Source organism: Streptosporangium sp. OZ121 (genome assembly GCF_051918885.1).
In the GTDB taxonomy this organism is placed as follows: Bacteria; Actinomycetota; Actinomycetes; order Streptosporangiales; family Streptosporangiaceae; genus Streptosporangium.
This window is the reverse complement of sequence record NZ_JBPXMC010000032.1, coordinates 1-97,427: the sequence shown is the minus strand read 5'-3', so window position 1 is coordinate 97,427 and position 97,427 is coordinate 1. Positions and strand designations below refer to the sequence as shown.

Here is a 97,427-nt window from a genome sequence, read left to right as displayed (position 1 = left end):
GTACGTCGCCACCCGCGACTGGCGCGCCGGGACCGTGCTCCTCGGCTACGCCGCCGGCTGGCTCCCCTGGTTCTACTGGGCGATCGCCGACAACCGGACCATGTTCCTGTTCTACGCGATCCCCATGGTCCCCTTCATGATCCTGGCGATCGTGCTCGCGGCCGGGCTGATCATCGGCCCGGCGAGCGCCCCGCAGGGACGCCGGATCGTCGGCGCCGCGGTCGTGGGAGCCTTCGCCCTGCTCGCGCTCGTCAACTTCTGGTGGCTCTACCCGGTGCTCACCGCCGAGATCGTCCCGTACGCCGAGTGGAGTTCACGAATGCTTTTCAAGAAGGGCTGGATCTGAGCGTCCGCATATGAGCCACTTAGAAGACATTTCTTAGGGTAGGCACCGTGCAGGATCCATTACGTCACGTCCATCGTCAGAGCAGGCCCGCATACGGCAGACTTCGAAGCATGCCTGCACCGGACGTGGCCGCCCTCCTGTCGGAGCTGGAGCGTTCCGAGCCAGCCTCCGCCGAGCACGCCCGTAGCGCGATCGACTGGCTGACCGGCGGCGAGCCACTGGAAACGATCACCGAGCTCAACGTGTGCGAGTTCCTCTGGTACACCCTGCCCTCCAAGGTCACCGGAGACCGCCCGGCGATCGCCCGCGCGCTGGGCCGGTTGCTGCGGCTGGGCGGCCTCGAGCGCTACGCCGCCCTGTGCTCGTCGGCCACGACGACCCAGATCCTGCGCACCTACGCCCGGCTGGGCGAGGACGCGGGAATGGCCGCGTACCAGACCGCCCTGGACGCGACGGGCGTGCTCCCGCCCGACGTCCCCGAGCTGCGGTGGAGCTCGATCATGGGCCCCGAGGAGCTGGGCGCGCACGGCGCCTGCTCGGCCGCGCTGGAGCTGGCCATCGTCTCCGGTGAGCTCGTCCCCGGCCCCGAGGAGCGGCGGAAGCTCACCAGCCACTGGCTCACCACGCCCCGTCCCGAGCTGGGCGGCGACAACTGGCTGCACCGGGTCCAGGGCGAGCGGCTCAACCGCTGGGTCCTCGGCCGGGGCACCGCCTGGCGCGAGCTCGCCCAGCCCTTCGAGGTGCGGCTGCACGCGCCCATCCCCGCGCCGGACGAGGACCACCTGGGAGCGCTGCGCTGGCTGCTGACCGTGGGCCGCCGCCCCGGAGGCGTCCCGCTGACCCAGCGGCACAATCTCGCCCGTTCCGTGCTCGCCGAGAGCACCTGGAGCGGCGCGGAGCTGGCGGCCGTCCGCGAGGTGGCCCAGGACCAGATGGGCGCGCTGCGCCAGACCGGCAGGCGCCTGGTGACCACCCCGGCCGGCGAGCGCCTGCTCGCCGACGCCGACCTGCTCTGGGAGACCGCGGCCGCCGCCCTGCTCGCCCCCGCGTCGGGGGAGAACGGCTTCCGCGCCTCGGCCAGGGAGGTGGCGCTGATGCTGCTCGCCGACGGCGCCCCCGCCGACCGCGACCACGTCACCGCCGTGATCGACTGCGCGGAGTGGCAGACCGTGGAGGTCGACGCCTCGCTCACCGAGCTGGGCAGGCGCCTGGACGCCTTCGGCCTCCGTGTCGACGGCCGCCTCACCCCGGCGGGCCGCTCCGCCGCCCTGGCCGCCCTGCGCAGCCACGCCCTGCGGCCCCGCCAGTACGTCAACATGCCCTGACGGCACCATCCGTCACTCCTTCCGCCCCTCCCGCCCCCCGGTGCTTCGAACCGTGCGGTGACCAGGGAAAAGTAGGGTGACGGAAGCCGACTATCTCTCTCTGGAAAGGGCAGTGGCCGCTGGTGCCCGAGCCCATCTCCGCTGACCGCGCCACAGCGGCGGCAGCGTCCCCGCCCGCCCCCGGCGTTCCGCCCGCGGAGGCGTCCGCACCGACCTCATCGACCTCATCGACCTCACCGGTCTCACCGACCTCACCGGCCGGAACCGCAGAGCCCCTCACCTCAGCCGGACCGGCCGCGCCCGCCCCGTCGACCGGACCGGCCGGGTCAGACGCCTCGGCCGCATCGGCCGGGTCCGCCACCTCGACCGCACCGGCCGCCGAGCCCGCGGCCCCCGCGGCGCCCGAGCCGATCCTGACCTCCGCGGGCCCCCTGGTCCTGCCGCCCACCCCGCCCGCGGACCCCGGCGGCCCCGCGAGCGGGGCCGTACCCGCGAGCGGGGCCACCGCGTCCTCCGGCGCGGCCCCGCCCTCGGGTGTGACTCCGCCCTCGGCTGTGGCGCCGAACCTTCCGTTCGGCCGTCCAGGACGCTCGATGAGCAACAACCCCTTCGTGTTCGGCTTCACCGCCGCTCTGGGCGTGCTCACCGCCTGGTGGCTGGTGCAGGCCGTCGCGAGCGCGAGCTCGGTGCTGATCCTCATCGTCGTCTCGCTCTTCCTGGCCATCGGCCTGAACCCGGCCGTCGAGTTCCTCCAGCGGCGCAACGTCCCGCGCGCGATCGCCATCACCATCGTCTTCCTGGGCGTCATCCTCGTCTTCGTCGTCTTCGGCCTGGCCGTGGTCCCCCCGCTGACCACGCAGTCCTCCCAGTTCGTCGACCAGCTCCCGCAGTACGTCCAGGAGCTGCAGAACAACCCGGTGATCCGCGACCTGGACCAGCGCTTCCAGCTGCTGGAGAAGCTCCAGACGTACGTGACGAGCGGCGACTTCGGCACCCAGATGTTCGGCGGCGTGCTCGGCATCGGGACGGTCCTCATCGGGGCGGTCTTCAACTCGCTGACGGTGCTGGTGCTGACCCTCTACTTCCTGGGCTCGCTGAAGTCGCTCAAGCGGATGGCCTACCGCCTCGTCCCCCGGACCCGCCGGACCCGCGCGACCCTGCTCGGCGACCAGATCATCGACAGCATCGGCGGCTACGTCGCCGGGAACCTGATCATCTCGCTCATCGCCGGCGTGACGACCTTCATCTTCCTGAGCATCATGCAGGTCCCGTACGCCCTGGCGCTCGCCCTGATCGTGGCGCTCACCGACCTCATCCCCCTGGTCGGCGCCTTCATCGGCGCGGGGGTCGCCTCCCTGGTGGGGTTCTTCGTCTCCCCGACCGTCGGCATCGTCTGCCTCGTCTTCTTCACGATCTACCAGCAGATCGAGAACTACTGGATCGCCCCGGCCGTGATGAAAAGCTCGGTCGACGTGCCGCCGCTCGCCACGATCGTCGGCGCCCTGCTGGGTGGCGCGCTGCTCGGCGTGGTGGGCGCGCTGCTGGGCATCCCGATGGCCGCGGCCATCCTGCTCATCCTGCGGGAGGTGGTCCTGCCCCGGCAGGAACGCGCCTGACCGGCGCGAGACAGGAGATCGTGCCGGGCTTCTCGGCACACCCATACGTACATAACGACACAAAAAGATTTTTTCGCCGCTTCGCCGCAAAAGTACAGAGATCGCTACAACATGCGGTAAAAGATCACTTGTACTTACTGCCTCCCCTTGGGGTACACGTGAAGAAGCATCTCCGACTCCTCGCGGCCCAGCTGCTCGCTGCGGTCCTCGTCCTTACCGCCTTCTCGGGCCCGGCCGGCGCGGCCACCTCCGACGCCGACCCCCAGCTCGCCGCCGAGTGGCAGGCCGCCTGGGACACCCACAAGTTCTACGAGAACATTCCCCCCCTCCCGGAATCGGGGCGGAGCCGGGCGCAGGAGAGCATCTCCATCACGATCGACGCCCCCGTCAGCCGCGTGTTCCCGGCGTACTCGAACATCAACAACCACCTCGGCATGCACTCGTTCCTGAAGCGGGTCGTCACCCACAAGGACTGCTTCCGGAACGGTGAGCGCCACGTCAACTTCACCGCGGTCGAGGAGATCCCCTACGAGGGCTCGATCGTCGTCAGCAACACGCACGCGCAGCAGCGCATCGACTACGCGACCCTCTCCTACGAGACCGACACCTGGTCGCTGCCCGGCGTCGTCACGCACCAGAAGATCGTCTTCAAGAAGCTGTCCTCCGGGAAGACCCAGGTCACCGAGTACCTCACCTTCGACGCGGACACCGCGCTGATCGACTTCGTCGTCGCGGGCGGCGTCTCCTCCCACCAGGCGACGCAGGCGGGCCTGAAGCAGGCCATCGAGAACGGCGACATCTGACCCACTCCCGGTCGGGGCCCGCTCTCCACGCGCGCCCCGACCGGCCCTCATCCCTTTCCCCCGGGACCTCACAGGGGACGTGATGCGACCGGCCGAGCATCCACTTGAGCATCAACCGCCGGGTTTGACCTTGCCGTAGCGTCAACGTTTCTAATGAGGGCATGCGGATCGGCGAGCTCGCCGCGCTGGTCGGGGTGTCCGCCCGGACCGTGCGCCACTACCACCACCTGGACCTCCTCCCCGAGCCCGTGCGCCTGGCCAACGGCTACCGGGAGTACGGGCTGCGCGACGCGGTCGTCCTGGCCCGGGTGCGACGGCTGGCCGAACTCGGCCTGTCGCTGGACGAGATCCGCGACGTGCTCGCCGACGACCGGGGCAAGGAACTGCGCGAGGTGCTCCAGGAGCTGGACGCGGACCTGGCCAGGCAGCAGGAGGCGATCGGCGCCAGGCGGGACCGGCTGGCCGCGCTGCTGGCGGAGGCGGACCCGCACCCCGACTCGATGGTCTCCCCCGACATGGCCGCGGTGCTCCGCGACCTTCCCGCCACGGGTTCGAGGTTCGCCGAGATCGACCGCGAGCTGCTCGCGCTGGTGGACACCGTGGCCGACCCGTCCGGCCGGGCGCAGCTGCTCGACCTGATGCGCCCGCTCACCGAGCCCGACGCGCTCGCGCGGGGACACGACCTCTACCGGCGGCTGGACGAGCTCGCGGACGCGGATCCCGGCGATCCCCGCGTCGCCGCGCTCGCCGCCGACCTCGTCGCCCACATCCCCGCCGAGATGGCCTCGGTGATGGTCGCGAACCTGGATCCGGCCCCCGGCCCCTCGCGCCCGCCCGGTTCCGGCCCGGCGGAGAGGCCGGACGGCGGGCGGTGGCTGGAGACGATGTACGCCGAGGTGTCCCCCGCCCAGGCCGAGGTGTTCCAGCTGGTCATGACGACACTCAAGGAGAGAACCTGATGCTTGGGGCCGCCCGTGCCGCGCTGTTCGCCGTCATCCCCATGGAGCTGCTGCTCGTGGTCCTGCTCGTGTCGGGGGTGCCGCTGCCCGGCCCGGTGATCGTGGTGGCGGAGCTGGCCGTCGCGTCGGTGCTCGTCCTGGAGGCGGTGACCGCGTACCGGCTGTTCAGGGCCGAGCGCCGGGGCGGCGCCGACCGGCGGGCGGCGCTCGTGGCGACCTTCCACCTCCTGGTTCCCGTGCAGGTGCGCAGGCTCGTGGGATTCGAGCTGAAGGGCCTGGTGAGCATCGCCCTGTGGATCGCGCGCCGCCGCGACGGCGTGCCGCCCGGCGCCGTCGCCGCGCCGTACTCGCGGGAGCAGTCGTCGATCCTGCTGGTGCTGCTGTTCGTGATGGTCGTGGAGACGGTGGGGATCGATCTGCTGCTGAAGGCGCTCGACGTGCCGTACGGGGTGCGCCTCGCCGTGCTGGTGGCCGACCTCTACGGGATCGTGTACGTGTTCATGGTCGGCGCGGCCGGCGTCACCCGGCCCCACGTCGTGACTCCCGGGGAACTGCGCATCCGCTCCGGTGTGTACTTCGACCTGCGCGTCCCCCGCGATCTGATCTCCTCGGTACGGCTGTCGCGCGCCTACGACGAGAGCGGCATGATCACCCTGACGGGCTCGCGGCTCAGCGTGGTGGTGTCCTCCCAGACCAACGTGGTCGTCGAGCTGACCGAGCCGGTCACCGTGGTCCGCCCCCTCGGCGGCCGCGCCGAGGCCACCACGATCCGTCTCTTCACCGACACCCCCGACGCCCTGCTCGACGCCCTGCGGTCCTCCCCGCGCCACAGCGCACCCTGACGCCCCGGAACCGCCGGCGCCCGTGGCCGGACCCGGCCGGAGCTCACGACCGGGTCCGGCCGGGTGTCACGACCAGGCGCCGGTGGCGGCGATCCGGGCCGCGTAGTCCTCGAACGCGACCGGGGGGCGGCCGAGCACCCGCTGGACCCCGTCGGCGGGCTCGGCGGTGTGACCGGCGCGGTGCAGGGCGAACAGGGCGTTCAGCGCACTGACCGCCGCCTCCGGGTACCCCTGGGCGAGCAGCTCGGCCCGGTAGGCCTCCGGGGTCAGCTCGACGTACTCGATGGACCGGCCCGCGGCCCGCGCGATGACCTCGACGGCCGCGCCGAAGGTCAGCCCGCGCGGCCCCGACAGGTCGTACGTCCGCCCCGCGTGCCCGTCTCCCGTCAGCGCCGCCACGGCGACCGCGGCGACGTCGTCGACGTCGACGAACGGCTCGGGCACGTCGCCGATCGGCAACGCCAGCCGCCCGGCCCGCAGCGGCGCGTGCCACAGGTCCTCGTCGAAGTTCTGGTTGAAGTTGTTCGGCCGCAGGATCGTCCACTCCGCCCCCGAGTCGCGCACTGCCCGCTCCGCGGCGGCCATGCCCTGCCCGAAGTCCTCGCCGACCAGGTCCATGCCCCGGCCGGACAGCACCACGAAGCGCCTGACGTCCGCGGCCCGCTTGACGAAGTCGTGGACCGGGGCGGGGTCGTCTGGCGCCACCAGATATACCGCTTCGGCGCCTCGCAGCGCGTTCTCCCAGGTGGCGGGCTCCGACCAGTCGAACCGCACCTCGCTGGAACGGGACGCGGGCCGTACCCGCTCTCCCTCCGCGCGCAGCCGCCGCACCACCCTGCGACCGGTCTTGCCCGTCGCGCCCAGAATCAGGATCTCTCTCATGTCACAGAGCCAACCGCGCGGGGAGCCGGCCGCCCATGGCCGGGCGTACGCCGCACCTGTCCGATCGTCCCGCTGTCGCGGTACCCCGGACGTACGCCGCGCCTGCCCGATCATCCGGTTATCGTGAGCGGCATGGACCCGTACGACGACCTGTTGCGGGGGATACGCGGCGAGGGGGCCGTCTTCGGCGCGTCGGTGCTGTCGCCGCCGTGGGCGCTCAGGTTCGCCGACGGTCCCTCACTGACGCTCGTCGCCCCCCTGCGCGGCGAGGGATGGATCGTCCAGGGGGACGACGCCCGGCGGGTAGGGCTGGGCGAGGCGGCGATCGTGCGCGGGCCGGAGCCCTTCGTGTTCGCGGACACCGCCACACCGCGTCCGGCGCGGGACGTCCGCTGTGACGGCGCCGTCGCCGGCGACCTGACCGGTCACACCATCCTGCTGGCCGGGTCGTACCGGGTCAACGGCGAGGTCGCCCGCCGCCTGGTCCGGGTGCTGCCCCCCGTGCTCGTCGTACCGGACGACCACGACTGCGTCACCATGGCCCCCTACCTCGAGGCGCAGCTCCTCTCCGGCCGCCCGGGGCACCAGATCGTGCTGGACCGGCTGCTCGACTGGCTGCTGGTGTGCACGCTGCGCGACTGGTTCGACCGGCCGGAGGCGGTCAGTCCCGGCTGGTACGCCGCCCTGAGCGACGACGTGGCCGGACCGGCCCTGCGCGCCATCCACGACGACCCGTCCAGGCCGTGGACGCTCGCCTCCCTCGCGACCGCCGCGAGCGTCTCGCGCACCACTCTGGCCAGGCGGTTCACCGAGCTCGTGGGCGAGCCGCCGATGACGTACCTGACGGAGTGGCGGATGGCGCTCGCCGCCGACATGCTGGCCGAGCCCGCCGCGACGGTCGCCACGGTGGCGCGCAGGGTGGGCTACTCCGACGCGTTCGGCTTCAGCTCGGCGTTCAAACGCGTCCTGGGCGTGAGCCCGAGCGCCTACCGCGACGGCGCCGACACCGGCGACACCGGCTGAGCAGCGCCCTGGCCGCCTGAGCGACACCCCCCGGGGGAAACGGCCGTCCCCGCCCCGCGAACGCTCGGGCCCGGCGCGTCCGATGACCGCTTCGCCGCCCGCGCGGGTCGGTTCCCGCCTTCGCGGTGTTTCTGTCGGTGTGCGGCGCTAGGTTCCCGATTCATGATCGACCGTTCAGCGGCCGGCAGGGCCGCATGGGAGCAGTGCAGCAGGGTGCGGGTGGTGCCACCCGTCCAGCCCCGCAAGCTGGCGAAGGTCCCCTTCGTCGAGCTGGCGGACGGACGGCTGCAGGGTGTCGTGTCGAGCGGCTCGGACATCAGCCGCGTCTACGTCTCCTCCATCGCCGCGGGCACCCACGCCTACAACTGCAGTACCAACAACAACCGCCCGTGCGGCGGCCTGTACGGCTCGCCGTGCAAGCATCTGCGGGCCCTCGCCACCGAGGCCGTCCTGCAGTACGGCGCCGACCGGGTGGCCCGCTACCTGCGGGCGGAGGTCTCCGAGGGAGCCGAGCTGATCGACTGCCTGCGGGGCGGCCACGAGCCCGCCCCGGCGGCCATGGTGTTCAGCCGCTTCCTTCGCCATCTGGCCTACCTGGAGCTGCCCGACACCACCGCGCCGATCCCCGAGCTCCACTGGTTCCCGGCCACGTCCCCGACCACGGGGGTGGTGCGCTGATGCTCCCCGTGCAGCTGACCGAGCTGCTCGACGGCGACCCGGCGGGCCTCGGGGAGGCACTGGACCTGGTGACCGGCCTCGACGAGGCCCTGGTGCACGGGCTGGCCCGGCTCGCCGAGGAACGCGCCGCCGCGCTGACCGCGCTCGCCGACGCCTTCGCGCTCACCCCGCTGGGCGAGGGGCTCGCGGAGGCCACGGCCAAGATCACCGCAGGCTCGATCACCGAGGAGTCGCTGACGACGCTGGCCGGCGGCCGGGCCGCGCTGCTCGGCGCCGTGCACGACGCCCTGCTCGCCGACCTGGACGGGGCGCTGGGGCGCGAACGCGGCACGTGGCAGGCCGCGCCCGACGCCGGGACGGACTCCGGAAACCTGCTCGGCGCCGCCCGGTCCTGGCTGTGCGAGCTGGCCATCACCGGCTGGCGCGGTGTCGACCACGGTCTCGTCTCCGCCGCCGACCAGGTCATCGAGGCGCTGCTGGCCGTGCCGGGGCAGCGCAGGCCGGCGGTGCTGCTCGACGGCCTCGCGGCCGAGCTGCGCGCCTCCAGCCCGGTCGGCACGATGGAGCGGCTGCCGGTACGGCGCTGGGCCGACCTGTGGACCCGGGCCCTCCTCCTGACCGGCACGGGCGGCCGGACCGGCGAGTCCGCTCCGGCCGGCCGTCCGCAGGAACTGTCGGGACGGCTGCTGATCCTCGGCGTCGACGTGCACGAGCACTCCACCGCCGTCCAGGCGCAGGTGCACGGGGTGCTGGAACCCGCCGGCGGCGGGCAGGCCCGGCTGGTGCGCGCCACCGTCGCCGCCGCCAAGGTGGACACCATCGTCGGCCCCGCCGTGTGGAAGCTGCTGCACCGCCACCCCCTGCTGCTGGGCGCGCTGGCCGGACGGCGCAGCCTGGAGATCACCGACATGCCGGTGCTGGCAGGCGGCGACCTGCTGTGGGACGACGGCCGGGCGCGGGCCGGAGAACCGGCCGACCCCTTCGCCGTGGCCAGGCTCCGGCTCGCCGGCGTGCTCGCGCCCGCCGTACCGCCCCTCGACCGCCATCCGGTGCGCATCGCCGAGCCCGTGCTGGTGGAGGGCTACAAGGTCACCGCGGACGGCTCGTTCGACCTGGGCGGCGCCGTGCTCGCCGTCGACACCGGCCTGCTGCCCGCCTGCGGACCGCTCACCCCGAAGCTGGTGGCGGGCTCCTCGGCGTGCATCGGGCTGGTCCGCTGGGACGACGGCCGCTGGCTGCTGCAGCCGCTGGCCGTCCAGACCAAGGTCAAGCGCGAGACGCTCGACGTGCACACCGGCGACTGGGCGCTGGGACCCACCGACCCCAAGGCGGTGAAGGCCGAGGCCAGGACCGGAGACGCGGTCGCCATCCTGCGCGAGCGGGCCGGACGGTTGCTGCGACGATGAGCGAGAACAGCCACGACACCGTGACGAGTGCCGAGCAGAACCGCCGCCAGGTTCTCTACTGGCGGCTGCTCGCCCGCCTCTTCGACAACGACGAGCAGCCCGCGCTGGAGACCGCGAGCGCGGCCGTCCTCGACGACCTCGGCCTGCCGGGGGCGTTGCTCGACCCCTCGGTGTCGGTCGACACCCTGGTGCAGCGCTTCCCCGAGCTGGCCGCCGACTTCCAGACCCTGATGACACCGCCGGAGCACGCGACCGGCGAATCCGATACGTCCGGCGCGGAGGTGCGCAGGGCGGCCCTGGTGTCGAAACTGCTGCTCAACGTCTTCGCCACCGGGACGGGAGAGGTCACCGCCACCCGGCTCGCGGCCTGGCAGCAGGACGCGGGCTGGTTCAGGCAGGCCCTGGGCTGTGCGCGCGACGGCGGGACCGGCCCGGAAGGCGGCCCCGGGAACGGTCACGGAAACGACCCTGGAACCGGGAACGGGAACGGGAACGGCCATGCGGCGGGCGGCGAGAGCGGCCGTGGCGGCGGCACCGAGAGTGACCGCGAGCTGGCCGCGGTGCTGGCCGGCCTGGAGGCCGACCTGGTCAGCCGCATGCGGTTGCGTGAGGTGCTGGCCGACCCGGTGCTGGCCAGGCGGCTCACGCCGAGCATGTCGCTCGTCGAGCAGCTGCTGCGCGACAAGTCCAACCTCTCGGGGGTGGCGCTGGCCAACGCCAAGGCGCTGATCCGCAGGTTCGTCGACGAGGTCGCCGAGGTGCTCCGCACGCAGGTCGAGAAGGCCGGCGCGGGCGTCATCGACCGGTCGGTGCCGCCCAAGCGGGTCTTCCGCAACCTCGACGTCGAGCGCACGATCTGGAAGAACCTCGTCAACTGGAATCCCGAGGACCAGCGGCTCTACGTCGACCGGCTGTACTACCGGCGCACCGCCAGGCGCACCACCCCCGCCCGGATGATCGTGGTCGTCGACCAGTCGGGCTCGATGGTCGACGCGATGGTCAACTGCACCATCCTGGCGTCGATCTTCGCCGGGCTGCCCAAGGTGGACGTGCACCTGATCGCCTACGACACCCGCGCGCTCGACCTCACCCCGTGGGTGCACGACCCGTTCGAGGTGCTGCTGCGAACCCAGCTCGGCGGCGGCACCGACGGCACGGCCGCCCTGACCCTGGCCCAGCCGAAGGTCGCCGACCCGCGCAACACCGTGGTCGTGTGGATCTCGGACTTCTACGAATGGCGGTCCGAGGCCGTCTTCGCCGGCATGGAGGCACTGCACCGCTCCGGTGTCCGGCTCATCCCGGTGGGCTCGGTGAACAGCGGCGGCCAGCAGAGCGTCAACCCGTGGTTCCGGCAGAAGCTCAAGGACCAGGGCACGCCGGTGATCTCCGGCCACATCCGCAAGCTCGTACTCGAACTGAAGAACTTCCTCGCTTAGGAGACCCCGATGACCAACGAGATGTTGCGCGCCCCCGCCGAGGTGAAGTACGCCGAGGAGCTCGACTGGCTGGAGTCGGTCGACGACGGCCCCAAGCCGTTCTCCTGGCGGCTCAGCCCCCGGATGGTACGGCTGTTCGTGCTCGGCTCCGAACGTTCCGACGGGCTGGAGCGGGAGATCCCGCAGAAGTGGTTCGGTGACCGCAGTTTCGTCGAGCGCAGCATCGTGACGCTCGCCTCCGACCGCGGCCTGCTCCTGATCGGCGACCCCGGGACCGGCAAGAGCTGGCTGGCCGAACTGCTCTCCGCGGCGATCTGCCGCAACTCCACCCTGGGCGTCCAGGGCACGGCCGGGACGACCGAGGACCACATCAAGTACTCGTGGAACGTCTCCATGGTGATCGCCAAGGGCCAGTCCCGCGAGTCGATGATCCCCTCACCGATCATGACGGCGATGGAGCAGGGCGTGATCGGGCGCTTCGAGGAGCTGACCCGCTCGACCAGCGACGTGCAGGACGCCCTGATCTCGATCCTGTCCGAGAAGTACATGTCCATCCCCGAGCTCGACACCGACAACATCGTGTTCGCCCGGCCCGGGTTCTCCATCATCGCCACGGCCAACAGCCGCGACCGGGGGGTGAACGACCTGTCCTCGGCGCTGAAGCGCCGGTTCAACTTCGTCAGGATCCCGGTCGTGACGAGCAAGGCCAGCGAGGCGGAGATCGTCCGTTTCCGCACCGAGGAGCTGCTGCGCCGCCACCGGATCGAGCTGGACCTGCCGCCCACGCTGCTGGACATCCTGCTGCAGAGCTTCGCCGACCTGCGCGCCGCGGCGGCCTCGGCCGGCAGCGAGGACGAGAAGCTGGAGTCGGCGCTGTCCACCGCCGAGCAGATCGGCGTGCTGGAGGACGCCATCCTGCACAGCAACTTCTTCGGCGACCGCACCCTGCGCGCCCAGACGCTGGCCGGCGCCCTGGTGGGCTCGCTGGCCAGGCGCGCCCCCGAGGACCTGGCCATCCTGAACAAGTACTGGCACGGGGTCGTCGAGCCGCGCAGCCAGCGGGAGGGCGGGGAGTGGACGGCCTTCCTCGAAGGCGGCCGCCAGGCCATCTCCACCCTGTCATGAACGCTGATATGAGCGCTGACACGAGCACTGCCACGAGCACTGGGGTGAGCACTGCAACGAGCGCCTTCACCGCTCTGCGCGAGCAGCTCCTCGGCGCCGCCACCGCGTTCGCCGGCGGCCCGGACGCGCTGTCCGGGATCCTGACGGGCCTGGTCGACGACGTCGACCGGGCGCTGGGCGAGGAGCTCGAGATCTTCCCGGTGTGCCACCACTCGCCGGCCTCCGCGCTGGCCATGACGCGGCGGCTGCGCGAGAAGCAACCCAAGGTGATCTACCTGGAGCTGTGCGAGGACCTGCGGCCGCTGCTGGAGGAGCTGCGCAACTGCCGGTTGCCGGTGGCGCTGCAGGCGTTCGCCACCGAGCTCGAGGGTTTCCCGCCCGGCTCCGGCCCGCTCAGCGTGGTGGCGCCGGTCACCGAGGCGTCGGCGGAGTACCAGGCCATCGCCTACGCGCTGGAGACGCCGGACGTCGAGCTGGTGCTGGTCGACCGCTCGTCGGACCACGTCTTCCAGTGGCTGCCCCGGGAACCGGCCGAACCAGCCGGACCGGCCGCCCCCGGCCGTACCGGTGAAGGCACCGGCGAGGGCGCCGGTGACCTGCACGGCGACGCCGTGGGCGTGGAGGTGGGCGACCTGCGCCCGCGCTTCGCCGAGCTGGAGGAGCACCTGCTGCGCCACGGCAAGGTCCGGCACTGGTCGGAGTGGTGGGACCAGTACGTCGAGCAGCCGCTGACCGGCGCGGACCACGACACCTACCGGCAGGCCATGGCACTGGTCGGCAGCCTGTTCCGGCGGCTGGGCCCCGGGGGCGACCGGCTGGCCGACGACGAGGAGCGCGAGCGCTACATGTGGACCCGGATCCACGAACACCTCGCCTCCTCCGGCGCCGACCCCGCGCACTGCCTGTACGTGTGCGGCGCCTTCCACGCGGTCAGCACGGTGCCCGAGTTCGGGCTGGCGTCCGGCGTGCGGGACTACGTCGTCACCCCCCGCACGGCCACCCGCTGGCTGTACGGGCTCATCCCCTCCAGCCACTCGGCCATCGAGGCCCAGTTCGGCCTGGCCCAGGGATCGGTGTCGATCGCCGCGGCGACCTGGGCCAAGGCCACGACGCGCGGCGGCGTCACCCCGTACCGGCTGGGAGGGCAGCAGGGCACGCGCTCGCGCGCGAAGACCGCACGGGCCGCGCGGGCCGTGGAACCGGTCCCGCCGGGGCCGGTGACCGACCGGCTGTCGGGATTCCTCGCCACCCCGCCCGCGCTGGACGGCCTGGACGAGGCCGAGCTGCGCGGATGGTGCGTCGACATCGTGCGACTGGCCCGCCGCAACGGCTACCTGGCCAGTACGGCCGACGCCATCGCCGTTTTCGAGACCTCGATCCTGCTCGCGGGGTTGCGCAACCGGGCCAGGCCGACGCCGTACGACTTCCAGGACGCCGCCGTCACGTGCATCGAGAAGGACGTGGTGCCGGGCCGCCGCGACGTCCGCCGCCTGTGCGAGATCCTGCTGGGCGGCGACCGGATCGGCCAGGTCGGCTACCACGCTCTCCCGCCGCTGGCCCGCGACGTGTACGACCGGCTGGAACCGCTCGGGCTGGACCTGAGCAGGCGCACCCTGCAGCGGGCGCTGCTCGACCTCACCGTCGACCCCGAGCTGGTGCCGTGCTCGGATCTGCTGTGGAAACTGCGCTACCTGCTGCCCGAGGACGCGGTCCGGCCCATCATGGGGACGCGCCGCCTGGGTGAGCGGCCGATCCAGGAGAGCTGGGACATCGCGATCGGCCGCCACCAGCGGTCGATCATCGAGCTGGGCTACGAGGGCGTCACCGTCGAGCAGGTGCTGGAACAGCGGCTGCGCCGCAAGGTGTGGGAGCCGCGGGCCACCGCGGGGACCGCCCTGGCCGCCGTGGAGGACGCCATCCTCTACCTGGGCGGCCGCCGCCTCACCGACGAGCTCGGCGACCGCGCGGTGGAACTGCTCGCCGCCGAACGCACCGTGGACGACGCTCCCGAGGTGCTGCACCGGATCCGCAGGTTGCTGGCCCACTACCGGGCCACCCAGCCGGACCTGCCGGCCTGGTGCGAGGCGTTCGTCACGGCCGGCTACGCGCACTACTGCACGCTGCTGCCGACCGCCTTCGTGGACGAGGACACCGGTGTCCGCCAAGTCGGCGCCACGCTGGGCTTCCTGTTCGGCATGGAGAGCCTCGCGCTGTCGCTGGGTTGTGACCGGACCCAGCTGGAGCTGGCGGTGCGGCAGTCGCACCCGGAGGCCCCCGCCAAGGTGGCGCTGCTGTGGGCGGCCAGAACCCAGCTGGGCCTGCTCTCGCAGGCCGAGCTGCGCGCCCGGTGTGACGAGCTGCTGGCCAACCCGCTCGTCATCCCCTCCTTCCCGCTCTACCTGAGCGGGTTCGTCCAGGCGCTGGAGCCGGTTCCGGCCCTCGCGCCGTTCGTGGTCGAGGTGCTGTCCAAGGCGTTCGCCCGGCTGCCCGACCCGGTCCTGCTGCCGTGGCTGCCGACGCTGATCACGACGCTGCGGCGGCACGCGCTGGAGCTGGTGCCCGTGCTCGTCCGCGAGGCGGGCCGGACCTTCCCCGGCGGGCTGGCCGAGCTCGACGCGTGGGTCCCGCCGTGGGAGAGAGCGGCGCCCGCGACCACGAAGACGGTCCGGCGCGCGCCGGGCGGGCCGGTGGCCTCCCTGCTGGCCGGACATCCGGGGGCGTGCGACGCCGTGGCCACGCTGCTCGGCCACCCGGTGGAGTGGCCGGCGCCCGCCGGCGGCACGGCGGCGGGCGAGCTGCTCGCCCGCCACCCTGCGACGACCGGCGCGGTCGCGGCGCTGCTCGCCGGCTGAGGGAACGGGCGCCGACGCGGTCGCGGTGCGGTTCGCCGGCTGAGGGAACGGGCGCCGGCGCGGTCGCGGTGCGGTTCGCCGGCCGGGGCGGCGCGGGCGCCGATGCGGTCGCGGTGCTGCTCGCCGGCCGAGCGGCGCGGTCGCGGTGCTGCTCGCCCGCTGCCGAGCGGCGCGGGCGCCGTCGCGAAACGGTGAGGTCCCGTCCGATCGACATGATCGGGCGGGATCTCGCCGTTCCCGGATCTCGCCACCGGTGTCCCCGGCGCAGGCCGGCCGACCGGCCGCGAAAGCGTCTTCGGGATGTCGAAAACGTCGTCGAGGATGACGAAAGCGTCTTTGAGGATGACGCGGGAAAGGCGGAGCCGTCCTATGGTCGCGCTATGCCGGTACGAGCCCTCCGGGCGCTACTACGAGGTGTCCCGCCCAGCATGCTCGACGGGACGCTCGCCGTCCTCGTCGCCGTCGCCGCGACAACGATGATCGGCGTGTCCGCCGAGCCGGGCGCCAGGCCCCCGGACGCGACGGCCTACGCCATCGGCGCGGGGATGGGCCTGGTCCTGCTCGCCCGTCGCGCCTGGCCGCTGCCGGTCCTGGTGGCCAGTTGCGCGCTGGTGCTGGTCTACCACTCCCTCGCCTACCCGAGCCTGTCCGTCGCGATCGTCCTGGGCGTGGCCACGTACACGGCCGCGGAGCGCGGACACTTCGGCTGGGCGGCGGTGGTCGTGGGCGCGCTCAGCGTCTACAGCGTCGGCTACCGCGCGATCGTCGTCCGGGACCCGGTGCTCAGCCTCCTCGTCGAGAAGGCGGCGCTCCAGGCGGCGCTGCTGGCGGCCGTGCTCTTCCTCGGCGAGGCGGCGCGGAGCAGGCAGGCGCTCGCGGAGGAGGTGCGCGAGCGCCTGCGGATCGCCCAGGAGGCCAGGGAGGCCGAGGCCGAGCGCCGCATCGAGGCCGAGCGGCTGCGGATCGCCCGGGAGCTCCACGACGTGATCGCCCACACCGTCACGGTGATCCAGGTGCAGGCCCAGGTGGCCCACGAGCTGTTCGAGGAGAGGCCCGAGCGGAGCAGGCAGGCGGTGGCGGTGATCCGCGGGGCGAGCGTCGAGGCGATGAACGAGCTGCGCTCGACGATCGGCCTGCTGCGCCACCTCGATCCTGGCGGGGAGCCCCGCTCTCCCGTACCCCGTCTGTCGAGCGTGCGGGACCTCACCACGATGGCGGAACGGGCGGGACTCCACGTAGGCTGGAACACTCGCGGGGAGCCGTACGACCTTCCGGTGGCGGTCGACGCGAGTGCCTACCGGATCATCCAGGAGTCGGTGACGAACGTGATTCGGCACTCGGGGGCGAGCGTGGTCGAGATGACCGTCTCCTACGAGCCGTCGGGCCTCTCCATCGAGGTCGTCGACGACGGCGGAGGGCCGGGAGGGTCCGAGGAGGGGCCGCCCGGCCACGGCCTGACCGGGATGCGGGAGCGCGTCGCCGCGCTCGGCGGCCACCTCACCGCGGGCGCAGCCCCCGGCGGGGGATTCCGCGTCCACGCCTGGCTGCCCACGAAGGAGGGGCACCGGTGAGCACGCGCGTCGCCCTGGTGGACGACCAGACGCTGGTGCGCGCCGGTTTCCGCGCGCTGCTCGAACGCGACCCCGGCATCGTCGTCGTCGGGGAGGCGTCCGACGGGGCCGAGGCCGTCGAGCTGGTGCGCGGGGAGCGGCCCGACATCGTGCTGATGGACATCCGCATGCCGGTCCTGGACGGCATCGAGGCGACCCGGGCCATCGTGGGCGACGCCTCGCTGCGGGAGGTGCGGATCGTCATGCTCACCACCTTCGAGGTCGACGAGTACGTCTTCGACGCGTTGCGGGCCGGGGCCAGCGGCTTCCTTCTCAAGGACACCGACCCCGACGAGCTGCGCAGGGCCGTCCACGTGGTGGCCGCAGGGGAGGCGCTGCTCTCCCCCGGTGTCACGCGCCGCCTCATCGAGGGCTTCGTCACCGGAGAGCGCACCCACCGGCTCGACGACACGCCTCTGGGCGTATTGACAGAACGCGAGAAGGAGATCGTGGGACTCGTCGGCGGCGGGCTGTCCAACGAGGAGATCTCCCGGCGCGTCTTCATCAGCCCCGCGACGGTGAAGACCCACGTGGGCCGTGCCCTGTTCAAGCTGGGGGCGCGGGACCGCGCGCAACTCGTGGTGATCGCCTACGAGACGGGACTGGTCGTTCCCGGCGTACGGTGAGCGGGCCGCATACGCCCGGCGGCGCTTCCTGACGCCCCCACGGGATGACGACCGGCCCCCGGGCACGCCTCTAGCGTGCGAGACCATGGAGCCACTCGACCTCGCCAGGCTTGAGTTCGCGCTGACGACGAGCCTGCACTTCCTCTTCGTCGCGCTGACCCTCGGTCTCGCGCCCCTGATCCTGTACATGCAGGCCAGATGGGTGTTCGGCGGCAGGCCGGTGTACGAGCGGATGACCCGGTTCTGGGGGCAGATCTATCTCGTCAACTACGCGCTCGGCATCGTCACGGGCATCGTGATGGAGTTCCAGTTCGGGCTCAACTGGAGCGGCCTGGCGAAGCTGACGGGGGACGTCTTCGGCGCGTCCATCGCGTTGGAGACCCTGGTGGCGTTCTTCCTGGAGTCCACCTTCCTCGGACTGTGGATCTTCGGATGGCACCGGCTCCCCCGGATCGCGCACCTCGGCGCGTTCGCCGTCGTCACGCTGACGGCCTACGCCTCGGCGTTCTTCATCATGGTGTCGAACTCCTTCATGCAGCACCCGGTCGGGTACGAGAGGCACGGGGCGGGCATCCGCCTGACCGACTTCGGCGCGCTGGTGGGCAACCCCGCCCTGACGGTGGCCCTGGCCCATCTGCTGCCGGCCGCGCTCAGCGTCGGGGCGTTCTTCGTGGCCGGCGTCAGTGCCCACCACTTCGTCCGGCGCACGCGGGACGCCGACTTCTTCCGCCGCTCGATGCGCGTGGGCCTGGTGGTGGCGGCCGTGACCGCGCCGTCGGTCATGTTCACCGGCATCGCGCAGTTCCCGGTGATCGGCGGCTTCCAGCCCGCCAAGACGGCGCTGACCGGCGGCAGCGCCGAGGAGCTCGCCAGGGCCCGGAGCCTGCTCGCCGCCCGGTTCGGGCCGGGCGACCTCACCCCGCCCACGTGGATCCACGAGGTGAGCCAGGTCATGGTCTACATCGGCCAGATACTGGCGCTGCTCTCCCTGATCCTCCTCCCGCTGATGGTCTGGCGCTGGAGCGTCCGCCTGCGGCCGCTGCTGCACGTGATGGTGTTCCTGATCCCGCTCCCGTTCGTCGCCGTCATCTGCGGATGGGTGGTCCGGGAGGTGGGCCGCCAGCCCTGGGCCGTCTACGGCCTGCTGAGAACCGAGGAGGCGCTCGGCGACATCGGCGCGGTGGCCATCACCGGATCGCTGGTCGCGTTCACCGCGGTCCTGCTCCTGCTGGCCGCCGTCGACTACTCGCTCATCGCCCACCTCGTCCGGCGCGGCCCCGACGAGGACGTGCTCAGGCTCGGCGCCAGGACCCTGCCGGCGCCGGAGGCCGACGCCGCCACTCACCTGTCGCCGGAAAGACCGGAAAGACCGGAAAGGGAGGAAACGCCATGGACGTCGTCTGGCTACTGATCCTGGGGCTGGTCCTGGTCGGCTACTTCGTCCTGGAGGGGGCCGTCCTCGGCGCGGGGCTGCTGCTCGGCAGGTACGGCACGCGCGACGACACGGACGTCTCCGTGGCCGCTTTCGCACCGTTCGTTCTGGCCAACGAGGTATGGCTGGTCGCCGTGGCGGGCGTGCTGATGGGGGCGTTCCCGCTCGTGGAAGGAGAGATCATCTCGGGGCTCTACCCGTTCGTCGTCACCGGCCTCGTCGGATGGGTCGTCCGTGACGCGGGGCTGTGGTTCAGGCTCCGCCGTACGGGGGGTGCCTGGCGGCGCCTGTGGGCGAGGGCGATCGTCGTCGGCAGCGGGCTGCTGGCCGTCGCGTGGGGGTTCGTCATCGGCAACCTGCTCCTCGGCCTGCCCGGGACGCCGCTGTCACCCGGGAGGCTGTTCGCCCCCTACGCGGTGCTGTGGGCGGTGACCCTGCCCGCGCTGCTCGCGGCGCACGGCACGGCCTTCCTGGCCCGCCGCCTGCCCGGCCGTCTCCGTCCCGGCGTCCGGCGGCTCGGGGCCAGGGTCACGGGGCTCGCCCTCGCGCTCACCGCCGTGGCGACGGGCGGCGGCCTGGCGGTGACCGTCGTCACCCGGGGGCTCGGCGACGTCCCGGCGATGCTCCCCCTCCTCGCCGCCGTGGCGGCACTGTGGTGGATCCGGTCCCGCCCGTTCGACGGAGGCGGCCGGACCCTCGCGCTCAGCGCCGTGGCGGTGAGCGTCCCGGCCGCCGCGGCCGGGCTGGCCGTCACGCCCGGCCTGCTGGCCCACCCGGCGAGCGGGCGGGCTCTGGCGGTGCTGACCGCCTACGGGCTCGGCGCGCTCGTCCTCGTCGTCGTCGCGCAGGTGTGGGCCTGGCGGCTGTTCGACAGGCGCGTCGAGCCGGACGCCCCGTCCTTCTTCTGACGTCACCCGCGCTCCCGCTCCCGCGAAAAGCGCCCCCGGCGAAGAGCGCCGTCCCCTGGGGGAGAGCGCCGCCCCCTAAACGTCCCGCCTGGCGAAGACCAGCCAGGCGCCTCCGACGGACAGGCCCGCCCAGGCGGTGAGCACGAGCAGTCCGCCCGCCCGGCCGAGGGCGGCGCCCGGGTCGCCCGCCATGTCGAGGAGACTCAGGGTCGCCTCGTGGGGGAGGAACCTCACCAGGTCCGGCAGGGTGCCCCGCAGTGCCGGCGAGATGACGACCGGCGTGACGAGGAGCACGGCGAGAGGGGTGACGACACTCCTCGCGATGACGGCGAGGCCGTGACCGATCAGGCCGAGCAGGAGATAGGCCCCCAGGATCGCCGCGAGGCCGGCGGCCGCGGCACCGATCCCGAGGTGCCCGCCGGCGATCGCGGGAGCGTGCCTGACGAGGTGGCCGGGCAGGACCGCGGGAATCGCCGCGAGGAGGCCGGCCGCCGCGGTCGCGGCGAGTTTGGCGGTGAAGAGCCGGTTCCGGTCGGGGACGGCGGCGAGGGTGACGCGGAGCTGCCCGGCGCGGTACTCGCCGCCCGCGGCGTGGACGGCGATCGCGGCGAAGACGTAGACCGGCGACACCATGAGGGTGCCGAGCCGCCCGATCGCGATCTGCCCGTCCTGGCCGGCGATCCGCACGGCGTCCGTCACGGCGAGGACGCCGAGCAGGGTGTTCGCGGCGGTCGCGACGGCCAGGGCGATCCAGGTGACCGGCAGGGTGCGGATCTTGGCGAGCTCCGCGGCGAAGACGTCACCGAACCGGATGGCGCCGGCGGCGTTCCGGGTGCCGCCCCTGCCCACGACACCCGGAACGCCGCCGGTCCTGTCCCCCGCCCCCGGAACGTCACCGCACCTGCCGGCGCTCACCGCGCGTCCCTCCCGCCGAGCGTGATCCCGGCGACGACCGTGGTGACCAGCGCCCAGCCCACGAGCATCAGCAGGCCGTGTCCCGGGCCCGCGCTGAGCCGGTTCACCCCGGCGTCCAGCAGCAGGTTCCGGCCGGCACTGACCGGTAACAGCGAGTCCAGGGCCGGGGCGGTTCCGGACGGCACCTGCGTCATGGTGAGGGCGATCAGGGCGACGACGACGGTGACTCCGGCGAGGGTGCCGCGGGCGATGACGGTGATCGCGAAACCGGTCAGCGAGAACAGCACCGCGAAGACGACGAACTTCCCGTGACCGAGGAACGCGTCACCGCTCAGGAGCAGGCCCGGGTTCCAGTCCTTGACGGCGGCGTACATGAACGCGGTGCTGACCCCCGCGATCAGGATCGCCACGCAGAGCAGGAACGCGGTGAGCGCGAGGATCTTCGCGACGAGCAGACCGCCTCTCCGCGGCATCGCCAGCACGGTCAGCCCGAGCTGGCCCGAGCGGAACTCCTGCCCGGCGATCACCGCGGCGAGGATCGGCAGGAGCATGCTGATCTGCAGCGAGGACGAGACGAGCAGACCGAGGATCGCCTCGGTCGCCGGTTCTGGCTGGCCGGTGAAGATCTCGATGACGCCGTCGGGCGTGATGGCGGCCACCGCCTCGGCGAAGAGCCTCGCCGGCTGGGCCAGGACGAGCACGTCGAGGGCGAGCATGACGCCCAGGAAGATCCACACGCCGGGCAGGGTGAGGATCTTGGTCAGTTCCGCGCGGGTCGCGTGCAGCACGGCAATCACCGCCCCGGCGCGTTCCGGTCGCCGGTGAGCGCGAAGAACGCCTCCTCCAGCGACGGGTGCCCCGCGGTGACCTCGGCGAGGGAGCCGTGGGTGACGACGCGCCCGCGATTGATGATCACCACGTCATCGGCGGTGCCGGCCGTCTCCGTCATCAGGTGACTGGAGAGCAGCACGGTACGGCCGGACGCGGCGTGGTCGCGAAGGAGGCGCCGGATCCAGCGGATCCCGTCCGGGTCCAGCCCGTTCACGGGTTCGTCGAGGACGAGGACCTCCGGGTCACCGAGCAGCGCCGCGGCGATGCCGAGCCGTTGCCCCATCCCCAGCGAGTACCTCCTCACCCGCTGTCTCGCGACGTCGCCCAAGCCCACGACGTCGAGCACCTCCCGGACCCTGCGCCGGCCGATGCCGTTGGACCGGGCGACCCAGGTGAGATGGTCGACGGCCCGGCGCTCGGGCACCGGGCCCGCCCCGTCGAGCAGCGCCCCGACCGTGTGCAACGGACATCTCAGGTCGCGGTACCGTTTCCCGCCGATCAGCGCGGTACCGCCGGTCGCCGCGTCCAGGCCCAGCAGAACGCGAAGCGTGCTGGACTTCCCGGCCCCGTTCGGGCCGAGGAAGCCGGTGACCCGGCCGGGACGCGCGGTGAAGCTGACGTCGTCAACGGCCGCCTTTCCTCCGTAACGCTTACTGAGCCGGGAAATCTCGATCACCGTTCACCTCGCCGTGCCTCGCCGGACGGACGGCTCCAGCCTGCGGCGAGGGGGCGCCCCCTCGCGTCACCCGAAAGTAGACACCTACCGGGGCTCGTGCAGCAGTCCCGCCTCGTAGGCGAGCACGGCCAGGTGCGTGCGGTCGTTCACCCCGAGCTTGGCGAACATGCGCCGCAGGTACGTTCGGACCGTCTCCAGGCTCAGGAACAGCTCGTCAGCGATCCGCTGGTTGGAGTATCCGCGCGCGACGAACCGGATGACCTGTATCTCCCGCTCGGAGAGCACCTGGCCCGCGAACGCGTGCCGGTGGCCGGGCCGGCGCGGCGCGAACCGGTGCACCAGCCTCGCGGTGACCTCGGGGGCGAGCATGGCGTTGCCCGCGTGGACGGTACGGACCGCCTGGAGCACTTCCGGCGGGGACGCGTTCTTCAGCAGGAACCCCGATGCTCCGAGCGTCAGTGCCTCGTGCACGTACTCGTCGAGGTCGAAGGTCGTCAGCATGATCACCCGGGTGCCCGTGTCCCGCAGGATGCGGCGTGCCGCCTCCAGCCCGCTCGTACCCGGCATCTGCACGTCGAGCAACGCCACCGCCGGTTTCAGCGCGCCGGCGAGCCTGGCCGCCTCCGCCCCGTCGGCGGCCTCCCCCGCGACCCGGAACCCATCGGTCCTGGAGAACAGCTTCCGGTACACGCCGCGGAAACGCTCGTCGTCGTCGGCGAGGAGAACGCCGATGACCTCGCGTTCCGCCGCGGTCACCGGGCACCTCCGGCGGGAAGGCGCGCGGTGACGTCGAACCCGCCGTCCGGGTGGTTCCCCCAGGTCACGGTGCCGCCCACCAGGCGGGCCCGCTCCCGCATCCCCCGCAGGCCGAACCCGGAACCTCCGTTCGCCCGGGCTCCGGGACCGTGGTCGCGAACACTCACGACGATCGTCTCCCCGTCCTCGCGCACGTCCACCGCGCAGCCCGCGCCCGGCGCGTGCCGCACCACGTTGCTCAGCGACTCCTGGACGATCCGGAACACCACCGCTCCGACCACGTCGTCGACGTATCCGTTCACCTCGATCCGGGCCTCGACGCCCACCCCGGCGGCGCGCGTCGCGGCGACCACCGAGGGCAGCCTCGCGATTCCCGCCACCGCCCCTCCGGGCCTCGCGCCCGCCGGTCCCGCTGCCGTCCCTCCCGGCCCCGGCCCCGGTCCCGCGCCCGCCGGCGAGCCGGGAGCGGATCGAAGCGCCCGGACGAAAGCCTGTACCTCCTCCAGCGCCCTCCGCGCGTGCGCCTCGACATCGGCCAGCGAGTCCCGCAACTCCTGCTCCCCGGCATCGGGAAGGGCCCGCGTCACACCCGCCTCCGCGCTGATCACCCCGAGCGCGTGACCGACCACGTCGTGCACGTCGCGCGCCACCTCCAGCTGCACCCGGGCTCGCTCCGCCTCCCGGGCGGCCGCGATCTGCCTGCCCGTCGCGGTACCGAGCAGCCAGGCGACGCTCAACGCGGCGACGGCGAGGACGAGCCGCTGCCCGGCCTCACTCGCGTCCCCCGCCGGGACGCCCGTCACCGCCGCCAGCCCCGCGAGGAGACAGAGGAGGAAGAGGACGAGCGCACGGGTGCGGGCCGCGTGCGCGATCGCGAGGGGGTACAGGCACCACGCCGTGGCGAGCAGCGGATCCTGGCATACGCCCAGGAGGCTCCCCGCGACCGTCGCGATCCCGGCGATCACCGTCGACCCGGCCGGGAAACGCCGCCGGAGGATCATCGCCCCGCCGGTGACCGAGGCCAGCGCCAGCCCGGCCACCAGACGCGACCGGTCTGCGACGGCGAGCGTCGACGGCAGCCAGAACATCCCAACGACGAGAACCGCGGCCAGGATGTCCGGGAGCGGCCGTGCCCCCTCGCCCGAACCGGCCAGGGCTCGCTCGACGAGGGAACGACTCCGCATCACCACAACCTACTCAAGAGGCCGCCGTGACCGGGCGGGACCGGTACGCGGTGGCAGGCCGTTCCGAGGCCGTCCGGCCGGCGCTTCCTGGCCCGCCCGCCGAACCACCGGACAAGCCTCGCGCTTCGCGACGGCATCCGTGCCCCCCGTGTCCACGGACAACGTGTCCCTGTCCTGACCAGGGTCTTCCTCGTTATCCGCGGATCGTCTCGACCTGGATGTCGTCCTTCGCGCGGTGAATCGTTGAAGCCATGACACCCACACATGAGCACCTGAGCACGACCGGTCACTGGATCGACGGCGCGATCGTCGGCGGGAACGGCGACACCATCGACGTCGTCAACCCCGCCACCGGCGACGTCGTCGCGACGATCCCGGCCGGCACCGCGGCCGACGTCGACCGCGCCGTCGCGGCGGCGCGGGCCGCCTCTCCCGGATGGGCGGCGACCGGACCGGCACAGCGGGCTTCGATCATCCAGCGGCTGGCCGACGAGCTGTCCGCGCGCAACGAGGAGATCGCGCAGGCCGTGACCGCCGAGATGGGCGCCCCGATCACCCTGGCCCGCCTCGGCCACGCGGGTTTCCCCGTCGCGGTCGCGTCCGCGACGGCCGGCCTCGCGGACGAGTTCCCGTGGACCGAGGAGATCGGCAACTCCCTCGTCATACGCGAACCCGTCGGTGTCGTCGGCGCGATCACCCCGTGGAACTTCCCGCTCCAGCAGGTCATGACGAAGATCGCACCCGCGCTGCTGGCCGGGAACACCGTCGTGCTCAAGCCCGCCGAGCTCGCCCCTCTGACGGCACGACTGCTCGCCGAGGCCGCGAGCGACGCGGGAATCCCGGCGGGCGTGTTCAACGTGGTCTACGGATCCGGGCGCGTCGTCGGCGAGGCGATCGCGTCCCATCCCGACGTGGACATGGTCTCCTTCACCGGCTCCACGGAGGTGGGCAAACGCATCTCGGTCGTCGCGTCGGCCACGGTCAAGCGGCTCGGACTCGAGCTGGGCGGCAAGTCCGCCAACCTCGTGCTCGACGACGCCGACCTGGACCACGCGGTCAACGAGACGCTCGCCAACGCCTGGACCAACGGCGGCCAGGCCTGCGGAGCGTGGGCCCGCATGCTCGTCCCGGCGTCCCGGCATGACGAGATCGTGCGAATGCTCGTCACGGCGGCGAAGGCCTACACCGTCGGAGATCCCACCGACGAGGCCACCCGGCTCGGCCCCCTGGCGTCGGAGGGACAGTGGAGCCGCGTCAACGGCTACATCGAACGCGGCATCGCGGACGGGGCGGCCCTCGTCGTCGGTGGCCCCGGCCGGATCCCCGGCCTGGAGCACGGCGCGTACATCCGGCCGACCATCTTCGCGAACGTCGACCCGGACTCGGTGATCGCGCAGGAGGAGATCTTCGGGCCCGTGCTGTCCGTCATCCCCTACGACGACGAGGACCACGCGGTCGAGATCGCCAACAGCACGATCTACGGCCTCAACGCCGCCGTGTTCGGCGAGGACGAGCACGCCCTGCGGATCGCGAGGCGGCTACGGGTCGGGCAGGTGTACCTCAACGGCGCCCGGTTCAACCCGATCGCCCCGTTCGGCGGATACAAGCAGTCCGGCAACGGACGCGAGATGGGCCGGGCAGGGGTGGAGGAGTTCACCGAGCTCAAGGCCGTCCAGCGCTAGTCCCGCGTTCCGCGCGTGACCCCGATCCCCTGGGGTGACCACCCGCCGCACCGGATCGGACGGAGCCGCCGGCCCGCGACGGTGCGGCGGGTACGGGAACCGGGACACAGGGCGCCCTTGAGAAGAACCGCTGGTCACAGCTCCCGGGATCGGCTGATCACTGTCCCCATCTCTCCGGCTCTCGCCGTCCGTACTCGACGAGGAGTTCCATGGCCCGCCGCTGGCCAGGGCTCATATCGGTCAACATCATCTGCCCGAAGCGTGCCGTGGCGGCGACGGTGGCCGTCTGGTCCGCGGTGAGTTCGGCGGGAACGTCCGTGGGCAGCAGACCCGGCAGCATCGCGTACAGCTCGCCCGCGATCTCCTCGACGCGGGGGTCGTTCGCGCCGGTGTCCGCCAGCGCGGCCATCTTCAGGTCCCACTCCTGCCACGGCGACTCCCGCCCGGCACCGGTGAGATAGGAGTCCACGAGTTCGGGCAGCGCCACCTCCGCCGCCCGGAGGATCCCGATCTCACTCTGGGGCAGATCGAGGCCGCGGACGGCCGCGGCGAGCTCGGGTGACAGCGTCGGATCGTCCCCGTGTTCGAGGAGGCGCGCTATCACGGCACGGCGGCGCTGAATCTCCGACTCTCCTTCGGCCAGCTCCGCGTCCAGCTCGGCCAGTATCTCCCTCAGGTCCACCGCGCCCGTGTCCGCCAGGGCGTCGGCGACCTCGCCGAGTCCCATGCCGAGCGCGGTGAACTTACGGATCTGCAGCAAGCGGCTCAACGCGCTCATACCGTAGCTTCGATAACCACCGGCGGTACGCTCCGGCTCGGCGAGCAGACCGATCCGGTGATAATGACGTACGGTGCGCGGAGTCACGCCCGCGAGCTTGGCGATTTCGCCTATCAGCAACATGACGAACAGTAGAACCCCTGCCCCTGCGACAAGGTCAAGCGGCCATGAACGGCGGCACACGGTTCTCGGCCCTCCGAGGACAGCCGCCCGTGGACGCGTCGCGCCCTTGCCGGGCGGCCTGCCGGCGAGATCGTTCACCGCGGACCGATGCTGCCGTTCGTGCCCCAGGAGTTTCGAATACGTACGGGAAGAATGCACGATCCGGCCTTTACGCATTGTCGACTCGACAACTATCGTCCTGGACAGGGTGATATGTGGATGCTTCGCATCAATTGGAGCCTGGGATGCGCGTCCTTATCGTTACGGATTCATTTTCGCCGAGGATGGACGGGGTGGCGGTCTCCGTCGAATCTCTGGTTCACGGCCTTGTCTCCGCCGGCCATGATGTGGGGGTGGTCTTTCCGGGGCGGCGCTCGGAGTACGGGGTGGACGAAACAGGCACGCAGCGGTGGCGCGTGTCGTCGTTCAGGACGCCGCTGGACGGATATCCGCTCTCCCTGGCCTCCGCGAAAAGCCTCGCCAGAATCATTCGTGTTTTCGAACCGGATTTCATCTCCGTTCAGACCATCGGCTCTCTCGGGGTGGCGTCTCTGCGCGCATCGCGCCGGCTGGAATTGCCTGTCGCGCTCTCCTGGCATACGGATTTCGAGTCATACCTCAACAGATATCGGCTAGCGTGGCTGTTCATACTTCCCGCATACATCGTTCTGAGGGGAGGAGGCTTTCGGTCATGCCGCGACTTGACGAGGAAGGCAGCCCGCAACGGCGGGTCCGGCGTTATCCGGGAAATCCTCGCGTACGTGGCCGATTCCGCTGACCTGGTGGTCGCCCCGTCCGCCGGAACCGCTTCCTACCTGAAGGGCCTGGGAGCCGAACGGCCTGTTTTCGTGCTGCCCACCGGCGTCGAGGAATCGGAGTTGAGGGGAGGAACACCGCCGGAAGGGCTGGTCGAGGCCGTCGAAGCCACTTCGGAGGGAAGCCGCGTCGTCTACGTCGGCCGTCTGAGCCGGGAGAAGGGGATCGATTTCCTCGTGGAGGCGTTCGGGCACGTTGTGGAGCGCCGGCCACGAGCGGTTCTCATCCTTGTGGGCCCGTGCGAAGACCCGAAAACGTGGCTTCGGTTGCGTGCGGCGCAGCTGCGTCTGGGAGCGAACCTGCTCGTGGTGGGCCCTGTGGAGCGCCGGTCACTGTCGGACCTCTACCGCCGGGTCGACGTCTTCGCCACCGCCTCCGTCACCGAGACCCAGGGAATCACGGTGTGGGAGGCCACCCTCGCGGGACTCCCCGTCGTCGCCAGGGACGACTTTCTCGACGAGGACGTCCGTGCGGAGGTCCTGGGCGGCTTGCGGGCGCCGGAGGAGTTCGGGGACGCGATTCTGAGTCGCATCGATCGGGACAACCGGGCCGGGAAGACCGGCAGGACGCGAGTGGGGCCCACCGGCACCGACAGGGCGCGACTGCTCGTGGCGGCGGTCGACCGTGTGCTGTCCGGTGAAACCGGCGGATCAGCCCTTCCCGGGCCGTGGTTTCCGCGAGACGGAGCCTGGCGCGAAGGACGATGACGCCTCCGTCACAGGCGAGCCGGCCGGCGTCACCGGTGAGGGTGGTCGATCGCCAGGTCCGCGAGCCGTGAGCTGACTTCGGGAAACGAGCCGTCGCCGAACAGGATCCGCGCCGCCAGGGCACGACCGGCACGACCGCGTAGCGCGGTCACCGCCGCCTCCGCCGCGGCGGGGGATCGGATGCCGGCGAACACGCGGCGCAGCAGCAGCCGGCCTCGGAACCGGGTCCGCAACGCGTGCCCGTCGTAGCGGCTGAGCACGCGTTGGTCGCCGGTACGCAGGTACCCGGCGGTGACCGCCGCGGCCAGTTCGGACATGCGCAGGCAGGGGTCCAGCCCACCGGCCGTCAGCGGCGACACCGCGCCCGCCGCGTCTCCGACGAGCAGTCCGGCGGGGCACGCCAGCCGTCGCAGCACACCGCCGACCGGGATCGGACCGCCCCGGCGCTCGACCGGCCCGCCCGGCGGTGTGCCGCCGGGCGCGTCCGCGGCGAAGGCGTCCAGCAGGTGGCGGATGCCGGTACGCATCGCGTTCGGATATCCCGCGACGCCGACATGCGCGTACCGGCCGTCGTCGATGACCCATCCCAGGTACCCCGGAGCGATCCGGGGGTCCAGCACGCAGTGGAACGCCGGAACGGTCGTGCCCGACGCGATCGGGTGGACGATCTCGGCACCGACGAGGAAGCGCCGGTTGACATCAAGGCCGAGATCACGGGCCACCCGGGAGCGGGCGCCGTCCGCGCCGACGACGAACCGGGCCGTCACCGGTTCCGCATCCGCGAACCGCACGAAACCCATCGACGCGTCGACGTACCGTACGCCCAGCAGGACCCGCGCCCCGGCCGACTCCGCCGCGCGGTGCTCGTGCTCGTAGACGGCCGCCATGTCGGCCACGCGGTACTCGTCCCGGTCGCTGGTGAGCCGGATCGGCGCCCGCCGCGACGGCGGGTACAGCAGCACGTCCCGGATACCCGGCCCGAGCAGGTGATCCGGCACGTCGAAGTCGTCGAGGGTGCGGCGCACGAAGATCCCTGTCGTGCGGATGCCCGTCGACAGCGACCTGCGACGGTCGACCACCATCACGCTCAGTCCCCGTCGCGCGAGCAGGCGGGCTGTGCGCAGGCCGGCCAGGCCCGCACCCACGACCAGTACATCCACTGTCTGCATACCTTGCGACGGTAGGGGCGATGCCTCATCCGTACGATGGTTTGCACGCTACCTGCCCCATACCTCCACACCGTCGCCACACTCGAGACCGTGGATCGCTCCTCTGGCGAGTCTGGCGGGAGGCGGCCGCAGAACCGGCGTCGGGCTCCTCGAAGCCCGCGCCGGGAAACCGCGGACGCTCGCTCAGGGTCACGCACCGACATGGGCAGGGAGAGCGTGCGATCGGCGTAACCGGCCGGCCGTCGCTACGCCGCTCTCCTGGCCGGATAGATGAGGATGAGATCCACGCCGGGTCGCGTGTACAGGCGCAGCCGGTAGAGGCCGGGACCGCTGCGCGCGAGATCGGGGAAGCGCACCTTGCTCGCCGACAGCGTCTGCATCACCAGGCGACCCGATTCGCTGACGATGTCCGCCTCGACCACCGCGTCCCAGCCTTTGCGTCGCAGGGGTGGCGGGGCCGAGCGCAGCGCCTTCGCCGTCACGCAGGTCGCCCAGTCCTGGCTGGGTGTGAAGATGAGGGCCAGCTGACCGCTGGTCGCCAGGGTGTCGGCCCGTTCCGCACTCCAGATCGCCGTGGAATCTTCTTCGGTGTCCGCTTCCGCGTCGTAGATGCCGTAGGGCTGGGCGTCCCAGTCGTAGTAGGACGCGGTCGCCTGGAACCGGGTACGCAACGCGGGCCACGGGTCGCGGCACCGGGCGTCCTCCTCGCGCGCCTCGCGCGCCAGCCGTTCGCGCACGATGTTCTCCTTCTCCGCCTTCTGCTGGTCTATCTGCGCGGACGACAGCAACAGATCCGGATATTTCCGTCCAACCACCTCCGGGCAGAGCAGCGCGAGCAGCGTGGGCCGAGCCTTGACCGGCTCCCCTGCCGCGAACCTGGCGCACGCGTCCCTGCCCCTGCCGAGCAGTGCCTGGTCCGAGACATGCCGGCCAGGCTTGGTCACGCTGCACAAGTAGGCCCAATCGCGCTTGTGGGCCGGGATGTCCGCGACACGTGGCGGTTTCGACCACGCCCAACATTCCGCGAACTCATCGTCCTGCCGTCCCATGAGCCCATCGCCCTGCCACCCCATGAGCCCATCGCTCTGCCAGGTGTAGGTGAGATGCGGACGGCCCTCGGGTCCGACGGCCATCAGCGGGAGGACGGCGGCGGCGGCCGCGACCGCCGTGGGCACTCGCAGAGGCGCCTTCCGCCTCGGCTCACGGTTCAGCTCATGGGCCGTGCGCGCCAGCCAGACGACGTAGAGCACGTTCATCGCCTCGGCGATCGACTCGATCGGGCCGCCGCGCGTCAGGGCGTCCACGAGCTCCACCAGGAACCCGCTCGCGAACGTGCCCGCACCGATGAGGAGCGTCACCCGGCTCCAGCGTCCGTCGCGCCGCTGGGCGAGCAGGAGCATCACCATCACGACGAACGTGGTCACCACCGCGGCCATGGCAGTCGCCCGGTAGGCCGAACTCACGAAGAACCGGAGTTCTGAATCGTCCGCCAGGCTGTTCGCGAGCGATATGGCCGGTTCCACCAGCCCGATCAGGAGCAGAGCCAGCCGGAAGGGCCGTCCCGACCCGGTGAGCACCACCGTGAACAGCACGAGCGCGGGCACCCAGAGCGCCAGCCCGATGACCGTCTCGACCAGGTCCGGGAGGAACGAGGGGATCAGCAGCCACACCACGTCGGCGTACAGCAGCAGCCGCAGCCACGTGGCCGCCCGGCCCATCGGCAGGGCCGTGGGCGCGGGTCCCCGCAGAACCTGCCACAGCATCCACGAGTTCACCAGCCCGAGCAGCAGCAACCCGCCCAGCACCGAAGGAGACCTCCCGATGCTCTCGCCGGGCGGGTACCACATGGTGACCAGCCAAGCGGGTGTCGCGGTGCCGATCACCAGGCTGAGAATGATCGAACCGAGGGTGACGACCAGGGAGGCGAAAGCCGCCGAACGGTGTATGCGCACGATGAAGCATGATCGTAGTACGACCGGGCGACGCTCTCGTGAAAGTCCGGTGAGGTCCCCCCGGAGCTGGTCGGCCCGCACGGCCCACGGCCGTTTCCGGCCCGGCGGCCCGGCCTTCCACGCGGTGGCCGCCCCGGAGGGTCGCATCGTCGGCCGAAGCTCCACACCCGCTCCGGCCTGGCCACCGGCCGGCTTGGGGCGTGCTCACCGGTCGGGAGGCCTGCGGTACGTGACCGGCTTGTCCCCCTTCCCGGGGAACGCCATGATCACCGGTCATCACCGGCGTTCCAGGAGGACCACGGGGATCTCGCGGGTGGTCCGCTCCTGGTAGGCCGCGTACTCCGGCCTCGCCGACACCATCAGGCGCCATAGGGGCGGACGCTCCGCGGCCACGGCGGGACGCGCTCGCGCGGCGAAGGTCTCCGTACCGACCTGCACGGTGACGCACGGGTCGGCGAGCAGGTTCAGGTACCAGGCTGGATGGCGGTCGGCGCCACGGTTGGAGGCCACCAGGACGTAGCGGTCGCCGTCGAGCCCGTAGACCAGCGCGGTGCGGCGCAGCGCGCCGGTTCTCCGGCCCCGGGTCGTCAGCAGGAGATCGTTCACGCCCGGCCGCGGCCGGCCGCCGGTCTCCCGGAAACGACGGATGTGCTCGGCGATCCAGGGATCCGGGCTGTCGTGGATCTCGGGCATCATGCCTCCCGGATGCTGACCGCGGCGCGGTGGTGGCGAGGGGTCTCGATCTCGTCGAGCAGCGCGATCGCGAAGTCCGCGTACGAGATCCTGGCGGCCGGGTCCGCATGATCGGCGATCCGGTACCGGCCGGTGCGCGTGCCGGCGTGGTCGAAGTCGCCGGCCGGCGCGACGTACGTCCAGTCGAGGTCGCAGCCCTGAAGCACGGCGAGCCCCGCCGCGTGGCCGAGATAGAAGGCGCGGTACTCGTTGGGGTAACCGGGCTCGTCCATCAGGGGAACACCCGACGCCCCAGGCATGATCGACGCGAGGCCGACCACCGCCAGCCGGCGCACGCCCGCCTCCGCCAGGCCGGTGGTCAGGGCGCGAGCCGACGCGGTGAAGAACTCGTGCGGCGGCACCGACAGGTCCGCGGCGGCGCTGACGGCCGCGTCGTGCCCCGCGGCCGCGTGCGCGACGCTCGTCCCGTCCGTGACGTCGCCCGTCACCACCCGCACGTCGGCCAGGTCACTGTGGCCCGCGGGGTCACGCACCACGGCGGTGACCCGGTGCCCACGCCGGTGCGCCTCGGCGACGATCCGCCCACCGGCCCTGCCGCCCGCGCCGAAGACCACGATGTTCATGGCGAACCACCTTTCACCGGGGCCGGATCCCATCCGCCCGGCCGCTTCGCGGACGCTATCGAGGGCCCCGGTTACCGCTGGGATACCGGCTATCGTGAGGCCATGAGGGAACCCCTGCCCGCCGACATGTTCGACGAGCTGTGCCCGTCCTCGCTCAATCCGATCCGGTTCGGCGACAAGTGGGCGGCGCTCGTCATCCGCTGCCTCGAACACGGGCCGCGCCGGTTCTCCGAGCTGCGCGTGCCGCTGAGCCGCGTCACTCCCAAGGTCCTCACCCGGTCACTGCGTTCCCTCGAACGGGACGGGCTGGTCGAGCGCACCGTCCACGCCGGCGCCACCCCGCGCGTCGAGTACGAGCTGACCCCGCTCGGCCACAGCATGCTCGGGCCGATGGCGGTCGCCTGCGCCTGGACGCGGGAACACTGGGACGAGCTGCTCGACGCCCGCGAGTCGTACGACGACAACGCCCGCCTCGACCGCGCCGGCTGACGCGTCGAGCCGCGACCCGCACGTGATGGCCTTCGACGGGTTGAACGAACTCGCGATGGAGGAGGCGGCGACCGCCGGTGGCGGGGCTGGTCACTCAGCCGGTCACCCGGCAACGCGAAAGGCCGTTCCCGGTTGCTCGGAAACGGCCTTTGACCTGACGCGGTGTTCACGAGCGGGTCTGACCTGGAACGGATCGGACGCCTAACGATCGCTTCCCGGAACAGGATGAATCGTTTCCCGCTCGTTCGGTGGCGTGTGATGCGGGCGGTAGGCGACGGCCGCGACGATCGCGCTTGACAGGGCGACCACCGAGGCGGCCGTGAACGCCGCCGCTCCGCCGGTGTCCGACTCGCTCAGATAGCCCGCGACGGCGGTTCCCAGGCCGTAGCCCGTCCACATGAAGGTGTTCAACCAGGCGAAGACCTCGGTTCGGTGGCGGGCGGGAGCGTGTTCGGCGAGCAGGGTGGGATGGAGCGCGTCACGGGGTCCCGTCACCAGTCCGATCACGGTGATCAGCGCGGCCAGCACGAGGAGATTCGGGGCCTGGGCGGCGGCCGCCATGACGGCGCCGTCGGCCACCGAGATCACGACGAGTAATCGTCTGGCGGAGACGGGCCGGTCGCGGGCCCCGAAGCCGAGCGCGCCGGCGAGCGCGCCGGCGGACAACAGCCCCATCAGCACCCCGGCCGATGACGGTGCGCCGGACGCCGTGGCCGCCGCCACGGTGGCGATGCGCAGGCAGCCGAAGGTGAAGGTGCCGAACGCCGCCAGCACCAGCAGGACCAGGGTCGGGCGATGGGCCAGCGGCCCGGCCAGCCTTGTCAGCCTGGACCCGGTCGCCGCGGGCGTGTTCGAGGGCCCGGCCTGCCGGACGGATGGTGCGAGGAGTGTCAGCGCGCCGCCGGCGAGCAGGGCGGCGCCCGCCGTGGCGACCACGCCGTACGCCGGCATGGCCAGCATCAGGACGGGGACGAGGAGGGGGCCGAGGATGAACATCACCTCGTTGACGGCGTTGTCCACGGCGTAGGCGGTCTTCAGCGAGCCGGGCGGGACGAGCCGGGGCCAGTTGGCCCTGATGACGGCCGAGACGGGCGGTGTGGTCGCGCCGAGAAGGACCGCCGTGCCGACCATCGCGGCGGGCCCGGCCCGATGAGCGGCGAGGAGCAGCCCGTAGGAGACGGCGTGGGCTGCGAGGTAGGCCGCGAGGGTGCGGCGCGGGCCGTGACGGTCGGCGAGGCGGCCGCCGAGGGGAGCGCACCCGGCCAGGGAGAGGGCGTGTCCGGTGAGGACGAGCCCGGCCGTCGCGTATGTGCCGGCCTGGTCGACGGCGGACAGCAGCAGCGCGAGACCGAGCATCGGAGTGCTGAGCCTGGCGATCACCTCCACGGCGAGCAGGAAGGGCACCCCCGGATGGGAGAGGAAGCGGCGATAGGACGTGACCACAGCGCCTCCGTTACTATCAAATCTTGTTTAGCCCATAACGCATCACGAGAAGGTGTTACTGGTCAAGTGGAAATAGCCTGTAACGTGACCCGGCAGGTGCCATTGATCACCGAACTGGTCAATCTGGCGACCTCTCAGCGGCGAGGCGGCGTCGTCACACCGTGCCCTCGCGGCGATGACCTGGTGGCCGCGTTCGCCGCCACCGCCGGAGACCGCGTCGCGACCGCGCTCCGAGACGACTCCGACGCCGGGGAACGCCTCGCCGAGCTGGCCGGGGAACTGAGGGAGGCGCTGCTGGCGGAGCGGGCGGCGGACCAGGCCGCGCTCATCAACGCCATGATCCGCAGGTACGGCGCGCAGCCGTACCTGGTGGAGGACGTCGGTCAGCCCTTCCACCTGCACTTCCACGGGCAGGGCGGCACCTACGTGGAGGCGATGGGCGGTGAGTTCGCCACCGCCCTGGCGCTGATCGTGGACGGCTACGGGGCCGGGCGCTTCGGACGGTGCTCGGCCGATCGGTGCGACGCCGTCTACGTCGACCTCACGCGCAACGGATCGCGCCGGTACTGTGGCCCCGCCTGCACCGCCCGGGCCAAGAGCGCCGCGTACCGCGGCCGGCTGCGAGGCTGAGAGATCCGCCCCCGCCCGGCGGATCAGGCCAGGACCTGCTCCCGGCTCACGCGGACGATCACGTCCAGCAGGGCGGTCACGGCCGGGAGGCGGAAAGGCGGTGCCAAGGAGGCCGCGTACAGCCGGCGGGAGGGGAGCGAGGGAACGGTCGGCCTCCTCACCACCCCCGGATGTACGGCGCCCCGCACCAGCGTGGGCACGAGCATGACGCCGGATCCGCCCGCGACCAGGGCTTGCCTGCCGTTCCAGTCCTCGCAGAAGAACCCGATCCGAGGGGGGCGGCCCAGGGCTTCGGCGAGCTGCGGGAGCGGGCCGAGGCAGTCGGGGTAACCGCCTTCGATCCACACCTCATCACACAGATCGGACAGCGGCACCTGGCTGAGCCGGGCCAGCCGATGGTCGGCGGGCAAGGCGACCTGGAACTCCTCATCCAGCAACGGCAGCAGATCGACTCCGGCGAGATCGGCGGGATCGAGGGGCTCGGCCGACGAGTCGCGCTTGGCCGCCGGCGGATCCGCGTACAGGTTCCAGTCGGTGACCAGGGTGAGGTCGATCCGGGCCTCCTTGATCGCGGCCATCGGCCCCGCGGCGTCCTCCCGCATCAGGCTCAGCCGCACTCCGGGGTGGGATCGGCTGAAACGCCTGATGACCTCCGGCATCAGCCAGGTGTTCGCGCTGGAGAACGCCGACAGGCGCAGATGCCCGGTCTCGGCGCCGGTGAAGGCGTTCACCCGCATCTCCAGAGCCCGCAGGCGCGCCAGGACGTCCCGCGCCTGCTTGACGACCATCTCACCGGCCGCCGTCGCCTCGACGCCGCGCGCGGTGCGCCGGAAGAGCGACACGCCGAGCCTGCGCTCCAGACCGCCGATCTGCCGTGACACGGCCGGCTGGGTCATCGACAGGGCTTCGGCCGCCGCCGAGAAGGAACCGCGCTCCTCCACCTCGACCATCACCTGCAACGTCCAGGGATCAAGCATGTGCGAGCCACTCCCTCCGATCGGCCTGCCATGCGGGCCACGCATGTCCCCCATAAGACATCCGCAGTGGTGTGCATATCACTCTCACGTGATCCTGGGAACCTCAGCGCTTCCCGACACCGAACTGCGAGGGCACAGCATGCGCACAAGCGCCGACGAGTACCGGGAGTGGCCCGGCGCGGGCAAGTCGATCGTCGTCATCGGCGGGTACGGAGCGGTCGGCGGCGCGACCGCGCGACAACTCGGCCTGTGGTTCCCCGGCCGGACCGTGGCGGCCGGGCGCGATCCGACGAAGGCGCGGGCCCTGGCGCGATCCACCGGCGCCGCGGTCAGAGCGGAAGGCGTCGACGTCGGCGATCCCGCCGATGTGGATCGACTGCTCGACGAGGCGGCCGTGGTCGTGATGTGCGTCGAGCGCGCCAATGCGGCACTGGCCGAGGCGTGTCTGCGGCGGGGGGTGCACTACGTCGACGTCAGCGCGTCCACCTCGGTGATCCGGGAGATCGAGTCGCTGGACAAGCTCGCGGTGCGAAACCGGGCGACGGCCGTTCTCAGCGTCGGCGTGGCCCCGGGGCTGACCAACCTGCTGGCCCGTCACTGTCTCGAACGCCTCCCGTCGGGAAACAGGGTCGACATCAGCCTCCTGCTGGGCCAGGGCGGCGACCACGGCGCGGACTCGGTGCGATGGATCGTCGCCGGCCTCACCCGCCCGGACGGACGGCGGCCCGGTGCCCGGCGAGCACGCGTCCGGCTTCCCGGCTGGGGGACGCGGACCGTCCACCCGTTCCCCTTCTCCGACCAGCAGACGATCGGTGAATCGTCGCGGATCACGGCCACCACGCGGATCTGCTTCGACTCGGCCCTCGTCACCTCGGTCCTCTTCGGGCTCGCGGCCATCGGATTCTTCACCCTGGTGGGTCGGTTGCGTGCCGAATCGCCACTCGCGTCAGCGCTCTCCCGGTGGCACCGCGGGTCCGACCGCTTCGTCGTCCACGTGAGGGCGTCGGACGCCGGGGGGAACGCGGTGTCGAGCACCGTCACGGGCCGCGACTCCTGCCAGATCACCGGTGCCGTGGCGGCCCTGGTGGCTCGCGACCTGTTCACCACCTCGCTTCCCGCCGGAGTCCTGCACATCGACGCGCTTCAGCCCTCCCGGCCTCTTCTCGAGGAGTTGCGCGAGCACCTGACGACCGTCGATCACAGCACCCAGAACTGATTAGGAGACCCATGTCCCTCCCGAACGCCGCACAGGCGAATTCATGGAACGGGCCCGAAGGAACCCACTGGGCCGAGAGCACGGACCGCACCACGGGCCGCAACACCGCCTTGCATCGGCTGTTGTTCGCGGCCGCGGCGATAGAGGAAACGGACAAGGTCCTGGACATCGGATGCGGCGCGGGCGAGACGACCATCCTGGCAGCTCGTCAGGCGTCCCGCGGACATGCCGTGGGTCTCGACCTCTCCCGGCCGATGCTGGAACGGGCCCGCGCCGACCAGGCCCGAACCGGGCTCGCCAACCTCCGGTTCGAGGAAGGGGACGCCCAGGTCCATCCCTTGGGCGACGGCGAGTTCGACGTGGCCATCAGCCAGTTCGGAATCATGTTCTTCGCCGACCCCGTGGCCGCCTTCGCCAATATCGGCCGCGCCCTGAAACCCGCGGGCCGCCTCGTCTTCGTGTGCCCCCGGCAGATGACCCGATGCGAGTGGTACACCATTCCGATCTCCGCCCTGACCGGACCTCCCGAGCCACCCACGAACGCGTACGAACCTGGGATGTTCTCGCTCGCCGACCGGGGGAGGATAGAAGACGTGCTCGGCGGGGCGGGCTTCGGGTCCGTCACGACGACCGCCGTCGAGGCTCCCCTGTTCTTCGGCCAGGACGCCGCGAGCGCCGCCGGCTTCTTCCTCGGCACCGGCCCCGTTCGCGCGATTCTCGACGACGCGGTCATGACGGCCGACGCCGCCCGAACCGTTCTGGAGGATGCGCTGCGGCCTTACGCGGGTCCTGAAGGCGTCCGCCTGGGCGGAGAGCTTTGGGTGGTCACCGCCCGGCGGTGACCGGTCGAGGCCGCGCCGGAGGCCGCTCCTGCCGCCGCGTGGAAAGGTTCTCGCCGGCGGATCCACCTGACCGCGGTACGGGGACAGGCCCGAACGAGGCGGTGGCCACCACCTCGCCCGTACGGTCACCCGGTCGCCACGGACAACGCGACTGCTCGTCGGCTCATGCCTCCGACGTGGTCCGGGCGGCCGGTTGGTGGCGCGGGGCGGCGAGGTCGTGGGCGGAGCGGGCCAGCCAGATCATCATCAGGACGCCCGAGACCGCACCGAGAGCCTCGGCGGCGCTTTCCTCCTCCGGGAACGGCAATGCCACCAGCACCAGAAAGACGGGCACCACCAGGGCGGCGATACCGTATGCGACGGTCGCCGTCTCCCAGCGGTCGTCGTCCCACTGGGCCCGCAGGATCAGCACTGCCCAGGCCAGGCCGGCCAGGCCGCAGATCAGCTCCACCTCATCCGGGACGGGCCGGCCGACGAGGTCGAGCACGCCGATGACGGTGAAACCGCCGTACCCCAGCACCCCCGCGCCCCCCGTGTACTGCCGGTCGCGGCCCAGCACCCGCATGAACAGCAGCACGACCACCCACATCGCCGCAGAGACGATCACCGTCGCGTCTGCCCAGATCCACGACTCGGTGCCGTAAAGCAGCCACGTCGTGGCCGTCGCGACGTAGAGCGCCACCCGCAACCGCAGGGTGTTCCGGTCCTGCTGGGGCTGCGGCCCCGCCGGCGGCCCGCGCAGGATCTGCCAGATCCCCCATGCCCAGGACAGCCCGGCCAGGACCAGGAGGAGCAGGTTCTGCCCTGTCACCGCGACACCTTCGGTCACGGTCGCGAACAGCGTCAGCCACCACAACGGGCGGAGGTCGCCGGAGACCAGGGCGACGACGACGGCGACCGTCAGCGCGGCGCCGTACAGACCGGTGACGAGCAGGGCGGGCAGGGCCGAGCGGTGACGACGTGACACGGGACGCTTCCTGGGGATTCGGAGGGGATGGGAGCGAACGCCTCACCCTACAATCGATCATGAGGAATGGCGCCAGGTGGCGTGCGCCCGCGGGCGCGTTCGAACGCCACGCCGAGGTGTTCACGAGAGGAAGACGGCCGCGGCGGTCGTCGGCGGGATGCGCGGGACTTCGCTGTCCACGAGTGACTTTCCGGAAGAAAATAGCGCATTATGTCCGTTATTCTCCGCGTTTCGTGGCGCCACCAGTGACGCTGCGTCATACGTTCGGCCAGGAAATGTCATGACGAGGTCGTGACGTGGTCGCACTGCCCGCCGAGCACGGCGACTGCTGGAATCGACGGCATGACCTCCACTTTCCCAGCGCGCCCGGGCTGGCCCGAGATCGTGGTCGGCCTGCTCGCGATGGCGGCCGCCACGGCCGTGCTTCCGTTCTTCGGCCCGCTGGGGCTGGAGTTGGACGCGGTGGTGTACGGGCTGACCCTGGCCGCCTGGTCGGGCATCGTCTGCCTCGTCGGCTTCGCCGCGGCCGCGCTGATCCGCGTCCGCTCCTGGGGCGCCTTCGGCGTGCGCCGCACCACCTGGCGCTGGATGGGCATCGGCGCGGCCGCGGGCGTGATCGCGTTCGTGCTCAAAGGCGTGGTGAACTACGCCGTCATCGCCCTGACCGGGTTCGACGCCAATCCCCAGGGCCCGTACTACGACGCGGCCGGCGGCGGCGTGCTGCCCCTGATCCTGACCTTCGCCTTCCTGTCCGTCCTCACCCCCATCGGCGAGGAGTTCCTCTTCCGCGGTGTCGTCACCAACGCCCTGCTGCGCTACGGGCCCGTCGTCGGCGTCCTGTCCAGCTCGGCGATCTTCGCCCTCTTCCACGGCGTCAACCTCGCCATGACCACGGCGTTCGTGGTGGGCGTCATCGCCGCCGAGACGATGCGCCGCAGCGGGTCGATCTGGCCCGCGGTGGCCGTCCACGTCGTCCACAACATGGGCCTGCCGCTGTTCGTACTGATCACCGGAACCACCGGGCCCGGCTGATCGTCACGCCAAAGACCATGATCACGTGTCTCCGGCACCCCTTCTCGCTCCGATGTTCCTCGAGCCCCGACGCCCGCGGAGTTCAAGGCCGAGTCGAAGGGACGTCGGCGCTTCAGGAGGCACCCGGTCCGATTCGGCGTACCCGGCGCGAGCGTCCTCGAGCTCCTGGCGATTCCCCCGGCCCACGTCCGCCATGCTCGTCGCTTCCGGCACGCCGCGAGGGTGGGTCCTGCTGCGACAGGTGGTGGCGATCGTCCTCAGCGCGACCGTGACCACGACACTGCTCTGGGCCGTGCTCACGGCCGGGCCGCGCTTACTCCCGGTGTCGTAGAGAGACGGTCTCTCCTCCCGATGTCGTACGGGTGAAAGTCTCCCGCGGTGCGACGACCGGCGCCGGCGGGCGAGCGACGATTACGGCCATGAGAACCCCAGCCAGGTACGTCCACGGGGCCGCGCTGCTGGCCACCGGGCTGCTCGCCGGAGCCTTCGGGTACGGCGCGGCCAACGTGGTCCCCACCTTCGGGACCGTCCCGCTGGACGTGCGTCTGACCTTCCACACCGCGATGATGGAGGTCAACGAGCCGATCATGCAGAGTGCGATGGCGCTGGCGATCCTCACCTCGTTCGGCCTGGCCGTCGTCTGCCACGGCCTGCCACGGCGCCTGGCGCTCGGGGCCGGCGCCCTGACAGTGGCTTCGCTGCTGGTGACGGTCTTCGGCAACATCCCGCTGCACGCCCACATCAGGCGATGGGCCGCCGCCGCCTCCGCCCCGGCCGGTCACACCGAGATCCTGCAAAGGTGGGAGCTCTTCCACACGATCCGTACTCTGACCGCTTTATCTGCTTTTGCACTGGTAATCAGCATCGCCGTCCTCACCCGGCCCGAGACCCGTTGAAAGAGCTCGGCTCTCCGCGAGACGCCGCCGTCAACCCGAACCGGATACCCGAAGGATGTGAAGCCATGTGGAAACGAAGAGTCGTCAGGATCGTCAGTGTGACGCTCGCTGTTCTGATCGGGGTGCCGGCACTGGGAGTCGCCGGGCTCGTCCTCTGGGACGGCGACATCGACACCGATCCACGCCGGGCGATCCTCCGTGATGTCCGGATCGATCTGCGGACCGCCAGGACACGGCTCGGTCCGGTCGAGTACGACCTGCACGGCACGAAAGGCCCTGTGCTGCTGTCCGTCCACGCCGGGCTCGGTGGAGCCGACCAGGGACGGCTGTTCGCCGGTTGGCTGCAGAAGGACGGGTTCCGCATTCTCAGCCCCTCACGGCCCGGCTACCTCGGAACGCCGCTGGAGAGCGGCCGGACCAACGAGGAGCAGGCGGATCTGCTCGCGGCGCTGCTGGACGAGCTCGGCATCGACCGAGTCGGAGTCCTCGCGGTCTCGGCAGGAAGCCCGGTGGGCTACACCTTCGCCGCGCGCCATCCGGATCGGATCTGGGCACTGGTCTCCATCGGCGGAGTGAGCAAACAGCGGCCTGCCGGGACGGGCTCGCCACTGCGGAGAGCGTTCCTGGACACGGTGGGCCAGAAGCTGGCCCGGCTGACGGCGGAGGTCTCGTTCGAGACCATCGTCGCGGGGACGTTGAGCGAGACCAGCACCTACACCGACGTGCAACGGGCGGAGCGCGTCTCGCACATCATGAACACGCCACATGTGCGGGAGCTCTTCAAAGCGATGTTCGATACGACGTTCCCCTACCAGAAGCGCTGGGCGGGCACGGACAACGACGCGGTGCAAGCCCGACGTGGAAAGCCGCCTCTGGAGCGGATCCCGGCTCCGGCACTACTGATCCACGGCACACAAGACGGCGATGTGCCGTTCGACCACGGGAAGTTCGCAGCCGAGCGGATACCCGGCGCGAAACGGTACTGGATGGAACACGACGATCACCTGGGCTTCTGGCTCAGCCCGAAGGCGAGTCAGGCACAAGCCGCGGCGCGAGACTTCCTCCGGCAGCACGCGCCAGGCGAATGAGCACTCGTCCAGGACCGGGCGCCCCCCCACGTCGTCCCTCACCATTCCGGTGTGCCCGGACATACCGCTCTGGGCACGCCGACACGGACAAACGGGCAGCAATCCATGAGCACTGATCTCCGCGGGCGCGTTGGGACGGCATCGCCTCACCGGATCATGCGACATCTGCCCATGGCCGGACATCCGCATCCGTCCGGGTTCACGCCAGTCTGGCAGTGAGGGATCGCATGCCGATCGGGGCGGCGTCGCTTCAGCAGGAGGCTGACGGTCGCGAGCAGTATGTCGTGAACGTTTCTTTTCCGGCCCACGCAGCGATTTGATCTGTTCGCGGAGAGCCGGGTGGCCGCGATTCTCCCAGGCATGTCGACTGGCTGGGAGAACCGCGATGTAAGCGAGCGGGCCGTACGACACCCGTCGAAGGCGTTCGACCACCCAATCTGGTGTCTATGGGGGATGGGCATATTCAAGGCCAGTCCCCCGCCGTATTGTGACCACAGCACGAAAGCCGGCTGCGGACCGATCGTGGCGCGGAGTCAGTGAGGTGATCTCAATAAGCATTTCGTAGGTAGCGGTATTCGAAGACTCGGGCCGGCGACGGTGTGTCGCAGGGTCCGCCGGCGTTGGGTGAACAGCGCGAAGCCGCGTTCTCCGTGTCGACACGTTGATCGTGGGAGCCAAAAGCTCGCCGGCGGGTCCAGGAAATACTCGATGCGCTCGCTCGCGTGAGCTCAATGCCCTGCGCCGTGACATTCCTTTCTATTGACAACAGTCGATGCTGATCGTTGCGATCGGCTCCCCCTGATGCGTGCGGCCTGCCGCGCGCATTTCCTGACAGGAGAGGCCCATGACAGACCGGCGTGTCCCCCTGCGACGGCGCCTGACCGCGGGGCTGGTCGCCGTCCTGCTCGGTACGGTCGGCGCACTCACCATCGTGACCCCCGCCCGCGCCGCCGTCACCTGCACGTTGACGTTCAAGGCCAACGCCTGGCCGACCATCGACGGGCAGGTGAGGTGGCAGGTCGATGCGACGCTCACCAACGTCAGCGCGATGCCGTCGACCGACTGGAGGACGGCCATCCGCTTTCCCTCGGGCTCGGTCATTCCGCAGTACTGGAACGTGACGAAGGTGACGGAGTACCTGTGGACCCATGTGGAGTGGAACAAAGTCATCCGGCCGGGCCAGAGCGCATACTTCGGGTTCGAGGTCCGCACGCCCACCTGGGATGTCTCGCCTCTGCCCATACTCAAAAGGTGCGGTCTCACCTTCTGATGGCGGCGCATCCGACGGTTGCGGGCGAGACTCCGCCGGTCGCGACCGTCCTATGTGGAAAAAGGGCTCCGCCTCACGCGAGTGGCACTCCCGTCGGCCGTCGGACACTCCGAATTTTCGCCACCGTTTTGTGTCGACCCGCGAGGAGGGTGGCTGAAGGATGATGCAAGGCTCTTGGCCGAACGGGCGACAGGGGATGCGGTGGTGGCCTGAACGCTGGCGACGACGTGCGGCCGAATCCGACTCTTTCGCTGCCCCTTTGTCGGCGGCGGCGCGGAAACGGGGTATCCCCACTGCCCAGGTGAGCGGTTCCGAGGCCGAGGAACTGGCGATCGCGGTGGCGAAGAGCACCTACGAGAAAGGCGATGTGGCCGCGGTGGAGGAAATGCTGCGCCCGATCGACCAACGGCCAGGCCGACATGTGGCTCAAGCTGCCCGAACAAGACCGGTGGAGTTAAACGGAGATACGACGAGAAAGCCCGATTCCGCTATCTGGAGTCGGGCTTTCATCATTCGACTCGACCTCCGCCACAATGATCATGTGATCGACTACTACCGCGATTTCTTCGAGCGGCATCAGTGGCTGGAGGACGCACTCTCCTGGACCGTCGTGCAACCGCGTGTGGATGGTGACCTGGCACTTCAACGGGGGATACACGATCCTCCATGCGGCCGGCGGCGAGATCAGGGCGTGGATGCGCGACTTCATCTTCACCGAGCACAGGGTGGAGAACGGTGACCCGAGCATCCTGGCCGGCTTCCGTGCCATGCTCGACGCTCTCGACCCGGAGGACTACCGCGGCAAACGCGGTGCGGCGTTCGCCTTCATCGAGGCGGCCACCGGCATGTGCCTGGACAGCGAGTTGCCGGATGTGGAGGACGCCCCCGTCGTCATCCTCGACAACCCTGCCGCCTGACCAGTTGTCGGCCGGCCTCCTCGCCACGGTGGCAGCCGTCCACCCCGGAGACGTCCGCTGACCTTTCGCTGATTCCACCGACTTTTCGCTGATTCCACCCCCGGAACCCTCAACGGACACCACCCGCCCGGCCCTGAGCCAGGAGCAATCCCAGTCCTGGGCATGGACCTGCCGCTTCTACGCCTGTCATGCGTGCCGGTCCTTTGTGGCCCCGCCGGGCGACTTCGTCTACCACGCGGTCGCACCGCTCAACCTGTTCCCCCGTGAACGGATCGAAGCAGGGTTCGCTCGGGCACGAGCCGTGTGGTCGATCGCCGACGCCGGGCTCGTGGGTCGAGGGCGCGGCCGGCGTGCCGGATGCGCTGCCGGCGGATGTCCGGAAGCGGTCCGCGGCGACCTCCGACGCTGTAGACCCGGACGCCAGAATCCGCCGCTCGCGCCTGCTCGGATGATCCCGCGGCGCTCGTTGACCCGGCGACGGGGCCGGGGCGCGATCAGGCTCCGCCGCCAGTGGGGCTCTGGCGTGCGGCGCTCTTCCGGCGCGGCTTCGCCGACCGGGGCGGGATGGAGCGCATGTGATCGCGGACGACGGTGAGGACACGAGCGAGGCTGTCGATGTCCGCGCGCGCGAGCGGTTCGAGGAAGAGTCGCCGCAGGACGTCGATGTGACCGGGGAACACCCTGGCGAGCACGTCCCGTCCCGCCTCGGTGATGGTCACCGTCACGCCCCGGTCGTCCTGCGCGGACGGGCTGCGGGCGACGAGTCCGGCCTCCTCCGGCAGGCCCACCTGGTAGGTCAGGCCGCTGCGGCTGTACACGACCCCGTCTGCCAGCTCGGTCATGCGCTGGCTGCCGTCCGCCGTGTCCCCGAGTCTGGCCAAGAGCTGGAACTGGACGTAGCTGAGGTCGCCGGCGTCGCGCAGCTGCTGCTCCACCGTGTGGCGCAGCAGGCTGCTCACCTCGATCAGCGCGAAGTACGCGCCGAGTTCGGCGTCGCCGGAACGGTCGACGCGCTCGGTGACGGCGTCGATGCGGTGGCGGTCGGTGACGAGGTCGTCGGATTCCTCCCGATGATCGGTGACGGCGCAGCCGCTGAGTACGTCATCGCGCCCGCCGAGATCCTGGCGGCCGCACCTTCGAACGTGCCGCTCGCCGACGCGGCGGCCCTGCCACTGGCGGGCCTGACCGCATGGCAGGCGCTGTTCGAACTCGGTGAGCTCACCGCCGGGCAACGCGTGCTCATCACCGGCGCCGGAGGCGCTGTCGGTGCCTACGCGGTTCAGCTGGCGAAGAACGCCGGCGCGTACGTCATCGCCACGGCGAGCCCGCGCAGCGCGGACCGGGTCCGGGCCGCCGGTGCCGACGAGGTCCTCGACCACACCGCGACCGACGTGGTGGACGCGGTGACCCAGCCGGTCGACCTCTTGCTCAACCTCGCACCGATCGAGCCCTCGCAGCTCGCCGCCCAGGCCACTCTCGTGCGGTCCGGCGGGACCGTGGTCAACACCACGGTGTGGATGCAGGCGCCGAGCGACGAAGCACGCCATGTGCGCGGGCTCAACGTCTTCGTCCGGAGCGACGCCAAGCAGCTCGCCGGCCTCGTGGAGGCGATCGACCGAGGCGAACTTCACATCGACATCAGCCGCCGTATCCAGCTCAAGGACCTCCCGGCCTTCCATGCGGAAGTCGCCGCCGGTGCCGTGTCCGGCAAGGTCGTCGTCCTTGCGCATACCCTGCCCACTCCGCTCGGGTGAGGCTGTGGCCGAGCACGGCGCAGGCGTACCCAGCGGGGTAGGCCACGATGGCGGCGAAGTCCCACCGTGTGGTGGTGCGCCCCTCGCCGTCAACGGCCAGGACGACGCCGTCTGGTGAGAACGCCGGTCCGGCTGCCTTGTCGTCGCCGTCCAGGCGGGCACCGACGGCAGGAAAGGCGTGTGCCCCGGTCACGAGCTGATGACCGGGGCACACGCGGGCCTGGGCCAAGTGCCGCACTGCCCGTACGGCGGATTCAAGATCGTAAGGTATCCGTCCATCGCTTGTCCCGCGCCATGCTCCTCACCAACGTCGCGGAAGCCGCCGAACACCGCGCGCCGAAGCGGGCACGCGCGTTGTCAGCCGTAGAGAATGTGCCGCAGTGTCCGCGCCAGGTGCTCGGTGAGCTGCTCGGATGGCATGGAGGCGAGCGGTTCGGCACGGGCGATGTACCGGCTGAAGGTCACTCCGATCAGTTGCGAGCCCACGAGTGCCACGCGAGCGTCCAGGTCGGCTCCGGGGTCGCCCGACACGTCGGGCGAGAGCACCGAGCGGTAGACGCGGACACTCCGCTCCTGCATCGCGGCCAGGAGGCGGGTTGCCGTTTGCTCGTCGGTCGCGGCGCTACGCATGAGGGCGACGAGCGAGTCGTTGGCGGCGTCGGTCTCCATGCGCTGGACGAACCCGTGGGCGATCCGCTCGGGCAGCGTCGCCGGGTCCCCGGCCGCCACTTGTTCCAGGTCACGGTTGCCCGGCATCGCGGCGAGGAAAAGCCGTTCCTTGGAGACGAAGTGGCGCGAGATCAGGCCGTGGGTGACATCGGCCCGGCGCGCGACCTCCCTGAGAGTGGTGCGGGCGTAACCGCGCTCGGTGAAGGTGTGGCGGGCCGCCTCCAGGATGGCCGCTCGATGCCCCTCCGGGTCGCGGCGCCTGCGCCGTGGCTCCCCGGGTGATTCCTGCTCATTCATGGAGGCTCCCGCATGTCGTCACTGTACTACTGTGTCCTTAATGGCCAAGTGGCCATTAAGGACGACAAGGAGCCTGTCATGAGCATGAAACCGCCGGAGCCGGCGGCCGTCGCCGAGACCCGACTGCTGCACAAGATGCATCGGGCGGCGACCTCCCTGCTGGCCGACGCCGCACAGCGGGACAGCGCCCCGCTGCCCATGCTGGGCGAACTGCGCGACTTCCTGGTGGCGGCGCTGCGCCATCACCATGAGAGCGAGGACGACGAGCTGTGGCCGCAGTTGATCGCAGCCGACCCCGCGGCCGGCCCAGGCCTGACCGCACTCAACCGGGAACACGACGCCCTGGACTCCGGGCTGGACGCGCTCGCCGCCGCCCCCGTGCGCGACGATGCGGACCGGCCGGCACTGGCCGCGGCGGCGACCGCCGTGCGTGACCTGGTACACGAGCACCTCGATCACGAAGAGCCGGTGCTGTTCCCGGTGCTGGCGGCGCACATGTCCGATCTGGCCTGGGCCGCGTTCTCCCAGAAGGTGATCGCCTCGGCCCCGCCCGTGAACGCCCACCTCAACATCGGCTTCTTCGAGCAGGTGGGCACCCCCGCGGAACTCGCCGTGGTCACCGCGAACCTGCCGCAACCCGTGCTCCAACTCGTCCCGGTCATGCGCCAGCAGGCCCGAGCCACCCTGGACAGCCTTCGCGAAAGGACGGTCACCTCATGACCCGCACTGTCATCGTCGGCGGCACCGGCGGCCTGGGCAGCGTCATCGCCCAGCACTTCGCCGAACGCGGCGACGAGGTCGTCATCACCAGCAGGGACAAGGCACGGGCCGAGACCGTCGCCGCGCGGATCGGCCACGGCGCCCAAGGACTGGCCCTTGACCTCGCCCGGCCAGAGACGATCAGCACCTCCCTGGCCGGTGTGACGGACGTCGACAACCTCGTCATCACAGCGATCCCCGAGGGGGCGAACTCGCTGGCGCAGTTCAACATCACCCATGCCGTCACGGCTGTGACCGTGAAGCTCGTCGGATACGCCGAGACCGTCCGGGCATTGAGCGACCGGTTCAACCCCGGCGCCTCCGTCGTGCTCTTCGGCGGGCTCGCCAAGGAACGTCCATACCCCGGCTCGACCATCGTCACGACCTTCAACGCAGGAATCACCGGCCTCGTCAGAACCCTCGCGGTCGAGATCGCCCCGTACCGTGTCAACGCCCTGCACCCGGGGCTGATCGGCAACAGCCCAAAATGGCGCGATGTGCCCAACCCGCCGCATGCGGACCGGACGCCGATCGGACGCCTGGTCACGATGGCCGAGGTCGCCGACGCCACCGACTTCCTGCTCCGCAACACCGGCATCAACGCCCACGACCTGTACCTCGACGGTGGCCTGCTGGTGACCTGACCCGCACTGCGAGCAGGAGTGTCCGGAAGGTTTTGCCGACCTTTCCGGACCGGAATCGGGAATTCGGCCTTGGGCCATGGTCGACTGCCGGATGGTCGCGACCAAGCCTGAGGTGTGGGTCGTGTGTTGGAGTTGATCCCGGCTGGGAACATGTTCACGTTCCCAGCCGGGTAACGGCGCATGTTGTCCCCGCCGGAGACGTTCGATGACATTGACGCGCCGGTCAATCGGCGTTCACCGGTGCCCGGGACCGGGTCTGTCAGGTTAACGGCTCTGGCACGAATCCGGTGGTGGCAGAGCGTTGCCAAGAGAGCATGATCCGCTGTCGGAGTAGGGGGTTGGAAGCAGTTACTGGTTGAGCATGTATCAGGATGTGTGAGTGAACATGAAAGAGTGGGTTAAGGCGCAGGGGTGTCCACCCGATCATCGCTTACCGGTGGTTATCGGGAAGGCGCCCTGTCCGTGCCCGCTCGTGCCGTGGTCGCTGTATGGCCTGCGCCGGGCCTGGAACACCGCCAAGAACACCGTCGCGCCGTGGTGGGCCGAGAACTCCAAAGAGGCCTACACCACCGGCCTGGACGGGGTGGCACGGGCGCTGAGGAACTGGGCCGCCTCCCGCAGCGGCACCCGCAAGGGGCCGAAGATCGGACTTCCCCGATTCAAGTCCAAGCACCGCGCCGCTCCTTCGTGCCGGTTCACCACCGGCGCGATCCGGGTGGAGGCCGACCGCCACCACGTGACACTGCCCCGCCTGGGAACGATCCGCACGGGCGAGTCCACCCGGAAACTCGCCCGGCACCTGGAGCGCGGCACGGGGCGGATCCTGTCGGCCACCGTCCGCGGCGAGGGGGGCCGCTGGTTCGTCGCGTTCACCTGCGAGCTCGACCGCGCCGACCGCGCCCCGGCCAGGCCTGGCGCCGTCGTCGGCGTCGACCTGGGCGTCAAGGACCTCGCGGTGCTGTCCACCGGCGAGGTCGTCGCCAACCCCAAACATCACCGCTCGGCGCTCAAGCGGCTACGCCGGTTGAACAAGCAACTCGCCCGCCGAACCGGGCCACGCACCCCCGACGGCGCCAGGCCTGGCCGGGGCGCGGCCGACGTCGCCCAGAGTCGCGGGGAGACGCGAAACGCCCGTGGAGGAGCGGTAGGACCCGGCACCCGTGCCGGGCGCGCACCGGCGAAACGGGAACCCCGGAAACGGGGAACGCTCCGGCGCAAGCCGGAAGCTGCCTGAGAGCGCGCTCACCACAGCACACTCACAAGCAACGGAAGCCGGCTTGGCCGTACATCCGGCGTTTCAGGAGCTGGACCTTGGTGTTGGCGCCTTCCATGGGGCCGTTGCCGCAGGGCAGGGTCAGCCCGGCGATGACGGCTTGTTTGTCCTCTTCCAGAGACCTCGGGGCCGGCGTCGCGGAGCTCGTCGACGAGTTTGGTCACCGCGGGGTCGGACGGGTACCGGGCGAGGGTGGGTCGGAGCCCCATGACGACGTGGTGCCGGAACTCCACGGCGTCGGAGATCCCGTACGGCGTCGCGTCGGCGCGCGGCCCACGGGCCGGAGCAGGCCACCACCCGTCCCATGACCCGCACTTCAGATCACCGTGTCGCAACACCCGGCCCGGAGCCGGCATCGCCATGCCCAGCGACGCGAACTCCGGCCTCCACCAGCGCCCTGACATCACCCGGGCCTTCCCGGACCCCTGCTCCGCAGCTCCCAAACCAGGACGAACCCGATTCGGAAGCCCCTGAAACGACAAGATCCCGCCTGATCGCGATGATCAGACGGGATCCCGTCAACCTCAGTCCGGCCGTTTCGAGAACGGCCCCTGGTGGGGTGTTCACGAGTGGGTCTGACCTGTGATGGAACGGGCGCTTAAAGATCGCTTCCCGGAATGGGATGGATCGTTTCCCAGGATCAGCCGGTGCCGATCGTCGGCGAGAAGAGAAGAGGAAAAGGATCTTCGCTGCGCAGCCCGACCAACATGGGAGCACCAGGGGCGCCGCGCAGGCGACAGTACACATGATCATGGAGTTCTCGTGCCGGCGCCAGGCACGCATCGCGGTACCGCGATCGACGCCACCCATCCCCTCCGGAACCATCACCAACCAGCGTGAAGTCAGAAGTTCAACGACCGGCGATCAAGAGCGCGGCCCGTTTCTGCCGTATTCCGGAGGCATCCGTATGGAGACGATGGAGGGCCTCAGGAGGCCGCAAGTCACGGTGCGGCCGGGAACGCTCCGTAGTCGGCGGACCTGGTCGCGGTGATGGTCTCACCGTGCGCGACGCCTGTCGCGGTGACGGTGGCCACGCCTGCGGGGACGGAGGTCAGCCGCGTGTTGATCGACGCTCTCACGGTCTTGCCGGGGGCCACGTTCCTGAACGTCTTGTCGCCGTAGACGGTGGCGATCGCCACGTCCACCGGGAAGGTGTTGTCGTTCGTCGCCGCCACCGACAAGTGCACCTTCCCGCCGCGCGTGCGTGACGTGACCGCTGCCGTCACGTCGAGCGCCGTGACGTCCGCGAAGCGCACCGTGTACTCCAGTTCGGTGCCGAACGGCAGGAGCAGCATGTGCTGGCGCCGGGAGGCGTCCTTGAAGTACGTCTGCGTCTTCGGCACCACCCGAGCCGTCAGCGTCGCGTTCCACTCGATGACCATGTCCGTGCGACCACGCCGGACGCGCAGCCCCGTGCCCTCGCCCGTGACGTCGACACCCGGCGTCCACTCCGTCTCCACCGGACCGAGCAGCGTCAGACGATCGTCGCCGCGCAGCACGAGAGGCATGCGCTCCGTCGAGTGCTGGAGCGCGGTGACCTTGACGCGAAGGGCATCGGCCCGGAGATCGACGTCCTTCGTGAGTCGACCGTCCGGCGTCGTGTAGCGGATGCCGAGATGCTCGGCTGAGCTCACCTCGTCGAGCGCAAGTTCATCGTTTTGGGCCGGATCGCCCCGGAAGTATCGGGCGAGCAGGTTCCCATTGGAGTCGATGCTGGTGAACTGGGCGGAACGATGCGTGCCCCAGCACCCTTCCACGGAGTTGTTCGTACTGTAGAGCAGCATGCCGGCATCCGGGTGCCAGAGGAAACTCAGCCCGCTCTGGACCCGGGATGTGGCACGGATGCCGAACAGGCCCCCGAAGTAGTAGGGGCGCTTTCGGACGAAGAGGAACTGCTGCCCGCGCGGATCGGTCCGGAACTCCACGAAGCCGTCGGAGGTCAGGTAGGGCATGGTGCTGATCGCGGCATCCTTGTCAGCACGGGTGGGGAATTTCTCGGGGTAGGTGGAGAGGCGCACCACCTGCGGATCGACCTGGCCTGCCGGCGGCTGCGGCACCGGTTCGGTCGACGCCGCCCATTCCGCCCTCAGCGCCGCCTTGTCCTCCTGAGCCGTCGTGAAGGCCGCTGAGACGGGGATGCCGGGCGTCCACAGGGAGTTGATGTCCGCCTTGTAGCTGTCGTCCTTCACGTCATCGAGGATGTGGAGAGAGGTGCGCGATGACGTCGCGACGTTGCAGAACCAGCCGGCGCCGTCGGGTTCACGCACGAAGTTGTACCGGATCCACTCGTAGTACGTCTCCTGCATCCGCTTCACGACGGGCGAGCCGGTGGTCTCGTAGAGCGCCGCCAGGTCGGGCGTCATGACACCGAGCGAGTACCCCAGGTCGTTCCCGTTCTGCTCGTAGAAATAGCCGACGGGGCTCAGTCCGTCCCGGGCGAGCACGTCGATCCGCTCGTTGAGACGGGTGGCCAGGGTGGGATCGCCGAGCAACGGCAGTGCTTCCGCGATCCCCAGAAGGCCCCCTGCGACCTGATTGGTGTACGGGATCGGGTTCGACCAGACCAGCGGGTTGGCCGGGTCCAGGAACCAGTCCGCGGCCTTGCGGAGGGCAGTGATGATCTTGCTCTGGGTCTCGGGCAGTGCGCCGGTGCGTTGGAGCTCCACGAGCGTGACGGTGAGGAAGCCGAGCGCGAAGCCCGTCGCGGGTCGTGACAGCTCTCCGGCGGAGTACTCCGGCCAGCAGCCCTGCGGCTTCTGCAGCTTGAGGTAGTGGCCGATGGCGGCGTCCAGGCGCGCCAGCAGCGCGGGGTCACCGGTGTAGGGGTTCCAACTCCGGGTGTTCGCGTGGAACCACGACAGGGTGAAGACGTTCTCCTGCACCCGGGCGTTGAACGGTTCGGCCGGCGACCGCCAGAACCCGCCCCTCATGAACCCGTGCGTGTTCGGGTCCTCATCCTCCACCCCGTTCGCCAAGGGCGCGAGCACGGCCAGATACGGAGCCAGTCGTTGCTCGGCCGCGGCGAAGAGACCGCGGTCGGGGGCACCGGGTGGCAACGCGGTGACATCGGCCAGCGGACCGCCGATCTCGGATGTCGCGGCGAGCGCGGGCCTTGCCGTGTTCAGCGCCAGGGTGAACACCGCCGTTCCCGTGGCCATGCCGATGAGGGCCTGCCGGCGGGAGAGGGACAGACGAAACACTGAGGGAACGGACTGATCTTCCATGATCAACCTCCTGGGGGATCGGCGTGCATAGAAGTGAGCTCTGTGAAGTTGTGCCGGACGGTCTCCGGGACCGCGCGGGCTACGCCCTTACCTGTGCTCGTTCGGGCATCACCTGGACTGACGGAACGAGCTGGTTCGCGGATCGGAGCACGTCGGGCGCGCTGAGGGTCTCAAGGTCCAGTTCCTCGGTGCTGTGGATCCGCAGCGTGGTCTGCTCTCCAGGCAGCAGCGTGACGAGGGCGTCGTCGACGAACCCCGCCGGATCGGCCTTGTCGATGAGGAGGGTGAGATCCCGGATCAGCGTTCTGGCCTGGACGGTCAGCTCGTATCCCTCCGGGATCCTGCTCACCTCGGCGCGGAACGACGCCGACGCGAGCGCGCTGTCTCGGTACTCGGCGAAGAACCAGAGGGCGCGGACGCCGTGGAGGGCCGCGACGACCAGTTCTCGTTCCGGGGAGGAGGCGGTGCCGATCTCGTCGGGGATCCGGACGCGCTGCGCGCCGCGGGGTTCGACGGCGACCGCGATGGCGGCCTCTGCCAGGATCGCGCCCTCGTAGTCTCTGCGTTCCAGCAGCAGCTCGCCGTCCCATCGCTGGTCGGTGTCGTTGAGGACCGCCGCCTCGAGACCGTCCGGAGCGGGCTGGATCGTGACCAGCTGTTCCCGGTTGATGTGTCGCAGCGCGTAGAGCATCGGCTTCGCGCGCCCGTCACCGTCGACGGCCGACCAGGAGGTCACCGGCCAGCAGTCGTTGAGCTGCCAGACGATGGTGCCGGAGCAGATCGGCGCGCGGGAGCGGAACCATCCGATCCCGGTGCGGATCGCGGCCGCCTGATTGAGCTGCATCGCCCAGTGCCAGTCCGACATGTCGTTCGGCAGCCGCAGGTGCGGGAGCAGCCCGTCGGTGAGCTTGTCGTTGCCGTTGACGGCCTTCTGGTGGACGACCATGCCCGGAGACTCCGGCGTGAGCGGGTCGTCGGAGACGGCACGCGTCAGCGTCGCCCAGGCCGGTGGCGCCTGCCAGCCGAACTCCGCGACGAACCGCGGCGTGTAGTCGAGGTAGTGGAGGTAGTCCTTCTCGTTCCACACATCCCAGATGTGGATGCTGCCGTGACGCGGGTCGTTGTGATCCGGGTCGTCGCCGAGCCCGCTGCCGGCGGGGGTGAACGGGCTGCCGGGGGTGTATCCGATGTGCGGCGCGAGTTCCTCGACGATCCTGGGCAGGAGGTCGTGGTAGTACCACGCCCCCCACGTGGCGCCGTCCAGCCGCGAGAGGTAGCCCCACTCGTGAAGACCCCAGAGGTTCTCGTTGTTGCCGTTGAGGATCACCAGCGACGGATGCCCGGCGAGGCGGGTGACCGCTTCACGCGCTTCCGCCTCGACCTCGCCGCGCAGCGGCTCCTCCTCGGCGTAGGCGGCACACGCGAACAGGAAGTCCTGCATCACGAGGATCCCTCGCTCGTCGCAGAGATCGTAGAAGTCGTCGGACTCGTAGATGCCACCTCCCCAGACGCGCAGCAGGTTCAGCCCGGCGAACGTGGCCTGACCGATGCGGGCGGCGTGGCGGTCACGGGTGACCCGGTGCGGGAACGCGTCGTCGGGGATCCAGTTCGCACCGCGGATCTCGATGCGGCGGCCGTTGATCCGGACCGTGAACGGAGTGCCGTGCTCGTCGGGTGTCGTGTCGAGGTGGACCGTGCGGAACCCGATGCGCTGGTCGCGCTCGTCGAGCACCGCCTCGGACGCGGGGTCGCTGACATCGATCAGGGCGACCGTGACGTCGTAGAGCGCGGGGTCGCCGTGCCCGCGAGGCCACCACAGCCGCACGTCGGGAACCTCCGCGTCGACCACGATCCGGTCGGTGTCCCGGCCCAGATCGGCGCGGATCGTTCGGCCTCCGATCGTCACGAGGACGGCAAGGCGCCGATCGCGATCGGTGCGGGCGACATCGATGTGCAAGGCGAGCAGCCCGAGCGAACCCTCCACGGTGACGACGGGGCGTACGTCGCTCAGCCGCGCGGTCCATCGCTCCACCCGCACCGGACGCCAGATGCCCACGCTGGCCGTGTCGATTCCCCAGTCCCAGCCGAAGCTGGATGCCATCTTGCGCAGCGCGTTGAACGGGTGGGAGTTCACATGCGGCCGGTATCCCAGCTCCAGCGAGCGGCGGTCGGCCTCGCGGACGGGCGACTCGAGGTCGACCTCCAGGGCGTTCGATCCGCGCCGCGCGGCGGCTCGGATGTCGTACCGGTAGCTGCGGTGCATGTTCTCGGAGCGGCCGAGCTCGTGACCGTTCAGCCGAACCGTGGCGACCGTGTCGATGCCGTCGAAGACGAGGTCGAGTCCGGGGCCGAGATCGTCCAGATCGAAGTCGGTGCGGTATCGCCACCGTGACCGACCGATCCACGCCTGAGCGGACTCCTGATCGTCCAGGTAGGGATCCTCGGTGATGCCGGCGGCGTGCAACGCGGTGTGCACGGTGCCGGGGACCTCGGCCGGGACGCGCACGCCACCCAATCCGACGGGCGCCCTTCCTTCCAGGTGGAGGAGGGTCCAGCCGTCGCGCACGTCGGTTCGTCGCAGTCTCATCTCTTGCTCCTCCCGATCCCGTTGGTGCGGTCGAAGACGGCGCGCAGCGCGTCGACGGCACGAGCCGTGTCCACGTACAGGCGCGTGTAGTGGTGGCCCGCGGGATCCTCGATGCCATTGGTCATCTGACCGGGAACGGTCGGGCCGGACGGGCCGACGGGGTCAGCGGTGGCTCCCCGCCGGTAGCCGCTGCCCCGACCCCGGCTGTCCATCATCAGATGGGCGTATCCGGCCGAGGACCACAGCAATGACTCAAGGTGGTGTCCCCGTCCGCCGCCGTAGCCCTGGTACTGCACCACCCCGGGGATGGGCGTGGCGCGGTGCCTCGGGAGGTAGAGCCACCCGCGGATCGGGTGACCGCCATGGCCTGCGAACCGGACGTCGAACACATCGACCGTCTCCAGCAGCGAGTCCACCGCTGTGGCTCGCACGTCGATCGGATGCTCGGCGGCACGCTGGATCTGGGCGGTCCAGAAGGCGTCGAAGTCCTCCGGGTCGACCACGGCGCTGCGGTAGTCGAGCAGCCCTGCCTCGTCGAGGTCGGTGAGCATCTCTGCTACACCCCCGCCGGCGCGGGAGCCGACGCCGCGTCATCAGTCGGCATCGGGACACGGTCGAACGCGGCCCCGCCGGTGCGGATCTGCTCCGGCCAGGCCAGGGACACCCCGAGATCCTCGGAGAGCACCTGCTGCAGCTGCGTCAGCTGCAGCGGGTCCTCACGGATCCGCGCCGGGTCCAGACCGGTCTCCACGACGCGCGCGGCCAGGGCGCCGACGGCTTCGCCGATCGACCACTCCACCGGGTGCAGCCGGTATGCGCCGTTGGTGATGTGGGTGGTGCCGATGTTCTTGTTCGCGGCGACGAAGTTGTCGGCGTCGGCCGCGATCAGCGCGCCGAGGGGGATCTGGAAGGGAAAGCAGTCGATGTCGACGTAGTTGCGCCCCGACGTGCTGGGGTGCAGGTCGATGCGGTAGTAGCCGATGCCGACGCTGTCCGCGAAGATCGCGCTTCCCGCGTCGGCGCCGCGCATCTGGCGGCCGATGTGTCCCTCGGTGACGGTGAACAGGGCGCGGATGCGCCGCGACTCCCGGATGTACACCTCCTTCGCGAGACCGTCGGCCGTGCCCGTGACGTCCCCGCGGGGACGCAGCTCCGGGTAGCCGAACCCGCCGTCGTGGCGAGGCGCCTCGGTCTGCATCCAGTACACGAAGCTGCGGGTGAGAGAGCGTGCGCCCTCCAGCGCCTTCTCACGGGCCTGCGGGCTCACGCCGTGCAGCGGCAGCTCCCAGTAGTCGATCTGCGGCCAGTTGACCAGGGTGATCTCCCCGCCGGTGAAGGCCGGGTCCAGCAGCTGCCTGGCGAGGATCCGCCGGTACTGCCAGAGATCGTCCGCACGCGTGTGGATCGCCTCCTGCGGGGACTGCGCGAACAACGGGCGCACCCGCGGCCGCAGGGTGTCGGGGACCACGTCCTCCCAGGACAGCTGGGAGGCGGGCCAGCGCGGGTCGATGGTGTCGCGCCAGTGCTCGTAGCGATCGGGCCGGGGGATGGTGTGATCCTCCCCCGGGCGGTACTCCAGGGCGACGCACCAGCTGACCGCCTGCTGGTCGGCGACGTCGGCGACGTCGGGGGCGTGCAGTTCCCCGGTCTCGTCCTTCCCCTCCGCGCCGATGACCACCGGCAGTCCGGCCGGCTCGATGAGGTCGCCCTCCTCCGTCGCATCGGCGACCAGGGTCGCGCGCACCTCGACTTGATCGCCGTTCGGCGCGCGAAGCGTCACCGACGTGATCCGTCGCCCATCCCGGCGCACGTCGACCGCGGTGTGCTCGCGCAGCAAGGTGATCGCCCCGGATGCGATGTGCGCCGAGAGGATCTCCTCCACCGCCAGGGCCCCGACGCGTGGTTCGTGGCAGATCCGTGAGACGAAGCCCATCCCGGGATTGAGATGTTCGATCCCGGCGGCGTCCTCGGTGAGCGGGTACGCGCGCCGGTAGTGACCGCGGATCGCCTCCCGCAGCGCCCGATAGCTGGGCGAGGTCAGGGAGGTCTCGATCCACTGGTGCTCGTCAGGCGGCACAGCCTGCGTGGACAGCTGTCCGCCCAGCCACGTCGAGCGTTCGGCGAGGACGACCCGGCATCCGAGCTTCGCGGCGGTGAGCGCCGCCGCGACGCCTCCGAGCCCTCCGCCGACGACGAGGAGATCTGTGGAGATGGCGGAAATGCGCAAAGGATTCCTTTCGAGAGGTCGGGCCGGTCAGCCCTTGACGCTGCCGTCGGCCAGTCCGGCCACGAACGCGCGCTGGTTGAACAGGAAGAGGACGACGACGGGGATGGTCGAGATGACCGCGCCGGCCATCAGTGGGCCGTACTGGATGTTGCCGCTGGCGAGGAATCGCGCCAGCGCCAGCTGCACGGTCTGGGAGCTCTCCGTGTTGGTCACCACCAGCGGCCAGAGGAAGTCGTCCCAGACGCCGACGAAGGAGAAGATCGCGACGACGGCGACCAGCGGCTTCGCCAGCGGCAGGTATATGGAGCGGAAGATTCGCCACTCGCCGGCGCCGTCGATGCGTGCTGCCTCGGCGAGCTCAGGGGGTGCCGTGCTGAAGTACTGACGAGCGAGGAAGATGTTCATCGGCAGGATCAGGTACGGGAGCATGACCCCGGCGAGGGTGTCGAGGAGCCCGCTGCCGCCTTGCCCGAGAATGTCGTTGCCGCCCGCCAGCGGTATCCCGCGCGCCATCAGGAACAGCGGTATGAGAGTCACGGAGACGGGGATCGCCGTGGTGGCGACGATCCCGACGAAGACGCCGAAGCTGCCGGGGAACGGCATCAGCGCGAACGCGTAGCCGGCGAGGACCGAGAAGACGCTGTTGCATGCCACGACAGCGACGGCGACGATCGTCGAGTTGAGCATGGCCCGCACGATGTTGGCGTCCGTCCACGCCGTGCCGAAGTTCTCCAGTGTGGGGTTGGCGGGGATCAGCGAGACGGAACCGAACGCTTCGTTGTTCGGCGTGAAGGCCAGGCTGATCATCCACAGGAAAGGCACGACAATCAGGAACGACAAGACGTAGAGGAAGATCATGGCCGGTACGCGCGACGTGCCCTTGATCCTCGTCGTGCGTCGTGACGTGGTCGCCATAGGTCGAGTGACGGTCACTTCTGTCTCCCAACGAGCGAGCGGACGGAGAGCGCAGAGAACCCGACGATGAACGCGAACAGCACGAACGCCATCGCCGACGCCGACCCGAGCTGGTTGTACTGGAACGCCTCGGTGTAGATCAGGTAGTTCACGGTCGTGGTCGACCCCAGAGGCCCGCCCTTGGTGAGGACATAGATCTCGGCGAATCCCTGCGCGAGGAAGATGATGTCCATCGTCACGACGTAGACGAGCATCGGCCGCAGCCCTGGGAGCGTGACGTAGCGGAAGGTGTTCCAGCGACCGGCGCCATCGACGCGGGCGGCCTCGTACAGGTTGCGGGGGATGGACTGCAAACCGGCCAGCAGGAGGACCATGTTGCTGCCGAGCGCCTTCCAGATCCGCATGGCCGAGGCGGCGTTGAGCGCTGTGTCGGCATCCAGCAGCCACTTCTGCTCGGGAAGGCCGAACGTGGCGAGGATGTCGTTGAACAGGCCGTTCGGAGAGTACATCCACAGCCAGACCAGGCTCACGACGGTCAGGGAGACGATGTGCGGAAGGTAGAGCGCGGAGCGGAAAAGGCCGACTCCGCGAAACGGCCGGTTCACCAGCATCGCGAGAACGAGGGCGATGACGACCGTCAGCGGCAGGACCTGCAGCACATAACGCCCGGTGACCAGCAGCGCGTTGCCGAACTCGGGATTGCTGATGAGTTCGGCGTAGTTGTCGAAGCCGGTGAACTCGGGGCCGCCCCGGCGGATGGGGTTGTAGTGGGTGAAGCTGAGAATGAACCCGTAGACGACCGGGATCATCTGGAAGATCAGGATGTACAGGCCCGCGGGAAGCACGAACAGCAGACCGATGAGCTGCATGCGGTTCCAGCGGCGGTGTCCGGGGCGGGGCGAAGTGGCGCGGGGAGTGCTGGTCGACACGATGGGAGGCTCCTACCGGTTCTGCTTGAGGACCTTGTCGACCTCGACCTTCGCCTGGTCCAGTGCGTTCTGCGCGGGCACGACGCCGTTCAGCGCCTGCTCGAGGTGCTTGTCCAGCGTGTCTCGCGCCTGCACCCAGCCCGGAACATTCGGGTTGGGCGTGAAGTTCGGCGCGTTCGCCACGAACGCCTGGAGCACTGGGTTGTCCTTCACGTAGGCCGTCTCAGCCGCGGACGCGCGTACCGGAACAGCGCCGATGCCCCGGGTGTAATCGGCGCTGACCTCAGGGCCGAGCATGTACGAGATGAATGCCCACGCGAGGTCCTTCACCTTGCTGTCGGTGTTGATCATCAGGCCGGGGCCCGATCCTCCCAGAGCGGAGCCCTCATCCTGTCCTTCGAAGGGCAGGGCGGGCATCACACGAAGGTCCAGGTCGGGGGCCGCGGCGACGATCTGGTTCGCGCCGCTGGCCGACTGGATCTCCATCGCCGCCGTGTCCAGAACGATCGGCTGCTGCGCGGCGGGCGCGTTGATGTAGTCCGCGCCGAGGTTCGCCGAGACCGCGTCGGGACCGGCGAACAGATCGGTGAAGAACTCGAGCGCCTGGACACCCTGCTTGGAGTTGAACGTGGCCTCGGTGCCCTGCTCGTTCAACTGGGATCCCCGCGCCGATCCCAGCAGCGTGGCAAACGTCTGCTGTCGGCCGATCGCCTGGCTGGGCACCAGCAGCCCGGAGCGGGTGATGGTGTCGCCGTCACGCACCGTGAGCTTCTCCGCGGCGGCGCGCACTTCCTCCCATGTCTTCGGCGGCGCGTCGGGGTCGAGCCCGGCGGCGGTGAAGTCGGCCGCGTCGTACACGATCAAGCTGCCCTGCATGGACAGCGGCATCAGGTAATGCACGCCGTCGACCTGTCCGCCCGGCAGGGCGGCGGCCATGTCCTCTCGGTCTGCCGAGTCGAGCTTGGCGAGATAGTCGTCGAGGGGCTCGAGCCGGTCGTTGACGACGAAGTCGGCGATCGCGGCCGGACCGTGTCCGAACACGTCCGGGGCGGTCCCCGCGGCGAACGCGGCGTTCAGCTTCGTGGACAGGTCGCCCCAGTCGACGAAGGTGACATCGAGCTTCGCGCCTGTCTTCTCCTCGAACGCCTTGGCGATCGGTCCGGTGACGAGGTCGATCTCGGTCTGGTTGGTTCCGGGGAACCAGACGGTCAGAGTCTTCCCCTTGACCCCGTCGCCGCTCGGCGACGCGTCGTCGGTCGGCGCTGAGGTGCATCCGGCGAGCAGGACCGCGCCGACCGCCAGCGCGGTGACGCCGGCCCAGCGCTGGGCGCGTCGTGGGGCATGAGCCTTCATCGGACCTCCTTTTTCGTATGAGTAGAAAACCATTCGGTCTTGATGGGGGGTGCGGGGTGCGGGGTGCGGCCCGCTCAGGTCGGGATGGCCGAGCGGGACGTGTGCGGGCTGGTGATGGTCGCCGTCGAGGGCGGCTCGACCGGGAGCAACTCGTGGTAGGTGTTCGGGATGGTCCCGTCGAGCAGCTCCATGAGCACGGAGATGGCGCGACGACCGAGTGCGCGGCGCGGCACCCGGATCTGGCTCCAGGTGTGCGCGGGCGACACGTCGGGCACGGTGTCGAGCACCACGACCGAGAGGTCGCGGGGAATGTCGAGCCCGGCGGCCTGCGCGATGGCGGCCAGTATCGTCGCGGAGTCGTGGTTCTCGATCAACAGCGCGGTGGAGCCCTCGCGGAGGATCCGGTGGAAAACCTCGGCGTTCAGCTCGTCCGGCGCGATGAAGAGCGGGTCGCCCGAACCGAGGCCCAGGCGGGCGACATGCGCACGGAAGCTCTCATGGCGCGCCTCCTGCGGGTTCCTGCGCGCGGTCTCTCCGAGATAGGCGATGCGGCGGTGGCCGGCCTCGGCGAGGGGCTCGAGGACCAAGGCGAGCGCCTGGTGGTAATCGGGGGCCACGTACGGGAGCTGCGCGCTCGCGCCGTCTCGTCGCCCGATGAACACGAACGGGTACTGTTCGGAGGCGAGGCGGACCAGCTCCTCCTCGTTCTGCTCCATACCCAGCATCACCGCGCCGTCGGCCAGACGAAGCCGGTTGGCCCCGTTGGCGTAGATCCTGCGGATCCCGTCGTCGCCCTGCGTGGACGCGAACAGCACGAGGTCGACCTTGAGCTCGACGGCCTGTTCTTCGATCCCCACCAGGAACGGGTGGTAGTAGTCGTCGGAGGCCACGGGGAACACCGGCTCGAAGGTGTGGACTCCGATCAGGCCGTTGCGCCCCCCGCGCAGCGAGGTGGCCGCGACGTTCGGGACGTACTGGAGCTCCTTGACGGCCGCGTGGACGCGATCCTGCGTCGCCTGCGGAATGGACTCCGCCGCCGCGCGGCCATTGAGCACGAGCGAGACCGTGGACTGAGTCACGCCGGCGAGCCGCGCGATGTCGCTCTGCCTGGGAGCTCGCGTCCTCTTGGCCATCACTGTCTCTCAGTCTCGAGGTCATCTCACTGAGCCCGCTTCAATCTCACCGGCTCCCCACCTCAGTTGATATCAGTTACTCATACGAATTAGCAACCATGTGAGGAGCCACTGTCCCGGTGAGGTGGCCGGCAACCGCCGTCGGCTCCGCAGGCTCTCGATGAGCCGCCTGACGGCCTCAGAAAAGGCTGCGCAGAAACCGTGATCTTCGTACCGGCTCGGTGACGGCATCTGTCTGCCCTGCTCACCGGGCATACGTTCCTGGCCCATGCCATTCGAATTTCTCTCCGACCAGCAGGGCGCCCGCCATGGCCGTCCCCCCCCCCCGATCCCTCGGCGGCGGAACTGGAGCGGTTCTTTCGCCCGGACGGCGCGGCGCCGCCCGGCCGCCAAGCTGGGGTGGGCAGTGGACACGGTGCGGATACTGATGTAGCCCGACTCCACCAAACTCGGGGTACGTCAAAGCCTCCAGCGATCCCGGCGCGGTTCAAAGCCCTGCTCAAACTCGGCTGCGCCCTGATCTGCCGGCGCCGCCTCCACCACTCAACGAGTCAAAAGTAAGTGCTGGTCCTGACTTTCGGGTGCACCACCAGACGATGGCGGTTATGACGATGACAGTGAGAGCGGGCACGAGCTGGTAAGGCGAACCGACTCCGGCTGAGCGGTCTTGCAATGAACTACCGAGGTCTATCCGCAGGGATGTGGCCAGGATCAAGGTAAAGGTATTGAGTACGGCGTGGAGCATGACCGCGATCTCAAGCCCGCCTGTGCGCCAGGTGATGATGGCCAGTCCGGTCCAGAGCACGAAGTACCAGACGATGATGTACGGATCCGTTGCGCCGTGGATGGCCGTGAACAGCACGCTCGAGACCAGCACCCCAGCGACCAACCCTGCCCTTGGGTTGCGGGTCCAGCTTCCGATGACGCGGAAGATCAGACCACGCACGCCGTATTCCTCGCCCGCCGACTGTAGCGGGGTGAGGAGCATCGTGGCGATGAAGATGGCGATGAGGTCGGTCTGCGACCAAGGGGACTCCTCAACGGGCGTGAGAGCTCCGAGGATGTTGACGATCAGCCAGGCGGGACCGAAGACGAGAAGCGATCTGCCGAGCAGGCCGAAGCGGAACCGCGATGTCACGGAGTGCAGAGACGCACCGGGCACGCCGTAGAGCCACCGCTGGATGAGCATGCTCCACGGAATGAGCAGGCCGAGGGAGATCATCGAACTGGCATGGGAGAGCGGCGTGTAGTCAGTGCCACCCAGGATCGGCGGGGTTTTGCCCATCTGTACGTCGATGAGCGCAGCCGCCCTGCCGATGACCGTCGGGAAGATGACTAAGCCCGCCAGCAGGAGGATGATTGCGAAAATGCCGCGACCGATCCGGCGTTTTTCGCCGACGAGTACCCGGTGGTACTCCACTCCAGCTGGAATTGACGGCCCATTGCGGGGCTCGCCTCGGGTGAGCAGCCAGTTCGGCTTGGTCATGATGGTCACGGCTTTTCCTTATGGGTGTGCTATTTCCCGGCTTTGTCGAGCAGGCTGTAACGCAGGCGAAGTGCCCGCTCAGTGCTTCCCAAAATGGCCCCGACAGCGAGGGCGAAGTTAAGCCAAATCGATAGGTGGACGGGCGATTCGAAACGTCCGATGCTTTCGGCGATCGGGGGGATTCGCGAAACCGGTTCGGCGAGCTGCAGCAGGTTCAGGCCGACGCCGATGAGGAGCATCAGCACCGAGAGAAAACCGACCGAGCGGCTCAGCGCCGGGTGGTCGCGTTCGACGCGGGCACGGCGCCCTTCGGCGGACTTCGGATCAGGGATGAGCTGGTGCTCCGCGCCGTCGGTGGTGACGTAGTGGCAGCGCTTGATCCCGAATGCGCTGATCGCCACCTCGATGGTGCCGCCCTCGACGGGAAAGGCTGCCGGGAGTTTGGACTCGGCGTGGTGTCTGCCGTCGAGGTACAGGTGCGCTCTCGCCTTGCCGCTGCCCGTATCAACCCGGTATGGGAGGTCGACGGCATATACCGTCTGCCGGCCATCCCACTGGGGCAGCGGCAGGTAGAACAGTGCGCGGAAGGGCAACTGCCACCAGCGGAGAGGTTTCAACGCCCGCCCGTCTCCGCCTTGGACGCGTTTGGCTGCCCGCCGTTGCCGCCAGTCCTCGATCACGTTTCCTCACTCGTCCTTGACTGCCGCCATTTCACTAACACACTGTGTTAGCGGCAAAGCTAGCACACTGTGCTAGTACGATGTGACAGGAGGTGGCAGGTGACACAGCGGGACAAGAACACCGGCTCGCGCGAACGGATTCTCGCGGCTGCGGCGGCGATGTTTGCAGAGGATGTGAGGGCGAGGCTGAGCGTGCGTGCGGTTGCGGCACGCGCCGGGGTGAGCACGGGCTCGCTCAGGTTTCATTTTCCGACCCAGCTCGCGCTACAGGAGGCCGTGCTCGCCAGGATCTACGACCACTTGTTCCCTGACGACCCGATCCACGATCGATCGCTACCGGCCCGAGATCGACTGGTCAACTGTCTCCGGCAAGTGCTCGCCCCCGCTGGCGTCGGGAAGCAGGCACGTGAGGCGTGGACCAAGGCGTACCAGACGTATATCGCGTCCGACCCGACCGAGGAGGTGCGCGCGGCGTATCTCGCCTTGGAGCGGGAAGGTGGGCGCCGTATCGAGCACTGGCTGACGGTTCTCGCTGACGAAGGGGCACTGCCCAAGGAAGACCACGCACGCCGAGTGAGATTCCTGCTCACCGTCCTCGACGGACTCTCGATCGAACGAGCCCTACCCGCCGAGGATTCGATCCTGAGATCCGAGACCGAAACCCTCTATACGGCCGTTGACTGTGTCCTCAGAGGGACATAGGTACGCTTTACTACGACAACGACAGGTTGAGATCTCAGGTCCTGTAATAGATGATCCCGTCATGCTGGCGGAGACGGCAGCTGGATGGTCAGCGGGATTCACGACGTTCCTCGGCCGGTTCGCGGGCCGATTCCCGCGGGTGGAAGCGCGTCGGCAGATGCGCTCCTATGTACGAGGCCTGCCCGGTGAGAGTGAGCGTAAGAACGGCTGGACGCCGGCCGAGGCGGCTGGGCAGGCGGGCCCCGAGCGCATGCAGCGGTTGCTGAACTTCTATGCCTGGGACAGCGATGGGCTGCGCGATGACGTGCGCCAAAGCGTGGTCGAGGTCCTGGGTGATGCCGTGGCGAGGTGCTTGTGGTCGATGAGACCGGTTTCCTTTTTCCTTAGACCGTGTCCTACATGGTGAGTTTGAGATGTCGCTTGTGGCAGGCGATGGCTGCAGCGAGGGTGAGAAAGGCCAGGTAGGCGTAGGGGGTGACGCTCGTGACGGGGGCCCCGATCTACGTGATCTTGGACAACTTGTCCGCACACAACCGCGGGCCTCGCACACCAGTCGGCGTACGCGCAGGTCAACGACCACGGTGCGGCTGCCGACCGGCACATCCGCCAGACGCCGCGTGTGGTAGGCGTGCACCCGACGGGCCGGAACTCCACAGGCGGGACAGGATGCTGCCACCGATCGTGTTCGGGCTCGTACCCGCACGATCTGCTGCTCTGTGATCACCTGCTCGAGGACCACGCCGGCCAACTGCGGGAACAGCATCTTCAAGACTGTCGAGGCACACCAAGGTCACCTTGCCGGCCCGTACACTCCGTCACCACCGGATTCGTGCCAGAGCCGAAAACCGTACAGTCCTGTTCATATCGGTCAGGGCGGGCTTGCTTGGTCCGGCGGCGTTCCAGCAGCCAGGTGGGCTGCTCGGGCGCGATCAGCCGGCGCCGGCCGAGGGACGGGACAGAAGCCGGTGTCCGGCCTCGGCCGTACGCGGAACGTCTTGCCGAAGTCAGCAAGGCGAGCCTGCTGGAGACGGACGGCTGCAGCTCGCTCCAGCGGCCGTCGCAGGCGTGGCGATCACTCTGACCTGCTGCTTCCCACGTGCGGCCCTGTTTGACACCTCCACATATCGCGTGCAATATATCGCATACTGGGTTGGTGTAGTGAGCCACCGGTGGCGTCAACAGGCGGGTGCTCCGAGCCCGGAACAACCCCCTTCCCCCCGGGGCCGGCGATGCGATGGGTCACCGACCCTCAACCCAGCCCCCGCCCGAAGAAAGAGAGAGAAGCCTCCGCCGTTCAGACCGCTCTGTGGTTGATCGGAGTGAACCGGACACGGTGAAGGGTAGAGAGAAAGGTACTCGTGGTGAAAAGGTACGACTATATTGTGGTGGGCGCCGGGTCAGCGGGTTGTGTTGTGGCGGCGAGGCTCTCCGAAGACCCGAATACGCGAGTATTGCTCCTCGAAGCAGGCGGACAGGATTCTTCGGAACTCATCCACGTACCGCCGGCGTGGCCTGGGCTGTGGGGCACCGAAGTCGATTGGAATTACAGTACGGAACCGCAGCGCGGCACGGCTGGATCCGTTCACGCGTGGCCGCGCGGGAAGGTGATCGGCGGCTCCAGCAGCATCAACGCGATGGTTTACCTCCGAGGACACCGTAAGGACTTCCACCGGTGGGAGCAGGGAGGCGCTTCAGGCTGGGGCTACGCAGATGTATTGCCGTACTTTCGCCGCATGGAACACGTAGAGGGGCGCGAGCCGGACTATCGAGGTAGTGGCGGCCCGATACGTCCCAGTACTGCTGTCCATCCGAACCCTCTGTCCTCTGTTTTTTTGGAGGCCGCCGAGGAGTTGCACTACCCGATCACTGCAGACTTCAACGGTTCGGCCCAAGAGGGTGCCGGATGGCATGAACTGACGATTTCTGAAGGCAAGCGGATCAGCACGGCCGGTGCGTATCTACACCCGATCGCGGACCGCCCGAATCTCACGATCCTCACCGGCACGCGGGCGCGTCGCCTCCTCTTTCAAGGGCGACGCTGCATCGGCGTCGAGTATCAGCGTGGCGGGGAGTTGGGCAGCGCAAGGGCCGATGCCGAGGTAATACTCTGCGCGGGTGCGATCGAATCACCGCGGCTGCTTCTGGCGTCTGGTGTCGGGCCGGCCGATCACCTGCGGGAAGTTGACATCGAGGCAATTCATGACCTCCCCGGGGTGGGAATGAATTTGCACGATCATCCCCTGCTCGGGTATGTCGTGGAGTCCAGTCGGGAGATCCCGCCCGGTACGGCGAACCACGCCGAGGTGTCGATGCTCTGGAGAAGCGATCCAGGGCTCCCTGGGCCGGACATGCAGTTCATGTTCATTCACGTCCCCTTCCACCCGCCTACGCTGCAGGCGCCGGCGAACAGTTACACGTTCGGCATCGCTGCCGTTCCGCGGAGCCGTGGTTGGATCAAGCTCGCGAGCGCCGACCCGGATCAGCCGCCATTGATCAACCCGAACTACCTCGATGACGAGGACGACGTACGGCGTCTGCTGCTCGGTCTTGAAAGGGCACGAGAGCTGAACGCAACGAGCGCGTTCGCCGCCTGGCGGAAGAACGATGTCCTTCCCGAGAGCGACATCCGGGATGAGGCGAGACTTCGTGAGTTCGTGGCTCGCGGCACCGGGACTTACTACCACCCAGTCGGCAGTTGCAAGATGGGCGTCGACGACATGGCCGTGGTCGACTCTCGACTTGCAGTCCATGGACTGCACGGTCTGCGCGTAGCCGATGCATCAGTGATGCCATCCATCGTGTGTGTGAACACCAACGCGGCCACCATCATGATCGGTGAAAGAGCCGCCGACCTGATTCGGGAAGACTCCGCCGCATGACACCGGTAGCGGCCTCCGACGTCGTTTGCCGACGCTGGGGTTCGCGGCCGGTGAAGGTTGACACCGCAGCCCGGTGCCGGCGTCGACGACCGCCTCACAGGTGCCCCCAGACCGCGCCCTGGAACTGATCAGTGGTTCGGCCCTCGGACCGGTGTTCCGGCCGGCCGACTACTCGAACGGGTTCTCGCCGGACGTGACCAACGATGTGGAACGGTCCATGCGCCCCTCGCACAGGCCCGGCACACCCGTGCGCCCCCCGGGGGGGTACCGGAATTGACCCTCCGTCAACCGACGTCGATCTCCGGAAGACAGTGCCTTGCATTCCTCATAGCGCGGAATGCTTTTCCCGGACGCCGGGAGAAAGCGTCTCCCTCAGGAGGCCGAAATCCGCCGGCGTTTGTGACAGGCTATTGATCTTTTTACCCACGGAGAATGGGAGGTTAAGCCATGCCCACGGCCAAGAAAGCCGGACCCCGGCTGCACAACACAAATAACGAACTTTCCCCAGGGCCCGGCACGAAAGCCGCGGAGGGCGATTTGGGAACCGGGTATCACTACAAGCTCTTCAAGTCATTCGGTGTCGACGCGGACGGCCGGATCGCCGCTTCGGAGCTGGCCGCACGGCTTCGGGAGTCCGGTATCTCAGAAACCGATCCACGGGTCACGGAAGTGTGGGCGGCACTACGCCGGGGAATCGACATCGAGGGGCAATCCCGGATCGACCTGGACCGTTTCATCAGCCTTTGCCAGAAGGGCGGCAGCGTCGTCGCGAAGTCCATCAGGGGAGACTTCGTCATACCCGACTTCGCTGCGCTCCAGACGGAGATAGCCGGGATCTACGAAAGCCTGCGGCGCGTCGACGCAGGACATGTCGCCGACTACATTCCGCAACTCGGCCGCGTCGATCCGGAGAATTTCGGGATCGCACTCTGCACGACCGACGGGCAGCGTTTCGCGGTCGGTGACGCGGACACCATGTTTTGCGTGCAGTCGGTGTGCAAGCCGATCAACTACTGCCTGACGCTGGAGGAGCACGGCGCGGACGTCGTGCACCGGCACGTGGGTCGGGAGCCCAGCGGCCGCGGCTTCAACGAGCTGACGCTGAACAGTGACGGCCTGCCGCACAACCCGATGATCAACTCCGGCGCCATCATGTCGTGCTCGCTCATCCGTCCGAAGCACGACACAGCCGACCGCTTCGAATACGTCGCCGAGACTTGGCGCAGACTCGCCGGGGGCGGCACCGTCGGCTTCAACAACGCCGTCTACCTCTCCGAGCGCCGCACCGCAGACCGGAACTTCGCCCTGGGCTACTTCATGCGGGAGCACGGCTCCTTCCCCGAGGGCACCGACCTGGTCGAGACGCTGGAGTTCTACTTCCAGTGCTGCTCGATCGAGGTCGACGCACGGTCGCTGTCGGTCGTGGCGGCCGCGCTGGCCAACGGCGGGGTCAACCCGCTCACCGGGGAACGTGTTTTCTCCGCCGACACCGTACGCAAGTGCCTGTCGCTGATGTCCTCGTGCGGGATGTACGACTACTCCGGCGAGTTCGCTTTCACCATCGGGCTGCCGGCCAAGAGCGGCGTCTCCGGCGGTCTGATGATCGTGGTCCCCGGCGTCATGGGCATCTGCGTCTGGTCGCCGCGGCTGGACGCGCTGGGCAACTCCGTGCGCGGTGTCGCCTTCTGCAAGGAACTGGTGGGCCGCTTCAACTTCCACGTCTACGACTCCTTCGCCGCCGGAGAGATCTCCGGCAAGCGCGATCCGCGCCGCGGCAAGAACGAGGAGGAGATCACCTCGACGATGCGCCTGCTGTGGGCGGCCAGCCAGGGCGACCTGGACGACATCCGCATCGCGCTGGCGACGGGGAAGGACCCGAACTCCACCGACTACGACAAGCGGACCGCGCTCCACCTGGCCGCCTCCGAGGGACACCTCGAGGCCGTCCAGTACCTCCTGGACCAAGGCGCCGACCCGAACATCAACGACCGCTGGGGCGGGACCGCGCGCTCCGACGCCGAACGGGGGGCTCACGAGCGCATCGTGAAGCTCCTCACGCCCAGTCCGGCCGTTGCGGGCTAGCCGCTCACCCGTCCGTCTGCGGCGGCACGTTCCACCTCCACCACCCACGTCCTGCCGACCCACGGCAGGCCATCCGAAGGAGAAGACACAAGTGGCTTACAAGGCCGAGTACATCTGGATCGACGGTACCGAGCCGACCGCGAAGTTGCGCTCGAAGACCAAGATCCTCGCCGACGGCGCCGAGCCGGGCATCTGGGGCTTCGACGGTTCCAGCACCAACCAGGCCGAGGGCCACGCCTCGGACCGCGTACTGAAGCCGGTGGCCGTCTACCGGGATCCCATCCGCAGCAGTGACGACATCCTCGTGCTGTGCGAGGTCTTCAACATCGACGGCACCCCGCACGAGTCGAACACCCGCGCCCTGCTCCGCCCGGTCGCCGAGAAGTTCGCCGCCCAGGAGCCCCTGTTCGGCATCGAGCAGGAATACACCTTTTTCCAAGGCTCGCGCCCCCTCGGCTTCCCCGAAGGCGGCTTCCCCGCCCCCCAGGGCGGCTACTACTGCGGGGTGGGCGCCGACGAGATCTACGGTCGTGAGATCGTCGAGGCCCATCTGGACAACTGCCTGAAGGCAGGTCTGGGCATCTCGGGCATCAACGCCGAAGTCATGCCCGGCCAGTGGGAGTTCCAGGTCGGCCCGCTCTCCCCGTTGGAGGTCGCCGACCAGCTGTGGATCGCGCGCTGGCTGCTCTACCGCACCGCCGAGGACCACGGCATCTCCGCGACCTTGGACCCCAAGCCGGCCAGGGGCGACTGGAACGGCGCCGGCGCCCACACCAACTTCTCCACCAACGCCATGCGCGAGGGCTACGACGCGATCATCGAGGCGGCCGAGTCCCTCGGCCGCGACGACAAGCCCCTGGAGCACATCAAGCACTACGGCGTCGGTGTCGAGGACCGCCTCACCGGGGCCCACGAGACCGCCCCCTGGAGCGAGTACAGCTACGGCGTCTCCGACCGCGGCGCCTCGGTCCGCATCCCCTGGCAGGTCGAAGTCGACAAGAAGGGCTACATCGAAGACCGCCGCCCCAACGCCAACGTCGACCCCTACACCGTCACCCGCCTCATCGTCGACACCTGCTGCACCGCCCTGGAAAGGGCCAACCTCGTCTGAGGACGGCCGTGACGGACCGGCGTGCCCGGCGCAGCAGGCGCGCCGGTCCGTCCCTCATGGATCCCAACCGTGCAATTCCGCTGCTCGGCAGCGGCTTCCATACAAAGGGAGACTTCGACGCCGAAGGGCTTCGACGCGGGCGACACGTCGTTCGTACTCATCAGCGCCGCGCTGGTCATGCTGATGACGCCTGGCTTGGCTTTCTTCTACGGCGGGATGGTCCGCGTCAAGAGCCTGTCGCGGCTCGGGGCGGGTGAACAGGGGGGCGGCGACGCGCGTGGTCAGCGCCGTCAGTTCCGCATCCCAGCACACGACGCGATCGTCGGTCAGAGCGTACGTCACGCACCAACGATGACCCGACTACGTCCCGTGGCGGAGCGAAACGCATCAAGGCCTGCGAATGTAGTACCCGTATATGAACTTTTATAGATATATCGCACTGTATGTCGTTATACGTACAGCAGGACGGCGCCTCCCCCTAGCCTCTGAGACGTTCGAGTACGGCACTGAAACAGGAGGAAGCACGTCATGTCCTTCGTGCGCATCCGCACCACCGTCGACAGGCGGCCCGGCCACCTCGCCTCCCTCGCGTCCGCCCTGACCCGGCGGGGAAGTGGAATCATCGGCCTGTTCGTCCGGTCCGGCAGCGGGGGCGAGGCGCACGGGTTCGCGGCCGGGACCTCCGCCGCGGCCGGCGACGTCGAGGCCGCCCGCGCCGCCGCCTTCGCCCGCCGCACCCGGCCCCCGGCAGGACCGGCCGTCGGCGAGCGCACCCTGTGCCTGACGGACGGCACCGAGGTCCTCGTCCGCGCCCTGACGTCCGATTCCGAGGAAGCGGTCCGTGGCCTGCACGGGCGCTGCAGCCCCGGCTCGCGCTGGTTCCGCTACTTCACCGCCATGCCGGCCCTGCCCCGGCACATGTTCGACCGGCTCTGCGACCGCGACCGGGGCGAGTCCGTCATCGCCTGCCACAACGGCCAGGTCCGCGCCATGGCCAACCTCGTATACTGCGCCGACCCCGGCGTGGCCGAGCTCGCCCTCCTCGTCGAGGACGACTGGCAGGGGCGCGGCCTGGGCGCCGAGCTCGCCCGCGTTCTCGTCGGCGTCGCCCGCGACCGCGGTCTCACCGAGGTCCACGCCATCATTCTGTGGAACAACCAGCGCATGCGCCGCCTCATGGTCGGTCTCGGCTCCACCGTCGGCCCCACCGACGACCCCGGGGTCGTCGAGGCTCGCCTGCCTCTCGCCGCCACGGTCTGACCATGGTGCGGCCGCGCGCAGCGCGCGATTCCGCCTGACGCTCCCCTCGCGGCGACCGGCCATCCCCGCCGCCGGGCGGCACCGGTACTACATTCGCAGGTCTTGATTCGTTCGGCTCCCCCACGGGACGTAGTCGGGTCATCGTTGGTGCGTGACGTACGCCCTGACCTACGATCGCGTCGTGTGCTGGGATGCGGAACTGACGGCGCTGACCACGCGCATCGCCGCCCCCCTGTTCACCCGCCCCGAGCCGCGACAGGCCTTCACCGACCTGGTGCGCGCCCTGCTGGCCGACGCCACAGCTGCGGTGGAGCGGCAATCAGGCGGATGGTTCACGCTGGTGCATGAGCACCTCGACAGCCAGCGCGCCGACTTGTCGCCCCACTCGCCGGGTGTGTTGCTCGCGCTGAACACCTTGACCGTCCTGGCTGAAGCACCACTCCACGATCGGGCCACGCATCTCCGATACGTTCGGCTTGGGCGTGATGTCCACCTGCGAGTGGCTCGATCCGGCCGCCGTCGCCGAAGTGGGCTACCGGCGGTGGAACGATTTCGCCAGCCACCGGCCCGGCACGGTGCCCGCCATGCTCGGCGCGCTGTTGAATCCGTCGGTGGATGAGGCGTTGAGAATCTGGGCCCTGGACGAGGAGCCGATCAGGGTCATGCGTATCGCGGGCTGCCGCCGGCGGCCGGTCGATGACCGGGCAGCCGGCGGGCGCCTCACCGCCAGCCTGATCGAATGCCGAGACAACTGTCCTGCTCGCGATCAGCGCAGCCGGCGGTTACCGCACCGCCGCGTCCTCGCTGAAAGACCTGGCTGCCCAGGGCGGTCGCGCACGTTACCGGCGGGTGGCCTGGCGAACCGGGGTGTCAGATGCACGCCCCCGAAGGAACCGCTTTGAGATCAGTTCCTGGTTGAGGTCGTGCTGCGCTCATCCGGCGACATCGAGATGGCCGCATCGATCAGGGTCGCGGCCGCGGCGCGAGCGTGGGCGGCCGCCGCCGGGACGCCGCTGATGGCGGCGGTGGTCTGGGCGCCCTCGGCGAGGATGGAGAGCTGGTCGGCGAGGTGCGGTGGAGCGCCGAGGTCGTCGACGAGGGTGGAGACGTAGAGCTGGAAACGCTTCTTGTGATCACGTGCGATCGCCGCGACTTCGGGCGAGACGGCGCTCATTTCGCCGAAGGCGTTGATGAATCCGCAGCCACGGAAGTCGTCCGTGCGGAACCAGGCGTCGAGGAAGTCGTAGACGGCCAGCAGCTTGTCGCGTGGAGTGTCGGCGTCGGCGGCGGCCGCGGAGATGCCGGCATCCCAGATGCCGGAGCGGTACCGCAGCACCTCGGCCAGGAGAGCGGCTTTCGATGGGAACTGGGCGTAGAGCCGCTTCAGGGGAACGCCGGCCGCCGTTCTGATCGCATCCATGCCGACGGCCTGGATGCCGCGCTCGTAGAAGAGCTGGTCGGCGACCCGCACGATGTGCTCGTGCTCGGTGCCCGCCGTTCCGATCGTCTGCTGGCTGGGCATCCTGTGTTCATCTCCCCGACTTGCGCTGAGAACCATCGTTCTCTAGTGTAATGGCCACACGCCGAGAACGAACGTTCTCAGCGGAATGGCGAGAGAGGTCATCATGGGTTACATCACCGTCGGGCAAGAGAACTCCACGCCGATCGAGCTGTATTACGAAGACCACGGCACCGGCCAGCCGGTCGTGCTGATCCACGGCTATCCGCTGGACGGGTCGTCCTGGGAGCGTCAGGCGCGTGAGATCCGCGCCGCGGGTCACCGGGTCATCACCTATGACCGCCGCGGGTTCGGCAAGTCCTCGAAGGTCGAGGCCGGCTACGACTACGACACCTTCGCCGGTGACCTGAACACGCTGCTCACGGAGCTGGACCTGACCGACGTCATCCTCGTCGGATTCTCGATGGGCACCGGGGAGCTGGCGCGCTACGCGAAGCTGTTCGGCACCGACCGGGTGGCGAAGTTCGCCTTCCTGGCGTCGCTCGAGCCCGGGATGCTCGGTCAGGGCGTGCCGCAGTCGCTCTTCGACGGCATCGAGGCTTCCGCGAAGGCCGACCGGTTCGCCTGGTTCACCGAGTTCTACAAGAACTTCTACAACCTCGACGAGAACCTCGGCACCCGCATCTCGCAGGAGGCGGTGACGGCGAGCTGGAACACCGCCTCCGGCAGCGCGCCTGTCGCCGCGTACGCGGTCGTGTCGAGCTGGATCGAGGACTTCGCCGCCGATGTCGAGGCGGTGCGCGCGAGCGGCAAGCCGGCGCTGATCGCCCACGGCACCGCGGACAACATCCTGCCCATCGACGTCACCGGCCGTCCGTTCCACGCAGCGTTCCCCGAGGCCGAGTATGTGGAGATCGACGGTGCGCCGCACGGCATGCTCTGGACCCACGCCGAGGAGGTCAACGCCGTCCTCGTGCCCTTCATCACCAAGTAGCCACCCGCTCGCAGCCTCCCGCCGAGCCACGGCCTGGCTGAACGAATCGGTACGGTGTCGCCCCCGGCGGAAGCCGGCGCGGTCATCGCCCGCCGGGGGCGCACCGAGCCGGTGCCGCCCCGGCGCACGATCCGCTGCGGTCTCTGCCCTCCGGCGTCCGTCGGTCGTCGTACCCTGACCGGTTCCGCCACCGCGCCTTCTCGCATCGGCCGGACCCGCAAGAGACATCCAGTCGATGCCGGCGGCTACACGCGGGACCGGCAACCGTCTCCGGTCACCGCACTGGCGCCCGCCTGCCGGGCGCCGGGGGCGGCCGGGGGGTTAACCTGGGCCGATGACGGGGCGGTGTCGTGACGACGACGGCGGCCGGGCGGGCGGCCTCGACGGGCTCCGGGGCCATCTGGCCGCGGGAGCGGGCGGGCATCGGCTGCGGTTCGGCTCCGGCGCCGCGGGGATCGAGCATCTTGAGGCATCGCCGGTCGGTGCGGGGTTCGCGCCGCACCGGCACGACACCTACGCGATCGGGGTAACCCTGGCGGGCGTGCAGACGTTCCGCTACCGGGGTGAGCCGCGCCACTGCCTGCCCGGTGACTGGCACGTCCTGCATCCCGACGAGGTGCACGACGGCAGGCCGGGCACGGACGAGGGCTTCGGCTACCGGATCCTCTACGTCGATCCGTACCTCGTGCAGCAGGCGCTGGGCGGGCGGCCGCTGCCGTTCGTCGCCGACCCGGTCTCGAGGCGGCGCGAGGCGCGTTCGCCGCTGTGGGCGTGGCTGCGCCGCATCGACGAGCCGCTCGACGACCTCCAGCGGCTCGATCTGGGGCGCGAGGGAGGTTGCGAAGATCGCTTCCCGCGCCCAGGAAGATCGCTTCCCGCTGAGAGCGCCTAACAGAATGAGCTCGGCTGTGCTTTGATCTCTCGCTGTGGACGACTGCGTGGTCTCGCCGTATCGACACGCTCAGGGTGAGGACGTGGTCATCCCTCTCGCAGAGGCAGAGGTCTCCATTGAGGCCGGACTCTTTCGGTGACCACCTCGGTCAGACGAACATCCAGCAGTAGAGCAGTTGGTCGTGCTCCTTCGCGCGGCGAGCCAGCCCGACAAGATCCTTGACCAGGGACAGCAGGTATTCCCTGTCGTCCGAGGAGTAGGAAGAGAACTCCTCGATCTTCGTCCAGCGTTCCGCCACCGCGGGCAGTGATGAGTCGTCCGCTCCGGCGAGGATGTCGCGCGCGTTCATCGACAACTCGTAGATGGCCGCCCCACCCAGGTAGGGGGAGTCCTCAGGCAGGGCATCCCACTCCTCGTCGGTCTGCGGGGCCGGATCGGGATACGAGGGGTACAGGGGCACCGCATCGACCAGGCCGAAGGAGAAGTCGACATCGCCGATGAACGCCACGAGCTGGCCCAGGATCACCTGAGGGTCGATCCATTTGGTCTCCACGGCGTCGAACCCGGCGACTCCGTACTCAGGATCGTCGATCACACGGGAACGGTCCGGTTGAACGGTCGCCGCCGCACGATCCGCAGCCCGGTAGTACTCACAAAAGACGCTCACGCGAGCGATCCTGGCCCGTCACGCACAATCAGGGCAACCCTCGAGCATACCTGCCCGGCGACCACTGAGCCCTTTTCAACCTCTTTCGCAGCGAACTCTGACCAGCGTCGATGCGGCTCACATCCGAAGTGTGGTGATGCTCCGCCGGAATCCTTGGGCACAGGTGAGGAAGTCGGCAGCGGAGATACATTCCTCTGACCTGCGGGGCGCAGGATGAAAATAGCTCATTGAGCTATTTTGTTTCACAGGTCTGTGAGACATGAATATGGCTGCTATTGAATAGCTGAAACTTTCGGCGCCGTTGACGGTGTTCGACGCCGACCGTATCGTTCGACCATCGCCTATGCGCGCTGCTTTCATCGCGCGCACTTCCTGACAGGAGTGGCAAATGACAGAACGACATGTCCGCCGGCGACGGCGCCTGACCATGTGGCTGGTGGCCGCCCTACTCGGCGCGTTCACCGTCGTGACCCCCGCTGACGCCGCCACCACCTGCACGCTGACGTTCAAAGCCAACTACCGGGCGACCGTCGGCGGGCAGTACAGGTGGCAGGTCGATGCGCAGCTGACCAACACCGGCACGGCGCCGTCGACCACCTGGGAGGCGGTCATCGACTTTCCCTTCTCGGCGGGCGCGGTCGTTCACCTGTACTGGAATGTGAAGAGGTTCTCGACGAACGTGTGGAGACCTGCGTCGTGGAACGGCGTCATCCTGCCGAACAAGTACGCGAACTTCGGGTTCGACATCGGCATGCCCATGACGAATACCTCGCCGCCTCTTCCCACTTCCAGTCAGTGCACCATCACCTGACAGCGGAATCGCGGCACGGTAAGACAACAACAAGGCTCCCGGTTCGGGCATCGGATCTTGGTCGACTGCTGTCCTTACCGGGAGCTTCATCTCGGCCTCGACCCCGGTTCCTGCGCCTCCCGTGACCAGCACCGTCACGATGAAAAAGGCTCACTGTCGGATATGACCGACGCCTTAGAGCTGACAGGCTCACGGCAGGACGCTTATGTACGCCATGTTGTCCATCGGCAGCCCCGCGGCCACGACCTGCTCGCGCAGGTCGCTGCTCATGTGCGCCCCTTTGAACTGCTCCACCGTAACGAGGGCGGAAGGCCATCTGGCCGACTCCACCCAGATTTCAGGCGGCTCCCTGCGCGATACGGACCAGCCACTCTGGTTCAGTTGCTGAGTAATGATTGAGACCTGTGGATCGGCCGGGAGGGGTGTACCTTCCCGGTGATCGTCTGTAGGTCTCACGCATGGCCGACGCGCCGACGGTGAGAGAGGCAGCAATGGACCAAGGCACCCGCGGCGAGCTCATCAGTCGGCTGGCCGAGGCGATCAGATCCGTCACGACCGCGCACCCGCTGCGGGTCGCCATCGACGGGCCGCCCGCCGCCGGCAAGACCACGCTGGCCGACGAGCTCGCCGTCGTCCTGCGCGCACAGGACCGCGACGTCATCCGCGCGACCATCGACGACTTCCTCTTCCCCCGTGCACAGCGCTACCGACGCGGCCAGTACTCGGCCGAAGGCTGCTACTTCGACGCCCACGACCACACCGCGCTGTGCCGGTTCCTGCTCGATCCGCTGGGCCCAAGCGGAGACCGAAGGTTCCAACACACGGTCTACGACAGAGACACCGACACCCCATCGTCCCCGCCGGTCACGACCGCCCCCGCAGACGCCGTACTGCTCTTCGACGGCGTCTTCCTCCTGCGCCCAGAACTCATCGACCGGTGGGACCTGCGCATCTTCGTGTCCGTCCCATTCGAGCAGACGGTAGATCGTGCCCGGGACCGAGGCACAGCGCTGGCCGGATCCACCGCCGACACCGCCGACACCGCCGAAATCGAACGGTCCTGGCGCAACCGCTATATCCCCTCCCAACAGCTCTATTTCGCCACAGCCCGCCCGGCCGATCACGCCGACATCATCGTGTACAACGATCAGATCCAACGGCCGACCTGGGAAGTCCGACCCCACTCATCGATACACAGGGTTTGACAATTGCTCTGAAGAAACGATCAGAACCGTAGTCACTCAGTTAGTCACCCGGCAACGCAAGAGGCCACTCCCGATCTCTCGGAAGTGGCCTCTGACCTGGTGGAGATGAGGGGATTCGAACCCCTGACCCCTTCGATGCGAACCCCGGTGGGGCATACCGCTTCCGGTCATCGGATGCCATCCGGTGCCGTCAGGTGCCGTGACGATGACGTCCGTTGATCCCCGCTGCGCTCCCATGTCAGCGGGTCCGCTGACTTTTCGCTGACTCCGACCAGCCGCCCACCCTGGGGTGACCATGGCTACGAGAAGCCGCGTTTCCCGCGCCCGGCACGAATTTGTCGGTCTTGTACGCCATGATCAGCGCTCGTATGCACCGATCTCCCGACTCTCGACGAGAGCGTCATGACCGCTCCGTACAGGAGGCAAGCGTGAAGCTTCTTCTCACTTCCGGCGGCGTCAAGAACCCGAGCATCCACAGCGCGCTGGTCGACTTACTGGGCAAACCAATCGCCGACTCCAACGCCCTCTGTATCCCCACCGCCAGCTACGGGCACCCCCAGGGCAGTCCCGGTGGGGCATGGCGTTTCATCAGCGGTCGGTCCTCCACCCCCATGTGCGAGCTGGGTTGGAAGTCCTTGGGAGTGCTGGAACTCACCGCGCTGCCCAGCATCGACGAAGAACGCTGGATCCCGTGGGTCCGAGAGACAGACGTCCTGCTGGTGAATGGCGGCGACGCCCTGTACCTGTGCCACTGGATGCGACAGTCGGGGCTGGCGGATCTCCTGCCGTCGCTACGCAAGACGGTCTGGGTGGGACTGAGCGCCGGAAGCATGGTGATGACCCCCCGTATCGGAGAGGACTTCGTCGGTTGGGAACCGCCCGCCGGGAGCGACAACACACTGGGCGTCGTCGACTTCTCGATCTTCCCGCACCTGGATCACGAGCTCCTGCCGGAGAACACCATGGCCCACGCGGAAAGATGGGCGGCCGGAATCCCAGGTCCGGCGTATGCGATCGACGACGAGACCGCCATCAGAGTGACCGAGGGCACCGTCGACGTCGTGTCCGAGGGGCACTGGAGGCTGTTCTCCTCCTGACACCAACAGGGCTCGCACGGCGGTCGCCGACTTTTCGCTGATCCCGGTCCGCGAAGGTCCTTCGGAGGCCGTACGCCCCTCGGAGAACGAAGCGACCTCATGGCCTCTGAACAGCGAAAAGGCCCGGTTCCATGATCTGGAATCGGGCCTTTCGTCTTGTGGAGATGAGGGGATTCGAACCCCTGACCCCTTCGATGCGAACGAAGTGCGCTACCGGACTGCGCTACATCCCCAAGACGTGGACTAGATTAGCAAACTTCCGGGGGCGCTCGCGCCATCCGGAGCGCGGGTCAGTCGCCGACCGCGCGGCGGGGCGTCTCCGCGTACTGGTCGAAGATCTCGTCGCGGTGCGCGGCCAGGTCGATGATCTCGGCCACGGGGCGCTGGGCCTCCAGTAGGGCGGCACGGCGGCGGGCGCGCTTGGCACGTTCCGCGCGGGCCTGGACGATGGCTGCGCGCCGCTCGGCGTCGATCTGGACCGTGACCCTGAGAACGGCCATGTAGGCGCCCAGGAGCACCACTGAGGGCGCCACACCCCACCAGGGGATGACCTGGACGGCCGCCGTCACCACGGAGGCGAGCAGGAGCAGCACGCACCAGAGCGTCAGACGCCTGCGCTTGGCCACCTGCTTGCCCCGGCGGCGGAGTTCCGCGCGGCGGCGCTCGGACGCGGCCCTGCCGGCGGCGGTCCTGCCGGGTGCGGGCTTCCCGGCCGGGGGCCGGGCGGGCTGGGCCTCACTCCCGGTCTCGGACGCTGCCTGGGCACCCGGCGAGGCTTCCTCGGCACCGGGCGACGGAACCTCCCCCTCCGGGGAGAGCGAGGGCTCGGGCAGGTCGGGGGAGGAGACGGGCAGGGGCTCGGTGAGGGTCTCGGCCGAGTCCTCGTCGACCGCCCGCTCGTCGTAGGCGTACGGCTCGATGTCCTTGTGGGTCTCGGCCAGGGTGTTCCGGTCGCGATGCAGCCACATGGGCACGAGCACGCACAGCCACATGACGACGATGGCCAGGTAGAGAACGACACCGCTGCTCACGGCCACCTCCGGGCAGCATGAAGACGCGCATGGTCTCCCGGCGTCCTCAATCTGCTCATGTCACGCACCGTAAGACCGCGTGTCACTATTTGACGAGCATTCGATGCGGTGTGTCGCGAGATCTTCAAACCTCTTCGTGCGGAGTGCCACCGTGGGCGGCCGCCTCACGGGCTCGCCGCCACCGTACGAGCAACCCCCTCGGGGCGTCTTCGACCGTGAGTGCGTAACAGATGTGGTCGCGCCAGGCACCGTCGATGTGCAGGTGCCGACGTCTGATCCCTTCTTCCCTGAAACCGAGCTTTTCAACCACTCTGCGGCTCGCATGGTTCTCTGGGCGGATATTGGCCTCGACGCGGTGCAGCCCGGTGGTGAAGAAGCAGTGGTCGACGGCCATGGCGACCGCGGTGGGGGTGATCCCGCGACCGGCCAGCGCCCCGTCCACCCAGTAGCCGATCTGGGCCGACCTGGCGGAGCCCCAGACGATGGCGCCCACGGTGAGCTGCCCGGCGAAGGCGCCCTCGTAGGTGACGACCCACGGCAGCGCGAGACCCTGCCTGGCCTCCCTGCGCAGGGTTCCGGCCATGGAGATGTAAGGACCGAGACCGGTCTTGAAGAGAGGGGTCTCGGGATTGCTCGGCTCCCAGGGACGGAGCCAGTTCGCGTTGCGCAGCCGCGATTCCCGCCAGACGCGCACGTCCCGCAGCCGCAGCGGCCGAAGTCCTACCGGGCCTTCCGCAAGGGTCACCGGCCAGCCACGAAGTCGATCCACGCCCTCATCATCTCCCGAAGAAGGCCCGCCGTGCCATGGGAGCGGGGGAGGCGGATCAGCGGGGGTGATCTCCGCCCCGGATCTGGTCCACGGCATGCCTGAGCACGGGAGACAGCACGCCCATGCCGTCGCGCACCCCTCCCGAGGAACCCGGCAGATTGACGATCAACGTGCTGCCCGCTTGCCCGGCGAGCCCACGGGACAGGATGGAGGTGGGTACTTTGTCCCGGTTCACCTGGCGGATGGCCTCGGCGATGCCGGGAACCTCCCTGTCGATCACCCGCCGGGTCATCTCCGGGGTGAGGTCCGCCGGGGTCAGGCCGGTGCCGCCGGTGGTGACGATCACGTCGTACCCCTCGGCGACCCCGGACCGCAGCGCCGCCTCGACCGGCTCGCCGTCGGGGACCACCTCCGGGCCGTCCACGTCGCACCCGGCCGCCGCCAGCAGATCGGCCAGCAGCCTCCCCGAGGTGTCCTCGTACGTCCCCGCCGCGGCCCGGTTGGACGCGGTGATCACCAGAGCTCTCATGGGCTCATCCTCCCAGTCTCCCGGGGGCCCGGTCTTCGAGGACCCGGCCTGCTGAGGACCCGGCCTATCGGGGATCCGGTCTCCCGAAGATCAGGCGTCCTTCGTGACGGGATGTTCCCTCCGCCTCGTGACATCCCGTCCTGGGGTGTCACGAGGCGGGATATCCCGGAGCGGGATGGCTCGAGGCGGGATATCCCGGAGCGGGATGTCAGGGGCGGGTCCAGATCCCCGTCTTGCCGCCGGTCTTCTCCTCGACGCGGACATCGGTGATCACGGCCGCCGGGTCGACCGCCTTGACCATGTCGATCAGGGCGAGCGCGGCGACCGAGACCGCGGTCAGCGCCTCCATCTCGACGCCGGTACGGTCGGCGGTCCTGACCCGTGCCGTGATCTCCACGCCGTCGTCGACCACGACCAGCTCGACCTTGACCCCGTGCAGCGCGATGGGGTGGCAGAGCGGGATCAGGTCGGGGGTCCGCTTGGCGCCCATGATCCCGGCGATCCGCGCGGTGCCGATCGCGTCGCCCTTGGGGACCTCCCCCGACCGCAGCAGCGCCACGGCCTCGGCGGACAGCAGCACCCGGCCGGTGGCTGTCGCCGTACGGAGGGAGACGTCCTTGGCCGAGACGTCCACCATGCGCGCCGCGCCGGTCTCGTCGAGGTGGGTGAGTCCGGCCGCTTCGCTCCGGTCCCGATCGTTCACAGGGTTCACAGGGGGATGACCTCCACGTCCGTACCCTCGGGAAGCTCGGTGACGTCCTCGGGCACCACGATCAGGGCGTTGGCCGCGGCCAGGGCGGCGAGCTGGTGGGAACCCTGCCCGCGCACCGGGCCGACCGTACCGCCGGGGCCGAGCACGCCGCGCAGGTAGGAGCGCTTGCCCTCTGGCGAGCGGATCGGGCCGGTGGTGACCGCCCGCACGGTCGGCGTGGGCTCCTCGGGCAGGCCCTGCATCCTGCGCAGCGCCGGCCGGACGAACAGGACGAACGACACGAACGATGAGACCGGGTTGCCGGGCAACGCGAAGATCGGCACCTGGTCCTCGCCGACCACGCCGAACCCCTGGGGCATGCCCGGCTGCATGGCGACCCGCTCGAAGCGGACCGTGCCGAGCGGGCCGAGAGCCTCCTTGACGGGCTCGTACGCGCCCATCGAGACACCGCCGCTGGTGATCACGAGGTCGGCCCGCAGCAGCTGCGCGTCGAGCTGGTCGAGGAACCCCGCGGCGTCGTCGCCGACGATCCCCGCCCGGTAGCCCTCGCCACCCGCCTCGCGGACACCGGCGATCAGGGCGAAGCTGTTGGACTCCCAGATCTGGCCGGGTCCCAACGGCAGGCCGGGCTCGACCAGCTCGGCTCCGGTGGAGATCACGACCACCCGCGGGCGTGGCCGTACGAGAACCCTGCGGCGGCCGACACCCGCCAGCACCCCGAGCTGCGCGGGGCCGATCGGGGTGCCCACGGGCAGGACGACGTCGCCCGCCCGCACGTCCTCCCCGGACCTGCGGATGGCGTGGCCCTTCCCCGCCGGGCGGCCGATCGCGACCTGCGCGGTGCCGCCGTCGGTCCACTCGACCGGGACCACCGCGTCGGCCCCGGCGGGCAGCGGGGCCCCGGTCATGATCCGCATCGCCATACCGGGACCGATGGCCTGCAACCGGCCGTCTCCGGCCGCGATGTCGTCGATCACCGGGAGCGTCACCGGGGCGTCCGCGACGTCCTCGGCCCGCACGGCGTAGCCGTCCATCGCCGAGTTGTCGAAGGGCGGCAGCGAGACCGGGGCCGTGACCTCCTCGGCCAGCGTGGTGCCCAGCGCCCGTTCCAGCTCCAGCTCCAGCGGGGCGAGCACCCGCACGGTGCGGAGGATGTCGGAGAGGTGATCGTCGACCGATTTCAGGGAGCTCATCGCGAGGCCAGGAACTCCTTGAGCCAGGGCATGAAATCGGGCGCCAGGTCGGGACGCTCGGCGGCGAACCGCACCACCGTGCGCAGGTATTCGAGCTTGTCGCCGGTGTCGTAGCGACGCCCCCTGAACAGCACGCCGTGCACCGGGCCGCCCTGGTCGGCGCCACGCCCGGCGAGGGTACGGAGCGCGTCGGTGAGCTGGATCTCGTTGCCGCGCCCCGGCGGGGTGTTCTCCAGGACCTCGAAGACGGCCGGGTCGATCACGTACCGGCCGATGATGGCCCAGTTGGACGGGGCCTCGTCGGCGGGGGGCTTCTCCACCAGGTCGGTCACCCTGACCACGTCGTCCTCACCGGTGGGTTCGATGGCGGCGCAGCCGTACAGGGAGACCTGCTCCTGGGGGACCTCCATCAGCGCGATGACGCTGCCGCCGTGCGTGCCGCGTACCTCGATCATGCGCTTGAGGAGCTCGTCGCGGTGGTCGATGAGGTCGTCGCCGAGCAGGCAGGCGAAGGGATGGTCGCCCACGTGCTGCTTGGCGCACAGGACGGCGTGGCCGAGGCCGCGCGGCGTGCCCTGCCGTACGTAGTGCAGGGTGGCCAGGTCGGCGGGCTCCCGCACCTGGGAGAGGCGCTCGTCGTCGCCCTTGGCCTCCAGGATCTCCTCAAGCTCGTGGGCCCGGTCGAAGTGATCCTCGATGGAACGCTTGTTCTTCCCGGTGACCATGAGAACGTCGAGCAGCCCGGCGGAGACGGCCTCCTCGACGACATACTGGATCGCGGGCTTGTCGACGATGGGCAACATCTCCTTGGGGGTCGCCTTGGTCGCCGGAAGAAAACGGGTGCCCATACCCGCCGCGGGAACGACTGCTTTCGTCACAGCTTCGAAGTCGGCCATAACCGAAACCTTAATGGAGGGACCTGTGGACAAGCTGACGCTGCGTGCCACGATCGAGGCCGCACGCGCCTCGATCCCCGGCGAGAAGCGGCACGCGGCCTCCGTCCAGATCAGGGAATCCCTGCTGGACCGGCCCTGGGTCCAGATGGCCGGGCTGGTCGCGTGCTACTGGTCGATCGGGACCGAACCGGCGACCCACGGGCTGGTCTTCGCCCTGTGGAAACACGGCGCGACCGTGATCCTGCCGGTGCTCCGCGACGACGACGATCTCGACTGGGCGGTGTACGACGGCCCCGACACCCTCGCCCCCGGCCGCTTCGGGATCATGGAACCGGTCGACACCCGGCGCGGCGTCGACGCCGTCAGGACCGCGGCCCTGGTGATCGTGCCCGCGCTCGCGGTGGACAGGTCCACCGGGGTACGGCTGGGCCGCGGCGGCGGCTCCTACGACCGGGCGCTGGCCAGGGTCGGCCCGAACGTGCCGACGGTGGCACTGCTCCACGAGGGCGAGCTGCTCGACGACGTGCCCACCGAGCCCCACGACCTCGCGGTCCGCTACGCGGCGACCCCCGAGGGAATTTTCAAGACCACCGCCGCGCAGGTGTGACCGACCGGCGGAACGGGGCGTGACCGACCGAGGAGCACAGGTGTGACCGACCGGCGGAAACGCCGCTGGACGCGGGGCTGAAGGCGTCGGAATCGTGACAGGGAGTACGCGCCGCTCGTGCGTGGCGCCCCTCTCGAATGCGACACAATGGTCCCCGGAGTCAGAGGGGGGACCAGATGGGACTGGACGTCTGGCTGCTTCTCGGTGCCGGAATCGTCATCGCGGCCATCGTCGCAGTACGTGTCGCCCATCGGAGCGGACTGCCCAGCCTCCTGATCTTCCTGGGCTTCGGGTTGCTCGTCGGCGAGTCCGGGATCGGGTTGCAGTTCGAGAACCCCCAACTCGCGCAGGAAATAGGCCTGATCGCACTGGCGATCATCCTGGCCGAGGGCGGCCTGACCACCACCTGGAGCCACGTCAAGGGCGCCATTCCCACCGCCCTGGTACTCGCCACCGTCGGCGTGGGGGTGAGCATCGCGGCCGTCGCGATCCCGGTGCACCTCATCCTCGGCATGGACTGGCGGACCGCGCTCCTGCTCGGCGCGATCCTCGCCTCCACCGACGCGGCCGCCGTCTTCTCCGTACTGCGCCGCCTGCCCCTGCCCTCGCGCCTCGCCGGCATCCTGGAGGCCGAGTCGGGCCTCAACGACGCGCCCACGGTGATCGCCGTCATGCTGCTGAGTGCCGCCACCTCGCCCAGCCTGGGGATGGCGCTGTTCGAGGTGCTCCTGGAACTCGTGGTGGGCGCGGCCGTCGGCCTGGCGGTCGCCCCGCTCGGCGCGTACGCGCTGCGCCGCATCGCGCTGCCCGTCTCCGGCCTGTACCCCATCGCGGTGCTCGCGCTCGCGTTCGTCGCCTACGCGGGAGCCACGCTGCTGCACGGCAGCGGCTTCCTCGCGATCTATCTCGCGGCACTGGTCATGGGCAACTCCCGGATGCCGCACCGCGCGTCCTCGCGGGGTTTCGCCGAGGGCGTGGCCTGGCTGGCGCAGATCGGCCTGTTCGTCATGCTCGGCATGCTGGCCAGCCCGTCGGAGATGCCTGCCGCGATCGTGCCCGGCCTGGTGGCCGGGCTGATCCTGGTCGCGGTGGCCCGCCCTTTGTCGATCATGGTTTCCTCGCTGCTGGTCCGGCTGATGCGCATCGACCGGCTGGGCTGGCGGGAGCAGGCCTTCCTGTCGTGGGCCGGGCTGCGCGGCGCGGTGCCCATCGTGCTCGCAACCATTCCCTGGGCCGCCACCTCCGTTCCGGACGGCACCGCCAAGTTCGTGTTCAACGAGGTCTTCGTGATCGTCATCGTCTACACCCTGTTGCAGGGGCCGACGCTGCCGTTCGTCGCGAAGCTCCTCAAGCTGTCCACCCCTGACGAGGCCCGCGACCTGGAGGTCGAGTCGGCGCCGCTGGAGGAGCTCAACGCCGACCTGCTCCAGGTCAGGGTGCCGCCGACGTCCAAGCTGCACGGTGTGGAGATCTTCGAGCTGCGGCTGCCCACGGACGCCCAGGTGACGTTGATCGTCAGAGACGGCCGGACGTTCGTCCCCACCGACTCCACGAGGATCAGGACCGACGATCAGTTGCTGGTGGTGACCACGGCCGCCTGCCGCGACACGGTCGAACGCCGGATGCGCGCGATCAGCCGCAAGGGCAAGCTCGCGGGCTGGTTCGGCGAACGCGGCACCTGACCGGGATTCAGCTACGGAATGCGAGGACTCCGACTCGCGTTTAAGCTTGTCGGCTGCGTACCATTAGCAGTCGCGCCACTAGAGTGCCAATCGGCGCGGATCATTACGAGGAGGAGCGCGTGCCCACCTACCAGTACGCCTGCACAGCCTGTAACAACCAGTTCGAAATCGTCCAGAAGTTCTCCGACGACGCTCTCACCGAGTGCCCGAGCTGCGCGGGCGACCTGCGCAAGGTGTTCTCCGCGGTCGGCATCGTCTTCAAGGGCTCGGGCTTCTACCGGACCGACAGCCGGTCCTCGTCGTCGAGCACGGTGACGTCCGCGAACGGTTCGTCGAGCTCGTCGAGTTCGTCGGACTCCTCCGGTTCGAAGTCGTCCGACTCGTCGAGCTCGTCCGACTCGTCCTCGTCGAAGTCGTCGAGCTCCTCGTCCTCGTCGGACTCCACGTCGACGAAGACCGCGAGCAGCACGGCCGCCGCGGCCTCCTGAGCCGCGTCCCCGTCCCCGTCCCCTCGAACCCACCACCCCCTCCCCCGGGCGGCCGTCCGACCGGCCGCCCCCGGCCATGGCTTCCCACCCGCTCCTCCACCGGCCGAAGCGGGGGCGACGAGCCCCGGCCCCTCCGCCCGCCGCCGGTCATCACCGGACGGCCCGCGGTCGGTTCAGCACAGCACGCGTGACCTCCGATCGACGTCCCACCGTTTTCACCGAAAGCGATCGGGCGACTACCCGGGGAAGCGGTTATCCACAGGCCGTCACCCTGGCTCCTCAGGGACCGGCCCGTGGCGCTAACCTCGGCTCCATGGTCACTCGCGCGGACATCGGAGTCATCGGCGGCTCGGGCTTCTACTCCCTGCTCGACGACGCCACAGAAGTCGAGATCACCACGCCGTACGGCCCTCCCAGCGACGTCGTCACCGTCGGCCGGATCGGGTCGCGCTCGGTCGCCTTTTTGCCCCGCCACGGCCGCGACCACCGCTTCCCCCCGCACCGGATCCCCTACCGGGCGAACCTGTGGGCACTGCGTTCCCTCGGCGTCCGCCAGGTCCTCGCCCCCAGCGCGGTCGGCTCCCTGCGCGCCGAGATCGGCCCCGGCGCCCTGGTCGTCCCCGACCAGATCGTCGACCGCACCTCGGGCCGGGTGCAGACCTACTACGACGCGGACGGCGTCGTCCACGTCGCCTTCGCCGACCCCTACTGCCCCTCGGGCCGCGCGGCGGCCGTCTCCACCGCGCGTTCCGCCGACTGGGAGGTGACCGACGGCGGCGCCCTCGTGGTCATCGAGGGCCCGCGCTTCTCGACCCGCGCCGAGTCCCGCTGGTTCAGCGGCAACGGCTGGTCGATCATCGGCATGACCGCCTCCCCCGAGGCCGTCCTCGCCCGCGAGCTCGCCCTCTGCTACACCTCGGTCTCCCTCGTCACCGACCACGACGCCGGGGTCGAGGCGGGCGAGGGGGTCACCCACGACGAGGTCCTCGCCTTCTTCGCCACCAACGTCGGCCGCATGCGCTCCCTCATCGGCGACATCGTCGCCGCCCTCCCCGAAGAGCGCACCTGCCCCTGCCAGAACGCCCTGGACGGCCTCAAGCTCCCCTTCGACCTCCCCGGCTGATCCTGCGGCCGGCGGCCCCGGCATCACCGCCAGGTGAGTCACCCGGCGAAAACCGAAAAGGGCTGAATCCCGCTCCCCCGGCCACGCCACCCGGATCCGTCGAGAACCCTCGATCCACCCCGCCCCGCCGATCGGCGGGGCATCCCACCCACCCCGGACACCGCCCCGCCACTCGGCGGGGCATCCCACCCGCCACGGGCACCACGCCACCACTCGGCGGGAATGTCCCACCCATCACGGGCACCGCGCCGCCCGACTCCCACCCTTGGAGTCAGCCATGCGCGCTCTGCGCCGCTTCCTCGACCGCCGTCACCGTCTCATCGCCACCGCCGTCGCCGCCCTCGCGATGGGATGCGCCGTGCTGGCGCTGCGCCCGGACACCGCCTCGGTGACCGTCCTGACCGCCGCCAGGGATCTTCCCGGAGGCGTGCTGGAGCCGGCCGACCTGACACCGGCCCCGCTGAGACCCGGTACGGTCCCCGACGGCGCCCTGAGGCCCGGCACGCCGTACGCGGGAAGGATCCTGACGGGTCCGGCGCGGCGCGGGGAGCCGCTGACCGACGTCCGCCTGCTCGGCCCCGGCCTGCTGGCCGCCCACGGCGAGGGGACGGTCGCCACCCCGGTACGCGTCGCCGATCCCGAGACCGCGCGCCTGCTCTCCCCGGGTGACGTGGTGGACGTGCTCGCCGCCACCTCGACATGGGACGGCGATGCTCCGGCGACCATCGCGGCCGAGGACGTCATGGTCCTGGCCACCCCGGGCGGGGAGTCGGAGCGGGGCGCGCTCGTCGTGCTCGCCACCACGTCAGCCCAGGCGACCGAGCTGGCCTCCGCCCAGGCCGGCGGGCGGCTCTCCATCACGATCGGCCCTCGCGGGGGATGAATCTCACGACGACCGGTGGAGGGCACGGCGACCCGAGCCGGGAAGCTCTGGCCGCCGTACCCCCCCGGCTCAGGGACGATCGGTCCCGGTGAACGCCCAACGCCGAGTGATCGCGGTCATCTCGGCCTCGCGCATCTGGGTTTTCAGGCCCTCGACGGTCCGGTCGCAGAGCAGCAGCGGTTCCGGGGTAGGCCAGGTGGCGATGGCGTGGAAGAGACGGCTGCCGGTGCCATACAGCACGGCCCACCCCGGCCAGGTGATCTGCAGCAATGCGGCCTCGGCGCGGGCCTCGTGGTCCCAGGCGTAGTGGGGTACGGCGGCGGCGGCCAGGCCGTCGCGGTGGCGCCCGCGAGCGGAGGCCCGCCTGATCGGAACGCGGCGGATCACGAGATCACCCGCCCCGCGGCCCGCTCCTCCTGAGCCTCCCCGGCGACGGCCTCCCCAGCGATGGTTTCCTGCCGGTCGGTCTCGGCCCGCAGGGCATCGAGGGTGTCGGCGTCGACGGTCCGTTCGGCCCCGGCGTCGAACGCGACCGCTGAGAAGGGCTCCTCCCGACTGGCCCACAGCCGCCCGGCGTCACTGAGAATCAGCCGCCAGCCGGGGATGGCCTGTTCGGGTGTGCCGGATTCACCATCGTCCATTGATTGGACCTCCATCCCATCAAGGGCCCGTCCGGTCGTTGGTAGCGGTGGACGGGCCCGCCTTGTGAAGCGGGAAAGGACATGGAGGGGTGGACCGTACGGGCCGGACGGCCGGTACGGAGCTGGAGTGAGCACCGCGCGGCACGGGATGCGGGCGGTTGTTCGCCCAAGGTGGTGCCCGATGCCCCGGGACCGAAGTGGCCGGGTTGGGTGGGGCGCGCGATGACGCCCGGCATCGGGCCGGGGCGGCCTGGTCAGAACGGCCCTGGATGGGAGCGGCGGGCGACGACGGCCGCGCACCCGGCACGATGACGGCGCCGGTACGGTCCGAGCCTGCCGGGGAGGACGCAGAACGGACACCGGCGAGACCTTCGTGGCCTGTGCCTGTGCCTGTGCCTCTGCCTGTGCCTCTGCCTGGGCCTGGGCCTGGGCCTGGGCCTGCTCCGCGGACCGCTGGGCGGGCACCGGGGAGATCGCCTCGGCCCGGCGCGCGGGGGCGCGCGGCTCGAAGTAGGACGGAGAGCGATTCCCGGTGCGGCGGGCCTCCAGACGGATGGCCATCAAGGCGCCCGAGGGCTGCGCGTACTCGTGCTCATGATCGGCGGGCTGGTCGGGGCAACCGTGCGCGTAGGGGGCGTGCCCGCAGGCGGCACACCCCATCGGCAACGGCGGTACGTCGGCGAAACAGGCGCAGCCGCTCGCCGTGGTCCGGTCGAGGACCGGAGCACTAGGGTTGTTCACGGGTCAGGACTCACTTCCTGATCAAGGACCCGTCCGGTCGTTGCAGCGCCGGACGGGTCTCGTGTTACTAGGCACGAGCAGAGGGAGTAGCAGGCTCTACCCTGGTGCACCACAGTGGAGCAGGGTAGAGCCTGAGCAGGTTGAGTAGGGCAAAGTGCAGCCCTTTACGGTACGGATCATGGAGTGGGACGAAGATCGCACAATCTGGGAGCAGCTTTACAGCACCCTTCGTGAGCGCATAGTAAGTGGTGAATATCGGGAAAGATCCGTTATTCCTAGCCTTACCCAGCTGGAACAGGAGTTCGGCGTCGCCAGGACCACGATCCAGAAGGTCTTGCGCATCCTGAAAGACGAATCCCTGATTCGCACCATCCCCGGCAAGGGAACGTATGTACGCCCACAGCACGAATGGCGACATAACGCACATAGCCCGGAAGGGTGACGAGACAGGGGGCATCAGTGGTCCTCCAGCCGTCGCGCGATTCTTACATCGCAGGCATCATCTCTCCCGATGACAACAGGACGCTAGGATTTCCGGAAGAATTTTAGAAACTTCTATTTTTCACGGAAGACTGGATCATGATGGCTGGCTCGGGTCCGACGGTACGGCAGCGCCAACTGGCATCAGAGTTGCGCAGGCTTCGTGAGCTCCAAGGACTTACCGGGGAGCAAGCGGCGCGACGAGTCGGATGGCAGCCATCCAAGATCAGTCGTATCGAGCACTGCGCATCCCGGGTGAAGGCCGCCGACTTGATCACCCTGCTGGACACTTACGGAGTATCAGGGAAAGTACGTCAGAGTCTGATCACCTTGCAGGCGTCAGCTCGTGAGCACGGATGGTGGGACGTCTACGATGACCTGCCATCCGACTACGCGGGCTACATCGGCCTGGAGTCCGACGCCACCGCGATCAGGTGCTACAGCATGCAGCTCGTACACGGGCTACTCCAGACCGAGGAGTACGCACAAGCTGTCATCAAGGCGACGATGATGTCTCAGAAACCGGCCGAGGAGATCGACCGGCGCGTCGAGGTTCGGATGACCCGCCAGGCCGCGTTGGGCAAACCCGAGCCCCTGCACATCCATTCGATCATCGACGAGGCCGCGCTCCGCCGCGTGATGGGCGATCCCGAAGTGATGAGCAAGCAATGCGCCCACCTGCTTACTCAGGCTCGGCAACCGCACGTGACGATTCAGGTCCTACCGCATGATGCTGGAGCGCATCCCGCCGTCGTTGGTCCCTTCGCAATCCTGAACCTTCCTGGCACCCAACCAGACGTCGTTTATATCGAGACGATGGCGAGTAGCATCTACATCGAAGCAGATACCGAAGTTCACCAGTACAACCTGGTTTTCAACCATCTATGCGCGATGGCACTTAATCCCGATGATTCCCTCACCTTTCTCCGTGCCATTGCGACCGCAACCTGAACGTACGGAGGATGCCGAGATGCCGGACCTGGCAGTTACCCCCGCGTGGCGCAAATCCACCCTCAGCGACGGCGGCAACGGCTGCGTCGAAGTGGCCACCAACCTGCCGGCGCTCATCGCCGTACGCGACAGCAAGGACCCGTTCGGCCCTGTGCTGACCTTCTCTCCGACGGCCTGGGACGACTTCCTGACAGGCATCCGCAGCGGAGAGATCTGACCCGGCGACGAGCGTTGAGGAGCAACCATGATCTCCCCTGACCTGTCCGGCGCCGAATTCCGCACCTCCAGCCTCAGCGGAGCCAACAACAACTGCGTCGAGGTGGCCACCAACCTGCCGGGACTCGTCGCCGTACGCGACAGCAAGGACCCGTCCGGCCCAGCGCTGACCTTCACCCCCGCGGCCTGGAACAACTTCCTGACAGGCATCCGCACCGGAGAACTCTGACCCGACACCGAGCACTGGCCGCAGGTACAGCGCCCGCGAGACCGCGACCGAGCCCTTACAGCAGGGATCCGATCTTGGGGTCGTACTCCCAGTGCCAGGGCTCGAAGGGGCTGACGTAGGCCCACTTGGGGTGAATCCAGCCGAACTTCTTGCCGTTGGTCTCCAGCCAGTTGAACTCGGCCGAGCGGAAGCGCTCGACGCCCCCGCACAGGTCGACGGCGAGGCCCAGGCCGTGGTTGCTGCGGCCCGGGATCGCCGCCAGGCCTGGACGGGTGTAGTAGACCGACTGCTGCTCGGCCAGGCTCCGGTAGCTGTCGGTCACGCACATCGGCCTGCCGAACTGCCGCTTGTACGCCTCGTTGAGGCTGATGAACGCGAGCGCGGCGTCCCCCCGCAGCTGGTTGCCCCGCTGCTGGAGGGGGCAGAGGTACGCCTGCGGGATGAGCCCGTTGGGGAACTCGCTCATCGAGGTCGCCCTGGTCGGGTCGCACCCGGCCGCCGGCTGCCCCTTCTTGTTGATCTTGACGCCCAGCTTCACCAGGGCCTTGGTCAGGGACTGCACGATCTTCTGCGAGCGCACCCTGAGCGTCTCGATCTCGGCGCCCATCTGCGCCTCCGCGAGGAGGTTGCTCGCCCGGAGTTCCTGCGCCTCGCCCGCCAGGCGCTCCCGTTCCAGTTGCAGGCGGCTGCTGTCCTCAAGGATCAGGTCACGCTCGGCGACGATCTGGGTGAGACCGGCCATCGCGCGCAGGGTGTCGGTGTCGGACTCACCGGACAGGAAACCGGCCACGTCACCACCGGTCGGCTGCTGGTAGAGGACCCCGACGAGGTCCGACAGCGGCTGCCTTACCTGGGCGAAGGCCCTCTCGGCCACCTGCAATTCCCGCAGCTTGGTGGAGAGCTCCTTCTCCGAGGTGCGGATCTGGGTCCGCCTCTGCTCCAGCGCCTTGGTCGCGGCCTCAAGATCCTTGGCGGCCTTCTCCGCCTCGCGACGCAGTTCTGTGAGATTCACCGGCTCCGCGGCGACGACGGCCTGAACCTCCGCCGGCGCCCGCTGCGCGGCAGCGGCTCCCGGCAGGAAGGAAGTCATTGTCGCGACGACGGCGATCAGACCCGCTGATCGACGAGGTGGCACGTTCGACCCCTCCGTTTGCGAACTCGTGACCTGGGTCAGGCACGCACGCTACTACAGCTGACCAAGTGCACGGGCCAGACTCTCCACAGCCGCTATGCGCCGAACACCCCATTTTGGGACCGGACAAGTCAGACTTCTTGCCGCGCGCGCTTCTTGCAGACCTCCCAGAGCCACGTCCCCTTCCACTCCGCCGAACACCCCTCGCGGGGCTCAGGTGGCGCGAGTGGCGGCGTTCGCTCCCCCCGAGGCTCAGGCGCCACAGAGGGCGGCAATGCCACCTTCCGTGGCCCTCTGGAGCCTTGCGGGCGGGTCTTTATGGGAACGACCACATCTGTCTCACCCGCACCATCCGTCCCATTTGACTCATGGGCACCATCCAACTGGCCGGACCCACTCGGGCCATCTTCCGCGTGACGCACTCCCGATTTCGCCGCGACGGGTACCCATCCCCCGTACACCCGCTCCGGCCGCAATGGCGGAGGCAGCAGCCTCGGCTCGAACATCCGGCTCCGTACGGGCCCGACCACGACCGGCACCACGGCCACCGCGTCCCCCGGCGTCTCCTCGTCCGGCGACCCGCCAGGCCTCCCGGCCCCCAGCCGCGACGCCGCACCGGTCCAGGCTCCCCCACTCCCCTGGGGGCCCTGCCGTTCCCCACCCTTCGCCCAGAGACCTTCATCTCCATGAAGCGTCTCCGCTTCCCCGGATTCCTCGGCTTCTTCCGTCTCCGCTGCCTCTGCGGCCCCCCTGCCCTTTTCGGCTTTTGCGGGTACTTCGGCCTCGCCAGGTCCCTCAGGCTCCGCATCGGCGTCGGCCATCTGGATGGCCGCCTCGTAGCCGGTGAGCTCGGCCACCAGTAACCCCCCGGCCAGAAGCGCGGGTGCCAGCATCGCGCCACACAGCACCACCGGTCGCAGGGCGCGATGCCCGCGGATGCGCTTCCGTCGCCTGTCGATCACGGAACGTGACGCTAACCTCGCCCACCACCCCACACCCGCCCACTTGCCGCCCTTTTACTCCAGGTCAGCGAAGCGATAACCCACCCTCTGCCCCCAACTCCCCCTCGGAGCGCGCAACCACTCGCCACTTTCGCTACTCTTACTAGGAGCCCCTGCCTCCGTAGCTCAGGGGATAGAGCACCGCTCTCCTAAAGCGGGTGTCGCATGTTCGAATCATGCCGGGGGCACTCTTCCAACCAGCGAGAACGCTTGCCCACCTGGGCTTTCGCGCACTCCCCCTCCGCTAGCCGCAGGCAGCTGCATGCCACTGTAGGCAGCCACATGTCAGTGGCCACGGAGCATGCACGTGATGATCTTGAGTGCGTTCTCGCAGATCGCGGCCAACGACTCAGACGTCCACAGAGTGAGTCTTCGCCCTTCGAAGCAGATCATCGTGCCGGAAAGTTTTGCCTCAAGCGACGCTGGGGCCATCCGCTCGTCACGAGTACTCGCGACGAGCGGATAGATGCGAGGCATACGTCAGTCTTGGAAGGAATGCCTATGACTCCAGTAGCCGGCCAAGGCGACTGGAGTCACATCACCCCTGTACCGTCTCAAAACCCATCACATGCAAATTGAGCCGAGAGTCTTCTAGAACGGCTACACGGGACGCCCAACGGATCAGTAAGACCCGGGCCGGCCCGCTCCGGAGTAGTGCTCCTGCACGCGGGTGTACTGCTTCACCCAGAACGTGTCTCTCTCAGCTTTTGAAGCACCTGGCCGGAGCAGCTTAAGCTCTGTTGCCAGGGCGTAGAAGCCGCCACCCGGGTCGGTTCCGCCCTTATGTGTCACGAGTGCCGAGATCATCAGCTTGGTTTCTGGATAGGTCCTCTTCACGATCAGCCCCAAGAGGTATCCGATACCAGCTCGCTCATCAGCCCGCCCAAAATCGAAGCCGGGAAGGCCAGTTCTCTGCATCAAAGCATTGTTGAGATCCTCGTACGACGTCGCGCTTGGACTTTGAGCACGCTCGATGAGAAACTCCAGTCCAACCTCCGTAAGCTGATCCCATGTCTCTTCGTCGCGACTGTACTTGTACATTAAATCGCCTCCAACGGAGATGGTAACGAGAAATCCGGAAGTCGGATGACGCATGGCCAGATCGCCAAAGGCTTCAGGCCGGCGGATGTGGCCGCACTTTTTGCGTTCCGAGCCGGCCCGATTGGCGTAGTAGTCACTCCCGGGTTGACGAAGTGAGCATCGGGGTCGGACAGCAGGTGCCAGACGATGACCAGCAAGGAAAGATCTACCGCGGTGATCACGCGTTTTTTGTCATGGCGTCGGGTGATGTGCCGATAGCCTCCACCTGAGGAAGGCGTCGCCCCTACCCGTGATCACCACTGCCTCGCGCAGGGCGAGCTCCGATCAGGATCGCCCTCTGAACAGGGCGAATAAGACCCATAACAAGAAGGCCCCGACAAGAGCCAGGGCCTTCCAATTCCTAGTGGCTCAGACGTCGAGCGCGTCAGATATTTGCCGGTTGGCTCGTGGTCTCTGTCCTTCGATGCACTTGGCGTAGACACGCAGAAGAACATCAACACCATGACCGGCACGCTGGGCTACCTCGGTCGGAGGAACCCCGGCGTTCAGCCAGAGCGAGACCGCAGCATGCCTCAGGTCGTACGGCCGGGCGGCCAGTGGTGAGGCCGCCTGCTCCGGAGTGAGCGCCAGTTCCCGCGCGATCCGCCAGACCCCCGAGTAGGCCGAGGCGGAGAACGGCCGCCCACCCGATGTGCGAAACAGCCTGCCGTCGCCGGCGACGCCGTGCCTCTCGATGTGCTCGCGAAGGATCCGCACAAGGCGAGGAGGGATGGGAATCTCCCTGGTGTCGTCAACAGCCCGGTGCTTAAGTCCTCGCGAGTCGTGGCTCTCCCCCGAGTCGGTCCATCGCTTGTTTGCCTGGGGGCGCGCCCTCTCCAGAACGATCAATCCCCAGCCCTCGGCGGGAAGTTCACAGTTCTGTCGCCGCAGGCCCGCCGCCTCCTCCGGCCGGAGCGCCGCGTAGTACATACAGGCGAACAGGGCTGCCAGGCGAGGACCCCGTGAGCGCCCTACCTGTGTCACCGCAGCCAGAAGCGCCCGAGCCTGAACCGGGTTGACGACTGTGCGAGGGTCAACCGAAGCGGCGGCTTTCGGCGGCTTCCACTTGACCAGTTTCAGCGGATTGGACGGGAGTTCTTTGAGCTCCACTGCCGTCTCCATCATGTGGTGGAAGACGCCTCGCTTGCGGCGGACCGCGTTGGCCGCCGCTGGCTTCCCGTCGAAGCGGAGCGCGATCGCATCAAGAGCCGCCCGGACGGTGTTCGGCTCTTGCAGGTCGACCAAAGGCCGGGAGGCGGACTCCAGCCAGCGAAGCGCAGCGATGTACTCCGCCGGCGTGGTGTGCCCCTGGTCTTGTGGAGGCGGGTTCTTGGATTCTTGTGCCATTCGTTGAGAGGAGAGTGGCATGGGACG

The 97,427-nt window shown here is 69.3% G+C and carries 90 protein-coding genes, 2 tRNA genes and 4 pseudogenes; 54 read left to right on the top strand and 42 right to left on the bottom strand.

Going from position 1 to position 97,427, the window contains the following annotated elements:
• The 6 genes and pseudogenes from ACTOQ1_RS36585 to ACTOQ1_RS36560 all read left to right on the top strand — a co-directional run.
• Positions 1–346, top strand: a pseudogene (locus ACTOQ1_RS36585) (phospholipid carrier-dependent glycosyltransferase); the annotation flags it as partial.
• A gap of 110 nt (positions 347–456) precedes the next feature.
• The gene (locus ACTOQ1_RS36580; protein ID WP_440072554.1) at positions 457–1,671 is read left to right on the top strand and encodes a hypothetical protein; all 1,215 of its coding nucleotides are present in this window, start codon (positions 457–459) and stop codon (positions 1,669–1,671) included.
• A 593-nt stretch (positions 1,672–2,264) separates the two neighbouring features.
• Entirely contained in the window at positions 2,265–3,287 is a 1,023-nt protein-coding gene (locus ACTOQ1_RS36575; protein ID WP_440072553.1) for an AI-2E family transporter, read from the top strand.
• A 158-nt stretch (positions 3,288–3,445) separates the two neighbouring features.
• Positions 3,446–4,090: a hypothetical protein gene (locus ACTOQ1_RS36570; RefSeq protein ID WP_440072552.1), complete on the top strand. Its 645-nt coding sequence runs from the start codon at positions 3,446–3,448 to the stop codon at positions 4,088–4,090.
• 161 nt (positions 4,091–4,251) lie between these two features.
• Positions 4,252–5,049 (top strand): MerR family transcriptional regulator, encoded by a 798-nt coding sequence (locus ACTOQ1_RS36565; protein WP_440072551.1) that lies wholly within the window; start codon positions 4,252–4,254, stop codon positions 5,047–5,049.
• Positions 5,049–5,891 (top strand): hypothetical protein, encoded by an 843-nt coding sequence (locus tag ACTOQ1_RS36560; protein WP_440072550.1) that lies wholly within the window; start codon positions 5,049–5,051, stop codon positions 5,889–5,891. The genes ACTOQ1_RS36565 and ACTOQ1_RS36560 overlap by 1 nt, the downstream gene beginning before the upstream one ends.
• A gap of 66 nt (positions 5,892–5,957) precedes the next feature.
• Here the strand turns inward: ACTOQ1_RS36560 and ACTOQ1_RS36555 are convergent, their stop codons facing one another.
• Positions 5,958–6,773, bottom strand: coding sequence for an NAD(P)H-binding protein (locus ACTOQ1_RS36555; protein WP_440072549.1), 816 nt, complete (start codon positions 6,771–6,773; stop codon positions 5,958–5,960).
• 132 nt (positions 6,774–6,905) lie between these two features.
• Here ACTOQ1_RS36555 and ACTOQ1_RS36550 point away from each other — a divergent pair, with 132 nt between their 5' ends.
• From ACTOQ1_RS36550 to ACTOQ1_RS36505, 10 genes are all read left to right on the top strand, one after another.
• On the top strand, positions 6,906–7,796 hold the full coding sequence (locus ACTOQ1_RS36550) for an AraC family transcriptional regulator (RefSeq protein ID WP_440072548.1): 891 nt from the start codon (positions 6,906–6,908) through the stop codon (positions 7,794–7,796).
• A 162-nt stretch (positions 7,797–7,958) separates the two neighbouring features.
• Positions 7,959–8,474, top strand: a complete 516-nt coding sequence (locus tag ACTOQ1_RS36545) for a hypothetical protein (RefSeq protein WP_440072547.1) — start codon at positions 7,959–7,961, stop codon at positions 8,472–8,474.
• The gene (locus tag ACTOQ1_RS36540; protein ID WP_440072546.1) at positions 8,474–9,880 is read left to right on the top strand and encodes a hypothetical protein; all 1,407 of its coding nucleotides are present in this window, start codon (positions 8,474–8,476) and stop codon (positions 9,878–9,880) included. The genes ACTOQ1_RS36545 and ACTOQ1_RS36540 overlap by 1 nt, the downstream gene beginning before the upstream one ends.
• A complete protein-coding gene (locus ACTOQ1_RS36535; RefSeq protein WP_440072545.1) occupies positions 9,877–11,316 on the top strand; it encodes a vWA domain-containing protein in 1,440 nt (479 codons plus the stop codon). The genes ACTOQ1_RS36540 and ACTOQ1_RS36535 overlap by 4 nt, the downstream gene beginning before the upstream one ends.
• Before the next feature lie 9 nt (positions 11,317–11,325).
• The gene (locus ACTOQ1_RS36530; RefSeq protein ID WP_362846326.1) at positions 11,326–12,441 is read left to right on the top strand and encodes an ATP-binding protein; all 1,116 of its coding nucleotides are present in this window, start codon (positions 11,326–11,328) and stop codon (positions 12,439–12,441) included.
• Positions 12,442–12,449: 8 nt separating this feature from the next.
• A complete protein-coding gene (locus ACTOQ1_RS36525; protein WP_440072544.1) occupies positions 12,450–15,293 on the top strand; it encodes a DUF5682 family protein in 2,844 nt (947 codons plus the stop codon).
• 380 nt (positions 15,294–15,673) lie between these two features.
• Entirely contained in the window at positions 15,674–16,864 is a 1,191-nt protein-coding gene (locus ACTOQ1_RS36520; RefSeq protein ID WP_440072543.1) for a sensor histidine kinase, read from the top strand.
• The gene (locus tag ACTOQ1_RS36515) at positions 16,861–17,529 is read left to right on the top strand and encodes a response regulator (protein ID WP_440072542.1); all 669 of its coding nucleotides are present in this window, start codon (positions 16,861–16,863) and stop codon (positions 17,527–17,529) included. Before ACTOQ1_RS36520 ends, ACTOQ1_RS36515 begins: the two co-directional genes overlap by 4 nt.
• Positions 17,530–17,614: 85 nt before the next feature.
• Positions 17,615–18,940, top strand: a complete 1,326-nt coding sequence (locus ACTOQ1_RS36510) for a cytochrome ubiquinol oxidase subunit I (protein ID WP_440072541.1) — start codon at positions 17,615–17,617, stop codon at positions 18,938–18,940.
• Entirely contained in the window at positions 18,919–19,869 is a 951-nt protein-coding gene (locus ACTOQ1_RS36505; RefSeq protein ID WP_440072540.1) for a cytochrome d ubiquinol oxidase subunit II, read from the top strand. Before ACTOQ1_RS36510 ends, ACTOQ1_RS36505 begins: the two co-directional genes overlap by 22 nt.
• A gap of 75 nt (positions 19,870–19,944) precedes the next feature.
• Here the strand turns inward: ACTOQ1_RS36505 and ACTOQ1_RS36500 are convergent, their stop codons facing one another.
• The 5 genes from ACTOQ1_RS36500 to ACTOQ1_RS36480 all read right to left on the bottom strand — a co-directional run bounded on the left by ACTOQ1_RS36500 (position 19,945) and on the right by ACTOQ1_RS36480 (position 24,231).
• Entirely contained in the window at positions 19,945–20,784 is an 840-nt protein-coding gene (locus ACTOQ1_RS36500; RefSeq protein WP_440072539.1) for an ABC transporter, read from the bottom strand.
• Entirely contained in the window at positions 20,781–21,572 is a 792-nt protein-coding gene (locus tag ACTOQ1_RS36495; RefSeq protein ID WP_440072538.1) for an ABC transporter permease, read from the bottom strand. Before ACTOQ1_RS36495 ends, ACTOQ1_RS36500 begins: the two co-directional genes overlap by 4 nt.
• 5 nt (positions 21,573–21,577) lie before the next feature.
• Positions 21,578–22,291 carry an ABC transporter ATP-binding protein gene (locus ACTOQ1_RS36490; protein ID WP_440072537.1) on the bottom strand — a complete coding sequence of 238 codons (714 nt, stop codon included), beginning with the start codon at positions 22,289–22,291 and terminating at the stop codon, positions 21,578–21,580.
• A gap of 84 nt (positions 22,292–22,375) precedes the next feature.
• Complete coding sequence (locus ACTOQ1_RS36485; protein ID WP_440072536.1) at positions 22,376–23,047, bottom strand: response regulator; 672 nt, start codon at positions 23,045–23,047, stop codon at positions 22,376–22,378.
• Positions 23,044–24,231: a sensor histidine kinase gene (locus ACTOQ1_RS36480; protein WP_440072535.1), complete on the bottom strand. Its 1,188-nt coding sequence runs from the start codon at positions 24,229–24,231 to the stop codon at positions 23,044–23,046. The genes ACTOQ1_RS36485 and ACTOQ1_RS36480 overlap by 4 nt, the downstream gene beginning before the upstream one ends.
• Positions 24,232–24,482: 251 nt before the next feature.
• Between ACTOQ1_RS36480 and ACTOQ1_RS36475 the strand changes: the two genes are divergently transcribed.
• Complete coding sequence (locus ACTOQ1_RS36475) at positions 24,483–25,913, top strand: aldehyde dehydrogenase family protein (protein WP_440072534.1); 1,431 nt, start codon at positions 24,483–24,485, stop codon at positions 25,911–25,913.
• A 157-nt stretch (positions 25,914–26,070) separates the two neighbouring features.
• On the opposite strand, the gene ACTOQ1_RS36470 is transcribed toward ACTOQ1_RS36475, so the two are convergent.
• On the bottom strand, positions 26,071–26,814 hold the full coding sequence (locus ACTOQ1_RS36470) for a helix-turn-helix domain-containing protein (RefSeq protein WP_440072533.1): 744 nt from the start codon (positions 26,812–26,814) through the stop codon (positions 26,071–26,073).
• A 332-nt stretch (positions 26,815–27,146) separates the two neighbouring features.
• Here ACTOQ1_RS36470 and ACTOQ1_RS36465 point away from each other — a divergent pair, with 332 nt between their 5' ends.
• Positions 27,147–28,376 (top strand): glycosyltransferase, encoded by a 1,230-nt coding sequence (locus ACTOQ1_RS36465; protein WP_440072532.1) that lies wholly within the window; start codon positions 27,147–27,149, stop codon positions 28,374–28,376.
• A gap of 29 nt (positions 28,377–28,405) precedes the next feature.
• Here ACTOQ1_RS36465 and ACTOQ1_RS36460 read toward each other — a convergent pair whose 3' ends face one another.
• The 4 genes from ACTOQ1_RS36460 to ACTOQ1_RS36445 all read right to left on the bottom strand — a co-directional run bounded on the left by ACTOQ1_RS36460 (position 28,406) and on the right by ACTOQ1_RS36445 (position 32,813).
• Positions 28,406–29,545 (bottom strand): FAD-dependent oxidoreductase, encoded by a 1,140-nt coding sequence (locus ACTOQ1_RS36460; protein ID WP_440072531.1) that lies wholly within the window; start codon positions 29,543–29,545, stop codon positions 28,406–28,408.
• Between the two features lie 245 nt (positions 29,546–29,790).
• Positions 29,791–31,497 (bottom strand): hypothetical protein, encoded by a 1,707-nt coding sequence (locus ACTOQ1_RS36455; RefSeq protein ID WP_440072530.1) that lies wholly within the window; start codon positions 31,495–31,497, stop codon positions 29,791–29,793.
• 276 nt (positions 31,498–31,773) lie between these two features.
• Positions 31,774–32,190, bottom strand: a complete 417-nt coding sequence (locus tag ACTOQ1_RS36450; RefSeq protein WP_440072529.1) for a nitroreductase family deazaflavin-dependent oxidoreductase — start codon at positions 32,188–32,190, stop codon at positions 31,774–31,776.
• Complete coding sequence (locus ACTOQ1_RS36445; protein WP_440072528.1) at positions 32,190–32,813, bottom strand: NAD(P)-dependent oxidoreductase; 624 nt, start codon at positions 32,811–32,813, stop codon at positions 32,190–32,192. Before ACTOQ1_RS36445 ends, ACTOQ1_RS36450 begins: the two co-directional genes overlap by 1 nt.
• Positions 32,814–32,915: 102 nt before the next feature.
• On the opposite strand from ACTOQ1_RS36445, the gene ACTOQ1_RS36440 reads away from it, so the two are divergent.
• Positions 32,916–33,302 (top strand): winged helix-turn-helix transcriptional regulator, encoded by a 387-nt coding sequence (locus ACTOQ1_RS36440; protein ID WP_440072527.1) that lies wholly within the window; start codon positions 32,916–32,918, stop codon positions 33,300–33,302.
• A 201-nt stretch (positions 33,303–33,503) separates the two neighbouring features.
• Here the strand turns inward: ACTOQ1_RS36440 and ACTOQ1_RS36435 are convergent, their stop codons facing one another.
• Positions 33,504–34,745: an MFS transporter gene (locus ACTOQ1_RS36435; RefSeq protein ID WP_440072526.1), complete on the bottom strand. Its 1,242-nt coding sequence runs from the start codon at positions 34,743–34,745 to the stop codon at positions 33,504–33,506.
• A gap of 96 nt (positions 34,746–34,841) precedes the next feature.
• Here ACTOQ1_RS36435 and ACTOQ1_RS36430 point away from each other — a divergent pair, with 96 nt between their 5' ends.
• Positions 34,842–35,375 carry a CGNR zinc finger domain-containing protein gene (locus ACTOQ1_RS36430; protein WP_440072525.1) on the top strand — a complete coding sequence of 178 codons (534 nt, stop codon included), beginning with the start codon at positions 34,842–34,844 and terminating at the stop codon, positions 35,373–35,375.
• Between the two features lie 23 nt (positions 35,376–35,398).
• Here the strand turns inward: ACTOQ1_RS36430 and ACTOQ1_RS36425 are convergent, their stop codons facing one another.
• The gene (locus ACTOQ1_RS36425) at positions 35,399–36,352 is read right to left on the bottom strand and encodes a LysR family transcriptional regulator (protein ID WP_440072524.1); all 954 of its coding nucleotides are present in this window, start codon (positions 36,350–36,352) and stop codon (positions 35,399–35,401) included.
• 88 nt (positions 36,353–36,440) lie between these two features.
• Here ACTOQ1_RS36425 and ACTOQ1_RS36420 point away from each other — a divergent pair, with 88 nt between their 5' ends.
• Positions 36,441–37,568, top strand: a complete 1,128-nt coding sequence (locus ACTOQ1_RS36420) for a saccharopine dehydrogenase family protein (RefSeq protein ID WP_440072523.1) — start codon at positions 36,441–36,443, stop codon at positions 37,566–37,568.
• Between the two features lie 11 nt (positions 37,569–37,579).
• Positions 37,580–38,410, top strand: a complete 831-nt coding sequence (locus ACTOQ1_RS36415) for a class I SAM-dependent methyltransferase (RefSeq protein WP_440072522.1) — start codon at positions 37,580–37,582, stop codon at positions 38,408–38,410.
• A gap of 163 nt (positions 38,411–38,573) precedes the next feature.
• Here ACTOQ1_RS36415 and ACTOQ1_RS36410 read toward each other — a convergent pair whose 3' ends face one another.
• Positions 38,574–39,377, bottom strand: coding sequence for a hypothetical protein (locus ACTOQ1_RS36410; RefSeq protein WP_440072521.1), 804 nt, complete (start codon positions 39,375–39,377; stop codon positions 38,574–38,576).
• Between the two features lie 342 nt (positions 39,378–39,719).
• Between ACTOQ1_RS36410 and ACTOQ1_RS36405 the strand changes: the two genes are divergently transcribed.
• The 6 genes from ACTOQ1_RS36405 (at position 39,720) to ACTOQ1_RS36380 (ending at position 44,580) form a co-directional block, all read left to right on the top strand.
• A complete protein-coding gene (locus tag ACTOQ1_RS36405; protein WP_440072520.1) occupies positions 39,720–40,409 on the top strand; it encodes a lysostaphin resistance A-like protein in 690 nt (229 codons plus the stop codon).
• A 193-nt stretch (positions 40,410–40,602) separates the two neighbouring features.
• The gene (locus ACTOQ1_RS36400) at positions 40,603–40,740 is read left to right on the top strand and encodes a hypothetical protein (RefSeq protein WP_440072519.1); all 138 of its coding nucleotides are present in this window, start codon (positions 40,603–40,605) and stop codon (positions 40,738–40,740) included.
• 88 nt (positions 40,741–40,828) lie between these two features.
• On the top strand, positions 40,829–41,305 hold the full coding sequence (locus ACTOQ1_RS36395; protein WP_440072518.1) for an anthrone oxygenase family protein: 477 nt from the start codon (positions 40,829–40,831) through the stop codon (positions 41,303–41,305).
• Positions 41,306–41,403: 98 nt separating this feature from the next.
• Positions 41,404–42,393, top strand: coding sequence for an alpha/beta fold hydrolase (locus ACTOQ1_RS36390; protein ID WP_440072517.1), 990 nt, complete (start codon positions 41,404–41,406; stop codon positions 42,391–42,393).
• A gap of 844 nt (positions 42,394–43,237) precedes the next feature.
• Positions 43,238–43,663 (top strand): cellulose binding domain-containing protein, encoded by a 426-nt coding sequence (locus ACTOQ1_RS36385; protein ID WP_440072516.1) that lies wholly within the window; start codon positions 43,238–43,240, stop codon positions 43,661–43,663.
• Positions 43,664–44,289: 626 nt separating this feature from the next.
• Entirely contained in the window at positions 44,290–44,580 is a 291-nt protein-coding gene (locus ACTOQ1_RS36380; protein ID WP_440072515.1) for a hypothetical protein, read from the top strand.
• A 494-nt stretch (positions 44,581–45,074) separates the two neighbouring features.
• On the opposite strand, the gene ACTOQ1_RS36375 is transcribed toward ACTOQ1_RS36380, so the two are convergent.
• Positions 45,075–45,539 carry a MarR family winged helix-turn-helix transcriptional regulator gene (locus ACTOQ1_RS36375; protein ID WP_440072514.1) on the bottom strand — a complete coding sequence of 155 codons (465 nt, stop codon included), beginning with the start codon at positions 45,537–45,539 and terminating at the stop codon, positions 45,075–45,077.
• Between ACTOQ1_RS36375 and ACTOQ1_RS36370 the strand changes: the two genes are divergently transcribed.
• Complete coding sequence (locus tag ACTOQ1_RS36370) at positions 45,519–46,334, top strand: NADP-dependent oxidoreductase (RefSeq protein ID WP_440072513.1); 816 nt, start codon at positions 45,519–45,521, stop codon at positions 46,332–46,334. The genes ACTOQ1_RS36375 and ACTOQ1_RS36370 overlap by 21 nt on opposite strands.
• A 357-nt stretch (positions 46,335–46,691) precedes the next feature.
• On the opposite strand, the gene ACTOQ1_RS36365 is transcribed toward ACTOQ1_RS36370, so the two are convergent.
• Positions 46,692–47,300, bottom strand: a complete 609-nt coding sequence (locus tag ACTOQ1_RS36365; protein WP_440072512.1) for a TetR/AcrR family transcriptional regulator — start codon at positions 47,298–47,300, stop codon at positions 46,692–46,694.
• A 78-nt stretch (positions 47,301–47,378) separates the two neighbouring features.
• On the opposite strand from ACTOQ1_RS36365, the gene ACTOQ1_RS36360 reads away from it, so the two are divergent.
• The 3 genes from ACTOQ1_RS36360 to ACTOQ1_RS36350 all read left to right on the top strand — a co-directional run bounded on the left by ACTOQ1_RS36360 (position 47,379) and on the right by ACTOQ1_RS36350 (position 49,937).
• The gene (locus ACTOQ1_RS36360) at positions 47,379–48,020 is read left to right on the top strand and encodes a hemerythrin domain-containing protein (protein WP_440072511.1); all 642 of its coding nucleotides are present in this window, start codon (positions 47,379–47,381) and stop codon (positions 48,018–48,020) included.
• The gene (locus ACTOQ1_RS36355; protein WP_440072509.1) at positions 48,017–48,703 is read left to right on the top strand and encodes an SDR family oxidoreductase; all 687 of its coding nucleotides are present in this window, start codon (positions 48,017–48,019) and stop codon (positions 48,701–48,703) included. Before ACTOQ1_RS36360 ends, ACTOQ1_RS36355 begins: the two co-directional genes overlap by 4 nt.
• Positions 48,704–49,175: 472 nt before the next feature.
• A complete protein-coding gene (locus ACTOQ1_RS36350; protein ID WP_440072508.1) occupies positions 49,176–49,937 on the top strand; it encodes a transposase in 762 nt (253 codons plus the stop codon).
• Positions 49,938–49,959: 22 nt separating this feature from the next.
• On the opposite strand, the gene ACTOQ1_RS36345 is transcribed toward ACTOQ1_RS36350, so the two are convergent.
• The 11 genes from ACTOQ1_RS36345 to ACTOQ1_RS36295 form a co-directional block, all read right to left on the bottom strand.
• Entirely contained in the window at positions 49,960–50,055 is a 96-nt protein-coding gene (locus tag ACTOQ1_RS36345; RefSeq protein ID WP_440072557.1) for a hypothetical protein, read from the bottom strand.
• Positions 50,056–50,917: 862 nt separating this feature from the next.
• On the bottom strand, positions 50,918–53,134 hold the full coding sequence (locus ACTOQ1_RS36340; protein WP_440072507.1) for a hypothetical protein: 2,217 nt from the start codon (positions 53,132–53,134) through the stop codon (positions 50,918–50,920).
• A 145-nt stretch (positions 53,135–53,279) separates the two neighbouring features.
• A complete protein-coding gene (locus tag ACTOQ1_RS36335) occupies positions 53,280–55,787 on the bottom strand; it encodes a glycoside hydrolase family 2 protein (RefSeq protein WP_440072506.1) in 2,508 nt (835 codons plus the stop codon).
• Positions 55,784–56,338: an acetylxylan esterase gene (locus ACTOQ1_RS36330; protein WP_440072505.1), complete on the bottom strand. Its 555-nt coding sequence runs from the start codon at positions 56,336–56,338 to the stop codon at positions 55,784–55,786. The genes ACTOQ1_RS36335 and ACTOQ1_RS36330 overlap by 4 nt, the downstream gene beginning before the upstream one ends.
• Positions 56,339–56,343: 5 nt before the next feature.
• The gene (locus ACTOQ1_RS36325; protein WP_440072504.1) at positions 56,344–58,014 is read right to left on the bottom strand and encodes an FAD-dependent oxidoreductase; all 1,671 of its coding nucleotides are present in this window, start codon (positions 58,012–58,014) and stop codon (positions 56,344–56,346) included.
• A 27-nt stretch (positions 58,015–58,041) separates the two neighbouring features.
• Positions 58,042–58,947, bottom strand: a complete 906-nt coding sequence (locus ACTOQ1_RS36320; protein ID WP_440072503.1) for a carbohydrate ABC transporter permease — start codon at positions 58,945–58,947, stop codon at positions 58,042–58,044.
• On the bottom strand, positions 58,944–59,858 hold the full coding sequence (locus ACTOQ1_RS36315) for a carbohydrate ABC transporter permease (RefSeq protein ID WP_440072502.1): 915 nt from the start codon (positions 59,856–59,858) through the stop codon (positions 58,944–58,946). Before ACTOQ1_RS36315 ends, ACTOQ1_RS36320 begins: the two co-directional genes overlap by 4 nt.
• Before the next feature lie 12 nt (positions 59,859–59,870).
• Positions 59,871–61,211 carry an ABC transporter substrate-binding protein gene (locus tag ACTOQ1_RS36310; protein WP_440072501.1) on the bottom strand — a complete coding sequence of 447 codons (1,341 nt, stop codon included), beginning with the start codon at positions 61,209–61,211 and terminating at the stop codon, positions 59,871–59,873.
• Positions 61,212–61,285: 74 nt separating this feature from the next.
• On the bottom strand, positions 61,286–62,344 hold the full coding sequence (locus tag ACTOQ1_RS36305; protein ID WP_440072500.1) for a LacI family DNA-binding transcriptional regulator: 1,059 nt from the start codon (positions 62,342–62,344) through the stop codon (positions 61,286–61,288).
• Positions 62,345–62,843: 499 nt separating this feature from the next.
• On the bottom strand, positions 62,844–63,830 hold the full coding sequence (locus ACTOQ1_RS36300) for a lysostaphin resistance A-like protein (protein ID WP_440072556.1): 987 nt from the start codon (positions 63,828–63,830) through the stop codon (positions 62,844–62,846).
• A gap of 29 nt (positions 63,831–63,859) precedes the next feature.
• Positions 63,860–64,510 (bottom strand): hypothetical protein, encoded by a 651-nt coding sequence (locus ACTOQ1_RS36295; RefSeq protein ID WP_440072499.1) that lies wholly within the window; start codon positions 64,508–64,510, stop codon positions 63,860–63,862.
• Between the two features lie 99 nt (positions 64,511–64,609).
• Between ACTOQ1_RS36295 and ACTOQ1_RS36290 the strand changes: the two genes are divergently transcribed.
• Together ACTOQ1_RS36290 and ACTOQ1_RS36285 are read left to right on the top strand one after the other, a co-directional pair.
• Positions 64,610–65,212, top strand: coding sequence for a TetR/AcrR family transcriptional regulator (locus ACTOQ1_RS36290; protein WP_440072498.1), 603 nt, complete (start codon positions 64,610–64,612; stop codon positions 65,210–65,212).
• Positions 65,213–65,273: 61 nt separating this feature from the next.
• A pseudogene (locus ACTOQ1_RS36285) lies at positions 65,274–65,590 on the top strand (transposase); the annotation flags it as partial.
• A 172-nt stretch (positions 65,591–65,762) separates the two neighbouring features.
• Here ACTOQ1_RS36285 and ACTOQ1_RS36280 read toward each other — a convergent pair.
• Positions 65,763–65,975, bottom strand: a pseudogene (locus ACTOQ1_RS36280) (transposase family protein); the annotation flags it as partial.
• A gap of 598 nt (positions 65,976–66,573) precedes the next feature.
• Between ACTOQ1_RS36280 and ACTOQ1_RS36275 the strand changes: the two are divergent.
• From ACTOQ1_RS36275 to ACTOQ1_RS36255, 5 genes and pseudogenes are all read left to right on the top strand, one after another.
• On the top strand, positions 66,574–68,091 hold the full coding sequence (locus tag ACTOQ1_RS36275) for a GMC family oxidoreductase (RefSeq protein WP_440072497.1): 1,518 nt from the start codon (positions 66,574–66,576) through the stop codon (positions 68,089–68,091).
• Positions 68,092–68,628: 537 nt separating this feature from the next.
• The gene (gene glsA, locus ACTOQ1_RS36270) at positions 68,629–70,173 is read left to right on the top strand and encodes a glutaminase A (RefSeq protein WP_440072496.1); all 1,545 of its coding nucleotides are present in this window, start codon (positions 68,629–68,631) and stop codon (positions 70,171–70,173) included.
• 91 nt (positions 70,174–70,264) lie between these two features.
• Positions 70,265–71,284: a glutamine synthetase gene (gene glnII / locus ACTOQ1_RS36265; RefSeq protein WP_440072495.1), complete on the top strand. Its 1,020-nt coding sequence runs from the start codon at positions 70,265–70,267 to the stop codon at positions 71,282–71,284.
• A gap of 528 nt (positions 71,285–71,812) precedes the next feature.
• Complete coding sequence (locus ACTOQ1_RS36260; RefSeq protein WP_440072494.1) at positions 71,813–72,544, top strand: N-acetyltransferase family protein; 732 nt, start codon at positions 71,813–71,815, stop codon at positions 72,542–72,544.
• A gap of 151 nt (positions 72,545–72,695) precedes the next feature.
• Positions 72,696–72,839: pseudogene (locus ACTOQ1_RS36255) on the top strand (IS701 family transposase); the annotation flags it as partial.
• A gap of 609 nt (positions 72,840–73,448) precedes the next feature.
• On the opposite strand, the gene ACTOQ1_RS36250 reads toward ACTOQ1_RS36255, so the two are convergent.
• Positions 73,449–74,066 (bottom strand): TetR/AcrR family transcriptional regulator, encoded by a 618-nt coding sequence (locus ACTOQ1_RS36250; protein ID WP_440072493.1) that lies wholly within the window; start codon positions 74,064–74,066, stop codon positions 73,449–73,451.
• Positions 74,067–74,169: 103 nt separating this feature from the next.
• Between ACTOQ1_RS36250 and ACTOQ1_RS36245 the strand changes: the two genes are divergently transcribed.
• Together ACTOQ1_RS36245 and ACTOQ1_RS36240 are read left to right on the top strand one after the other, a co-directional pair.
• Positions 74,170–74,997 carry an alpha/beta fold hydrolase gene (locus ACTOQ1_RS36245; RefSeq protein ID WP_440072492.1) on the top strand — a complete coding sequence of 276 codons (828 nt, stop codon included), beginning with the start codon at positions 74,170–74,172 and terminating at the stop codon, positions 74,995–74,997.
• Between the two features lie 334 nt (positions 74,998–75,331).
• Positions 75,332–75,889: an AraC family ligand binding domain-containing protein gene (locus ACTOQ1_RS36240; protein ID WP_440072491.1), complete on the top strand. Its 558-nt coding sequence runs from the start codon at positions 75,332–75,334 to the stop codon at positions 75,887–75,889.
• A 148-nt stretch (positions 75,890–76,037) separates the two neighbouring features.
• On the opposite strand, the gene ACTOQ1_RS36235 is transcribed toward ACTOQ1_RS36240, so the two are convergent.
• The gene (locus tag ACTOQ1_RS36235; RefSeq protein ID WP_440072490.1) at positions 76,038–76,484 is read right to left on the bottom strand and encodes a hypothetical protein; all 447 of its coding nucleotides are present in this window, start codon (positions 76,482–76,484) and stop codon (positions 76,038–76,040) included.
• A gap of 460 nt (positions 76,485–76,944) precedes the next feature.
• Here ACTOQ1_RS36235 and ACTOQ1_RS36230 point away from each other — a divergent pair, with 460 nt between their 5' ends.
• The 3 genes from ACTOQ1_RS36230 (at position 76,945) to ACTOQ1_RS36220 (ending at position 79,669) form a co-directional block, all read left to right on the top strand.
• Positions 76,945–77,367: a cellulose binding domain-containing protein gene (locus tag ACTOQ1_RS36230; protein WP_440072489.1), complete on the top strand. Its 423-nt coding sequence runs from the start codon at positions 76,945–76,947 to the stop codon at positions 77,365–77,367.
• A 458-nt stretch (positions 77,368–77,825) separates the two neighbouring features.
• Positions 77,826–78,572, top strand: coding sequence for a cytidylate kinase family protein (locus tag ACTOQ1_RS36225; protein ID WP_440072488.1), 747 nt, complete (start codon positions 77,826–77,828; stop codon positions 78,570–78,572).
• A gap of 428 nt (positions 78,573–79,000) precedes the next feature.
• Positions 79,001–79,669: a Type 1 glutamine amidotransferase-like domain-containing protein gene (locus tag ACTOQ1_RS36220; RefSeq protein ID WP_440072487.1), complete on the top strand. Its 669-nt coding sequence runs from the start codon at positions 79,001–79,003 to the stop codon at positions 79,667–79,669.
• Positions 79,670–79,828: 159 nt separating this feature from the next.
• On the opposite strand, the gene ACTOQ1_RS36215 is transcribed toward ACTOQ1_RS36220, so the two are convergent.
• The 7 genes from ACTOQ1_RS36215 to galU form a co-directional block, all read right to left on the bottom strand.
• Positions 79,829–79,902 (bottom strand) — tRNA-Ala (locus ACTOQ1_RS36215).
• Positions 79,903–79,959: 57 nt separating this feature from the next.
• A complete protein-coding gene (gene sepX / locus ACTOQ1_RS36210) occupies positions 79,960–80,700 on the bottom strand; it encodes a divisome protein SepX/GlpR (RefSeq protein ID WP_440072486.1) in 741 nt (246 codons plus the stop codon).
• A gap of 124 nt (positions 80,701–80,824) precedes the next feature.
• Positions 80,825–81,469, bottom strand: coding sequence for a GNAT family N-acetyltransferase (locus tag ACTOQ1_RS36205; protein ID WP_440072485.1), 645 nt, complete (start codon positions 81,467–81,469; stop codon positions 80,825–80,827).
• 55 nt (positions 81,470–81,524) lie between these two features.
• Positions 81,525–81,998, bottom strand: coding sequence for a MogA/MoaB family molybdenum cofactor biosynthesis protein (locus ACTOQ1_RS36200; RefSeq protein ID WP_440072484.1), 474 nt, complete (start codon positions 81,996–81,998; stop codon positions 81,525–81,527).
• A 208-nt stretch (positions 81,999–82,206) separates the two neighbouring features.
• Positions 82,207–82,701 (bottom strand): cyclic pyranopterin monophosphate synthase MoaC, encoded by a 495-nt coding sequence (moaC, locus tag ACTOQ1_RS36195; protein WP_440072483.1) that lies wholly within the window; start codon positions 82,699–82,701, stop codon positions 82,207–82,209.
• A 5-nt stretch (positions 82,702–82,706) separates the two neighbouring features.
• Positions 82,707–83,894, bottom strand: coding sequence for a molybdotransferase-like divisome protein Glp (glp, locus tag ACTOQ1_RS36190; protein ID WP_440072555.1), 1,188 nt, complete (start codon positions 83,892–83,894; stop codon positions 82,707–82,709).
• Positions 83,895–83,899: 5 nt separating this feature from the next.
• Positions 83,900–84,799: a UTP--glucose-1-phosphate uridylyltransferase GalU gene (gene galU / locus ACTOQ1_RS36185; protein ID WP_440072482.1), complete on the bottom strand. Its 900-nt coding sequence runs from the start codon at positions 84,797–84,799 to the stop codon at positions 83,900–83,902.
• Between the two features lie 25 nt (positions 84,800–84,824).
• Here galU and ACTOQ1_RS36180 point away from each other — a divergent pair, with 25 nt between their 5' ends.
• The 5 genes from ACTOQ1_RS36180 (at position 84,825) to ACTOQ1_RS36160 (ending at position 89,582) form a co-directional block, all read left to right on the top strand.
• A complete protein-coding gene (locus tag ACTOQ1_RS36180) occupies positions 84,825–85,406 on the top strand; it encodes a 5-formyltetrahydrofolate cyclo-ligase (RefSeq protein ID WP_440072481.1) in 582 nt (193 codons plus the stop codon).
• A gap of 176 nt (positions 85,407–85,582) precedes the next feature.
• Entirely contained in the window at positions 85,583–87,088 is a 1,506-nt protein-coding gene (locus tag ACTOQ1_RS36175) for a potassium/proton antiporter (RefSeq protein WP_440072480.1), read from the top strand.
• A gap of 119 nt (positions 87,089–87,207) precedes the next feature.
• A complete protein-coding gene (locus ACTOQ1_RS36170) occupies positions 87,208–87,576 on the top strand; it encodes an FmdB family zinc ribbon protein (RefSeq protein ID WP_440072479.1) in 369 nt (122 codons plus the stop codon).
• 313 nt (positions 87,577–87,889) lie between these two features.
• On the top strand, positions 87,890–88,699 hold the full coding sequence (locus ACTOQ1_RS36165) for an S-methyl-5'-thioadenosine phosphorylase (RefSeq protein WP_440072478.1): 810 nt from the start codon (positions 87,890–87,892) through the stop codon (positions 88,697–88,699).
• 277 nt (positions 88,700–88,976) lie between these two features.
• The gene (locus tag ACTOQ1_RS36160) at positions 88,977–89,582 is read left to right on the top strand and encodes an RcpC/CpaB family pilus assembly protein (RefSeq protein ID WP_440072477.1); all 606 of its coding nucleotides are present in this window, start codon (positions 88,977–88,979) and stop codon (positions 89,580–89,582) included.
• 69 nt (positions 89,583–89,651) lie between these two features.
• On the opposite strand, the gene ACTOQ1_RS36155 is transcribed toward ACTOQ1_RS36160, so the two are convergent.
• Together ACTOQ1_RS36155 and ACTOQ1_RS36150 are read right to left on the bottom strand one after the other, a co-directional pair.
• On the bottom strand, positions 89,652–89,969 hold the full coding sequence (locus ACTOQ1_RS36155; RefSeq protein WP_440072476.1) for a hypothetical protein: 318 nt from the start codon (positions 89,967–89,969) through the stop codon (positions 89,652–89,654).
• Positions 89,966–90,223 (bottom strand): hypothetical protein, encoded by a 258-nt coding sequence (locus tag ACTOQ1_RS36150; RefSeq protein ID WP_440072475.1) that lies wholly within the window; start codon positions 90,221–90,223, stop codon positions 89,966–89,968. The genes ACTOQ1_RS36155 and ACTOQ1_RS36150 overlap by 4 nt, the downstream gene beginning before the upstream one ends.
• 919 nt (positions 90,224–91,142) lie before the next feature.
• On the opposite strand from ACTOQ1_RS36150, the gene ACTOQ1_RS36145 reads away from it, so the two are divergent.
• From ACTOQ1_RS36145 to ACTOQ1_RS36130, 4 genes are all read left to right on the top strand, one after another.
• The gene (locus tag ACTOQ1_RS36145; protein ID WP_440072474.1) at positions 91,143–91,406 is read left to right on the top strand and encodes a winged helix-turn-helix domain-containing protein; all 264 of its coding nucleotides are present in this window, start codon (positions 91,143–91,145) and stop codon (positions 91,404–91,406) included.
• A 137-nt stretch (positions 91,407–91,543) separates the two neighbouring features.
• The gene (locus tag ACTOQ1_RS36140) at positions 91,544–92,395 is read left to right on the top strand and encodes a helix-turn-helix domain-containing protein (RefSeq protein ID WP_440072473.1); all 852 of its coding nucleotides are present in this window, start codon (positions 91,544–91,546) and stop codon (positions 92,393–92,395) included.
• A 19-nt stretch (positions 92,396–92,414) separates the two neighbouring features.
• Positions 92,415–92,612, top strand: a complete 198-nt coding sequence (locus ACTOQ1_RS36135) for a DUF397 domain-containing protein (protein WP_440072472.1) — start codon at positions 92,415–92,417, stop codon at positions 92,610–92,612.
• Positions 92,613–92,639: 27 nt separating this feature from the next.
• Positions 92,640–92,840 (top strand): DUF397 domain-containing protein, encoded by a 201-nt coding sequence (locus ACTOQ1_RS36130; protein WP_440072471.1) that lies wholly within the window; start codon positions 92,640–92,642, stop codon positions 92,838–92,840.
• A gap of 55 nt (positions 92,841–92,895) precedes the next feature.
• Here ACTOQ1_RS36130 and ACTOQ1_RS36125 read toward each other — a convergent pair whose 3' ends face one another.
• Entirely contained in the window at positions 92,896–93,930 is a 1,035-nt protein-coding gene (locus ACTOQ1_RS36125) for a D-alanyl-D-alanine carboxypeptidase family protein (protein WP_440072470.1), read from the bottom strand.
• Positions 93,931–95,088: 1,158 nt separating this feature from the next.
• On the opposite strand from ACTOQ1_RS36125, the gene ACTOQ1_RS36120 reads away from it, so the two are divergent.
• Positions 95,089–95,161, top strand: a tRNA-Arg gene (locus tag ACTOQ1_RS36120).
• Positions 95,162–95,594: 433 nt separating this feature from the next.
• Here the strand turns inward: ACTOQ1_RS36120 and ACTOQ1_RS36115 are convergent.
• Together ACTOQ1_RS36115 and ACTOQ1_RS36110 are read right to left on the bottom strand one after the other, a co-directional pair.
• Entirely contained in the window at positions 95,595–96,014 is a 420-nt protein-coding gene (locus tag ACTOQ1_RS36115; RefSeq protein WP_440072469.1) for a hypothetical protein, read from the bottom strand.
• 408 nt (positions 96,015–96,422) lie between these two features.
• On the bottom strand, positions 96,423–97,427 hold a 1,005-nt coding region (locus ACTOQ1_RS36110), incomplete at its 5' end, for a tyrosine-type recombinase/integrase (protein WP_440072468.1).

What these genes read in the sequence shown, in the direction of transcription:
- ACTOQ1_RS36580 (WP_440072554.1), top strand. Translation starts at nt 457, where the DNA reads ATGCCTGCACCGGACGTGGCCGCCCTCCTGTCGGAGCTGGAGCGTTCC.
- ACTOQ1_RS36575 (WP_440072553.1), top strand. Translation starts at nt 2,265, where the DNA reads ATGAGCAACAACCCCTTCGTGTTCGGCTTCACCGCCGCTCTGGGCGTG.
- ACTOQ1_RS36565 (WP_440072551.1), top strand. Translation starts at nt 4,252, where the DNA reads ATGCGGATCGGCGAGCTCGCCGCGCTGGTCGGGGTGTCCGCCCGGACC.
- ACTOQ1_RS36560 (WP_440072550.1), top strand. Translation starts at nt 5,049, where the DNA reads ATGCTTGGGGCCGCCCGTGCCGCGCTGTTCGCCGTCATCCCCATGGAG.
- ACTOQ1_RS36555 (WP_440072549.1), bottom strand. Translation starts at nt 6,773, where the DNA reads ATGAGAGAGATCCTGATTCTGGGCGCGACGGGCAAGACCGGTCGCAGG.
- ACTOQ1_RS36550 (WP_440072548.1), top strand. Translation starts at nt 6,906, where the DNA reads ATGGACCCGTACGACGACCTGTTGCGGGGGATACGCGGCGAGGGGGCC.
- ACTOQ1_RS36545 (WP_440072547.1), top strand. Translation starts at nt 7,959, where the DNA reads ATGATCGACCGTTCAGCGGCCGGCAGGGCCGCATGGGAGCAGTGCAGC.
- ACTOQ1_RS36540 (WP_440072546.1), top strand. Translation starts at nt 8,474, where the DNA reads ATGCTCCCCGTGCAGCTGACCGAGCTGCTCGACGGCGACCCGGCGGGC.
- ACTOQ1_RS36535 (WP_440072545.1), top strand. Translation starts at nt 9,877, where the DNA reads ATGAGCGAGAACAGCCACGACACCGTGACGAGTGCCGAGCAGAACCGC.
- ACTOQ1_RS36530 (WP_362846326.1), top strand. Translation starts at nt 11,326, where the DNA reads ATGACCAACGAGATGTTGCGCGCCCCCGCCGAGGTGAAGTACGCCGAG.
- ACTOQ1_RS36525 (WP_440072544.1), top strand. Translation starts at nt 12,450, where the DNA reads ATGAGCGCTGACACGAGCACTGCCACGAGCACTGGGGTGAGCACTGCA.
- ACTOQ1_RS36520 (WP_440072543.1), top strand. Translation starts at nt 15,674, where the DNA reads ATGCCGGTACGAGCCCTCCGGGCGCTACTACGAGGTGTCCCGCCCAGC.
- ACTOQ1_RS36510 (WP_440072541.1), top strand. Translation starts at nt 17,615, where the DNA reads ATGGAGCCACTCGACCTCGCCAGGCTTGAGTTCGCGCTGACGACGAGC.
- ACTOQ1_RS36505 (WP_440072540.1), top strand. Translation starts at nt 18,919, where the DNA reads ATGGACGTCGTCTGGCTACTGATCCTGGGGCTGGTCCTGGTCGGCTAC.
- ACTOQ1_RS36480 (WP_440072535.1), bottom strand. Translation starts at nt 24,231, where the DNA reads ATGCGGAGTCGTTCCCTCGTCGAGCGAGCCCTGGCCGGTTCGGGCGAG.
- ACTOQ1_RS36475 (WP_440072534.1), top strand. Translation starts at nt 24,483, where the DNA reads ATGACACCCACACATGAGCACCTGAGCACGACCGGTCACTGGATCGAC.
- ACTOQ1_RS36470 (WP_440072533.1), bottom strand. Translation starts at nt 26,814, where the DNA reads ATGTTGCTGATAGGCGAAATCGCCAAGCTCGCGGGCGTGACTCCGCGC.
- ACTOQ1_RS36460 (WP_440072531.1), bottom strand. Translation starts at nt 29,545, where the DNA reads ATGCAGACAGTGGATGTACTGGTCGTGGGTGCGGGCCTGGCCGGCCTG.
- ACTOQ1_RS36450 (WP_440072529.1), bottom strand. Translation starts at nt 32,190, where the DNA reads ATGCCCGAGATCCACGACAGCCCGGATCCCTGGATCGCCGAGCACATC.
- ACTOQ1_RS36445 (WP_440072528.1), bottom strand. Translation starts at nt 32,813, where the DNA reads ATGAACATCGTGGTCTTCGGCGCGGGCGGCAGGGCCGGTGGGCGGATC.
- ACTOQ1_RS36440 (WP_440072527.1), top strand. Translation starts at nt 32,916, where the DNA reads ATGAGGGAACCCCTGCCCGCCGACATGTTCGACGAGCTGTGCCCGTCC.
- ACTOQ1_RS36425 (WP_440072524.1), bottom strand. Translation starts at nt 36,352, where the DNA reads ATGCTTGATCCCTGGACGTTGCAGGTGATGGTCGAGGTGGAGGAGCGC.
- ACTOQ1_RS36415 (WP_440072522.1), top strand. Translation starts at nt 37,580, where the DNA reads ATGTCCCTCCCGAACGCCGCACAGGCGAATTCATGGAACGGGCCCGAA.
- ACTOQ1_RS36405 (WP_440072520.1), top strand. Translation starts at nt 39,720, where the DNA reads ATGACCTCCACTTTCCCAGCGCGCCCGGGCTGGCCCGAGATCGTGGTC.
- ACTOQ1_RS36400 (WP_440072519.1), top strand. Translation starts at nt 40,603, where the DNA reads ATGCTCGTCGCTTCCGGCACGCCGCGAGGGTGGGTCCTGCTGCGACAG.
- ACTOQ1_RS36395 (WP_440072518.1), top strand. Translation starts at nt 40,829, where the DNA reads ATGAGAACCCCAGCCAGGTACGTCCACGGGGCCGCGCTGCTGGCCACC.
- ACTOQ1_RS36385 (WP_440072516.1), top strand. Translation starts at nt 43,238, where the DNA reads ATGACAGACCGGCGTGTCCCCCTGCGACGGCGCCTGACCGCGGGGCTG.
- ACTOQ1_RS36380 (WP_440072515.1), top strand. Translation starts at nt 44,290, where the DNA reads ATGGTGACCTGGCACTTCAACGGGGGATACACGATCCTCCATGCGGCC.
- ACTOQ1_RS36365 (WP_440072512.1), bottom strand. Translation starts at nt 47,300, where the DNA reads ATGAATGAGCAGGAATCACCCGGGGAGCCACGGCGCAGGCGCCGCGAC.
- ACTOQ1_RS36360 (WP_440072511.1), top strand. Translation starts at nt 47,379, where the DNA reads ATGAGCATGAAACCGCCGGAGCCGGCGGCCGTCGCCGAGACCCGACTG.
- ACTOQ1_RS36355 (WP_440072509.1), top strand. Translation starts at nt 48,017, where the DNA reads ATGACCCGCACTGTCATCGTCGGCGGCACCGGCGGCCTGGGCAGCGTC.
- ACTOQ1_RS36340 (WP_440072507.1), bottom strand. Translation starts at nt 53,134, where the DNA reads ATGGCCACGGGAACGGCGGTGTTCACCCTGGCGCTGAACACGGCAAGG.
- ACTOQ1_RS36335 (WP_440072506.1), bottom strand. Translation starts at nt 55,787, where the DNA reads ATGAGACTGCGACGAACCGACGTGCGCGACGGCTGGACCCTCCTCCAC.
- ACTOQ1_RS36330 (WP_440072505.1), bottom strand. Translation starts at nt 56,338, where the DNA reads ATGCTCACCGACCTCGACGAGGCAGGGCTGCTCGACTACCGCAGCGCC.
- ACTOQ1_RS36310 (WP_440072501.1), bottom strand. Translation starts at nt 61,211, where the DNA reads ATGAAGGCTCATGCCCCACGACGCGCCCAGCGCTGGGCCGGCGTCACC.
- ACTOQ1_RS36305 (WP_440072500.1), bottom strand. Translation starts at nt 62,344, where the DNA reads ATGGCCAAGAGGACGCGAGCTCCCAGGCAGAGCGACATCGCGCGGCTC.
- ACTOQ1_RS36300 (WP_440072556.1), bottom strand. Translation starts at nt 63,830, where the DNA reads ATGACCAAGCCGAACTGGCTGCTCACCCGAGGCGAGCCCCGCAATGGG.
- ACTOQ1_RS36260 (WP_440072494.1), top strand. Translation starts at nt 71,813, where the DNA reads ATGTCCTTCGTGCGCATCCGCACCACCGTCGACAGGCGGCCCGGCCAC.
- ACTOQ1_RS36250 (WP_440072493.1), bottom strand. Translation starts at nt 74,066, where the DNA reads ATGCCCAGCCAGCAGACGATCGGAACGGCGGGCACCGAGCACGAGCAC.
- ACTOQ1_RS36245 (WP_440072492.1), top strand. Translation starts at nt 74,170, where the DNA reads ATGGGTTACATCACCGTCGGGCAAGAGAACTCCACGCCGATCGAGCTG.
- ACTOQ1_RS36240 (WP_440072491.1), top strand. Translation starts at nt 75,332, where the DNA reads ATGACGGGGCGGTGTCGTGACGACGACGGCGGCCGGGCGGGCGGCCTC.
- ACTOQ1_RS36230 (WP_440072489.1), top strand. Translation starts at nt 76,945, where the DNA reads ATGACAGAACGACATGTCCGCCGGCGACGGCGCCTGACCATGTGGCTG.
- ACTOQ1_RS36225 (WP_440072488.1), top strand. Translation starts at nt 77,826, where the DNA reads ATGGCCGACGCGCCGACGGTGAGAGAGGCAGCAATGGACCAAGGCACC.
- ACTOQ1_RS36200 (WP_440072484.1), bottom strand. Translation starts at nt 81,998, where the DNA reads ATGAGAGCTCTGGTGATCACCGCGTCCAACCGGGCCGCGGCGGGGACG.
- galU (WP_440072482.1), bottom strand. Translation starts at nt 84,799, where the DNA reads ATGGCCGACTTCGAAGCTGTGACGAAAGCAGTCGTTCCCGCGGCGGGT.
- ACTOQ1_RS36175 (WP_440072480.1), top strand. Translation starts at nt 85,583, where the DNA reads ATGGGACTGGACGTCTGGCTGCTTCTCGGTGCCGGAATCGTCATCGCG.
- ACTOQ1_RS36165 (WP_440072478.1), top strand. Translation starts at nt 87,890, where the DNA reads ATGGTCACTCGCGCGGACATCGGAGTCATCGGCGGCTCGGGCTTCTAC.
- ACTOQ1_RS36160 (WP_440072477.1), top strand. Translation starts at nt 88,977, where the DNA reads ATGCGCGCTCTGCGCCGCTTCCTCGACCGCCGTCACCGTCTCATCGCC.
- ACTOQ1_RS36150 (WP_440072475.1), bottom strand. Translation starts at nt 90,223, where the DNA reads ATGGACGATGGTGAATCCGGCACACCCGAACAGGCCATCCCCGGCTGG.
- ACTOQ1_RS36145 (WP_440072474.1), top strand. Translation starts at nt 91,143, where the DNA reads ATGGAGTGGGACGAAGATCGCACAATCTGGGAGCAGCTTTACAGCACC.
- ACTOQ1_RS36140 (WP_440072473.1), top strand. Translation starts at nt 91,544, where the DNA reads ATGATGGCTGGCTCGGGTCCGACGGTACGGCAGCGCCAACTGGCATCA.
- ACTOQ1_RS36135 (WP_440072472.1), top strand. Translation starts at nt 92,415, where the DNA reads ATGCCGGACCTGGCAGTTACCCCCGCGTGGCGCAAATCCACCCTCAGC.
- ACTOQ1_RS36130 (WP_440072471.1), top strand. Translation starts at nt 92,640, where the DNA reads ATGATCTCCCCTGACCTGTCCGGCGCCGAATTCCGCACCTCCAGCCTC.
- ACTOQ1_RS36125 (WP_440072470.1), bottom strand. Translation starts at nt 93,930, where the DNA reads ATGACTTCCTTCCTGCCGGGAGCCGCTGCCGCGCAGCGGGCGCCGGCG.
- ACTOQ1_RS36115 (WP_440072469.1), bottom strand. Translation starts at nt 96,014, where the DNA reads ATGTACAAGTACAGTCGCGACGAAGAGACATGGGATCAGCTTACGGAG.